The following is a 115,343-nucleotide window of genomic DNA, read 5'->3' as shown; positions in this document are numbered from 1 at the left end:
GGGTACCGCCCATGCGCACGCCACATTCCGCACGCCCAGCACGCCCCGCACATCCCCTGCGCCCCGCACGACCGGTCCAGGCCCTGGCCGGTGTCCTGCTCGCCGCCTCCCTCGCGCTCGCCGGATGCAGCGGCGCGAACGACTCGGGCGGCGGCGACGCGAAGTCCGCCGCGGACGCCCCGGTGCGGGAGGCCGGCGCGGGCGGCAGCAAGGCGGACACCTCGAAGCCCGCCCGCAAGGCGCCCACGCTCACCCCGAACTCCATCATCCGCACCGCCTCCCTGACCGTCGTGGTCAAGGACGTGCCCAAGGCCCTCGACGCGGCGCGCACGACCGCGGAGAACGCGGGCGGCTACGTCGGCGACGAGACCACGAGCCGCGACTCCGACGGCCACGAGCAGACCCGGGTCGTGCTGCGCGTGCCGACCGAGAAGTACGACGAGGTCCTCACCGATCTCCAGGGCGCCGGCAAGCTGGTCGAGCGCACCGCGAAGGCCGAGGACGTCACCGACCAGGTGGTGGACGTCGACAGCAGGATCACGTCGCAGCGGGCGAGCGTGGCCCGGATCCGCGAGCTGATGGACCGGGCGTCCAAGCTGAGCGACGTCGTCACCCTGGAGGGGGAGCTGAGCAGCCGCGAGGCCGACCTGGAGGCGCTGCTGGCCCAGCAGGCGTCCCTGAAGGACCGCACGAGCCTGGCGACGATCACCCTGTCCCTGTCCGAGAAGCCCGTGCACAAGGCCGCGGAGAAGGACGACAGCCCGGGCTTCCTGGACGCCCTGTCCGGCGGCTGGCACGTGTTCGTCACCATGCTGCGCTGGATCGCCCTCGCCCTGGGCGCCGTCCTGCCGTTCGCCGTACTCGCGGCGCTGCTCGCGCTGCTGTGGCGCAAGGTCGTACGCCCGCGGCTGCCGCGCCCCGCGGAGCCGGCGCCCGCGGCGACCGCCCTGGGCCCGCTGCCCCACGCGCGCCCGGCGCCGGAGACCACCTCGCCCGAGGCCGGCTCGCCGCAGTCCGGCGACGGCAGCTGACCGGGCCTGAAATGCCCGCGCCCCGTAGCGTGTTCGCATGAGCATGAGTGGTGGGCGGGGCGGCACGGGGCGGGGCGGCACGGAACGGCTGGTCGTGATCGGCGGCGATGCCGCGGGGATGTCCGCGGCATCGCAGGCGCGCCGGCTGCGGGGGCCGGACGAGCTGGAGATCGTGGCCTTCGAGCGCGGGCACTTCACGTCCTTCTCGGCGTGCGGGATCCCGTACTGGGTGGGCGGCGACGTCCCCGAACGCGACCGGCTGATCGCCCGCACCGCCGACGAGCACCGCGCGCGCGGGATCGATCTGCGGCTGCGCACCGAGGTCATGGAGATCGACGTGGCCGGGCGGCGGGTACGCGCGCGTGACGTCGATTCCGGCGCCGAGTCCTGGACGTCGTACGACAAACTCGTCATCGCCACCGGCGCCCGCCCGATCCGCCCCGACATGCCGGGCGCCGACGCCCCCGGCGTGCACGGTGTGCAGACCCTGGACGACGGCCAGGCCCTGCTCGACACGCTGGCACGCGCGCGTGGCCGTCGCGCGGTGGTCGTGGGCGCCGGCTACATCGGCGTGGAGATGGCCGAGGCGCTGATCAACCGCGGCTTCCAGGTGACGGTCGTCAACCGCGGCAAGGAGCCCATGTCGACCCTGGACCCGGACATGGGCCGCCTGGTGCACGAGGCCATGGAGGGCCTCGGCATCACGATGGTGAACGACGCCGAGGTCACCAAGGTGCTCACCCACAGCGACGGACACGCCCGCGCGGTGGCCACGGACGACGCCGAGTACCCGGCGGACCTCGTCGTCCTCGGCATCGGCGTGCGCCCGGAGACCACCCTGGCCCGTGCGGCGGGCCTGCCGCTCGGGGCGCGCGGCGGCCTGCTCACCGACCTCGCCATGCGGGTGCGCGGCCACGCGGACATCTGGGCGGGCGGCGACTGCGTCGAGGTGCTGAACCTGGTCTCCGGACAGGAGCAGTACGTCCCGCTCGGCACCCACGCCAACAAGCACGGCCAGATCATCGGCGCCAACGTCGGCGGCGGCTACGCCACCTTCCCGGGCGTCGTCGGCACGGCGGTCAGCAAGATCTGCGACCTGGAGATCGCCCGCACCGGCCTGCGCGAGAAGGACGCCGACCGGGTGGGCCTCCAGTACGAGACCGTCACCATCCAGTCGACCAGCCGCGCCGGCTACTACCCCGGCGCCTCCCCCATGACGGTCAAGATGCTCGCCGAACGCCGCACCGGCCGTCTGCTCGGCGTCCAGATCGTCGGCAGGGAGGGCGCGGCCAAGCGCGTGGACATCGCAGCGGTGGCGCTGACCGCGCAGATGACGGTCGAGCAGATGACCGCCCTGGACCTGGGCTACGCCCCGCCTTTCTCACCGGTGTGGGACCCGGTCCTGGTGGCGGCGAGAAAGGCGACGGCGAAGATTCACCGAGGACGTTCCTGAGCCGTCCGGCCGTGAGCAGTCCCGCTCTACGCCGTCCCGCTTCAGGCCGTCGTGCTGATCCGCGGCAAGGACGTGACACCCGCGCCCGACGTCATGGCCGCGGGCTGCTCGGCCGGAGGCTTCGCGTGAGACGCCGTCGGCCGGGTCGACCGCAGCCGATAGCTCACCGCCTCGTCCAGCGTCACGGGCCGCTGCATCTGCGACGCCAGCCGCCCCGCCTCCTGACCGAGCCGCGCCACGTCCTCCCAGGGGAGCCGTACCACCAGAGACAGCTCGGCCTCACCATCGGGCAGAGCATGCATCGCCGAAACCTGCGGAGCTTCCATCGCCTGTCCTCACGTCGGTTGAGAACAGGTACGCAAGCCCGCGCTGCCGCGTTCACCGATTCGCGCGCCCGATCCCGGGCACTAGTCCAACGTGGTCATCCCCGTCCATGACGTGAACCCGGTACGCCGCACGCCCTACGTGACGTACGCCCTCATCGCCGCCAACGTACTCGTCTTCCTCACCACCCCCGGCATAGCCGGTTCCGTGGCCGGGGGCAGCGACCTGGCGCAGTTGTGCCATCTGCACGCCTTCATGGACCACTACGCGGCGGTCCCCAGAGAGCTGATCCACCATCAGATGCCCCGGGTGGTCCCGACGGGCCAGGTGGGCGTGGGCCCGCACGGCCCGGGCTGTGTGGTGGGACCGCCGGGCTACGAGAAGTCCCCGCCCCTGTCCGTCTTCACGGCGATGTTCCTGCACGGCAGTTGGCTGCACCTGCTGGGCAACATGCTCTTCCTGCTGATCTTCGGCAACAACGTCGAGGACCGGATGGGTCACATCCGCTACTTCCTCTTCTACGTCGTCTGCGGCTACGCGGCCGGCTACGGCTACGCGCTGCTCAACGCGTCCTCGGGCGACCCGCTGATCGGCGCCTCGGGGGCGATCGCCGGGGTCCTGGGCGCCTATCTGGTGCTGTATCCGAAGGCCAGGGTCTGGGTCCTGGTGCCGTTCCTGGTCTTCCTGCCGCTGCGACTGCCCGCGTGGCTGGTGCTGGGCTCCTGGTTCGGGCTGCAGGCGGTGTACTCGGCCGGGCACGGTGTGTCCGGCGCCGGCACGGTGGCGTACGCCGCGCACGTGGTCGGCTTCGTGGCGGGCATGCTGCTCGCCTGGCCGCTCAAGCCCGGCACCCCGCCCCCGCCGGAGCCGCGCCGCCTGCTGTTCGGCAGGCAGGCCCGGCCCCGTCAGGTGTGGTGAGCGGGCCGGCTCAGCGGGCGCTGTGCGTGTGGACGTACTCGACGAGCCGGGTCAGCGCGTCGGGGTCGGTGTTCGGCATGACGCCGTGGCCGAGGTTGAAGACGTGCCCCTCCAGGCCGGCGGCCGCGTCGAGCACCGCCTGGGCCTTGGCCTCGACGGTGTTCTTGTCGGTGAACAGCACGGTCGGGTCGAGGTTGCCCTGGAGCGCCTTGCCGGGGCCGACGCGGCGGGCGGCCTCGTCGAGCGGGATGCGCCAGTCGACGCCGACGACGTCCGCTCCGGCCTCGCCCAGGAGCTTCAGCAGCTCGCCGGTGCCGACGCCGAAGTGGATGCGCGGGACGCCGTACCCGGCGACGGCGTCGAACACCTTCGCCGAGGCGGGCATCACGGACTGGCGGTAGTCGGCCGGGGCGAGCGCGCCGACCCAGGAGTCGAACAGCTGGACCGCGCTCGCGCCCGCCTCGATCTGCACCTTCAGGAAGGTGGCCGTGATCTCGGCGAGGCGGTCCAGCAGGTCGGCCCACAGCTCGGGGTCGCCGTACATCATCGCCTTGGCGTTCTCGTACGTGCGCGACGGTCCGCCCTCGACCAGGTAGCTCGCGAGGGTGAACGGCGCGCCCGCGAAACCGATCAGCGGGGTGGCGCCCAGCTCGCGGGTGAGCAGGCCGATCGCCTCGGTGACGTAGGGCACGTCCTCGGGGGTGAGGTCGCGCAGCCGGGCCAGGTCGGCGCGGGTGCGGATCGGCTGCTCGACGACCGGGCCGACGCCGGGCTTGATGTCGAGGTCGATGCCGATGGCCTTGAGGGGGACGACGATGTCGCTGAAGTAGATCGCCGCGTCCACGTCGTGCCGGCGCACCGGCTGCAGCGTGATCTCCGTGACCAGCTCGGGCCGCATGCAGGACTCGAGCATCGGAACGCCCTCGCGCACCTTGCGGTACTCGGGCAGCGAGCGGCCGGCCTGGCGCATGAACCACACCGGGGTGTGCGGTACGGGTTCGCGCCTGCACGCCTTGAGGAAGGCGCTGTCGTACGTCGCTGTCGGCTGCTGGCCCGTGCGGGCGTCGTTGGCGGTCACGGGGCAAGTCTCGCATGTCGCCGCCGCGGGCCCGGGGGCGGCGGCCCTGGAGCGCGGGGCAGGAAACCGAGCGGGGTGTCTCGGCCCCCACCGGCGCCGGTTCCCCTTACCCTTCCCGCATGGCTGCGGCTCAGGGACGAATGTCGGACAGCGCTGACGGAACGGACGACGTGAAGGACACCGAGGAGGCGGACCGGCATTCCGGCGCGTCGGCCCCGCCCGCTTTCCGGGCCGCGGTCGAAGCCCTGCGCGGCAGCCGGCTGCGGCCGCAGGTCGAGGTGGAGCCGACGCCCGCCCCGCAGCGGCTGGCCCCGTTCGCGTACGCGCTGGAGGCCGTGGCGGTCGACGGCGAGCAGGAGCTGGCCGACGGGCGGCTGGTGCTGCTGCACGACCCGGCCGGGCACGACGCCTGGCGGGGCACGTTCCGGCTGGTGACCCTGGTGCGCGCGGAGCTGGAGCCGGAGATGGCGGCCGATCCGCTGCTGCCGGAGGTGTGCTGGTCGTGGCTGACCGGCGCGCTGCAGTCGCGGGGGCTGACGTACGGCGAGCCGAGCGGCACGGTCACGCGCGCGGGCTCGCACTACTTCGGCGGGCTGGCCGAGCGCCCGCCCGCCTCGCAGATCGAGATCCGCGCCTCCTGGACGCCCCGCGAGGGTCTCGGCGGGGTGCCCGACACCGCCGCCCACCTGGCCTCCTGGTGCGATCTGCTGGCCCAGGTCGGGGGGCTGCCGCCGGCCGGTCCGGGTGACGCCTCGGTGGTGACGCTGCCGCAGCGCAGGGGCCCGCAGTCCCGGTGACGTGATCCCCGGTCGTGCCGGTGTCATCCGCATGGATGGCTTGTTGACCATCTCTTTGTCGATACGGCCACATTGCGCACTCGAATCGCATCGGCCCGAACCGACTCGATCTTCGGATGATCGATCGCGTGTCCGAATTGCACGGATTGTGACTCACTAGATCGTGATCATTCTCTAAAGGCGGACGGGTTTGCTGCCGAAGACGACTGTGACCTTGAAAGCACGGTTCGTCCCGGCTTCATCCCCACAAGCCGGCCCCGTCCCCCACCCAGGAGGCCTGGTGTCCGTTCTCCTCGAGCAGCCCGCAAGCCTGGTCGCCTACCGCCCGAACAAGCCGACCGCCATGGTGGTCGTGGCCGACCCGCGCGTCCGCTCCACCGTCACCCGCCATCTGTGGGCGCTCGGTGTGCGCGATGTCATCGAAGCCTCGTCCATCGCGGAGGCTCGTCCCCGCATCGGCAACCCCCGCGACATCTGCGTCGCCGACGTCCACCTGCCCGACGGCTCCGGCCTGACCCTCCTCTCCGAGACCCGCGCGGCGGGCTGGCCCAACGGCCTGGCCCTGTCCGCCGCCGACGACATCGGCGCCGTCCGCAACGCCCTGGCCGGCGGCGTCAAGGGCTACGTCGTCACCGGCACCCGCACCAACATCGGGCTCCCCACCCGACCCGGCGCCGCTCCCCTCGGTGCCGCCGCCCGCATGCACCGCCGCCCCCCGGGTGCCCCGAGCCACCCGGGCGGCTACCGCGAACTGTCCGGACGCGAGGTCGAGGTGCTGCGACTGGTCGCGGAGGGCCAGTCGAACAAGGCGATCGGCGTCTCCATGGGCCTGTCCGCACTGACCGTCAAGAGCCACCTGGCCCGCATCGCGCGCAAGCTCGGCACCGGCGACCGGGCCGGCATGGTCGCCGTGGCCCTGCGCACCGGGATCATCCACTGAGCCGTTCGGCGGCACGGCCCGGCCCCTCCCGTGAACCGGAAGTTTCACCGGCCTGACTGGTTTACGACCCTCCGGCGCCCGTCGACGGAACGTTCCGTCGACGGGCGCTGTCCTCGCACGGATACCCTTGACAGGTGACCGACGCCCAAGAGACCGCAGCAGACAGTTCCCTGCGTGCCATCGGAGGCACCCCTCCGGACGACGCCGGATCTTCTCTGACGGGGGCGCCGACACCCCTCCTCGAACCCCGCGAGGGCATTCCCCCGGTGGTCACCGACGAGGCCGCCCTCGCCGAGGTGATCGCCGCGTTCGCCGCCGGCTCCGGCCCCGTCGCCGTCGACGCCGAGCGCGCCTCCGGCTACCGCTACGGGCAGCGCGCCTACCTGGTGCAGCTGCGCCGCGAGGGTGCCGGTACGGCGCTGATCGACCCCGTCGCCTGTCCCGACCTGTCCGGTCTCGGCGAGGCGCTGTCCGGCGTCGAGTGGGTGCTGCACGCGGCCACCCAGGATCTGCCCTGTCTGCGCGAGATAGGCATGGCGCCGACCCGGCTGTTCGACACCGAGCTGGCCGGGCGGCTCGCCGGGTTCCCTCGGGTCGGTCTCGGCGCCATGGTCGAGAGCGTGCTCGGCTTCGTCCTGGAGAAGGGCCACTCCGCCGTCGACTGGTCGACGCGTCCGCTTCCCGAGCCGTGGCTGCGGTACGCCGCGCTGGACGTGGAGCTCCTCGTCGACCTGCGGGACGCGCTGGAGAAGGAGCTGGACCGGCAGGGCAAGCTGGAGTGGGCCCTGCAGGAGTTCGACGCGATCGCGGCCGCTCCGCCCGCCGAGCCGCGCAAGGACCCCTGGCGGCGTACGTCCGGGATGCACAAGGTGCGCAGGCGCCGGCAGCTGGCGGTCGTCCGCGAGCTGTGGCAGACCCGGGACCGGATCGCGCAGCGCAGGGATGTGTCGCCGGGCAAGGTGCTGAGTGACGCCGCCATCGTGGAGGCGGCGCTGGCCCTGCCGTCCAGCGTGCACGCGCTGGCCGCGCTGAACGGGTTCGGGCACCGGACGGGGCGGCGCCAGCTGGAGCAGTGGCAGGCGGCGGTGGATCGCGCGAAGGCTCTGACCGAGTCCCAGCTGCCCCAGCCGGGGCAGCCGGTCGCCGGCCCGCCTCCGCCGCGGGCCTGGGCGGACAAGGACCCCGCTGCGGCTGCTCGCCTCTCCGCCGCCCGGGCCGGGGTGTCGGCTCTTGCCGAGGAGCTCAACATGCCGCAGGAGAACCTGATCTCCCCGGACACCGTGCGGCGCCTCTGCTGGGAGCCGCCCAAGCCCGTCGACGCCGGATCCGTGGAGTCCGCGCTGACGGGGTACGGCGCGCGGCCTTGGCAGGTCGAGCAGGTGACGCCGGTCCTGGTCGCCGCGCTGTCGGCGAACGGCGCCTGATCGCCGTAGATCATGCGGAACAGAGACGTCGAGATCGCGCCAAGATCCTGCGGCGGCATCGGGCACCCCTCTGGTGCAGGGCCACTGGTGTGACGTTCACCGCTCCCCGCCGCAGGACTGTGCAGCTACGTTACTCATAAGTAGCATGGGCCTGAGCGCGCGCTCAGCGCTTGCGCGTCGCAGCTGTGCCATCCCGCACCCTGGAGGAGAGCCATCGTGCCTCGTACCGTCAGGGACGTCGTCTTCGTCGACGGCGTCCGCACCCCGTTCGGCAAGGCGGGCCCGAAGGGCATCTACCACGAGACCCGCGCCGACGACCTTGTCGTGAAGGCGATCCGGGAGCTGCTGCGCCGCAACCCCGGGCTGGACCCGAAGAAGATCGACGAGGTCGCCATCGCCGCGACCACGCAGATCGGTGACCAGGGGCTCACCCTCGGCCGCACGGCCGGCATCCTCGCCGGTCTGCCGCAGTCCGTCCCGGGCTACTCGATCGACCGCATGTGCGCCGGCGCCCTGACCGCCGTCACCACCACCGCCGGTTCGATCGCCTTCGGCGCCTACGACGCCGTCATCGCCGGTGGCGTCGAGCACATGGGCCGCCACCCGATGGGCGAGGGCGTGGACCCGAACCCGCGCTTCGTCAGCGAGAAGCTGGTCGACGAGTCGGCTCTGTTCATGGGCATGACCGCCGAGAACCTGCACGACCGCTACCCGCACATCACCAAGCTGCGCGCCGACGAATACGCGGTGCGCTCGCAGGAGAAGGCCGCCAAGGCGTACGCCAACGGCAAGATCCAGCAGGACCTGGTGCCGATCTCGGTGCGTCGTACGAACCCGGAGGCCGGCGAGACCGGTTGGGGTCTCGTGACCGCCGACGAGCCGATGCGCCCTGGCACCACCCTGGAGAACCTGCAGGGCCTCAAGACGCCGTTCCGTGTCCACGGCCGAGTCACCGCCGGTAACGCGGCCGGTCTCAACGACGGCGCGACCGCCTCGATCATCGCGAGCGAGGACTTCGCCCGCGAGAACGGCCTGCCGGTCAAGATGCGCCTCGTCTCGTACGCCTTCGCGGGCGTCGAGCCGGAGGTCATGGGCTACGGTCCCATCCCGGCCACGGAGAAGGCGCTCGCCAAGGCGGGCCTGTCCATCTCCGACATCGGTCTCTTCGAGATCAACGAGGCCTTCGCCGTCCAGGTGCTGGCCTTCCTCGACCACTACGGCATCGCCGACGACGACGAGCGCGTCAACCAGTACGGCGGCGCCATCGCCTTCGGCCACCCGCTGGCCTCCTCCGGCGTCCGCCTGATGACGCAGCTGGCCCGCCAGTTCGAGGAGCAGCCGGGCGTCCGCTACGGCCTGACCACCATGTGCGTCGGCTTCGGCATGGGCGCGACGGTCATCTGGGAGAACCCGCACTTCGAGGGGGACAAGTGAGCACCACCGCTGAGCTGTTGAAGGGTGCGGCCGAGCTGTTCCCCGACGAGGTCGTGACGTCCGCGCACGTACGCCACCTCGACCTGCCGTTCAACGCCGGGCGCTTCGCGCTCATCACGCTGGACAACGGCTTCGACCACACCAAGCCGACCACCTTCGGCCCGGCCTCGCTGGCGAACCTCAACGCCGCCATCGACCAGGTCGAGAAGGAGGCGGCCGAGGGCACCATCGTCGGCGCCGGCATCACCGGCAAGCCGTTCATCTTCGCGGTCGGCGCCGACCTCAAGGGCGTCGAGCTGCTGAAGGAGCACAAGGACGCGCTGGCCATCGGCAAGGGCGGCCACGAGGTCTTCAAGCGCCTCGCGGGCCTGGCCGTGCCGACCTTCGCCTACTACAACGGCGCCGCGATGGGCGGCGGCGTCGAGGTCGGCCTGCACTGCACCTACCGCACGGTGTCGAAGGCGCTGCCCGCCTTCTCGCTCCCCGAGGTGTTCCTGGGCCTGGTCCCGGGCTGGGGCGGCTGCACGATCCTGCCGAACCTGATCGGCGCCGACAAGGCCGTCTCGGTCATCATCGAGAACAGCCTCAACCAGAACAAGCAGCTCAAGGGCCAGCAGGTCTTCGACCTCGGCATCGCCGACGCCCTCTTCGAGGGCGCCGACTTCCTGGAGCAGTCGCTGATCTGGACGGCGAACGTCCTCAAGGGCGACATCGAGGTCGAGCGTCCGGTGATCGACCGCGGCGAGGCCTGGGACCAGGCCGTCGCCAAGGGCCGCTTCATCGCGGACTCCAAGGTGCACGGCGCGGCCCCGGCCGCCTACCGCGCCCTCGACATCATCGCCGCCGCCAAGAACGGCGACCTGCAGCAGGGTTACGACGCCGAGGACCAGGCGCTCGCCGACCTCATCATGGGCGGCGAACTGCGCTCCGGCATCTACGCGTTCAACCTGGTGCAGAAGCGCGGCAAGCGTCCCGCGGGCGCCCCGGACAAGAACCTGGCGCGTCCGGTCACCAAGGTCGGCGTCGTCGGCGCCGGTCTGATGGCCTCTCAGCTCGCGCTGCTCTTCCTGCGCCGCCTGGAGGTGCCGGTCGTGCTGACCGACATCGACCAGGAGCGCGTCGACAAGGGTGTGGGCTACGTCCACGCCGAGATCGACAAGCTGCTCGGCAAGGGCCGGATCAACCAGGACAAGGCCAACCGCCTCAAGGCGCTGGTGACCGGTGTCCTGGACAAGGCCGAGGGCTTCTCGGACGCCGACTTCATCATCGAGGCGGTCTTCGAGGAGATCGGCGTCAAGCAGCAGGTGTTCGCCGAGGTCGAGGCGGTCGCCCCGGCGCACGCGATCCTCGCCACCAACACCTCCTCGCTGTCGGTGTCGGAGATGGCGTCGAAGCTGCAGCACCCCGAGCGGGTCGTCGGCTTCCACTTCTTCAACCCGGTCGCGGTCCTGCCGCTGCTGGAGATCGTGCGCGGCGAGAAGACGGACGACGCGTCGCTCGCGACCGCGTTCGCCGTGGCCAAGAAGCTGAAGAAGACCGCGGTCCTCACCAAGGACGCCCCGGCGTTCGTCGTGAACCGCATCCTGACCCGCTTCATGGGCGAGATCCAGAACGTCATCGACGAGGGCACCCCGGTCGAGGTCGCCGAGAAGGCGGTCGAGCCGCTCGGTCTGCCGATGTCCCCGCTGGTGCTGCTGGAGCTGGTCGGCCCGGCGATCGGTCTGCACGTCTCGGAGACCCTCAACCGGGCCTTCCCGGACCGCTTCAAGGTCTCCCCGAACCTCGCGGCCGTCGTCAAGGCGGGCAAGCGCGGCTTCTACGTCTACGACAGCGGGAAGCCGGAGCTGGACCCCGAGGTCGCGGCGCTGCTGAAGCAGGGCGACTCGGTCCTCACCGAGGAGCAGGTCCGTGACCGCGTGCTCGACGCGGTGGCGCAGGAGATCGGGCTCATGCTCGACGAGGGCGTCGTCGCCGAGGCCCAGGACATCGACCTCTGCCTGATCACGGGCGCCGGCTGGCCCTTCCACCTGGGCGGCATCACGCCGTACCTGGACCGCGAGGGCGTCAGCGAGCGGGTCAACGGCAAGAAGTTCCTGGAGCCGGGGGTGGCCTCGGTTCCCGCGTGACGCGCGGACACCTGTGAGAAGGGCCCCCGCCTGAGGCGGGGGCCCTTTCCCGTGCGCGGGACGCCGCGTCAGTAGGCCCCGCCGTAGTGGGCCGTTCCCGCCCAGGAGCCGGTGGCGCCCATCACCGTGAAGGGCACCTGGGTGACGGGCGATTCGGTGCCCGAGGCGTCCACGGCGAAGACGTCCACGACGTGCACTCCGTCCGACCACGCCCAGCCGGAATCCCACGACCAGCTGCCGTCGGCGGCGACGGCAGCGCCACCCAGCAGCACGCCGTTCTCATGGAACCCGACCTGGGCGGCGCCGGGCGCGCTGCCCGTGAACACCACCCGCGAGCCCATCATCTGCTCGTGCGCCACGGGCTCGAGCACCGCGGGGGCGGCCGCGCTCCGGCCGACGGTCGCGACGAAGGACGCCGGGGGGCTCGCCGGGGACGGCACGGCTGCGGCCGGCCCGCCCGTCGCCCCGGCCCCGGAAGCGGCGCCCGCCGTGGGGGCGTCGACCGCCACGAAGTTCACCTCGGTCCGCTCGGTCTGGTAGCCCGCCGCGTCCACCGCGTAGATCTTCACGGGGTGCCGGCCCGTGCTCCAGGCCCTGCCCAGCTCCCAGGACCAGGTGCCGTCGGCGGCGACGTCACACTGCCCCAGGTACTTGCCGTGCTCCCAGACGATGACGCGCACGGCGCCCGGAGCATGGCCGGTGAACCGTACGGCGTCCCTGCGGACCTCCTGCTGGAACGCGGGTGCGGTCACCACCGGCGGCGGGAACTCCGGCCCCCTGATCACCGAGGTGGAACCGAGGTAGGAGGTGATGGCCGACCGGTCGCGGTCGGGTTCCTCGTAGCCGTTGCGGACGAAGCCGAGACGCGGTGGGATGCCGTCCGCCAGCAGGTTCACGATGCCCATGAGGGCGGGCACGTTGCGCCGGGTGACCTGGGTGTGGTCGGTGATGAACGGCGACTCGCTGTAGATGAAGTTGAAGTTGTCGTACGCCTGGAAGAGGCCGAGGAAGGGTTCGACCTGTTCCTGGTACTGCTCGTCCTGGGGGGAGGAGAGCAGGTAGATGTTGGCCGTGTGATTGGCCCCGGAACGGACCAGGTCGGGCAGGATCGCGTCGACGGCCCGCACGTTCTCCTCCGGCACGCCCTCGCCCAGCATGAAGGCGGCCACCTTGGGATGGACGCGCTGCACGTACGTGCCGACGAGGAACTGCGGGACGATGGAGACGATGTTCCGAAAGCCGTAGCGCAGCCCGAAGTACAGGGCCGCGCTGCCGCCCTTGGAACCGCCCCACAGGGTGACGTCGTCCGGGGTGAGCGACAGGGCCTTCATCACATTGAAGATCAGCCCCGCGACGGACTGCTCCAGCGAGAAGTCCATCTCCTTGCACAGGTAGTAGCTGTTCATCCCGTCGAAGCGGTCGCGGATCCACAGGATGTTGGCCCGCACGTTGTCGAAGACGCCGTTCGACCAGCCGTAGTCGTTCGGCGCCGAGAAGTTGGCGAAGACGACGACCAGATGCCGGTTGCCGTTCTTGGCGTGGGCGAAGCGGTACTCGACGGGGAACGTACCGGAGGATTCGATTCCCGTGAGCAGCTGCCGCCCGGGCGCGGCTGCTTTGGACATGTGCGGACTCCACTCTCGATCTGCTGGGCGTCGGGCGGGCTGCGGCGGACCTCCCGTGGCGCGGATGGGACCTCAGTAGCCGGCCTGTGCCGCACCGGCCGAGGTGTTCAGGACGGTGAAGACCGCGGGAGTCGCCGGGGACTCGGTTCCGGCCGCGTCCACGGCGAAGACCTCCACGCTGTGCGTCCCCGCCGGCCAGAGGCCGCCCGGGTCCCAGGACCAGCCGCCCTCGGGCGCCACCGCGGTGGCGCCCAGCAGGTTCCCGCCCTGCCGGAACCCGACCTGGGCGGCGCCCGGCGCGACGCCGTCGAAGGTCACCGAGGGCCCCGGCAGCTGCTGGTGCGCACCGGGCGACCGGACCACCGGCGCCAGGAGCCGGACGTACTGGGAGACGGTGAAGGGGACGTCGGTGCGCTCGGACTGGTAGCCGCTCGGGTCGACGGCGAAGAGCCGCACCAGGTGCCGGCCGGCCTTCCACGGCTGCTCCGGGTTCCACGCCCAGGTGCCGTCCGCGGCGACCGGGGCCGACGCCAGGTATTTTCCGTTCTCCCAGATGCTGACGCGGACCGCGCCGGGAGCCCAGCCCGTGAAGCGGACGGAACCGGCGGGCACCTCGGCCTGCGCCGCGGGCGTCGTCACCGTGGGAGGGGCGAACGAGTCCTGGATCACGGACGTGGACGTGAGGAAGGTGTCGATGCCCGACCTGTCGGCGTCGGGCTGTTCGTACCCGTGGCGGACGGAGCCGAGTCGCGGGGTGATGCCCTCGACGAGCAGGTAGGCGATGCCCAGCAGGGGCGGCGTGTTGCGCTGGGTCACCTTTCCGTGGCCGGTGATGAACGGGGACTCGCTGAAGAGGAAGTTGAAGTTCGGGTAGCGCTGCAGCAGCCCGAGGAACGGCTCCACCTGGGAGACGTACTGCTCGTCCTGCGGGGAGGACACCATGTAGATGTGCGCGTCCGGGTTCGCTCCGGCGCTCAGCAGGTTCGGCAGGATCGCGTCGAGGACGCCCACGTTGTCGTCGGACATCGCCTCGCCCAGCATGTGCCGGCCGGTGTCCGGATAGACGTCGCGGACGAACGTGCCGATCCGGAACTGGGGCACGCTGGCGACGATGTTCCGGAAGCCGTAGCGCAGCCCGAAGTACAGGGCCGCGCTGCCGCCCTTCGAACTCCCCCACAGCGTGACGTCGTCGGGTGTCAGCCCGAGCGACTTCACGACCCGTGAGATCAGCCCGATCACGGACCTCTCCACGGAGAAGTCCATCCCCTTGCAGAGGTAGTAGGTGTTCCCGCCGTCGAACCGGTCGCGGATCCACAGGACGTTCGACCGCAGGCTGTCCAGGACCCCGGTGGCCCAGCCGTAGTCGTCCGGGGCGAAGATGTTGGCGAAAACGACCATCAGATGCCGATTGCCGTTCCGCGCGTGGGCGAAGCGGTACTCGACCGGACACCCACCGGAGGCGTCAATCCCCTGGACGACCGGCCGCCGCTTCGCGGCTGCTTCAGACATGGTGCGGATCCACTTTCCTCGGGTGTTTCGGCGTCGGATCAAGGCCGTGCCCCGCAGGGAACGACGGTGCTTCGCCGCCGTGGCGGCGCTGCTGGTGGTCACGGGCTCGGTGGTGCTCGCGCACACGACCGGTCGGGACAGGTCCGCCGACGTGCCCCGGTCGCTGACCGTGGCCACCTGGAACATGTGCGGTGTGCGTCAGTGGCACTGCGCGGCCACCGGCGGCCCGGAGGTGAAGGAAGCCGAGCTGAAGCGGCTCGCCACCCGCTCCGGTGTCCGGGTGTTCCTCCTGCAGGAGACCTGCGCCGGTGATCTGGAGAAGGTGCGCGTGGCCCTCCCGGGTTCCTGGCACACGGCGTTCAGGGCCTACGCGTGGCGCGACGCCGCGGAACGCACGAGCACCGTGCGCTGTGCCGCGGCCGGGCAGCGTGCCGCCGGTGTCGCGCTGCTCTCGGCGTACCGGCTGTCCGGCATCTCCTCGGTGGCCTCGGAACAGCCCTCCGCCGGACTGCAGCGCGGCATCCTGTGCGCCACGGTCGCGACACACCGCCTCCGGGTGTGCACCGCTCACCTCAGCCGGCCCGGGGACGACCTCGCCCACCCGCACTGGGAGCTGCGCGACGACCAGTTGAAGGCGCTGGCCGCGGCGGTCACCGGCCGGCGCACGGTCTTCGGCGGCGATCTGAACGTGGACCCGCCGGGAGCGCACAACCCGGCTTCGTGGGTCTGGCCGTCCGGGCCGTACGGTGCGTACCGGGAGTGCGACCAGACGTCCGCGTCGTCCCGTTCCGGACGGTTCACCCATCGGTCGCGTCACAAGATCGACTACCTGTTCACCGGCCTGCCCCGCGCGGGTTGCTCCGTGCGGGACACCGGTGCGTCCGACCACTACGCCCTGCTCCTCCGCGTGCGGACGGGCTGAGCGGAGGCCGGGCCGGCAGCCGTGCGGGCACGGCCGGGTCCCGGGCGCGGGGTACACCTGGGGCGCGGTCATGGCTGTGGGCGGCCGTTCCGGGCGGCCCGACGCGGGTGTGCCCCGCACCGGCCACGCCCGTGGGCAGGACCGGGTGTCACCCGACCACGCCCTCGTACGTCCGGCCTTCGGGTGTCCGAGGCGGTGTCTGAAGGCCGTCCGGTGCGGTGCGGGCGTCGGGGCGGGGTTGTCCGGGCAACGCGTCCATCAGGCGGGTGCTCGCCCTGTGGGGCTGAGGGACGGCGCGCTGTTGCGGCGTGAACCACTGCTGGTTGTTCCACCGGATCGGGGTGAGCGCGCGGACCGCGTGCCGGGTGTCGACGGTGCCGACGGCCGGCGCCGTGGCGTCCTCGCGGGCGAGGTCGCCGCCGGCGACGAGCATCCGGTCGGCGAGCCGCGCGGCGGCGTATCCGTCGTCCAGGTCGCAGAACTCCCGCTGGAACCAGCGGTACCGCTCGGCGTAGGTCTGCTGGATCCCGTCGATCTCGCGCACGGCGCTGACGAGGTCCGGCGAGGTGTACAGCAGCGGGCCGGGCGCGCTGTTCTCGAAGTCGAAGTAGAAGCCGCGCAGCGTGTCGCGGTAGTGGTCGAGGTCGTAGGTGAAGAAGAGGACGGGGCGCCCTGTGTTGACGTAGTCGAACATCAGGGACGAGTAGTCCGTGATCATCACGTCGGTGATGAGGGACAGATCGGCCATGTCGGGGTAGTCGGAGACGTCGAAGACGAAGCCGTCGCCGGCGCCGGGCACGGGGTCCACCACGTTCGGATGACGGCGCACCAGGAGCACGTGGTCGGCCCCCAGCCGGGCGCGCGCGTCGTCGAGGTCCACACGGAAGTCGAGCTTGTACTTGCCCGGGGCGTAGAACTGGTCGTCGCGCCAGGTCGGCGCGTACATCACGACCCGCTTGCCCTCGGGCAGGCCGATGCGCCGCCGGATCTCCCGCTCCCGCTCCTCCATGCCGGGCCGGCGCAGGATGTCGTTGCGCGGGTAGCCGCACTCCACCATCTCCCCGGGGAAGCCGAAGGCCCGCTTGAGGATCGGTGTGGAGAAGCTGTTGGGCGAGACCAGCAGGTCCCAGTTCTGCACCTCCTTCTCGACCCGCTCCAGGTAGCGCTGGTCGGCGAAGTGGATCGCCTCGATGTCGTGGCCGATCTTCTTCAGCGGGGTGCCGTGCCAGGTCTGCACGACGACCTGCCCGTCCCGCTTCCGGAACCAGTCGGGGAGGTGGTTGTTGGCGACGACGTACCGGCTGGTGGCCAGGGCGTCGTACCACTCGGGCGACCACATGCGCACGGGCGTCGCCGTCTCCGGCACCTGGACCTGGTCGTCCCGTACGACCCACAGGTGTTCGAGGTCGACCCCGCGGCGGACCAGTTCCTCGTGCAGGGCCCGCGGGCTGTCGGAGTACTGGGTTCCCTTGAAGGCGTCGAAGAGGATCGCGGGACGCACCGGCTTGCGGCGGGCCTCCGGGTACGCCTTGGTGCGCAGCTGCTTCTGGCGGTAGGGGCCGCGGGCATGGTCGGGCATGGCCGAGTGGACCAGCAGGGACAGCCGGTCGTAGGCCTCGGCCTGTGCCTCGTAACGGCGTTCGCTGCGCTCGTACTCCTGCGGGAACGCGCCGATGAGGTCCTGGTGGAGCTTGACCATCAGGTCCTCCAGACGGTCCTCGCGGGCGACCGCCGAGAGGTCCTGACGACGGAGGAAGAAGTCCCAGCGGCCGGCCGCGAGCGGGATCTCCCCCGCGAGCGTGCGCATGGCGGCGGGGGTCAGGACGCAGCTGAACCCGGGGCCGTCCCAGGTGAGCGGGACGGTGCGTTCCGCGCCGTGCGCCCGTGAGCGCACCACCAGGTGCGCGGTCCGGTACTGCTCGGGGGTCAGGCGGTCGGCGGTCTCGTAGCGCCCCTGGATCTCCAGGGAGCCGTCCGCCCGCCATGCCACGTACGTGGCCATCGGCAGCGCCGCGCGCTCGAAGAGCACGAGGTAGCCGGAGCCGTTGCGGTGGACCACGACCTCCCGGTCGCCCTCCCGCGTCTGCAGCGAGGCGGGCATGCGGTAGAAGCCGTCCTCGGCGTCCTCCGCCATGACCGGGTAGATGGGCGCCTTGCGGCCCTCGACGTGGAAGGTGGTCTTCCAGCCGTTGCTGCCCATGCTCCAGGACTGGGGGATGTCCACGTCGGCGTCGGCGTCCGCCCGGTACTTGGGGACCAGCAGACGCAGCGGGATCCTGGCCGCGAAGGTGCACCAGCCGTCGCCGCCCGGCGTGAACCACACCCGGCCGTCGTGCCGGCCGGCACCGCTCATGCTGGTCACGCGGAACTTGCCCCAGGCCGGCACCGTGGGACCGAGGTAGACGCCACGCAGCTCCAGCTGGTCCCCGACGATGCGGTGGCTGGTGATGCGGCAGCGCACGACCTCCACCCGCAGCTTGAGCCGGTCCTGCAGGAACAGCGGAAGGATGCGGGTGTTCTTGTCGACGTACCGGTACGGCGGGTTGGCCGCGCTGCCCGCGCTGCCGCGGCTGACGCCCCGGTAGCGGAACAGGCCGCGGCTGAAGACCCCGGCCGCGACGTCCCAGGTCCCCTCGACCCACTTGCCCTTCTGCTTCAGCCGTGTGGTGTCGATCCGGGTCTCGAAGCCGGCCCAGTCGTAGCAGTAACGATTCTGCTGGGAGTTCTCCGTGGCCTGCGGCGCATACGTGGTCTTGGCCGGCGTGACCACCATCCGCCCCTGCTTCTTGTTGCGCAGGGCGATCGCCTTGACCGACATGTGCTTCTTGTGCACGTTGATGAACCGGACGTACGCCGTCCCGCTCAGGGTGAGCTGGTCGGAGTCCGCGTTCCAGCGGGCGCCGGTCAGCGCGCCGTGCAGGGAGAACTCCTTGTCCAGCCGGTAGGCCTTCTTGTCGAGGCCGACCTCCCGGTCCCCGAGGTAGGGGTACTTCAGATAGCGGCGGAACCGCCGCTGCACGGGAATCGGGCCGCCGCGGCGCTCGAACTCGATGACCTCGAGGAGTTCCGCCAGCCGTCCCTGCCACACCAGGAGCCACTTGACCCGGCTTTCCGCGGGCAGTTCGTCGATGATGGCGAGGTCCACCTCGTCGAGGAACTCCCTGACCCACTGCATGAACGACTGCCGGTACTCCTCGTCGGCGTCCGGCAGCACCTTCAGATGCAGCATCAGGTCCGACTTCAGACAGGCGAGGTCGTACTTGCGCTTGCTCTCCTCGTACTGGCGTGCGGGCCCGTCGGCGAGGAAGCGGCTGACCGACTGCACGGCCGTGACGCGGTCGCGCAGGTTCGACAGCTCGGTGTAGCGCTGCGTGATGGAGGGGGCGGCCCCGCCCTCCCGGCGGCGCCAGTAGTAGATCACGTCCGTGATGACGTCGACCTTGTCCGCCCGGAAGTGGGCGTACATGTTGACCCAGGAGTCCTCGTACATGACGCCCTCGGGGAACCGGATCCGGTGGTGGTCCCAGAAGGACCGCCGGAACACCTTGTTCCAGACGGTACGGTCGTAGATCAGCGCGTCGAACCGGGTGATGTGGGTGCCGCGCCGGTTCTTCTGCATCGGGCCCTTGTGCAGCGGCGACTGCCACTTCTTGGTGGAGTTCATCATCTGCACGTTGCCGGAGACGAAGTCCGAGTCGGATTCCTCCAGGGACCGGATCAGCAGCTCGTAGGCGTACTCGGGAATGACGTCGTCGCCGTCCACGAAGGCGAGGAACTCCGAGCCCGGGTGCAGCGACCGCAGTCCGGCGTTGCGGGCGTGTCCCGGGCCGTGCGCGTGCTGGCGGATCAGCTTGAAGCGCGGATCGGCGGCGCAGTAGTCGGCCGCGATACGGACGGAGCCGTCGGTGGAGCCGTCGTCGACGAGGATCACCTCGAAGTCGGTGAACGACTGACGCGCGATCGACTCGAGGCATTCGGCCAGGTAGAGCTCGACATCCTGAAAAGGGACGACAACACTCAGGCGCGGATGAACCGCCAACTCGCACTCCTACCCAGAAAATTCGCCCAGCGAGACACAGACCCGTCCCGTACCGGACGCCCCACCCCTCAAGCGGCGCACTCGGTCTGCCCCCTTGCCGACCTCGCACCACCAGTCACTGCGACCCCGGTGAAACCCCCTCCACCACTGTTCACAGGTAAACCACATTCTTATCTCACTCTTACTGACGGTCAAGTCTTGTTCATGTGCCATCCATCTCAGTCCCGCACTACGGTCACCCGCTTCCCAAGGGCCTTTTACGTGATGCCTATAGTTCTCCCACTTGCATCGACAGCATCAGCGGGCCGGCCTTCCCCCCACCCGGGCCCCGATCCTCCGCATCGCGGAGCCCGTGAGGAGAGGAACCGAAGGCGATGACGCACAGCGCCACCACTGAGCCCGCGCGCCGGGCCGGCTCGAGCGGAGGACGGCGCCGGACTCCGCCCGGCAGGAGTGGCAGAAGACGCTGGGTCCGCATCGTGCTGCTGAGCGTCCTGGTGGTGGTGCTGGCCGCGGGCGGAGTCGCCTACTGGCTCTACCGCGACCTCGACAACAACATCAAGGGCGTCGACATCGACAAGGCGATCGGCGACGACCGCCCGCAGAAACTGCCCACTTCGGGCCAGAACATCCTGATCCTGGGCTCGGACTCACGCGCCGGCGCGAACGCCGCCCTGAACACCGGTCATGTCTCCGGGGCGCGCTCCGACACCGCGCTCGTGATGCACATACCCGAGGGCCGCAGCAAGGCCGTCGCGGTCAGCATCCCGCGCGACACCCTGGTGACCCGGCCGCAGTGCACGAAGACGGACGGCACCGAAGTGCCCTCGGCGAAGCGTGTGATGTTCAACTCCATCTACTCGCAGGTGGGTCCGGCCTGCGTGGTCAAGACCGTGGAACAGATCTCCGGGGTCCGCATGGACCACTACGTCGAGATCGACTTCGCCGGCTTCAAGGACCTGGTCGACGCGATAGGCGGAGTGCCCGTCACCGTCGACCGGGACATCCACGACTCCTCCAGCGGCCTGGACCTGACCGCCGGCACGCACCGGCTCGACGGCACGCAGGCGCTGCAGTTCGTCCGCACCCGGCACGGCATCGGGGACGGCAGCGACCTCGGCCGTATCGGACTGCAGCAGCAGTTCATGATCGCGCTGCTCTCCGAGATCAAGAAGCAGGACCTGCTGGGCAGCCCCACCAAGACCTACCGGATCGCCGACGAGCTGACCGCCGCGCTCACCACCGACTCCGAACTCGCCTCGCTCACGAAGCTGGCGGAGTTCGGGCGCAGCATGAACGGCGTCGATCCGTCCACCATGGACACGATCATGCTGCCGGTGGCGTACGACAAGGTCGATCCCAACCGGGTCGTGGCGGCGGAGCCCCAGGCGACGCAGCTGTGGAAGGCCATCCGCTCGGACGAGACGATCCCCGAGTCCGCGAAGAAGTCGCCCGCGAAGGGCGGTTGAGCCCCCGGTGCCGGCCGGCCGCTCGGCGAGCGGCCGGCCGGCACCGTCAGCGGGTCAGGGCCTGTGCCAGCGGGCGAGGGACAGCCCGCCGCCCTCCTCCTGACGGGCCACCTTCGGCACCCCGTCCGGGCCGATGAGCGCCAGGACCACCCGCCCGTGGCCGTCCCGGGCCAGGGCCGGGCTTCCCTGGCAGGATTCGTCCAGCTGGTACCACCAGAACCCGCCCTCCTCGTTCTCGGTGCCGCCCATGCCCAGCACGGCCGAGCCGTCGTGGTCGCGGTAGGCGAGGACCAGGCAGTCGTAGCCGTCCACCGCGGTACGCAGCACCGCGTACGGTCGTTCCGCGGGGGATCCGCCGAGGGCGCTCGGCCAGCCGCCGATCCGCCAGGCGGTGGCGACACCGCTGTCGGCGTCGGTCCAGAGGAACGTGGCCCGGTCGGGCGCGGTCTCCACGCCGGCGACCGTGCCGGCGGCGGCGCGCAGCGCGAAGCCGCGGGGCCCGGCGAAGTCGCCACCGGGCGCGGACTGGCGCCAGATCAGCACGCCCGTCTCCGCGGCGGCGCAGACCTCCACTCTGCCGCTCGCCAGGACGACCGGCACGGGCAGCTCGGCGACGCCGCCGCCACGCAGGTCCTCCCACGCCCGCCACTTGCCGTTCGGGGCCTCCCGGCGCAGCATCAGACCGCCGTGCGCGCCACGCACGAAGACGTGCACGGTGCCGTCCGGCGCCACCGCGCCGACCGGCCGGCCCGGTTCGCCGTCCGGGTGCGGGGTGCCGAGGGAACGCCAGTCGGTGACGGCCAGGCCGGTCTGGTACTGGATGGCGTGGACGACGTCGACACTGCGCGAGCCGTCGGCTCCGCGGCGCTCCCGGCGGCCGAGGAAGTGGACATATCCGTCCGCGCCCTGCACCACCGTCAGATGGCTGAGACCCGGCACCGCCACAAAATGCGGGCCGCTCCATTCGGGGCCGCCGGCCGAGGTCTCCGTCCATCGGAGGAGTCCGCCGTCCGTCGTCGCGTAGAGCGTGAGCCGGCCGTCCTTGCCCAGCGTGAGCCACTTCCCGTGAACGGCACCGGACACGACGCGCCCCTGGTCCTCGCCCGAGCGCCCGGCCGGGGGGACTGCGTCCACGGGGCCTGCCGGCCTTCTCCGCATGGCCTCGTGCACCTTCCTGAAGTCCGCCGTGCCAGGGACACGGGAACCATCGAACCCGGAACATCATATGCGGTTCGAGCAGGTGTTCCCCAGCCGCTCCCCGCGGCCGGCCGGCCGCCACGCCGTGACCACCGTCGTCACCCCGGAGCCCGCAGGCGCGGCTCAGACCTGCCGCCACGCCTCCAGCGCCAGCCCCGGCTCGGCCTTGCGCCGGGTCAGCAGGAGCCGGCCGGTCGACGGAGACAACGTTGCCGCGACCACCCGGTCGTCCTCGTCCACCGCGAGGCACACCCGCGCGTCCAGCGGCAGTTGGGGGCCGGACTCGGTCCACCAGGCACCCGCGGACTCCAGTTCGGTCGGGTACGCGGCGAAGGCGACGCGGCCGCTCGCCGAGCGCTGGGCCAGGAGCGTGCAGTCGTGGCCGTCCAGCTCGCAGCGGACCGCCGAGACCGGGCCGGGGCCGGCCGACGGCAGCAGGGTGGCCGGCTCGGTGCCGGGGCGCCAGGCGCGCAGGTCGCCGGAGGTGTCGGTGTAGAAGAGGGTCGTACGGTCCGGGGACGTGGCCAGGGCACTGAGGGTGCCGGGGCGGACCGGCGTCTCCAGCGTCTCCCGGAGGACCGGCGGGCCGCCCGGCGCCTCCTGGTTCCAGTGCAGGATGCCGCCGGGTACGGCCGCGTACAGCTCGACCCGGCCGGACTCCCCGGTCACCGCCGCGAGTCCGTCCTGGACGTCCTTGCCCTTCAGGTCCCGCCAGGGCTCCCAGCCGCCGTTCTCCTTCTGCGCGAGCAGGCTCACACCGCCGCCGGCGTTGCGTACGAAGACATGGGCGCGGCCCTGCGCGTCCACGGCGACCGCGGGGGTGCCCGTGCGGTCGCCCTTCTTGTTCGGGTGGCCGAGCGGGTTCCAGTCCAGGGCGGCGAGGCGGGCGCGGAAGTGGGTGGTGTGCACCAGGCCCGACTCGCCCTTGGCCGTGGGTCGCCACGCGACCAGGTGGGCGTAGCCGTCGGCGCCCCGACCGACGGCGGGAACGGGGTGCAGTTTCTGGTCGCCGCCCACCGTGCGCGGGCCGGTCCAGGCACCGTCCGGTCCGTGCTCCGCCCGGCACAGGACCGCGTCGCCCGACTGCTGGTAGACACTGAGCCGGCCGTCGCGGCCGCGTATGAGCCAGTCGCCGTTCACCGGTTCACTCTAAGACCCCTGGTGAGGGCACCGACGGCCACCCCCTCGCCGGTCGCATGGGACCCTGGTGCCATGGACGACGCCCCCGGCTCCCCGGACACGGACGGCCCCCTGCTCGCGATCGTCGACGGCGCGAACGTCGTCGGCTCACGGCCGGACGGCTGGTGGCGCGACCGCAGGGGCGCCGCCGAACGGCTCCGCGACCGGCTGGCCGCCGAGGGGCTGCCCGGCCGTCCCGATCCGGTCGAGATCGTGCTGGTCGTGGAGGGCGCGGCCCGTGGCGTGGGCTCCGTGCCGGGGGTACGGGTGGAGTCGGCGCCCGGCAGCGGGGACGACCGGATCGTGGAGCTGGTCGCCGGGTCGTCCGGCCGGGACCGCCTGGTCGTCACCGCCGACCGCGAACTGCGCCGCAGGGTCACCGAGCTGGGTGCGGAGGTGACCGGTCCGCGCGCGGTCCTCGGCTGAGCGCGCGGGGGCCGCGCTACCACGCGGCCAGCGCCACGAACAGGGTGAGGACGCCGGCCATTCCGACGGCTCCGAGGGCGGTTCCGGCGACGGCGGTCCCCATGCGGCCGATGCCCCGGCGGGCGTAGTGGATGCCCGCGAGGCCGAAGGTGAGGGCGAGGGGTGCCGCGATGAACGACCACGGCAGTACGGCCAGCATGAGGGAGGGCCATGCGCCGGCGGCCGCGACGGCGCCGAAGACGAGTGAGGTGGGGCCCAGGGCGACGGCGGGTGAGTCCTTGTGGCCGGGCGCGATCGGTGCGGACATGAGTTCCCCCTGACTTGAACGTGTTCAAATCTCTTCCGCGATCATAGCGCGGACCCGCCCGGCGCCACGGCCGACTCCCCCTCAGCCGCGCGGAATCCGCGCGTACAGCACCGCCCCGTCGACCCTCCCCACCTCCTCGTACCGCGTGTCCAGCACCCGGCGCAGGCTCGGGACGCGGTCGGGGGCGTAGGGCTTGCCGCGGGAGTCGTCGACGACCAGGGCGGGGGCGTGGGCGGCCAGTTCGGCGCGGAAGACGGGCCAGGCGCCCTGGACGGCGTACTTCTCGCCCACCTGGGGGCCGTCGCGGCCGCCGCTGTAGTTGGTGAGCAGGCCCGCGGTGAGGTAGCGGGTGGCGGGGGTGCGGCCGGCGAGCCAGTACGTCTCCGGGTGCATGCCCCACACCAGGACCCGGTCGGCGGGGCCGGTGCGGTGGGCGAGGGCCGCCGCGAGGCGCTGGGCGTGGGCGAGTTCGGGGCGCGGGGCGAGCAGGCCCCAGGCGAGGAAGAGGGTGCAGCAGCAGGCCGAGGTGCCGAGGGCGGCCGTCAGCCGTTCCCGGGGCAGGATCCGGAGCGCGGCGGTGGCCAGCAGGGCCGCGGGCGGGGTGAGTTGCAGGTAGTAGTGGCCGAAGAAGTGGAAGCCGAGCATCACCGCGACGGCCGAGGAGGCCAGCCACAGCCACAGGTCGGCCGTCGCGGCGCCGGCGGTGCGCAGGGCCCGGACGACCGGCGGGACCAGGCCCGCGCAGGCCACGGCCAGGATCGCGGTGTTGGTCAGCGCGCGGACCATGACGTGGAGTTCGGAGCCGGCGAAGGAGGCGTACGCGGCGGAGCCGGTCACCGTCCAGAACAGGAACCCGGCGGGGTCCGTCACCTGGGCCGCGCCGAGCACGGGCAGGGCGAAGCCGGCCGCCAGCCGGAGCGCTCCCCCGCGCGGGGCTCCCGAGCGGTGCAGCAGCCAGGCCACCGGCACCAGCACCGCGCCCCCGGTCTGCTTGGTGAGGAACGCACAGGCGACGGCGGCCCCGGCGGCGCCCCAGCGGCCGCGGTCGGCGCACCACAGGGCGGCCGCCGTGCAGGGCAGTATGAACACCTCGAAGGTGGCGGCCTGCGCGTCCTCGGGGTTGAGCCCGACCGAGACCAGCAGGTACAGCACCCCGGCCGTGCGGCCCGCGGTGTCGCCCCAGCGGCGCCGGGCCAGCGAGGCCAGCAGCACGGCCGTGAGCAGTTGGGCGAGGACCGCGAGCACCCGTACGGGAGTGAGGGAGCCGGAGCCGCACACCGCGAAGGCGGCCTCGTACAGCCAGGGCACCAGCGGCGGTTTGCGGTCCACGACCGTCTCGTAGAGCCGGCCGCCCTGGGCGAGCAGGCGGGCCTGGACGGCGAGGTAGCCCTCGTCGGGGTTCCACAGCGGCCGGGCGAAGGAGGGGATCCGGGTGAGGCAGGCCAGGGCCGTGAGGGCGGGCAGCAGCCGCGTCCAGTACGCCGTCCGGGTGACCGCGGTCGGTGCGGGGGCGAGCGGGGCGGCGAGCATGGAGAGCACGCTATCCGGCCCCGGGGCCCAGCCTGAGCGGGACATACGGGGGCCGGACGGGCAAGTGGGGGGTTACGGGCCGACGACCGGAGGGTTACGGGGTCTTCGTGGGCGGCGCCGGAGGGGCCTGGCCCGCCGGGGCCGGCTCGGCCTGGGCGAGGCGGCTGTGCGTGCGGCCGTAGAGGAAGTAGACGACGAAGCCGATGACCATCCAGACGGCGAACCGGAGCCAGGTCTCGGCGGGCAGGTTGAGCATCAGCCACAGCGAGGCGCACACCGACAGGATCGGCAGGACCGGGACCCAGGGGGTGCGGAACGCGCGGTGCAGGTCGGGGCGGGTCCTGCGGAGGATGATGACGCTGATCGCGACGACGACGAAGGCGAACAGCGTGCCGATGTTCACCAGTTCGGCCAGCTCGCTCAGGCTGGTGAAGCCGGCGACGATCGCGATGACCACACCGAGCAGGATGGTCGGCCGGTGCGGGGTCTTGAAGCGCGGGTGGACGCGGGAGAAGAAGCGCGGCAGCAGTCCGTCGCGGCTCATCGCGAAGAACACCCGGGTCTGGCCGAGCAGCAGGATCATGCACACGGTGGTCAGGCCGACGGCGGCGCCGAAGCTGATCACGCCCGCGTACCAGGGGTGGCCGATGGACTTGAAGGCGTCGGCGAGGGGGGCCTGCACGGACAGCTTGCTGTAGTGCTGCATGCCGGTGACGACGACGGAGACCAGGACGTACAGGACCGTGCAGATGAACAGCGAGCCGAGGATGCCGCGGGGCATGTCCCGCTGCGGGTTGCGGGTCTCCTCGGCGGCCGTGGCGACGATGTCGAAGCCGATGAACGCGAAGAACACCACCGAGGCGGCGGTGAAGATGCCCATGACGCCGAAGTTGGACGGCGCCCAGCCGAACATCAGCTGGATGAGCGGGGCCTTGAGGTTGCCGCCCGCCGGGACCGCCTGGGACGGGGGGATGAACGGCTTGTAGTTGGCGCTGTTGATGAAGAAGGCACCGGCGATGATCACGATGAGGACGACGGTCACCTTGATGGCGACGACGAGCGAGGTGATCCGGGCGGACAGCTTCATGCCGAGGACGAGGATGCAGGTGAGCACCAGCACCAGCGCGGCGGCGAGGACGTCGAAGCCGAAGCCGGTGGCGTTGTCCCGGCCGGCCAGGTAGTCGGGCAGGTGCCAGCCCGCGTTGTCGAGCAGGGAGCGGATGTAGCCGGACCAGCCGACGGCCACCACCGCCGTGCCCAGCGCGAACTCCAGGACCAGGTCCCAGCCGATGATCCAGGCGGGCAGCTCGCCCAGGGAGGAGTACGAGAAGGTGTACGCGGAGCCCGCCACCGGGACGGTGGAGGCGAACTCGGCGTAGCAGAGCGCGGCGAGACCGCAGACGACACCGGCGGCGACGAAGGACAGGGCGACCGCGGGGCCGGCGTTGTTCTTGGCCACCTGGCCGGTCAGCACGAAGATGCCGGTGCCGATGATGACACCGACGCCGAAGACGGTCAGGTCGAGGGCGGAGAGGGACTTTCTGAGCGAATGCTCCGGTTCCTCGGTGTCCCGGATGGACTGCTCGACATTCTTCGTCCGGAAGAGCGTGCTGCTCACGTGCCTACCTCCCACGCTTGTCGTCCTCGACACGAGAGGGCCGGAGGTGCGTATGCCCCGGCACAGGCAGGTTCACGCAAACGGGCCGGTTCCGCCACCGGGAGGAGCGGCGGAACCGTCCGTCGTCGTCGTTCCCGGCTAGTCGCGGGCGGGCTCCACGGAGTCCACCGCCGCGTCGACCTCGGCGGCCGTACGGTCGAACCGGCCGTCGAGCTTGGCGACGAGGCCGGTGACCTGGCGGGCGATGTCCGGGGCGGTCAGGCCGATCTCCGCCATGACCTCCGCGCGGGAGGCGTGGTCGAGGAAGCGCGGCGGGATGCCGAAGTCGCGCAGCGGCACGTCCACGCCCGCGTCCCGCAGGGCCTGGGCGACGGCCGAGCCGACACCGCCGACGCGGCTGTTGTCCTCGACGGTGACGACGACCCGGTGCCGCTCCGCGAGGGGCGCCATGGCCTCGTCGACGGGCTTGACCCAGCGCGGGTCGACGACGGTGGTGGAGATGCCCTGCCTGTCGAGCAGGCCGGCGATCTCCAGGCACATCGGGGCGAGGGCGCCCACGGAGACCAGCAGCACGTCGGGCGTGTCGGTGCCGGGCTCGCGCAGCACGTCCATGCCGCCGACGCGGCCCACGGCCGGTACGGCGGGGCCGACGGCGCCTTTGGAGAAGCGCACCACGGTCGGCGCGTCCTCGACGGCGACGGCCTCGCGCAGCTGCGCGCGGACCTGGTCGGCGTCGCGCGGGGCGGCCAGCCGCAGCCCCGGCACGACCTGGAGGATCGACATGTCCCACATGCCGTTGTGGGAGGCGCCGTCGGTGCCGGTGATGCCGGCCCGGTCCAGCACGAAGGTCACCCCGCACTTGTGCAGGGCCACGTCCATGAGGACCTGGTCGAAGGCGCGGTTGAGGAAGGTGGCGTACACGGCGAAGACGGGGTGCAGTCCGCCGTGCGCGAGGCCGGCGGCCGACACGGCGCCGTGCTGCTCCGCGATCCCGACGTCGTACACGCGCTCGGGGAAGCGCTTGGCGAACCGGTCCAGGCCGACCGGCTGGAGCATGGCCGCGGTGATGGCGACGATGTCCTCGCGCTCCTCGCCGAGGCGGACCATCTCGTCACCGAAGACGGAGGTCCAGTCGGCGCCCGCCGCCTTGACGGGCAGGCCGGTGTCGGGGTGGATGGGGCCGATGCCGTGGAAGCGGTCGGCCTCGTCCTGGAGGGCGGGCTGGTAGCCGCGGCCCTTCTCGGTGAGGCAGTGCACGATGACCGGGCCGCCGAACCGCTTGGCCCGGGCCAGCGCGGACTCCAGCGCCTCGATGTCGTGCCCGTCGATGGGTCCGACGTACTTCAGGCCCAGGTCCTCGAACATGCCCTGCGGGGCGATGAAGTCCTTGAAGCCCTTCTTGGCGCCGTGCAGGGTCTCGTACAGCGGCCTGCCGACGACGGGCGTCTTCTCCAGGACCTCCTTGGTCCGGGCGAGGAACCGCTCGTACCCGTCGGTGGTGCGCAGGGTCGCCAGGTGGTTGGCGAGTCCGCCGATCGTGGGGGCGTACGAACGCTCGTTGTCGTTGACGACGATGACCAGCGGGCGGTCCTTGGCGTCGGCGATGTTGTTCAGCGCCTCCCAGGCCATGCCGCCGGTGAGGGCGCCGTCACCGATGACGGCGACGACGTGGCTGTCCCGCTTCTTCAGCTGGTTGGCCTTGGCGATGCCGTCGGCCCAGCCGAGCACCGTGGAGGCGTGGCTGTTCTCGATCACGTCGTGCCGGGACTCGGACTGCGCCGGGTAGCCCGACAGGCCGCCCTTCATCTTCAGCCGGGAGAAGTCCTGCCGGCCGGTGAGCAGCTTGTGCACGTAGGACTGGTGGCCGGTGTCCCACAGCACCTTGTCCCTCGGCGAGTCGAAGACCCGGTGCAGGGCGATGGTCAGCTCGACCACGCCCAGGTTGGGGCCGAGGTGGCCGCCGGTCTTGGAGACGGCATCGACCAGGAAGGTCCGGATCTCCTCTGCCAGCTGGTCCAGCTCCTCCAGGCTGAGCCGGTCCAGATCGCGCGGTCCCGTGATGCGGGTCAGCAGCGGCACCCGTGCCTCCTTGCAGTTGAGCTGATCGAGCTGTTGCCGGGCTTGAAGAGTCTAATGTTCGGCATGTGCGGGACACGACGGTGCCCGGCACCTTGGCGGTGCCGGGCACTGTTCGACCTACGGGCGCTACGCGCGGCCCGCGCTCTTCTGCGTCTTGCGGGTCACCGCGTCGATGACGACGGTCGCCAGCAGAACGCCACCGGTGATCATGTACTGGACCGGCGAGGCGATGCCCTGCAGGGCGAGGCCGTACTGGATCGAGACGATCACCAGCACGCCGAGCAGCGCGTTCCAGGTGCGGCCGCGGCCGCCGAAGAGGGACGTGCCGCCGATCACGGCCGCCGCGATCGCGTTCATCAGCAGGTCACCGGCGCCGGCGCCCTGGTTGGCGGACGCGATCTTGGAGGCGATGAACAGACCGCCGATCGCCGCGAAGGTGCCGGAGATGGCGAACACCGAGATCCGGACCATGTCGACGTTGATACCGGCACGGCGGGAGGCCTCGACGCTGCCGCCGAGCGCGAAGATCTTCCGGCCGTACGCGGTGCGGCGCAGCACGAAGTCCGTGATGAACAGCACGGCGACGAAGACCACCACGGCCAGCGGCAGGCCCTTGTACTGGTTGAAGACGATCGCGGCGGCGAAGGCGACGATCCCCAGCAGCGCGGTCCGCAGGATGGTCTCGTTCAGCGGCCGGGACGGCACGCCGGCGGCCTCGCGGCGCTTGTTGCCGTAGAAGGAGCTGAGGAAGAAGAGCACCGTCACCGCGACGGCGAGCCCGTAGGCGGCGGCCACGTCGGTGAAGTAGTAGCTGGTCAGCTTGGCGACCAGCCCCTCGCTGTCCAGGTTGATGGTGCCGTTGTCGCCCAGCACCTTGAGCATGAGGCCGTTCCAGAACAGCAGGCCGGCCAGGGTGACCGCGAACGCCGGCACACCGATCTTCGCGAAGAAGAAGCCCTGGATCGCGCCCGCGACCGTTCCGGTGAGGATCGACAGCACGAGGGCCAGGACCTCGTTCATGCCGTGGGTGACGTTGAGCACCGCGAAGGTGGCGCCGGCGACGCCGGAGAGCGAACCGACCGACAGGTCGATCTCGCCGAGCAGCAGGACGAACACGATGCCGACGGCGATCATGCCCGTGCCGACCATGGCGACGGAGATGTCGGAGAGGTTGCCCGCGGTCAGGAAGTTGGAGTTCAGGCTCTGGAAGATGATCCAGATGACCGCCAGGCCGATGACGACCGGCAGGGAGCCGAGGTCACCCGCCTTCATCTTCCGCTTGAACTCGGTCCAGTACCCGAGGAGGCCTTCCTCGCGCACCAGCAGGCGGGGGTCGACCGCGACGTCGGAGCCGCGGGCCGCCTCGGGGTTCTCCACGACGACGGGCTCGTCCTCGGGGGTCTCCGGAGCCGCGGAGGTCTTGTCGATGCTCACTTCTTGATCTCCCCATTGGTGCGCGCCGCACGACGGGTCACGGCGTTGTCCGTGGCGCCGGTGATGGCGGAGATGATCTCTTCCTGCGAGGTCGACTTGACCTCGAAGACGCCGTTGTTGCGTCCCAGACGCAGGACGGCCACCTTGTCGGCGACGGCCTTCACGTCGGCCATGTTGTGGCTGATGAGGATCACGGCGTGACCGCGCTCCCGCAGCCGTTCCACCAGGTCGAGGACCTGCGCGGTCTGCTCGACGCCGAGGGCGGCGGTGGGCTCGTCCAGGATGACCAGCTTGGGCTCGCCGAGCATGGAGCGGGCGATGGCCACGGTCTGGCGCTGACCGCCGGACAGGGAGGCGATCGGGATGCGGACGCTCGGGATGCGGATCGACAGCGTGGTGAGCAGCTCGCGGGAGCGGCGCTCCATCTCCACCTCGTCCAGGACACCGCGACGGCGGATCTCCCGGCCCAGGTAGAGGTTGCCGACCACGTCGATGTTGTCGCACAGCGCGAGGTCCTGGTACACCGTCGCGATGCCCAGGTTCTGGGCGTCGTGCGGCTTGCTGATCTGGACGGCCTTGCCTTCCCACTCGATGACGCCCTCATCGATGGGGTGCACGCCGGCGATCGTCTTGACCAGCGTGGACTTTCCGGCACCGTTGTCGCCCACCAGGGCGACCACCTCACCGGCGTGGACCTCAAGCTCTACGTCGGTGAGCGCCTGAACGGCACCGAACCGCTTGGAGACCCCGCGCAACGCCAGCACGGGCGTAGCGGACACGTGAACCATCTCCTTCGCCGCCTGACCCGGCGGGAGGTTGTGCAGAAGTTTGGGGGGTGTTCCGTCCGGCGCCCCGCGACGAGCTTGCGGGGCTGTCTGATGCGCGGGGCGCCGGAGGAGCTGTGGGCGCCTTTCCCTCAAGGGAGATTCAAGGGCGAATCCCCTTGGCAGGGAAGGTGCGTGCGGCTGCTTACTTCAGACCGATCTTGTCGCAGGCCGCCTTGTACTGCGCGGTGCAGATCTCGTCGATCGTGTAGACGCCGTCCTTGACGACGGTGTCCTTGATGTTGTCCTTGGTCAGCGCGGTGACCGGCACCAGGACCGAGGGGACCTGCTTGGTGGTCGGGCTGTCGACCTTGTCCTTGGCGACGGCGTCGAGCGCCTTGCCCTGGGCGAGGTCCACGGCCATCTCGGCGGCGGCGTCGGCCTCGGGGGCGTACGGCTTGTAGACGCTCATGTACTGGTCGCCGGTGACGATGCGCTGCACGCCGGCCAGCTCGGCGTCCTGGCCCGTGACCGGGACCTTGATGCCGGCGGCCTTGAGGGCGGTGATGATACCGCCGGCCATGCCGTCGTTGGCGGAGTAGACGCCGATGATGTTCTTCTTGCCGAGGGCGGAGATGGCGCCTTCCATGTTGGAGTTGGCGTTCTCCGGCTTCCACTCCTTGGTGTCGTACTCCTTGCCGACGTTCACCTTGCCGTCGAGGACCTCGTGGGCACCGGCCTTGAACTGCGCGGCGTTCGGGTCGGTGACGGAACCGTTCATCATGACGATCTTGCCGGACTTGGCCTTGGAGCCGAGGGCCTTGAGGAGGGCCTCGCCCTGGGTCTTGCCGACCGTCTTGTTGTCGAACGAGGTGTAGGCGCTGATCGGGCCCTGCGCCAGGCGGTCGTAGGCGACGACCGGGATGCCCGCGTCCTTGGCCTTCTGCACCGAGTTCTTGATGGCGGCGGAGTCCACGGCGTCGACGATCAGCACGTCCACCTTGTTGGTGATCATGGTGTCGACCTGCTGGTTCTGCAGCGTGGCGTCCTGCTTGGCGTTGGCGTAGACGACCTCGCCCTTGCCGTTCGTCAGCTCCTTGACCTTCTTCTCGATCAGGGGCTTGTCGAACTTCTCGTACCGGGCGGTCTGGTTCTCCGGGAGAAGCAGGCCGACCTTGATGGCATCGCCCTTCTTGGCGCTGCCGGACTCCTTCGAGGAGCCACCGGACTCCTTGGCGCTGCCACAGGCCGCGAGAGAGACGGCCATCGCACCAGCAGCAACGGCGAAAGCCGCACGACGCATACGCATGTTCACTCTTTGAAACCTCCCTGACGAGGCCGCGTCGTTGCGGCCGAGGTGGCTCGAAGTCAACTCGGCCGCAAGTTCGACGTCAAGAAGTAAATCCTTAACGAGATGGCAACGGTGCCATCCGTTCTCTAAGTGAAGGCAGGCGCGGCGACAGGGAAGGTGCCCCCCACAGAGCCGTCCAAAAGGGTCGAATCGCCCATCTCGCTGAGCGCGAGAGCGAGCGCCCCGAGCACCTCCGCACGGCCGCCAAGTGCCCCCGGGAGAACGGACAGTTGGCGCGCCGCACTGGGGATGGCATAGCGGCCGACGGACTCCCTGATGGGCCCGAGCACCAGCTCACCGGCCTCGGCGAGATCACCGCCGAGCACCACCCGGCTCGGGTTCAGCAGATTGCAGAGATTCGCCACCCCACTGCCGATGTGGCGGCCGACGTCGGCGATCACCCGACGACAGCCCGGGTCCCCGTCCCTGGCCAGCCGTACGACGCCCTCCATGGTCAGGTCGGTGCCATGACTGGACTGGAGCAGCGGGAGCACGTACCGCGCGGCCGTGAAGGTCTCCAGGCAGCCACGGTTGCCGCAGCGGCAGACCGGGCCGGATTCGTCGAGTGTAATATGTCCGATTTCTCCGGCGGTACCGCCCGGACCGCGGTAGATCTTCCCGTTGATCACCAGGCCGGCGCCGACACCGCTGGCGACCTTGATGTAAGCAAGATCACGCACGCCCTTGCCGCTGCCCCAGACGAGTTCGCCGAGGGCGCCGAGGTTGGCGTCGTTGTCCACGTGCACGGGAACGCCGAGGCGCCCGCGCAACTCCTCGGCGGGCTTGGTGCCGCCCCAGCCGGGGAGGATCGCGGTGGAGCCCAGGGTGCCCGACTCCACGTCGATCGGACCGGGCACGCCGAGCCCGACGCCGGCCACCTTGGTCCGGTCCACGCCGGTCGCCGCGATCAGGCGGTTGACCAGTTGCTCCGCCCGATCGAAGCCCTGCGCGGCGGAGGCGTCGACGTCCAGCGGCTCGGACTCCTCGGCCAGCACCTGGTGCGCGAGGTTCCCGATCGCGACGCGCAGGTGCTCGTGGCCGAAGTCGATGCCGATCACGATGCCGGCGTCGCCGCTGAGCGACACGCTGCGGGCCCGGCGTCCGCCCGCCGACGTCGGCGTGACCTCGACCGTTCCGCCGTCCTTGAGTTCGCGCACGATGTTGGAGACCGTGGCGGCGGACAGGCCCGTCGTCCGCGCGATCTCCGCCTGCGTGAGCGATCCGGCCAGCCGCACGGCACGTACGACCCGCTCCAGGTTGGCTCGGTGCAGCGACGACTGCGACCCTGGAGTCTCCACGACGACCTCCTGCGCGCGGGGCCGCTTCGACGAGGCCCCGACTATGTCCAACTAGTGAACTCTAAGCTGAGCTGTTCGGGTCACCTCCCGTCAAGAGGTTGAACGGTTTCTACGGGCTGCACACATGTGCGCGCGCTCCGTTCCGGGCCGGAACGGAGCGCGCGGGACGGGTGCGGGAGCCGCTATTTCAGCGTGGCCGACGTCAGTCCCGCCTGCACCTGACGCTGGAAGGAGAGGTACACCACCAGCATGGGGATCATGGCGATGGTGACGCCCGCGAAGAGGACCGGAAGGTCGGAGGCGTACCCCTGCTGCTGTTGCAGCTGGATGAGGCCCTGGGTGAGGACGTAGCGTTCCGGATCGTCGCCGCTCTGCGGCTGCATCAGGACCGTCGGCAGGATGAACTGGTTCCACTGGCCCAGCGTGTTGAAGATCCCCACGCTGATCAGGCCCGGCTTCGCCATCGGCAGCATCACCTGGAAGAAGGTCCGGGTGTGCGACGCCCCGTCCAGGACGGCGGCCTCGAAGACCGCCGTGGGCAGGGTCCGGAAGAAGGCGTGCATGAAGAACACGGTGAACGGCATCGAGTAGGCGATGTAGACCAGGATCAGGCCCTGGTAGGTGTTCAGCATGTCCAGCCGTTTGACCATGAAGAACAGCGGGACCAGGGCCAGGAACACGGGGAACATCGCGCCGGCGACGAAGAAGTAGTACAGCAGCCGGTTGCCCCAGAACTGGTACCGGGCGAGCACGTACGCGGCCATGGAGCCGAACAGCATCGTCAGCGGCACGGAGAACACGAGCACGATGACCGTGTTGAGGAAGTAGTCTCCGATGCCCTTGTTCCAGGCCCGGTGGAAGACGTCGAGGGACCAGTTGTGCGGCCAGCCGAAGGCCGAGCCGCCGATCTGGACGTCGGTCTTGAAGGAGCTGAGCACCAGCCACAGCAGCGGCAGCACGATCAGCAGGGCCCACAGGGCGAGGAAGCCGTGCGAGAAGACGTTCAGGACCACGCCTTCGCCGCGCCGGTCGCCGGAGCGGACAGGGGTCTTCTCCACCGTCGGGCGGGGCGGGACGGGGCCGCCCTGGGCGGCGGTCTCCTTGAGGGGTGCGCTCATGTCGTCGTCTCTCCCGCTCAGAACTCGATGCGCTCGCGGCGGGTGGCGCGCAGCGTGACCACGGACAGGACCAGGGTGAGCAGCAGCATGATCACGCCCATGGCGCAGGCGTAGCCGCTCTTCCCGTAGTAGAGGAAGTTGCGCATCATCACGGTCGACATCACGTCGCTGTGATGGTCGGGGCCGCCGCCGTAGGCGCCCATGTTCTGGGTCATGGAGGAGACCAGGACGAACATGTCCATGGCGACGATGCCCAGGTACACCCAGGCGGTCTGCACGGTGTCCCACAGCAGCGGCAGGGTGATGCGGAAGAAGGACTGGCCGCGGCCCGCCCCGTCGATCAGGGCGGCCTCGTAGATGTCCCTCGGGACGGACTGCATGGCGGCCGAGAACAGCACCAGGTAGAAGCCGACGCCGTGCCAGACGACCACCAGCATCAGCGCCCACAGGACCATGTTCGGCTCGTTCAGCCATTCCACGGGGTCGCTCGCGTCGACGAGGCCGAGCTTGATCAGGAACCCGTTGAGCAGACCGCCGCCGTCACTGCGGTACACCGCGTTGAACAGCACCGCGAGAATCGCCAGCGACAGCACCTGCGGGAAGAAGTAGACGATTTTGTAGAACCCGGATCCGGCGACGCCCTGCACTCCGCCGGCCCTGCCGCCCCCGCCCGCATTGATCATGAAGGCGAAGAACAGGGCCAGCAGAATGGTGATCACCGGGATGAAGACCAGGAACAGGATGTTGTGCCAGATGGCCTGCAAGAAGATGTCGTCCTGGAACAGCGCCCGATAGTTGTCCAGTCCGACGAACTTGAAGGTCTGCGACTGTCCCTTCCAGTCCGTCAGCGAATAGCCGAACGTCTGGATGTACGGCCAGACGACGAAGATCAGGTAGAGCGCCACGGGAACGAGGAGAAATCCCGCGACGAACCTGTACTGCCCTTTGCGCATGGTGTTCCTGCTCCTGGTGTCCCGTCCCGGGCCGGGAAGATCCCGGCCCGGAATCCGGTCGTGTCGAGCGAGATCAGTCGCGGTGGTTCTTCTTGGAGGCCGGGTCCTTGGCCTGCTTGTCCACCGCGGCCTGGCACCGCTTCAGCCACTCCTTGGGCTGAATGCGCTTGGCCATCAGCTCGTTGGACGCCGCCTCGATGGCGGTGCCCATCTCGCTGTACCACTCGGTGTACAGGTAGCGGAAGGTGTTGTCACCGGCCGCCTTGGACGCGTCGACGGTGGACTGGGTGCCCGGGCGCAGCTGGACGCTCGGGTCGACGCCGTCCTTGAGGATGGTGAGGGAGTTGGCCTCCTTGGCGAACAGCGTCGACCACTCCTTGGAGAGCATGCGCCGCATGAACTCCTTGGCCGCGGGCAGGTTCTTGGCCTTCGCCGGGATGATGAAGGGCTCGCCGGAGCCGGCCCGGATCGCCTCGAACGGCAGCTTGCTGTCGGGCAGCAGCGGCATCGGCATGAACTTCATGTCGAAGTCGTCCGGCGTCTGCTTGAGCTGCTCGTTCTCCAGCCAGGAGCCGCAGGTGATGAAGGCGGCCTTGTACTGGTTCCAGCGGGTCTGGGACTCGGTGTGGGTCAGGCCGTTGGTGCCGGGCATCAACAGGCCCTTCTCGACGACCTCGTAGATCGCCTCGACGCCCTCCTGCGCCGCGGCGGAGCCGACGAACGCCTTGGGGTCGAGGTTGTCGATCGCCTTCATGGCGTCCAGACCGCCCTTCTTGGCGATCATGTCCATGATGGCGACGTTGATGTAGTACGGGTACTTGCCCTGGTGGGCCAGACCGCCGATGCCCTGCTTCTTGGCGTCCTGACAGATGGTGATGAAGTCGGCCCAGGTCTTGGGCTCCTCCCAGCCCTTCTCCTTGAAGAGCTTGCCGGAGTACCACAGACCCCACACCGTGTAGATGTAGTTGAGGGCGACGGTCTTGCCCTCCTGCATGCCCGCGTCGAGGGTGCCGGGGATGATGAGGTCCCGGACCTTCTTGCTCGGGTCGTCCACGGCCGGCGCGTCGAGGACCTCGGAGAGGTCGAGCAGCGAGCCGTTCTTGTACAGGACGTCGATCTTGATCTGCTGGGCGCCGGAGTCGTCCACGATGTCCGGCGGGTTGCCCGCGTTGAAGCGCGGCTGGAGCTTGCCGGTGATCTCCTGGGTGCCGGTGTGGGTCGAGGTGACGCCGAGCTTCTTGTTGAAGTCGGCCTCCCACGCCTTGGCGTAGTCGTCGCCGTAGCCGCCCTTGAAGACGACGACATCGAGCTTGCCGCCCTTTTCCACTCCGAAGGGGTTCGTCTTGGACGTCTTGCCCTTCGAGGTGTTGTCGTTGCTGTCGTCGCCCCCGCCGCTGGCACAGGCGGAAAGGGCCGTCAGCCCCGGTACCGCGATCAGGCCGAGCGCGGCGGACCGCTTGATCAGATCGCGGCGGCCGACGCCGTCGCCATCGTGGTGCACGGTGGATCCCATGCTCAAGTCCTCGCCTTCTCCAGGACTCAGGCGGTGAACCGGATCCTCCCCGGCACCGCGGTCGGGTAGTGCTGGGTCGTGCTGGAAGTGCCGACAGGTATAGTCCACTTCCCGCCAGCGGAGCAAGATCGAATGCAAGGTTGACGGGTGGTCTTTTCCGAGTTGAGACCTCACGGAAATATGAGCCGCCGATGAGTGCTCTGCGCGAAAAATTCCCGACATAGGCCCCTGAATGCCACACCCAACACCCTTGACATCAAGGGTCACTTGACGACCTACTGGTTCCTGCGCATCGAAGTGACAACGTTGTCCACAGCGGAGTGCAGGAGGGGAATCCGTAGATGCAGCGGAGAACTCGGCACAGATTCGGTCCGGCGGTCGTCCTCACGGCCGCCTTTGTCATGGCCGTCGGCACCCAGGGCGCGGCGGTCGCGCTGCCGGCCAAGGCTCCGGCAGCCGACGGGGAGTTCGCATCCTCGTTCGAGGCGGGCGATCCGGCGCCCGACTGGCTCAACACCGTCGACACGGGAGCGGACGGCGGCAAACGCGCCTCGGGCGTGGACGGCGGCTACAGCACCGGCATCCCGGGCAATGTCACCGACCATGTGACCGAGGTCCGGGCGAGCGGCGAGAACACGGGCGCGGGCGAGGTGGCGGAGAACCTCGCCGACGGCGAGCCCGGCACCAAGTGGCTGACCTTCCAGCCCACCGGCTGGGTCGAGTTCGACCTGGACAAGCCCGTCAAACTGGTCACCTACGCGCTCACCTCGGCCAACGACTACGCCACCCGCGACCCGAAGGACTGGACGCTCCTCGGCTCGACGGACGGCAAGGACTGGAAGACCGTCGACACCCGCACCGGCGAATCCTTCCCGGACCGGTTCCAGACCAAATCGTACGATCTGACCCAGCCGGCCGAATACCAGCACTTCCGGCTGGAGGTGACGAGGAACAACGGGGCGTCGGGCATCCTGCAACTCGCCGACGTGCAGTTCTCCACCGGTGGCACGGGCGGCCCGGTGCCGCAGGACATGCTGTCGCTGGTCGACAAGGGCCCGAGCGGCTCGCCCACGGCCAAGGCGCGGGCCGGATTCACCGGTACGCGTGCCCTGCGTTACGCCGGACGGCACACGGCGAGCGGGCGGGCGTACTCGTACAACAAGGTCTTCGACGTGGACGTGCCGGTCGGCGCCCGCACGCAGTTGTCGTACCGCATCTTCCCGTCCATGGCCGACGGCGACCGTGACTACGACGCGACGAACGTCTCCGTCGACCTGGCCTTCACGGACGGCACCTACCTCAGCGACCTGGGCGCGAGCGACCAGCACGGCTTCCCGCTGACGCCGCGCGGCCAGGGCGCCTCGAAGGTGCTGTACGTCAACCAGTGGAACAACGTGGTCTCGTCGATCGGCTCGGTGGCGGCCGGCAAGACCGTCGACCGGATCCTGGTGGCGTACGACTCGCCGAACGGGCCGACGAAGTTCCGCGGCTGGCTCGACGACGTGGCGATCCGGCCGGTCGCGCCCGAGAAGCCGAAGGCGCACCTGTCGGACTACGCGCTGACCACCCGCGGCACCAACTCCAGCGGCAGCTTCTCGCGGGGCAACAACTTCCCGGCGACCGCCGTCCCGCACGGCTTCAACTTCTGGACGCCGGTCACCAACGCGTCCTCACTGAGCTGGCTGTACGAGTACGCACGTGCGAACAACGACGCCAACCTGCCCACCATCCAGGCGTTCAGCGCGAGCCACGAGCCGAGCCCCTGGATGGGCGACCGGCAGACCTTCCAGGTGATGCCGTCCGCCGCGGCCGGCACCCCGGACACCGGACGGGACGCGCGGGAGCTGGCCTTCCGGCACGAGAACGAGACCGCGCGGCCGTACTACTACGGCGTCCGGTTCGAGAACGGGCTGAAGGCGGAGATAGCACCGACCGACCACGCCGCCGCACTGCGCTTCACCTACCCGGGCGACGACGCGAGCGTGCTCTTCGACAACGTCACCGAGCAGGCGGGCCTGACCCTGGACAAGGAGCACGGGATCGTCACCGGCTACTCCGACGTCAAGTCGGGGCTGTCGACGGGCGCGACCCGGCTGTTCGTGTACGGCGAGTTCGACAAGCCGGTGACGGACGGCTCCGCCACCGGGGTCAAGGGCTACCTCCGCTTCGACGCCGGCTCCGACCACACGGTCACCCTGCGCCTGGCGACCTCCCTCATCGGCATCGACCAGGCGAAGGACAACCTGCGCCAGGAGATCCCGGACGGCACGTCCTTCGACACGGTCAAGGAGCAGGCCCAGCAGGCGTGGGACGAGGTGCTCGGCAGGGTCGAGGTGGAGGGGGCGACCCCGGAGCAGCTGACCACCCTGTACTCCAGCCTGTACCGGCTGTACCTGTACCCGAACTCCGGCTTCGAGAAGGTGGGCGGGAAGGACCAGTACGCCTCTCCGTTCTCCCCGATGCCGGGCCCGGACACCCCGACGCACACCGGCGCGAAGATCGTCGACGGCAAGGTGTACGTCAACAACGGCTTCTGGGACACCTACAGGACCACGTGGCCGGCGTACTCCTTCCTGACCCCGTCCCAGGCGGGCGAGATGGTCGACGGGTTCGTGCAGCAGTACAAGGACGGCGGCTGGACCTCGCGCTGGTCCTCCCCCGGCTACGCCGACCTGATGACCGGCACCTCCTCGGACGTGGCGTTCGCCGACGCGTACGTGAAGGGCGTGACGTTCGACGCGAAGGCGGCCTACGACGCGGCCGTGAAGAACGCGACGGTCGTCCCGCCGTCCTCGGGCGTGGGCCGCAAGGGCATGGCCACCTCGCCGTTCCTCGGCTACACCAGCACCGACACGCACGAGGGCCTGTCCTGGGCGATGGAGGGCTACGTCAACGACTACGGCATCGCCAGGATGGGCGAGGCGCTGTACAAGAAGACCGGCGTCAAGCGCTACCAGGAGGAAGCGGCGTACTTCCGCAACCGCGCCCAGGACTACGTGAACCTCTTCGACTCCCAGGCCCGCTTCTTCCAGGGCCGGGACGCCCAGGGGAACTGGCGCGTGGACTCCACGAAGTTCGACCCGCGCGTCTGGGGCTACGACTACACGGAGACCAACGGCTGGGGCTACGCCTTCACCGCCCCGCAGGACAGCCGGGGTCTGGCCAACCTGTACGGCGGCCGGGCCGGCCTCGCGGAGAAGCTCGACGAGTACTTCGCCACCCCGGAGACCGCCTCGCCGGACTTCGTCGGCTCCTACGGCGGTGTCATCCACGAGATGACCGAGGCCCGGGACGTCCGGATGGGCATGTACGGCCACTCCAACCAGGTCGCGCACCACGTGCTCTACATGTACGACGCGGCCGGCCGGCCCTGGAAGACGCAGGCCAACGTCCGCGAGGCGCTCTCCCGCCTCTACACGGGCAGCGAGATCGGGCAGGGCTACCACGGCGACGAGGACAACGGCGAGCAGTCGGCCTGGTACCTGTTCTCCTCGCTGGGCTTCTACCCGTTGGTCATGGGCAGTGGTGACTACGCCATCGGCTCCCCGCTGTTCAAGAAGGCGACCGTGCACCTGGAGAACGGCCGGGACCTGGTCATCAAGGCGCCGGCGAACAGCGCGAAGAACGTGTACGTGCAGAGCGTGAAGCTCAACGGCCGGGCCTGGACCTCCACGTCGCTCCCCCACAAGCTGCTGGCCCAGGGCGGGGTGCTGGAGTTCCACATGGGCGCCAAGCCGTCCAGCTGGGGCACGGGCAAGGACGCGGCCCCGGTCTCCATCACCCAGGACGACAAGGTGCCGACCCCGCGCGCGGACGTGCTGAAGGGCTCCGGTGCCCTCTTCGACAACACGTCGGCGACCAGTGCGACGGTCACCTCGCTGGACCTGCCGACCGGCGCCGCCGCCAAGGCCGTCCAGTACACGCTGACCTCATCCGCGGACCGCGCGTTGGCGCCGACCGCCTGGACCCTGCAGGGCTCCACGGACGGCACGACGTGGAAGACGCTGGACAGCCGCTCCGGTGAAGCGTTCACGTGGGACCGCCAGACCCGGGCGTTCACCATCGCCTCGCCGGGCTCGTACTCCAAGTACCGCCTGGTCCTCAGCGGCGCGTCGACGCTCGCGGAGGTGGAGCTGCTGGCCTGACGTACCGCTGACGACCGAGGGGGTGGGCCGCCGGGGACTTCCGGCGGCCCGCCCCCTCGAAGGTTCAGTCGCGGGTGCGCTCCACTGCCGCTTCCAGTTCTGCCACACGGCGCGGCGCGTCGATGGAGCGGACCAGTTCCAGCGCCTCGCCATAGGCTTCGCGGGCCGCGGCGGGACGCCCGGCGTGCAGGTGGATGTCTCCGAGGATGGTCAGCATGGTCGCGAGGCCGGCCAGGTCGCCCCGGTCGCGGTGGAACTCGATCGCGGGGGCCAGCACTCCCTCGGCGTCGCCGTGCCGGCCCATCTGGTCGTACGCCAGGGCAAGATGCCACTGGCACCAGACGATCTCGGCGTCGTCGCCGCGTCGCCGGCTCTCCGTGAGGGCGTCCTCCAGCACGCGTGCGGCGTCCTGCGGCCGGTCGAGGTGCCGGTACGCGTCCGCGATGTGCGCGGCGAGCCAGATCTCGGCTCCCTTGTCGCCGCGTCGCCGGTAGAGGGCCCGAGCCTCGGCATAGCGGCGCAGGCCGTCCTGCGGGCGGTCCAGGTCGCACTGCAGGTCTCCGTAGTGGGCGAGGATCCACCCCTCTCTGTCCTGGTCGCCCGCGCGGCGCGCGATCTCCAGGGCCCGCTCGTACAGTGCGGTGGTCTCCGCCCGCCGGCCCAGGATGCGCCGCGCCTCCGCGAGATGGATGAGCGAGCCGAGCTCGGCGGACTCGTCGTGCAGCCGGCGTGCCGCCTCCACCGCCATGGCCTTGACCGCCTCCATCTCCTCCCAATGGCTGCGGTGGAAGAGCAGTCCGTAGAGTGAGCCGGCCATCCGAAGGAGCAGTTCCCACTCCTGGACGTCGTGAGCCTGCCGTACGGCCGCCTGGACGTTGACGTGTTCGACGGTGAACCAGTCGATCGCGTCCTGGGGCGGCAGCTCGTGCGCCCCCGGCCTGCTCATCCAGTGATCCAGCCGGTTCGCGTACCACCCGAGGGAGCGCCGGACGGCTTCCTGCCGTTCGGCCTCCGATTCGGTGCGCTCAGCGTGTTCCCCGGCATACAGCCGGAGGAGGTCGTGCAGCCGGTAGCGCCCGCCGGTGATGTCCACGACCTCGACCAGCTGCCGGTCCGCGAGTTCGCCCAGCAGCCGCTCGGCGTCCCCCGGATCGACGTTCGCGCAGCACGCGGCCAGCTCGGGCACGAAATCGGCACCGGGAAGCAGGCCCAGGTGCCGGAACAGGTGGCGGGTGTCTTCCCTGAGCGTTCGGTAACTGATCTCGAAGGTGCTGCGTACCCCCGCGTCCTCGCCGTCCAGTTCCCCCTCCAGCTGGGAGATGCGCTGCCGCTCGTCCGCCAGCACGGTAGCGTGCTCGCTCAGCGGCTTGCGACGGGCGAGCACGTTCCCCGCGGCGATACGAATGGCGAGGGGCAGGCCCCCCAGGAGAGCGACGATCCGGTTCGCGGCGCCCGGCTCCCGGGCGACCCGTTCGGCACCGACGATCCGCTCGAAGAGCCGCAGCGCGTCCACCGTGGGCAACGGCTCCACGGCCAACCGCTCCGCCCCCGTTATCGAGGGCAGAGCGGAGCGGCTGGTGAGAAGCGCGGCGCTGCCCGGCGACGCGGGGAGCAGCGGTACGATCCGGGCCACGTCAGCCACGTTGTCCAGCACGAGCAGGCTGGGGCCGCGTTCGAGCTGTCTCTGCAGCTCGGCCCGGCGCGACGGGCTGTCGGCGGGCAGCTGGTCGCTCTTGAGCCCGAAGGCCTGCAGGAGCTGGATCATGGCGGCGTCGGTGGACACCTCGAAGTGCCCGCCGCCCAGATCCACCTGAATGCGTGCGTGCCGGAAGGTGAGGGCCAGACGGTGTGCGATCTGGGTGGCCAGCTGTGTCTTTCCGACACCGGCCATGCCATGCAGCACCACCACCGGGGCGGTGTCCGCCAGGCGCTCGGTGAGCAGGACGGCCGCCTTCGCGAGCACCCGCTCCCGGTCGGTGAAGTCCGCCACCGCACGGTTCAGGTGCGTGTGGCGGCTCGCCCGGCGTCCCGTGCCCGTCCCGGCGTGCGGCAGGGCCGCCCAGGCGCTGGGCTCGAGGTCCCGCCACCACGGCGTGCCCTCCACCAGGGCCCTCAGGGCATCGACCGGCGCCACGGTCAGGGTCGAGGTTCCCTCGGGGAGATGGTGCTCGGTGATGACGCCCACGGCCAGCGCACCGAGCTCCGGGTCCTCGGCGAACACCACCGCTCCGGACATGCCACGCCACGGCGAGGCATCGTCCCCGCGCGCTGCCAACGGTTCCGGCGTCGAGGTCGTCCGCAGCTCCAGCAGTCCGCGTCGTACGTGGGAGCCCGGCGGGATGACGCCCTCGATCTGCACGCTGTCCCGCAGGGGTACGTCCGCGTGGTCCGCCGGGTGCTCGTTCCATCCCGGGTATCCGATGGCCCAGCAGTTCTCCACCGGTCTGGTCTGGCTCCGGTCGACCCGGGCGAACCTCACGGCGGGCAGGTCGTGCAGGGCGGGATCGGCGCCCACCCGCAGCAGGGCTATGTCGTCGTCGGCGTTCGCGAGGAGCACCTGAGCCTCGAGCCGACTCTGGTCTCCGCGTCGCACGGTGACCAGGTCGTCGGCGACCCCGCCGGTGAGGACGTTGTGCGCGGCGGTCAGCACCAGCCTGCCGCCCACCAGGTAGCCGGAGCCGACGCTCCAGGTGCCGACGGCGCGTCTGCGCAGCACTTCCACCGCGCGCTCCAGCGGGCTGATCACCAGGGCCGTCCGGGGCCGGCCGGGTCAGGGCCTGGTGAAGGAGTCACGCGTCACCTTGACCGGCCTTCCACTGCGATCGACCGGCGCCTCCAGGGTGAGCAGGATCCGCTGGATCTCCTCCCGGCGGTAACTGCCGTCGCCGCCCAGCTCCACGACCCAGAACTTGGCCCGCCCGGTGCCGGACGCCTCACGCGTGATGCCGATGTTCACCTCGAGCTGCACCTGCCCCACGGTGAAGCCGAAGTCCGCTCCCGAGCCGGCGGTGACCGCCTCGGCGAGCTCCTCCCGCAGCGCGGCGATGGTGTCGGCAAGCCCAAGATTCCCCACAGTGGTCTCCCCCGCTTCCCCCGCGTCCGTCGGACGCATCCTTCGCGAGGCGAGTATGCCCTGCCGTGCGGGATGCGAACGCCGGAATCACCAGAATGCTCCGGCTTGTGAACAACCGTCATGTCCTGGTCGGGGCTCCGCGCCACCAGGGCACCACGCTTCGAGGACGAGGCCCGCCCGCCGTCCGGTTCGGGCGGGCCCCTTGTCCGTCGTGGTTCATCCGGTGGCGAGGGTGAACACGTGCAGGTCGGTGTTCTGGGGGAGCCGGACGCTGCTGATCGTCTTGCCGGCCGGGGCCGTGAACGGCTTGGTGGCGAAGACGTACGTCGCCACCGGGTCCTTGTCCGCGCCCGCGACGTTGCGGTACGCGGTCTTGGCGACGATCTCGTTGCCGTACTGGACGGTTCCGCCTCCGCCGCCGACGGTCCAGTCGGTGAAGGACAGGTCGACGGTGTCGGTGGTGCCGTCGGTGTAGGTGACGGTGGCGCTGGTCCGCTGGTTGCCGTTGACCGCGCTGCCGACGAAGGACAACCGGGCGGCGGGGCCGGGCAGTTCGATGGTCTGGCCGGTGGCCGAGGCGTTGTCGGGGCGGGCCGGGGGCGAGCTCGGCCAGGTGAAGGCGAGGCCGTCGACCGTGCCCTGTCCGCCGGGGGTGAGGCCGGCCGCGGCAAGGGCCTGGCGGGAGTAGCTCCAGCCGCCGCCGTCGTAGTCGGCCTCGTCGTGGTCGCCCTCGTCGTCGGAGATCCCGGTGTTGTTGTAGGCGGCGAACAGGGTGCCCGGCTCGGCCACGGTCAGGGAGACCGGCTGTTCGTAGGAGGAGTCTGCGGAGGTCACCGTGACCTTGACGTCGTAGAAGCCCTGCCGGGTGTCCTTCGTGGACGACAGGGTGATCGGCTGCGCGCCGTCGGTCACCGTGCCCTCGGCCGGGGTCGCGGTGATCCCGTCGGGTGTGTCGACCCGGAAGCGGACCTCGGGTCCCGTGCCGCCGCTCACGGACAGCGCGCGGATGTCCACCTTCGTGCTGTCGCCGGGCGCGATCGTCGCCGTGGTCGGGCCGACGCCGATCTGGTACGGCTGCTCGCCCTGCCGGAAGGAGGGCGGCGGGGAGGCCGCTCCCCAGGCGCGGTCCGGGGTGGTGGCGAGGGTGTAGTCGAGGCGGCCGCCGTCCCGGACGAAGGACGCGGGCAGCCACGGCCGGTCGCTGTCGCGGCCGTCGACCTTCAGGGACCGGACGTACGGCGCGTCGGCGGCCGCGCCGCTCGCCCGGACGGAGATGTCGTTGCCGAGCGGACGATGGATCTCGATCCGCTCGAACAACGGGGAGGCGAGGACGAGCTCGGCGCGCGAGGGCACCTGGGGGTACATGCCGAGGGCCGAGAAGACGTACCAGGCGGACATGGCGCCGAGGTCGTCGTTGCCGGGGATGCCGCCGGGCTCGGTCGACCAGAGCTGCCGCATGGCCGCGCGGACGGTCTCCTGCGTCTTGTAGGGGGCGCCGGCGTAGGCGTACAGGTAGGGCACGTTGATGGAGGGCTCGTTGTCCAGTTCGGACTTGGTGCCGCCGTTGCCGGTGAAGGCCCAGCCGCCGTCGGCGGTGTGGAAGAAGGAGTCGAGCCGGGCGAGGGCCTTGTCGGTGCCGCCCATGGCGGCGAAGAGCCCGGCGGGGTTGTGCGGGACCATCCAGGTGTACTGGGCGGCCGTGCCCTCGACGAAGCCGTTGCCGGTGTCGGGGGTGAAGCCGGTGACCCAGCTGCCGTCGGCCTTGCGGTTGGCGATGTAGCCGCCGCCCGGGTCGGCCGCGATGTCGAAGTTGTTCTGCCACCACTGGGCGCGCTTCGCGAAGGCGGCCGCCGTGTCCTTCTCCCCCGCCGCCGCGGCGAGCCGGGACAGGGAGTAGTCGGCGGTGGACATCTCCAGGGTCTCGGCGGCGCCGCCCCAGGCGTTGGAGAGGCTGGGCATGTAGTGCAGCGCGAGGTACTTGTCGAGCGACGGGCGCTGGCCCACGGACAGCACCGGTTTGCCGGCCGCGGACAGGTCCTGCGGTGTGGGGACCGTGGCCGCCTGGACCAGCGAGTCCAGGGCGCCCTTGAGGTCGAAGCCGGTGCCGCCGAAGGCGTGGATGCCGGACAGGGCGGTGGGCGAGGGGTCGCCGTTCATGACGTGGGTGCCGCCGGCGCCGTGCAGCCAGCGGTCCCAGATGCCGCCGTTCTGCGTGGCGATCTCGTAGAGCGACTGGGCGATGTCCGAGCCGGTCCGGGGGTCGAGCAGGGTGAGCAGCTGCACCTGGTCGCGGTAGACGTCCCAGCCGGAGAAGGTGCCGTACTGGGCGCGGTGGCCGCGGCCCACCCGGTGCACCTCGCCGTCGCCGCCCCGGTAGCGGCCGTCGGCGTCGCTGATGACGTTCGGGTGGAAGAGGGAGTGGTACAGGGCGGTGTAGAAGGTGGTGCGCTCGGCGTCCGTGCCGCCGCCGACGCGGACGGCGCCCAGCCGCTCGCGCCAGCCGCGGCGGGCCGCCTCCCTGACCGTGTCGAAGGAGCGGCCGGGCGGGTTCTCCGCGGCGAGGTTGGCCTCGGCGGCCTCCCGGCTGACGTAGGAGATGCCGACCTTGACGTTCACCGGGCCGGTGCCGGGCGCGAACCGCACGTATCCGCCCGAGCCCTTGCCCGCCACGGGCCGGCCGCCGTGCGAGAAGCCGCCCGTGCCGCCGGACGCCTCCAGGGAGCCGGGGCTCAGCTTCTCGTCCTGCCAGGTGCCGCTCGCCGCGAAGGCGCGGTCGAAGCGGGCCGTGAAGTACAGGGTGTAGTAGGAACGCCGGCCCTCCGGGTCGAGGTAGCCGCAGAAGTTCCCCGAGGTGACCGAGCCGGAGACGGTACGAGTCTCGGGGTCGATGGTGATCGTCGAGTCCTCCGAGCCGACCTCGGAGTTGGCGGTGCGCACCAGCAGCGAGGCGGGCTTGTCCGCCGGGTAGGTGAAGCGGGCCGAGCCGGTGCGGGTGGTCGCGGTGAGGTCGGCGGTGACTCCGGAGGCGAGGCCGACCTTGTAGTGGCCGGGCTCGGCGGTCTCGTCGGCGTGGCGGAAGTCCGAGGCGTAGACGGCGTCCTTGGTGTCGCTCGCCGGGGAGGTGGTGACGTCTCCGGCGTACGGGAAGAACGGGATGTCGCCGCTGCCGCCCGCGCAGCCGGTGCCGGACATGTGGGTGAGGCTGAAGCCGCGGATGCGGGTGGCGTCGTAGTGGTAGCCGCCGGGCGCGGCGGTTCTGGTCGCGTCGCCGCGGGTGTTCTCGGGGCTCCAGGACAGCATGCCGAACGGCACGACGGCGCCGGGGAAGACGTCACCGCCGTTCCTGGTGCCGATCAGCGGATCGACGTAGGGGGTCGGGTCCTTGACGAGGTCGGGGGGAGCGGCGCCGGCCGCGAGGGCCGGGGTGGCGCCGCCGGTCGCGAGTACCGCGGCCAGCAGCAGGGACGTGGGACGGAAACGCATGACGCGGCCCTTCCTCCTTGCGGACGGGTCGCGCACCACGGGTCGCACAAGCCGCAGGGACAGTAGCGTGCGTCACCCGCCCCACGGAAGACCGCGTGCGTCGCCGCAGGCAGGGGCCAGGATCACTCGGTCGGGCTACCCCAAGTGGGTTGACATCGTTGTCGGTTGAGGCGGTAAAGTCATGTACAGACCATAAGACAACGTTGTCGCGCCCCACGCGTTCAAGCCGCCCAGCACGCGCAAGGACCGTCAGAAGCACGCGTCAGGACCATCGGAAACCGGTGCGAGGACCGTCGCAAACCGGTGCGAAGACCGTCGGAAATCCGGCGGAAGGGCCGCCGGCCCGCAGGACCATCACCACCCGGGCGGGGACCCGGCCCCCCTCACCCGCCCGGCTCGCGGACCCGGTGCGCACCGTCCACCGGGTCCGCCCGAGCGACCCAGACGGCCCGAACAGCCCTGCGGGCAAAGGAAATGCCGCGTTCTCGAAGGGGCCGGAACAGCCGTGGGAGCGCTCCCACAGCGGCTGATTCCGAACGCGCTCCCACCCCTTGGACCGGGCATAGCCACCAGCATGCACCCGTGCTACAAATGCCACATGTCGGACCGAATCGGCCGACTCAGACGCGTCTCATGGCGCTCGGTGATCGGCAAGAGCCCGCGCAGTGTCGCAGGTCAGGTCTTCCTTCTGCAGGCGGCCCTGGTGGTGCTGCTCGTCGTCTGTGCCGTCGTCGCGCTCGTCGTGCAGTCGGACCGGGACACCAGCACCGAGGCCAAGCGCCGTTCGGTCGCCGTCGCGCAGACCTTCGCGCATTCTCCGGGCGTCGTTCAGGCGGTGCAGTCCCCCGATCCGTCGAAGGTGCTCCAACCCCTCACCGAGGCGGGACGCAAGGCCGCGGGCGTCGACTTCATCGTCGTCATGGACACGCACGGCATCCGCTACACCCACCCCCTGCCGGAAAAGATCGGGCACCGGTTCGTGGGCCGGATCGGGCCGTCCCTGGCCGGCAAGGTCTATACGGAGAGCGTCCACGGACCCCTCGGCCACGAGGTGCAGGCGACCGTTCCCGTGCGGGACACGGACGGCAAGGTGATCGCCCTCGTCTCCGCCGGGCTGAAGGTCAAGAACGTGAGCAGCGAGATGCACCGGCAACTGCCGCTCATCCTGGGCGCCGGAGCCGGGGCCCTCGCGCTCTCGACCGGCGGCACGGCACTGGTGGGCCGGCGGCTGCGGCGGCAGACCCGCAGCCTCGCCCCGGACGAGATGACCCGTATGTACGAGCACCACGACACGGTGCTGCACTCGGTGCGCGAGGGCGTGCTCATCGTCGACGCGGACGGTCTGCTGCTGCTCGCCAACGACGAGGCCCTGCGGCTGCTGGACCTGCCCCCCGGGGCCGAGGGACGCAACCTGCGGGAACTGCCGGAGCTCGACCCCGTGCTGGTCGAGCTGCTCACCTCCGGGCGTGAGGCCAGCGACGAGGTGCACTTCGCCGGGGGACGGCTGCTGGCCGTCAACCAGCGGCCCACGGACTGCGCGGGAGGCCCCGCCGGGACCGTCGTGACCCTCCGCGACTCCACCGAGCTCCAGGCACTGGCCGGCCGGGCGGAGCTGGCACGGGAGCGGCTGGAGCTGCTCTACGACGCGGGACTGGGCATCGGCACCACCCTGGACGTGATCCGCACCGCCGACGAGCTGGCCCAGATCGCCGTCCCCCGCTTCGCCGACTTCGTGACCGTGGACCTGGCCGACGGCGTGCTGCACGGGGACGAGCCGGCGCCCACGGCGACGGACATGCGGCGCGTCGCGGTGGGCGGCATCCGGGACGACCACCCGCTGTACGAGAAGGGCCGGCTGATCGACTTCCTGCCCTCCACCCCGCAGGCGCGCGGCTACGACGCCGGGCGCACCGAGATGGTGACCGACCTGTCCGTCGCCAACGGCTGGCAGGCGCAGGATCCGGAGCGTGCCCGGCAGATCGTGGAGTACGGCATCCACTCGCTCATCACCGCCCCGATCAGGGCCCGCGGGGTCGTGCTGGGCATGGCGAACTTCTGGCGTTCCAAGCGGGATCCGTTCGACGTGGAGGAGCTGTCGCTCGCGGAGGAGCTGGTGGCCCGGGCCGCGGTCAGCATCGACAACGCCCGCCGGTACCAGCGCGAGCACGCCCTGGCCGTCACCCTGCAGCGCAGCCTGCTGCCCCGGGCGCTGCCCGAGCAGAGCGCCCTGGAGGTCGCCTACCGCTATCTCCCGGCCCAGTCCGGGGTGAGCGGCGACTGGTTCGACGTGATCCCGCTGCCGGGCAGCCGGGTGGCGCTGGCCGTCGGCGACGTCGTCGGGCACGGGCTGCACGCCGCCGCGACGATGGGCCGGCTGCGGACCGCGGTGCACAACTTCTCCACCCTCGACCTGCCGCCCGACGAGCTGCTCAGCCACATGGACGACCTGGTCGGCCGCATCGACCAGGACGAGGCGTGTTCGGAGGCCCCCGGGGAGATCGTGGGCGCCACCTGCCTGTACGCGATCTACGACCCGATCACCCGGCGCTGTGTCATGGCGCGCGCGGGGCACCTGGCGCCCGCGCTGGTCCATCCGGACGGCAGCGTCACCTTCCCCGACCTGCCGGCCGGGCCGCCGCTGGGTCTGGGCGGGATGCCGTTCCAGACGGCCGAGCTGGAGCTGGCGGAGGGCACCCAGCTGGTCCTGTACACCGACGGCCTCATCGAGGACCGCAGGCGTGACCTGGACGTCGGCATGGAGCTGCTGCGCCGGTCGCTGGCGGGCCACCCCGAGCGGTCCCCGGAGGAGAGCTGCCGGGCGGTGCTGGCCGAGCTGCTGCCCGAGCGCCCCAAGGACGACGTGGCCCTGCTGATCGCCCGCACCAGGGCGCTGCCGCCCTCCCAGGTCGCCGACTGGGACGTGCCGCGCGACCCGGCGGCCGTGTCGGGGATGCGCGGGGCCGTGTCCGACACCCTCGAGGAGTGGGGCCTGTCCGAGCTGGGCTTCGGCATGGAACTGGTGCTGAGCGAGCTGATCACGAACGCCATCCGCTACGGCTCCGAGCCGATCCATGTACGGCTGATCCACGACCGCACGCTGATCTGCGAGGTGTCCGACGGCAGCAGCACCTCTCCGCATCTGCGGTACGCCGCGACGACCGACGAGGGCGGCCGGGGCCTGTTCCTGGTCTCGCAGCTGGCCGAGCGCTGGGGCACCCGGTACACACCGCAGGGCAAGGTGATCTGGGCGGAGCTGACGGTGCCGGAGACACCGGAGGTGCCGGGATTCCTGGAGATCCCGGACATCCCTCTGGAGTGAGGGAAGTCCGTGAGGGAAGGCAGTGAGGCTTGGCCGTGAGGGAAGGCGGGGGTACGGCGAAGGGCCGCACCCCCGGTCGCCCGGGGACCCGGCCCTCCCTGTGCCCTGCGGCCGTACCGCTTACTTGCGGATCAGGTTGCGCAGCACGTACTGCATGATGCCGCCGTTGCGGTAGTAGTCGGCCTCGCCGGGGGTGTCGATGCGGACGACCGCGTCGAACTCGACACCGGTGTCGGTGGTGACCTTGACCGTGCGCGGCGTGGTGCCGTTGTTGAGCTCCTCGACGCCGGTGAAGGAGAAGGTCTCCTCGCCGGTCAGGCCGAGGGACTCGGCGGAGGCGCCCTCCGGGAACTGCAGCGGCAGGACGCCCATGCCGATGAGGTTCGAGCGGTGGATGCGCTCGTACGACTCGGCGATGACGGCCTTGACGCCGAGGAGCGCGGTGCCCTTGGCGGCCCAGTCGCGGGACGAGCCGGAGCCGTACTCCTTGCCGGCCAGGACGACCAGCGGGATGCCCTGCTCGATGTAGTTGCGGGAGGCGTCGTAGATGAACGACACCGGGCCGCCGGCCTGGGTGAAGTCGCGGGTGTAGCCGCCCTCGGTGCCCGGCGCGATCTGGTTGCGCAGGCGGATGTTGGCGAACGTGCCGCGGATCATGACCTCGTGGTTGCCACGGCGGGAGCCGTAGGAGTTGAAGTCACGACGCTCCACACCGTGCTCGGTGAGGTACTTGCCGGCCGGGGTGTCGGCCTTGATCGCGCCGGCCGGGGAGATGTGGTCGGTGGTGACCGAGTCGCCCAGCTTGGCGAGCACGCGGGCACCGGCGATGTCGCTGACCGGGGCCGGCTCCATGCCCATGCCCTCGAAGTACGGGGGCTTGCGGACGTAGGTGGACTCGGCGTCCCACTCGAAGGTGTTGCCGGTCGGGACCGGGAGGGACTGCCACTGGGCGTCGCCCGCGAAGACGTCGCTGTAGGACTTGGCGAACATGTCCTCGCCGATGGCGCTGGCGACGACCTCGTTGACCTCGGCCTCGGTGGGCCAGATGTCCTTCAGGTAGACCGGGTTGCCGTCCTGGTCGGTGCCCAGGGCGTCACGGGTGATGTCCACCTTCATGGAGCCCGCGATGGCGTACGCGACGACCAGCGGCGGGGAGGCCAGGTAGTTCATCTTGACGTCGGGGTTGATCCGGCCCTCGAAGTTCCGGTTGCCGGAGAGGACCGAGGTGACCGCGAGGTCGTGGTCGTTGACGGCCTTGGAGACCTCCTCCGGCAGCGGGCCGGAGTTGCCGATGCAGGTGGTGCAGCCGTAGCCGACGAGGTTGAAGCCCAGCTTGTCCAGGTACGGGGTGAGGCCGGACTTCTCGAAGTAGTCGGTGACGACCTTCGAACCCGGGGCGAGGGTGGACTTGACCCACGGCTTGCGGGTCAGGCCCTTCTCGACCGCCTTCTTGGCGACCAGGGCGGCGCCGATCATGACGTACGGGTTGGAGGTGTTGGTGCAGGAGGTGATGGCCGCGACCGTGACCGCACCGTGGTCGATGGTGTAGGTCGTGCCGTCGGCGGCGGTGACCTGGACCGGGTTGGACGGCGTGCCGTTGGGGTGGACGGCCGGGGCGTCGGAGGCCGGGAAGGACTCCTCGCCCGCCTCGTCGGCGGTGGTGACGTAGTTCAGGACGTCGGTCTTGAACTGCTCGGCCGCGTTGGCGAGGACGATGCGGTCCTGCGGGCGCTTCGGGCCGGCGATCGACGGGACGACCGTGGAGAGGTCCAGCTCGAGCTTCTCGGAGAAGTCCGGCTCGGCCTTCGGGTCCAGCCAGAGGCCCTGCTCCTTGGCGTAGGCCTCGACGAGCGCGACCTGCTGGTCGGAGCGGCCGGTCAGGCGCAGGTAGTTCAGGGTCTCGTCGTCGATCGGGAAGATCGCGGCGGTGGAGCCGAACTCCGGCGACATGTTGCCGATGGTGGCGCGGTTGGCCAGGGAGGTGGCGGCGACGCCCTCGCCGTAGAACTCGACGAACTTGCCGACCACACCGTGCTTGCGGAGCATCTCGGTGATGGTGAGCACGAGGTCGGTGGCGGTGGTGCCGGGCTGCAGCTCACCGGTGAGCTTGAAGCCGACGACGCGCGGGATGAGCATGGAGACCGGCTGGCCGAGCATGGCGGCCTCGGCCTCGATGCCGCCGACGCCCCAGCCGAGGACGCCGAGGCCGTTGACCATGGTGGTGTGCGAGTCGGTGCCGACCAGGGTGTCCGGGTAGGCCTTGCCGTCGCGGACCATGACGACACGGGCCAGGTGCTCGATGTTCACCTGGTGGACGATGCCGGTGCCCGGCGGGACGACCTTGAACTCGTCGAAGGCGGTCTGGCCCCAGCGCAGGAACTGGTAGCGCTCCTTGTTGCGGCCGTACTCCAGCTCCACGTTCTGCTTGAACGCGTCGTTGGTGCCGAACTTGTCGGCGATGACGGAGTGGTCGATGACCAGCTCGGCCGGCGCCAGCGGGTTGATCTTCGCCGGGTCGCCGCCCAGCTCCTTCACGGCCTCACGCATGGTGGCGAGGTCCACGACGCAGGGGACGCCGGTGAAGTCCTGCATGATCACGCGGGCCGGCGTGAACTGGATCTCCTGGCTGGGCTGGGCCCCCGAGTCCCAGGTGCCGAGGGCGCGGATGTGGTCGGCGGTGATGTTCGCGCCGTCCTCCGTGCGGAGCAGGTTCTCCAGCAGGACCTTGAGGCTGTACGGCAGGCGGGCCGAGCCCTCCACCTTGTCCAGCCGGAAGATCTCGTACGACTCGTCGCCCACCTGCAGCGTGCTGCGGGCGTCGAAGCTGTTCGCCGACACGACAGTCTCCTTCATTGATGTGCGCGTACCACCGTCATCGTGCCGCCACGCCTGCTTGGCCGATCCAGTAAGGTAAGGCTAAGTTAGGCATCCCTTACCGGGGTGGCGGCTACGGTGCGCCTCGGCAGATATCTCGATGTCGAGATAACTCTAGTACATGGGGGCTGCCTGGTCATGTCCGACCACCCCCGCAGCGGCACGCGTCACGTCAGGGCGGTCCGTGCTGGGCGCATTCGGCATGAAGGTCGCCTCACCGGTCCGACCGGACGTACAGGCGGAACCCGAGCGGACCGAACCGGAGGCGGCGGGATTCCGCTCCGACGCTAGGCGCACCTACGCGCGCGTCACATCCCGGACAGAGCTGCGCGGCAGCTCCGGGGGCACACGATGTAACTCGTCACGGCCACCCCGCCCTATACGGAGTACGCGGCCGAGTCCTGAGTTGTGCGCTTCACATCTAGGACATTACGGTCTTTGTGCCCATTCAGCCACCTACCGGGTTTTCTCTGGCCATTGACGCCGCATCACCCGAATGGACCCCCCAAGAGGCGCCATCTCATATCTGAGATAGCCTCAACCTCATGTCAGACGACTACCTCGTACGCATCGGCAAGCTCATCCGTGACGCCCGGCAACATCGTGGCTGGACACAGACGCAGCTCGCGGAGGCGCTCGGCACCAGTCAGAGCGCCGTCAACCGCATCGAGCGCGGGAACCAGAACATCAGCCTTGAGATGATCGCCCGAATCGGCGAAGCCCTGGACAGCGAGATCGTGTCGCTGGGCTACGCGGGCCCGATGCATCTGCGGGTCGTCGGCGGTCGTCGGCTCTCCGGCGCGATCGACGTGAAGACCAGCAAGAACGCCTGCGTCGCCCTGCTGTGCGCCTCGCTGCTGAACAAGGGCCGCACGGTGCTGCGCCGGGTCGCGCGCATCGAGGAGGTGTACCGTCTGCTGGAGGTGCTGAACTCCATCGGCGTGCGCACCCGTTGGATCAACGACGGGGTCGACCTCGAACTGGTGCCGCCCACCGAGCTGGAGATGGCCGCGATCGACGCGGAGGCGGCCGTCCGCACCCGCTCCATCATCATGTTCCTCGGCCCGCTGCTGCACCGCATGGACCACTTCAAGCTGCCCTACGCCGGCGGCTGCGACCTCGGCACGCGCACCATCGAGCCGCACATGATCGCGCTGCGCCGGTTCGGCCTGGACATCGCGGCCACCGAGGGCCAGTACCACGCGCAGGTCGACCGCACGGTCCGCCCCGACCGCCCGATCGTGCTGACCGAGCGCGGCGACACCGTGACCGAGAACGCGCTGCTGGCCGCCGCCCGCCACGACGGCGTCACGGTCATCCGCAACGCCTCCTCCAACTACATGGTCCAGGACCTGTGCTTCTTCCTGGAGGCCCTGGGCGTACGGGTCGAGGGCATCGGCACCACCACGCTCACGGTGCACGGCGTGCCGAACATCGACGTCGACGTCGACTACTCCCCCTCCGAGGACCCGGTCGAGGCGATGAGCCTGCTGGCCGCCGCGGTCGTCACGGAGTCGGAACTGACCGTCCGCCGCGTCCCCATCGAGTTCCTGGAGATCGAGCTGGCGGTCCTGGAGGAGATGGGCCTCGACCACGACCGCAGCCGCGAGTACTTCGCGGACAACGGCCGTACGCGGCTGGTGGACCTCACCGTCCGCCCCTCCAAGCTGGAGGCGCCGATCGACAAGATCCACCCCATGCCCTTCCCGGGCCTGAACATCGACAACGTCCCGTTCTTCGCGGCCATCGCGGCGGTCGCCTCGGGCCAGACCCTGATCCACGACTGGGTCTACGACAACCGCGCCATCTACCTGACGGACCTCAACCGCCTCGGCGGCCGGCTCCAACTCCTGGACCCGCACCGCGTCCTGGTCGAGGGCCCGACCCGCTGGCGCGCCGCCGAGATGATGTGCCCGCCGGCCCTCCGCCCGGCCGTGGTCGTCCTGCTCGCCATGATGGCGGCCGAGGGAACGTCCGTCCTGCGCAACGTCTACGTCATCAACCGGGGTTACGAGGACCTCGCCGAGCGCCTCAACTCGATCGGCGCGCAGATCGAGATCTTCCGGGACATCTGAACGGCGCGGTGTCGTGCCCCTTGGAGGCAAGGGGCACGACACCTCAACATGCCAGCTGACCTGTGGGTACTCACCTTCACGACCCTCCATTGATCACTGTTGTTTTTGAGCGCCTTGTGCAACGCATGCGCAAGATGATCTTGAATGGGTGACAACACGTCAGAGATGCCTGAGCATCCGTCAGCCTTCACGGAGAGTTGTCGTCGCAGTGGCCTCGCAACGTCCGAGGAGCGGCGGCGGTGACGGTGGCGTCCCACGTCCCCGTCGGCGACCCGCAAGTGCGGTTCGTGTCGATGCAGTTGCCGCCCACGAAGTATCGGGCCATGTTCGATCCGCACCTGTATGCGTTGGCCGCGGCGATCCGTGCGGCTCGGCCGGACGTCGGTGCAGCCGTCCCGGCGTTATAGGCGAGTAGACATTCATCCAGCGTCACGCTGTCCCGTCTCGAGCGCTTTGTCGCTACGGGCCTTGCTGGCGAACAATCTGGCTGCTGCAGGACAGAGCGGCCCGCTTGCCCAAGAACGGGGCCGCATGAAATGTGGCCACACCGGCGATCAGGATCGAGCCATAGATCAGCGGCAGGGCGTGCCGTGCTGGGTCGTCTTGGCGATCAAGAGTATCGGCGCCACGGCGGCGAAGGTCATCCCGTCGACGAACGGCATCCGGGGGCCGCTCCTCCAGACGCCGAGCGTCTGCAGCGGGGTGGCCAAGCCCGAGGTGAGCCTGGTCAGACGGCGGACCAGCCGTACTGGATCAGAATCCGCTCCCCTGGGCCGATGCTCCCCGCGCGGCCGAGGTCTTGTGCTTGGCGCTGCCAGTGCTCCGCCTCTTCGGAGCAGCCCGGCTTGTCCTTGAGAAGCACGGCAAGGTATGCCGCTGCCACGCCGGTCCCCTCGGAGGCCCAGTGGGTCAGGGCAGACAGGGCGTGGTCCTCGTGTTCGGGAAACTCCATGAGGACCAGCGTTGCGTAGTCGACGGCTGCTAGGGCGTCACGGTACACAACCGGCTCTAGGAGGCGGAGTGCCGCCTCGGGCTTGTCGGCAGCCTGCCACTGGAAGAGGGCGAGGTCGACTGCGGAGGCGGTGCGTCCCATTGCGGCGGCGGCTGTCCAGTGGTCGACCGCCTGCCGTGTGTCGCCGCGCTCCAGGGCAAGCAAGGCCAGCGCGTGACGGGCGGTCGCCGCGATCTCTACGTCCACCGACCGGGCGGCCAACTGAAAGACGTGAAGGGCACTCGGCGATTGTTGTTCGTGCAGGGCCAGGCCCAATCGGCGAAGCCCACGTGGGGCGAGGTCGGGATCGTCTTCCTCGCGTGCCCGGTTCCCGAGTCCAAGTAGGACGGTCGTGGCGATCTGCTGCCGGCACGCGTCGCGCCCTGATGCGTAGTACATCAGTTCCATCTCGTCGTCGTGGGCAGCATTCCCCTTTGCGATGATCTCGGACTGGAGGAGGAAGGTGACGGTCGGATCCGGGCCGCCGATCGCGATCTGGCACGCGGCCGCCACGAAGTACGGAGAGTCATGGCCGACAAGCTCATGGATCGCCTTCTTCTTGACCTCGTACGTCGTCTCGGACAGGAGCAGGTGAGTCAGAACGGTGGCGGCCGCATCGGCGCCCATCGCCTGGCGCATGACCGCGAGCATCTCGGCGGCGGCTCGTGGTGGAGTGTCTGGGGCGTTGACGAACGCGACGATGTCCTTCTGGGCCATAGCCGTGTGACGCGGTCCCTGGCCCGCCCAGCACAGCAATGACTCCAACCGTGCGATCAGGTCGGTCTCCGCGGTGAGCGCGCCTCGCCGTAGCGCGTAGGCCTTCTCCCTCTCGTTGTCGTATGTTTCCCGGTGGCACATGTCGACCACGTGCAGTTTCATGTCGCGGTCGACCCCGGTGTACCCCAGCATCTGGGCGAGCAGTGCCGCGCCGTGGGCGCGGCTCTCGGCATCCAGGCCGAGCAACGCGAAGCCGATGTCGATCAGGCTGGTGTAGCTCTGGAAACTGAGGCCGAGGTCCAGGGCCAGCTGCCACAGGACCGGGCCAGCGCGACGAGGATCGTCAATGCGGGCCAGGGCGGTGGCGGCCCCGACCCGCAGCCATCGATCCGCTTCGCGATCGCAGGCCAGTAGGTGGATCTCATCGCGGATCCGTTCCTTGTCCTGTGGCTGATCCAGGCGGGCCAGCAGTAGCAGAAGGGTCAACCGAAGGTCACCCGAGGTGAGCCCCAGGGCGTCGATGATCGCCCGCGCGGCGCTGGCCATGGGTTGGACATACCTGGATTGCTCGCCCAACTCCCAGAGCAGCTTCAGGGCGCGGGTTCGTTCGGCAGCCGGTGATGCCGGAGCGAGGGCAAGGTCCACCAGCGCCTTCACGGTGCTGTCGTAGAGGTCCGGCTGCAGCCGTGCGAGCCCCCTGGCCAAGGCCAGCAGGTTCTCCGGGGCGGTTTCCCGGGTCAGCAGGATCTCGGCGGCGGCGTCGAGGTGTCGGGCGATCGCTGGCCAGGTGCCGAGATTGCGGTCGGCGACAACACGGATCCAGGGTTCGGGTTCGCCTTGGGCGAGCGCAACCGACTCGATGACCCTGCGGGCTTCGTCGTCGCTGCAGGCCTCGATATCCAACAGGTGGCCTAGTGCCTGCAGCCGGTGGAACGTGCGCTGGGACGTCGACTGCGCGATCCAGCGAAGTTCCGCCTCAGCCGCAGCAGTGCGGCGGACGACAACGGACGCGGCGGCAAGGCTGAGCAGGACGGAGGCATCGTCCGCGGACTTCGCCCGGCGGATCGCTGCGGCGAAGCGGTCGTCCAGGGCTGCACGCTGCTCTGCCGTGAGTTCGGAGCAGACGTGATGGAGATCCGTCCACAATCTCTCGTCGACGTGGTAGGAGCCGTTGAAGCGCGTGACGATGAGAGCGGCGATCCTCCGGTCGAATGAAGGGTGACGCACGCCCAGCCTGTGCAGCGCACCCAGAAGTTGAACGCTGACGGTCGTGTGCGATGAGAGAAGGCACTTTGTCAAGGCGCCAAGAGCCTTGGGGTGCTCGAGATGGGCCAGGTCGATCGCGTGTTGAACAGGATCCCCGGACGTGCTCTGGGCGCTCCCCTGTTGTGTCGCGGTGAGGTGTTGAAAGTACTGCTCGGCGACGACCTCGACGAGTTCCGGGTCGGTGGCCAGGAGCAGTCGACCCGCCTCGCGCTGCGTGCCCAAGTCCGCTGAGCGATCTCGCAACACGTTGTGCAGCGAGAGTACTGCCATCCCCTGGTCCTCTTCGGAGTCGAGAAGGATGCGCGCCACATTGAGCCGGCGCGCGGGTCCGAGAAAGCGAGCGGCAAGGCTCTTCTTCAGTGCGGCACGTACCAGGTCCTGGTCGAGGAGGCCGGATGCAGCAGGCCCTACGCGATCCCACATGCGCGGTGTGTGTCTGAGGAATCCGTCGATCGTGTCGGTAAAGAATTTCAGTGCTTCCGGTTCGGCGATGGCACCGTAGGCGAGGAGTTCCGCCGCGACGATGCTGGCCAGGTCCCCGTGTCCCTGAAGGATGCTGACCAGGCCAGCTTCCGGCTCCTTGCGGGTGTAGTGGACGAGTACCTGGCGGGCCAGGCCGTTCAGGCTGCCCGGCCGGATCGCCCGTCCGACCCACAGATCCCACTGTGGTGTCGACAGATCGACCTCGGCCGGGAGGGTTGATGCGTAGTAGGCGGCGGCGAGGTGCTCCGCGAAGGACTGGTGGATGAACTCGATCTCCTGGCCCGACCGCGCGACCAACCCGGTGGTCGTGACAGACGTCAGCAGCAGGTCCTGCCAGTCTGGAGGGCGCACCTCGGGCATGGTCTCGGCCGCCGAGGCGTTGGTCTCGACCCACCGGGTGACCTCAAGGGTCAGACGGTTTCCCGTCTCCAGCGCCTGCCGCGCAAGGTGGCGCACTAGTTCGAGGCGCTGGTCGTTGAGCCACTGCACGAATCGCTGACCACCCGGCACAGCCAGGAAGCGCTGCTGTGTCTTGACCCATTGCTCGCCCGCCTCTTCGGCATGACCGAACATGAGGTATGAGATGTACTCCTCGTACATCTCATACCTGCTGGTGGGCAGCGTCCGGCCGGGATCCTTCTCGAACATGATCGCCGCGATCGTCGCCAGCAAGGGGACACGGGCGACATCGGTCAGCGCAGCCCGCCGGATGCCCTTCAGGAACCTCTCGACGAGATCGGCAGCGCCAGGCGCACGCCTGGAGCCGAACCACGCAGTGGCGAAGGCACGCAAAGTCAGGTGGTCGAAGGGTTCGAGAGCGTACTCGGCTCCGCCGGCGGCGCTGCGGAGGGCCTTCATGACGGCCGGATTGAGGAGGCGCGTGGTGACAATCAGTCGGTAAGGCGAATTCGCGCGCATGGCCTGGCTCGTGAGCATGCTGACAATACGGTCCTGCGCTGCCGTGTCAGTCACCTCATCCAGCCCGTCGACCAAGACGAGCCACGAACCGCCCGGGACCGGCGCCTCCAGCAGCCCGATCGGTACACCGGTCGCAGCGGCAAGCGCCTGCGACCATGTGGTAACCCTCGTACCCAAGAGGTTGTGAGCCTTGACATAGAGCGGGATCAGTCGATCATTGCCGCTCTCGTTGCCCGACCCGTCGATCCACGGACGCCCCCATCGATCGGCAACACGAAGCGCGAGTGACGACTTGCCGTAGCCCGGTCCGCCGACCACGACCGCGTGGTGGTGATCGCGAATGATCTCGTCGATCGTGCGCAGAACGGGATCGCGTGGCTGGCGTTTCTGTTCCTTCTCGCGCTTCTGGCCGGGGTCCGGCCGCTGATCGAGCGACTGAGGAACGTAGACTTGACTCAGCAGCGGCCGGGCATCACTCGGCAGCCAGTACGGGGTTTCGTCCGACAGGACGCACTGCTCGGCAAGGCGATTCCGCAGGGGTGCCGCCAGCGTATGGACATGATCGTCGCGACCGGCGTAGAGCTGGTACTCGGAACCGTCCAGCGCACGAATGTGGACACTGATCGGGGTCTGTGGCGGGCCACCGGCTGTGTAGAGCTCATCGAACCGGCCCTTGGCGTGCTCGACGAGACTGGTCAGATCTGGCCGCAGATCGAGGGCGTGCTCTTCCAGCCAATCGAGTACGGCGTGGGAGAAGACGCCGCTGCGCAGGACCGCGTCGTTCTCGGCGACCTGGCCGGCGGCGGAGGCATGTAGGAGGAACTGTTCGATGCTGCGCCGCGGGGCCGAGGGAAAGGCGGCGACGGCGGGCCCTGTCTCCTGGTGATGGTACTCCAGGAACGTCGCACAGGTGTCGAAGAAGAAGACCTGCTTTCGGAAGCCCGGCAGGTCGGCGCGGGCGAGGTGTTCGCGCAGATCGGTCACGTCGATGCAGCGCTTGTCGTTCAAGGAGGCGTCGGGGCACAGCAGCAGGCGCCGGTCACCGTAGTCCAGGACACCGTGGCTGCCCCAGAAGACGTACAGCACTTCGCCCGCCCGGCTGTTGAGGTCGAACGTGAACACGTCCATGAGCTGGTCGCGCGACTGTGCCTCGCACCAGGTGAGTTGAGCTTCCCTGGCCTGTGCATCCAGCTTCGGCAGGCTGCCCTCTACTGGGGCCAACAGAAGCTGGATGTTGCCGCTCGGCACGCCGCCCTTGCGCAGCCACTGGGCGAAGCGCATAGCGTCACCTGCCGCACCTGGAAGATTCCACTCGGGGTGCCGGGGATAGCGTTCGAGACCAACCGCGACGGCGTGGATGTGCGCGGGGTCGACCACGCTCAGCCTATCCATGTGCCGATTGCGTCCCAGACTTTGCGGTTGGACCAGTAGGCGCTGTGCGCGAACGGGAACGGCTGCCGGTTGTCGACCTCCTGGTCGTAGGCGTGCGAGGGAAAGACCTTGGCTGCGGTGAACGAGAGCAGATCACGCCTGTCGTAAAGGTTGAGCCATCGTCGAGGGAAGTGCGCAGGCAACGCCTGCGGATACTCGAGCGAGACCAGGGCCCCGGCCTCGTAGAAGAACGGGGCCTGTGAACCGACCGTGATCAGTTGATCGACCCGGTCCAGTTCCTCCTGCACCAACATGTCCACGCACGCCACACCGCCAAGGCTGTGAGCGATCACCGTAACTGCATCCCCAGGAGCTTGCTCGATGGTGCGCCTGATCAACCGGCGCAGCCCCTGTCCGCGGACCTGGTAGCGCAGGATGTCACCGACCGCAGGCAAGACGAACTGGTCGTTGAGAGCCCCACGCCGCCGCCCGGCGTGCCAGGTCAGCGCCCGCAGGGCCGGGGCCGCCGCCGCCTTGGCCACGGCCCCCGCGAGCGTGCGTCCCTGCGTGTGCAGGTCAGCACTGAGCAGGGACAGCAGGGTGTCACGCTCAGTGCCGTCCAAGGAGTCAACACCGCGGTCCGCCGCTTCCGCCAGGGTCGCTGCCACTACGGCACGTGCGAACGCATGCCGGTGCTCATAGCCGCCCTCGTCCGCCGTGGCCGCCGCATCCCGCAGCTCCGGCGACGCAGCCACGGTCCGCAGCGCCCTCCCGAGGGCACCGCACAATTCGCGTTCGGCGAAGGCTGCCGACACCTCGGGGGAAGGCGTGTAGTTCGAGAGCTCGGCGAGAAGCCTCTGCGCCGGACTCTGCCCTCTTCCAAGCCCCGAGGCGAGGGCCGGGCGCAGCCCCAGCAGACGCAGTTCGTAGCCGGGGTCCCGGTACAGTACACCCCAGACGGCCAGGTCTTGGTCCTCCTGTCGGCCGCCTCCGGACTGCGTGTAACCCGGAATGCAGGCACCGCCGAGGGCCAGGTCTGCACCCTCTTCACGCCCCCAGAAACAACCTCGCACCTCGAGCCCGGGGCGGAGACGGACCAGCGACGCCCGCACAGTCGCGAAGGTCCTGTCATACGACTCGACTCGTACACCTGTTCCATGCACGAATACCACCGCGCGTTGCACGATCCCCCCAACCCCGGACAGAACCCACGCCGCGCGCCTCCGCATGGCCCGCTTACGAGGCTAGTGCGGTCCGCCGCCTCATTCCAGCTTTTGCGCGAGTCCCCCTGCGCGCGATGAACGCCGAGGTCGAGGCCGCCGCGAGATCACGACTTGGAAACTGTCAGCACCGGACAGTCCAGAGGACACCAATCGTCGAGGAGGCGGCTCGCACGATCACCCGCGCCGGCTGGTGGATTGATCAACGATCCTCCGAGCCCGGCGACCTGACCGAGCTGCTCGAAGCGGCCACCGGCGCCGACCGGCCCACCGAGAACCCCCACTTCTGACCGCCCGGTGCCCCGCCCCTACGGGGCAGCGAGACGAACGGAAGAAGTACGCCCTTCTCTCCTGCCGTCAGACGGAGTTCATGCCCACCCAGTCCGAACCAAACGATCACGTTCGGGAAGCGGATGGGGTCTCAGACATGCATCGGCAGCTGGGCCCACACGAACGTGACGTGACAGCCCATCACGGGTCGATCTCACTCAACCGGCGACCTCGCAAAGTACCCGCGCTCCGACTAGCCTTCCGAAGGCGCAGGGGACGCGGATCAGGAAGCGACGGGTGGGGCTCGTGGGGTTCTGGCACACCGGCTACATGGAGTTCCATGAGCCGACCGGAATTGAATCGGTCGGACTACCAGCCCCGCCAAAGCCCCCTGAGCTTCCCTGCACTGAGTGTGGGCTCATCTTCTCGTCCGAGCGCGCCCTCCGAGCGCACCGCTTCGACGGTCATGCGACTAAGCGGCCGACCGTCCTCTTCAGGGGACGAGAGTGCGGGCGCACGCGCTTGATGGTCACGAGCCCCAGTGTCTCCGCCGATTGGGTGACCTCGGATGTCGAATCCATCGCCGTCAACGGCCGCGAAGCCTCACCGTCTGAGGCCGCCGGTTTCCTCGCGTCGGTGAAGGTTGGCGTCCAGACGGTGGCTGTTTCCAATGGCCCGCTGGAGCGGACGTTTGAGTTCGATTTCTGCCTTGCGGAAGAAGACGACCTCTGCCTCGTCGACCAGGCTTTGGAGAAGCTCATCTCCAGTCGCGAGTTGAGTCGCAACGCAATCGACACCTTCATCATGCGTGCCGGCCGCGGGGCGACGGCCCGCCGTTACCGCGAAGGTCTGGCGACATACCTGTACGGCGTGCTTGCGCGTGAGGAGGTCGAGGACCCCGGCCGGGTAGATGCGTCGGGTGCGCCGCTCTACGAGCAGCGGTACAACAGCGCCGTCTCTTTTCTGTCGGCCTTCGACCGGCCCGCAGCGGAGGCGATCTGCGGTTTGGTCGCGTTTCACTACAACCAGTTCGCACTTGCGGTGCGCAAGACCAACAGCCACCGCGTCTCCGATGTCGCGGCGCGGTTCCGATCCATCCTCACAGGCGGCTCATTCGTCACGACAAGCCTGGCCGACCGGTCGCACGGAAGCTTCGATCAGGCCTTGAGCGACTCCGTTACCGAGGACCTCCTGGACGTCGGTGCAGCGGCTTTGGACGGGACCCAGTCACCAGTGGTTACCAAGCTGCTGCCCTCACTGGGCGAGCTCCGGCCCCAGGACCAATTCAAGGTCCGACTCATCGCGGCTGAGGCGCTGCTCGCTGTGGGAGACATCGACGGTGCATCACGACACGGCGAGGCGCTCAGGCACTCTAAGGAAACCGGCGCCTGGTACGCAGGATTTCGGACCCGATTGCAAGAGGTAGGACGTTGAGCAACGAGACCATTCCAGAGCCCGGCGCGGAGTCGGGGCCGAGTGATCGCGCGTCGGCTACCGCTACCGGCGATGGCACCGCCTCGGCCGCGCCTACTGACAATGCGCATGTGGCATCCGCTGCGCAGCAGGGGCCACATCGGGCCAAGTCCAAGGCAAAACCAAAGCCGATCATTACCTCGATCGAGGAGTTGCTGACGTTCGCCTACGAGTCGAACGCTCGACTGCTTGAGTTCTCGAAGGAGGCCCTCAAGAAGCTGGCGATTACCGATGAGGGCTTCGCGTCACAGAGCGCGCTGGTCGGGTCTCTCGCGCCGACAGACCCAACGTTGTCGACCCCGTTCAAGCTGCTTCAGTATGTGGCGCGCCAGGGGGTCCCGCTCAAGCGTGCCGAGGATGGTGATCTCGCGCGGGCGTTGAACCGGATCGTTGAGCTCGCGGTAGTCGCAATGGGCCACAGTCCGGTGTTCCGGGTCTGGGTGGACCAGCTGGTCGATCCCTGCAAGGATCCGCAGCTCCCGACCGAACACGTGCGTGTCGAGGCCCGGCGGGTCGACGCCGAGAAGCTTGGACTGGCCTCGAAGCAGTTCAAGGCCGCAGACCGTGAGCGCCTCGTCAAGAATGCGATCGCGTGCTACGGACTTCTTCGCGCGCTCCAACGTGAGTGGACCCTGGATCAGTTCATCGATGCGTCGTACGACTCTGTCTGGAGGCACGAGGCGCCAAAGGCAGCAGGGCCAGAGCGAGCCGTCAGCGAGATCGGGGCAAGCAGCGATCTCGACGTACTCGGGATCGTCGGCGAGAACTACCTCGCCCGGATCGCCCGCTTGGAACAGCAGGTCACAAAACTCGAGCATGAGGCTGGTGCTGCGCGGAATCGCGAGACACGGCTCCGCCATGAGCTTTCGACCGTCGAGGAGCGTGAGCGATCTGCGCTGGCTCGCGCCGACGCGTTCTCTGCCGACGTGGTGCGACTACAGAAGGAGCTCGCGGCTGAGCGCGACAACAGAGTGGTCGACAAGAGCCATATGGCGGACGACTACGAAACGCTGCGAACGCGTATCATCCGGCGCCTCGGGGGTGAGATCGATCTACTCACCGATGGTCTGCACGCACTCCGGAACGGTGCGCCCAACGTCGCGGAGGAGTTCCTCGACCGTTCCCTGCTTGCCCTCACGCGTGAGGTCGAGCAGCTGAAGGACGCGTCTGGAGGCTTCGCGTGATCGTCGGGTTCGACTTCGGAACGACCAACAGCCTGGTTTCGGTGGTAGTGGGTGACCGCGTGATCGACGTGATGGACGTCGAGACCGGCCGGCCACATCCCTCGATCGTCCGATACGAAGGCGAGCAGGTAGTCGTCGGCCGCGAGGCCAAGGACGCGTTGGGTGCCGCGGGCATCGGGGTGCACGGCAACACGGTGAAATCGCCGAAGTTCCTCCTCGGCGAGGAGGCAATCGCCGTCGGAGGCGTCGAACGGAGCCCCGTGGACATCGTTGCGGACGTCGTGCGGCACGTCCGATCGGAGTCCCTGCGCAGTCCGCAGCGGAAGGTGCTCGGCGACCTCGACAACGCTGTGGTCACGATCCCCGTGACCATGAATGGGCACCGGCGCGCGGCGCTGCGAGAGGCGTTCGCCGGGGCCGGGATGGGTGTAGCCCAGTTCGTCCACGAGCCGCTCGCCGCCCTGTATGGGTTCATCCGGGGAGCAAACGACCCAGAAGAGATGGCGCGGCGGCTTGCACGACGAAACGTCCTGGTTGTCGATTGGGGCGGCGGAACGCTGGACCTGACTCTCTGCCGAGTCGACGAAGACCAGGTTCGACAACTTCGTAACGGTGGCTCGACCCAGGTCGGCGGCGACGAGTTCGACAAGGTAATTCGCGACGAGGTCGTGAAGCGCGCTCGGGCTCGCGGAAGTGCCACTGACGACGACCTCGCGATCCCTGAGGCTGAGCTCCGGCTCCTCCAGGACGCGGAACGCAACAAGATCGAGCTCTCGGCTGACCGCGTTGACGTGACGTTCTACCGGCCAAGTTACTTCCAATCAGGTGCCACGTTGCAGTACCAGCTCACGCGTCAGGAGCTGGAGGAGATCACACGGCCGCTAGTGACGGCAGGTATTGATGAGATCGAGTCGCTGCTCGGCAGCTTGTCGATGGCGCCCGGCCAGGTCTCGCTAGTCGTCGTGGTCGGTGGCATGGCGGCCATGCCCGCGATTCGGAGCCGACTGCACGAGTTGTTTGGCCCGGACCGAGTTGAGGTGCCGACGAACAGTGCCACGTTGATCTCACAAGGAGCCGCGTGGATTGCGCATGACAGGCAGAGGCTCCGACTGGCAAAGCCCATCGAACTCGAACTCGCCCGTGGGTCGTTGATGCCGCTCCTCGCTGCGGGCACTGAAATGCCTCTCGGTGGAGAGGTCAAGCACGAAACCCTCCACCTGTACTGCGCGGATCCGACGGACGGGAAGGCGAAATTTCCGATCGCTACTCCGACCGCGTTGTCATCACATCCGCAGGCGAGCGAGCGGCGAACGTCGCTGGGAATGATCACACTCGGCGTCGACGAGACCGCGCCGCCACTGCACGAGCGTCTCGAGCTGAAGGTCGTTCTCGACGACGACTTGGTCTTGTCGGTCGAGGCGTCATCAAGCCAGAAGCGCGATCGGGTCACGGCGTCGTACTACGACCTGGAGTTCGGTCTTGGCCTCCCGGCTTTGGCTATGCCCGGAGGTGCTACCGCGGCCCCAAAAGCACCTGAGGAGTCCGTGGCCGCGCCACAGGCGGGACTGGTCGTCCGTGCGAATGTGGCGAGGGACAAGGACCAGGCGACCGTTCCCGGCGACGTGCTGTATCTGCACAATTCAAGGGCCTTCGCCCGGCACGTGCGCGACGGAGCGACAGAAGCCCAGGTGCGGGAACACCTGTACTACAAGCCGTGCGCCGTCTGCAAGCGCCAGTGGGGGCACCCGGAGTGTCGATGCGGATCGGCGTGACATGGCGAGCGCTAAGGCACTCGTGCGCGTGCTTGACCACGGAAAGAAAGTCGAGTCTGGAGTCCGCCGTCTGATTCGTCTGACTCCCGATGGATATGCGGGCGTCGCGTATGCGGGCTCCGTCTACCCCCTCCGGCAGGGCGATCTCATTGACCTGTGCGGATCGAGCTGGGAACTCGCGGACTGCGATCGTTTCCTGTTCGCCGGAGCAGAGGTTCCGTACGCTCCCATTGCCGGTGAACCGCCGGAGGCGGCCAGCGGTTTCGACGTCGAGTGGCACCTCGAAACCAACCAGTACGGGCATTACGTCGTCTTCAACGCGTCGGAGCGCGTTGCCAGCAGCTTCGTGTCAGCGCTTGAGGACGCAGATCTCAACGTCCAGCGCTGGGACGTCAGCCATCGTCCAGCAGATGACGGCAACTTCTACGACTGGTTCGCGCGCCTTCGGTTCAAGGGCAGCCAAGCCGAAGCACTTGCGCTCGTCGGGGCTGTCATCGCACCGCCGTCGTCTCTCGCGCCGGCGGTGCCAGTCACGGATCCGACTACCGCTCGACTCGCTGATGCCGAGGCTCGAATCGAGACGCTGCTCAACCAGCTGTACGTCGCGACACGCAAGGGTGAGGCTGCTGAACGTGAGCTCGCGCAGCTCCGTCACGATCTTGCGAGCGCCGAAGCGAGCGAGCGTCAATACCGAGAATCCGTTGCCCTCGCAGAACGCCATCATTCAGATCTGCAAGAGCAACTCGCCGTGCTCCGACAAGGCCTGGGAGGCATGGCTGACACGGCGGAACTGGTCAAGAGCCTCGCTGACGCCGAGGAACTTCGAGAACTCGCTCTTGCCGAGAACTCCTTGCTGCTGGAGCGTCTGCGGGCGGCCAACTCGGAGGCCGCAAAAAGCGAAGCACGCGCTGACGACTTGGCAGCGCAGGTGGACGCACTCCTTGGGAGCGTGTCGGAACTTGAAGCGCTGGAGACGGAACGACTTCGCGTCGTGACGGCGCAACGGCCTCGGCGCGGGGGTGTCATTGAGTTCCTGCCTCAGGCGTTCAGCCGCCTCGAGTTCGTTCTCGATGCAGTCGATGTGATCGCCAACCTTGACTCGCCAGCATCCACGATGAGAGCACTTGCTGAGATCGACTCTGGGCGCCTTGTAGGGACGGCCCTTGAGGGAATGCGTGGCTGGTTTGAGGTGACAAAATTGGCAACGGGCATCGCGGGAAGCGAGCGACTTGGCCGCATCTACTACAAGCCGGACAGCCAAAGAGTGCTTGTCAGTGTGCACATCAAACACGACGACCAGCAGCAGAGACGCCACATTGAGAGGCTGCGAGCCTTCTGACCCCCGGTTACCGGCGCCTGAGGCAGCCTCGATGTCGGAGCGTTCGACGCGCAGTTCCTTGGCGTCGGGCCTGGCGGTCCAAGGCCGGATGGCGTCCCGCTGAGTGGTGCAGTCGATCAAGCTGACGGAATCCCCCGGTCCCGGCCCGAATCGCCCTCGCCGGAGGCCCTGTTGAGGCCCGCCGGGTCGGGACCAGGCGTGATCGCACGGCAGCTGGCAGCAGCACGTACCGGACGGCTCCAAAGCGGAAGCGACGGACCGTGATCGGCTACACCACGACCGGGGACATGACCCAGGGCGCCGAAGGTCGGTGACAATAGGCGGCGCACTCCGGAGTAGGACCAGTGCCGTCCCGACGGTAAGGGGGCGACGCAGTTCCATGTACGTCACCTTGAAAGTGCTCCGCCATAGGAGAAGACGCCGACCGGTTGGTGCGCCCTGAAACCGGAGAGCGGTAGACAGAAGGTCGACTCGCTTATCGGGCGCCAATTGCGTCAACAATTGGTCAGCCTGCGGTGAGAGCCGACCACCCAGCCGCCGCGGACAGCAGCGGAGGTGCGCGGATCGTGGCGGGGGCTTGGCACACGCTATCGTGCATCAACTCTCGGCGCGGGACGTAGGTCCCGACTCGGCTTGGCCGATTACTCGTTACCGTCCCACGCTCCTAGCGTCGCTGCTCGACGAGCCTCTGGCTCTGCCGAAACTGAGGACCGGCCACACCGCGTGCTAGCGGCTCACCTGCCACTGCACAACCCCAACACCACCGATGTGGATCGCGGGCCGGGAAGGGCGACGCCTCCCGGTGTCCGCCGGCGGTGTGCGAGGCGTCGGACACCGCCGGCCGGGGATCGAAGGCGACGGCCGTAGCCGTGGGAGCGGTTCGCTCGTCACGGATTCCCGGACAGCGGATCGAGGAAGGTCAGTACGGAGGCGTCCTCCTCGATCAGCGGGGCGAGGGCGGTGTTGAACGGGTGGCCGTACGGGGCGTTCAGGTGCGCCTGGAAGGCATCCGCGTCGCGGTACACCTCGAAGATCCAGAAGGCACGCGGGTCGGACGCCTTGGTGTAGACGTCGAAGACGAGGTTGCCTTCTTCCTCGCGCACCTTCACGGCATAGTCGCCGATCAGGCGGGAGACCTCGCCCTCTGCCCCCTCTCGGGCGGTGAACTCGGCGAGCAGGGTTTTCTTCACGGTCTCAGTGTCCTTGTCAGGTGTGCGCGGAATCGAGGTGCCAGACGACGGCCTTGTCCAGCCTCACCGAGCCGTTCTCGGCGAAGACCCGCACTCCCTGGCCGGCGGGGTCGGGGAAGATCTGGTCGGTGATCACGGCCTCGCCGCTGCCGCCGAAGACCTCGACGGACGACCAGTCGACGAGTATCCGCAGCTTCACCTTGCCGTTGTCGGCCTTCAGCGGCGCGGTCTGGACACCGGGGAAGCTGTTGTTGAAGTCCACGGCGCCGGAGTGGGTGCGGTCGACGTACAGCTCCTGCGTCGTGGTGTCGTAGCCGATGACGGTCTCCTCTCCCCCGGCTCCGGTGCGCACCTTGAGGCCGAAGCGTTCGGCGTCCTTGAGGGCGAAGGTGGCCTCGATGTCGAGTGCCTTGCCCGCGGCGGCGCCGGTCAGGGGCTCCGACGTGTTCGTGACGGTGATCCCGGTCGTGGAGGCCGGGTCCTGACGCAGGGACGCCACGCTGTTCACCGGCTTGCTGGTCAGCCGGATGCGGCCGTCGATCGTGCGCAGGGCCATCTCCCGGGGGATGCTCTGCGCGCCGCGCCAGGGGGAGGTGGGGATGGAGCCGGCGTAGTCCCAGTTGTTCATCCAGCCGATCATGTACCGCTTGCCGTCCGGGACGTTCTCCCAGGACACGGCCGCGTAGTAGTCCTTGCCGTGGTCGGCCCAGTCGGCGCGCTGCAGGACGGACTTCGCGGGGGTGTCGGCGGCGGTGAACGTGTCGGCGAGGATGTGGCCCCAGCCCGCGGTGTTCATGTCGACGAGCTGGACCTGGGCCTTCTTGCCGAGGTAGGGGCGCATGTCGAAGGAGGCCCAGTCCATGGTCTCGCTGTTGGAGCCGGTGGCGCTGCGGACGACCTTTCCGTCGACGAGGAGGTTGACGGACGTCTCCTGGGACATGGGCCGGGCCTGGGTGTCGGACAGCATGATCTGGTCGACGTTGATGTGGCCCCAGCCGCCGGTGTTGTCGTCGACGATCCTGATCTGCGCCTTCTTGCCGGCGAGGTCCTTGACGTCCCACGAGGCCCAGTTGAGTGCCTCGGCGTCCTGGCCGGTGGCGCTGCGGACCACCGTGCCGTCGACGATGAGCTCGACGGCGGTCGGGGTGTCGGAACCGGCGGGGTGGTTGCCGCCGCCGACGAGGAAGTTCACGTAGTCCTTGTCGAGGGTGAACTCGGGCGAGGTCAGGGTGCCCGTGGTGGAGTCGCCGCCGAGGTAGCTGTTGACCAGGCCGCCGCCCAGGAAGCCGGAGACCTCCTGCTGGTCGGGCAGGGTGCCGGTGGCCGGTGCGGTGCCGAAGGCGTCGCCGGTCGTCGTCCAGTCGCCGTAGGTGCCGCCTTCGAAATCGGCGAGGACCGTGCCCGCGGGCGGGGGTCCCTGCTCCGGAACGGTGCCGTCCATGTGCGGGTGCCGACCGCCGCCGACCTTGAAGTTCAGGTACTCGCTGTCGACGGTGAACTCGGGCGAGGTCAGAGTGCCGGTGGTGCCGTCACCGGAGTGGAAGCTGTTGGCGAGGCCCTTGCCGTCGAAGCCGTCGACGGTACCCTGGCCGTCCAGCGCCCCGGCTGCGGGTGCCTGGCCGAACGCGGTGCCGGTGGTCGTCCACGAACCGAAGTCGGTGCCCTCGAAGTCCTGTACGACCGTGCCGGCGGGCGGCGTGTAGGTGCCCTTGTCCTCCGCGGTGAACCTCGTGCCGTCGAAGTCGCCGATGAAGTACTGGGCGGCCGAACCGCCCGCGATGCCACCGGGGTTGACGTTGACGACGAGAACCCACTTGATCTTCTTCTTGTCCCCGTCGACCGCGAGCGGGAACAGGTCGGGGCACTCCCACACGCCGCCCGTCGCGCCGGACGGTCCGAAGTCGCTGAGCAGCGTCCAGTCCTTGAGGTTCTTCGACGAGTAGAACCGCACCTTGTGCCCGGTGGACAGCGACACCGTCATCAGCCAGCTCCTGGTGGGGGCGTACCACTGGACCTTGGGGTCGCGGAAGTCGGTGGAGCCGATGTCGATGACGGGATTGCCCTGGTACTTGGTCCACGTTCTGCCGCGGTCGGTGCTGTAAGCGAGGGCCTGGGCCTGCTTGCCGGTGGCCTTGTCGTAGCTGGTGTACACCGCCACCATGGGGGGATTCGTCTCGCTGCCGAAGCCGGTGGTGTTGTCCCAGTCGACGACGGCACTGCCGGAGAAGACCATCTCCTGGTCGTCGTACGACAGGGCGAGCGGCAACTGCTTCCAGTGCACGAGGTCCTCGCTCACCGCGTGCCCCCAGGACATGTCGCCCCATGAGTTGCCGCCCGGGTTGTACTGGTAGAAGAGGTGGTACTCGCCCTTGTAGTACACGAGTCCGTTGGGGTCGTTCATCCAGTTCTTCTCCGGAGTGAAGTGGAACTGGGGGCGGTAGGTCTCGGTGTACGGCGGGTCGCTGTCGGCGGCGACGGCCCGGGGGGCGAGAGGCGCGGCGGACAGGGCGCAGACGGTCGCCACCGTCGCGATCGTCCGCACGCGGGCATGCCGGGATATGCGTCTCGAGCTCATGAGTGTCTCCTGTGCTGCGGCCGTCCACGCCGCCAGGCCTGTGGCCCGGGGTGGACCGACCGGAAAGGGACGCCCTGGCCGGCATCGTCGTCCACGCCGCCGACCGGGGTGTCATCGTTGACTTGTGTCATCGATGACATCGAGTGCCCCGATGATGAGCGCAGTCCGGCCGACGCGTCAACGGGTGCGAGCGTGATCGCCCGGCGTGGCCGACTGTGCGTCAGGCGCCTTCGGCGGTCGCGAGTTGCACCAGATCGCGCTGCCACGGCGGGTTGGGGCCGGCAACCGAACAGGTCAGGGCCGCGACCCGAGCGGCGAACAGGCAGGCTTCCGCGACCTCGTCGAGGCCGAGACCGGTCAGCCGGCCGCCCAGGAGCCCGCGGGCGCCGAGGTGGTGCAGCAGCCCGGCGGTGAAGGAGTCCCCCGCGCCGACCGTGTCGACGACCCGCGTGGCCACCGCCGGCACCCGCAGGCGTTCACCGTCGAGTGAGGCCAGGGCACCGTCCGTACCGAGCGTGACCACGACGAGCCGCGCTCCCGCGGCGTGCCACGTGTCGCACGCCTGCTCGGGCGGGGTGCCCGGCAGGAGAAGTTCCAGGTCGTCCTCACTGAGCCGGAGGATGTCGGCGAGCCCGCACCAGTGCGCCAGCCGGTCTCGGTAGGCGTCGAGGCGCACCAGCAGCGGCCGGACGTTGGGATCGATGCTGACGGTGGCCCGTGGGGCGGCCGCCGCCAGGAAGTCCTCCACCACGGCTCCGCCGGGCTCACGGACGAGTGCCAGGGACCCGGTGTGCACACAGGCGGTGTCGGACAGATCCACCCTCGCCAGCTCCTGCGGAGTCCACTGCCAGTCGGCCGTGTTCTGCGCGTGGAACGAGAACGCGGCCCGCCCCTGGGCGTCCAGCTCCGCCACGGCCAGCGTGCTGGGCTCGGCGGCCGCGACGGCGTACGACAGGTCGACGCCGGACGCCTCGAGACGGTCCCGGAACAGCCGGCCGAACACGTCGCCGGACAAGCGGGCCAGGAAGCGGGCGGGGGTGCCCAGCCGAGCCAGGGCCACCGCCGTGTTCGCGGGTCCGCCGCCCGGCAGTACCCGAAGTGCGAGTTCGTTCGCGGCGCTTGCGGGTTCGGTGAAGGCGTCGGCGACGCACTCTCCCAGGACGGTGATCTGACGCGGGCTCATGGGCTGCTCTTTTCTTGGAACGCACGGGCTGAACGGGCACGTTGCGGGCAGTCGCGGAACGGCTTCGGGCGGGCGACGGCCACGGGCGTTGCCGATTTGTGACAGGCGTAAGGCATTGACGTTGCCTGGAGGCGGAGTCCATCATCCTCGCCAAGCAGTGTCAACGATGACATAAGTCAACGATGACACCCCGGACCGCATGGCCCGATGCCCGCCGCTCGCCCGCAATCCCGCTGGAGTCGTTCATGTCACGCATCTCTCGTCTGCCCTCCTCCTTGCTCAGAGCCGCCGCGTGCACGGGCATCGCCGCCCTCACCCTGACCGCTTGTGGATCCGGATCCGGATCGGGCACGTCGAGCGCCGGATCGGGCAAGGTCAAGGTCGGTCTGATCACCAAGACCGACACCAACCCGTTCTTCGTGAAGATGAAGGAGGGCGCGGAGAAGTCCGCCAAGGAGGACGGCGTCCAACTGATGACCGCCGCAGGCAAGTTCGACGGTGACAACGCCGGTCAGGTCACCGCCATCGAGAACATGGTCGCCGCGGGCGTGAAGGGCATCCTGATCACCCCGAGCGACTCCAAGGCGATCGTGCCCGCGATCCAGAAGGCCCGCGCCAAGGGTGTCCTGGTCATCGCCCTGGACACCCCGACCGAGCCGCAGAGCGCGGTCGACGCCCTCTTCGCCACCGACAACCTCCACGCCGGCGAGCTGATCGGCGAGTACGCCAAGGCCGCCATGAAGGGCAGGACGGCGAAGATAGCCACCCTCGACCTCGCGCCGGGCGTCTCCGTGGGCGTGCAGCGGCACAACGGTTTCCTGAAGGGCTTCGGCGCCACCGACAAGGACGTCGTCTGCGCCCAGGACACCAATGGCGACCAGGCCAAGGGCCAGACGGCGATGGAGAACTGTCTGCAGAAGGAACCGGACGTCAACCTCGTCTACACCATCAACGAGCCGGCCGCCCTGGGCGCGTACACCGCGCTGAAGGCCAAGGGGCGTGAGAAGGACGTCCTGATCGTCTCGGTCGACGGCGGCTGCACCGGCACCCAGGCGGTCAAGGACGGGAAGATCGCCGCGACTTCACAGCAGTACCCGCTGAAGATGGCTGCCGAAGGCGTCAAGGCCGTCGTCACCTATGCCAAGGACGGCAAGAAGGCGTCGGGTTACACCGACACCGGCGTCACCCTGATCACCGACAAGGCGCAGGCGGGGGTCACGTCCAAGGACACCGCCTACGGCCTGGAGAACTGCTGGGGCTGACGCCCCCGGGACCGTACGACACAGCGACTCCCCACAGGCTCTCGGCGGGGCGGTCGGCCCGTCTCCCCGACCAGGGACGGCCGCCCCCTCGCCCTGGCGACGGGGACGTCTGTCCTCGCCCTCCGACAAGGACATCCGTCTTCCGATGTCTTCCGACAAGGAATCTCCATGACAGCCACGACCACGCCCTACGCGGAGCTCAAAGCACCGACCACGGCCCGCAGACTGCTCACGGCACCGACCACGGGCCCCCTGGTCGCCCTCCTCCTCGCCTGCGTCTTCTTCTCCGTCTCGACCGACCAGTTCCTCACCGGCGGGAACCTCTCCCTGATCGTGCAGCAGGTCATGGTCGTCGGCACTCTCGCCATCGGACAGACCCTGATCATCCTCACGGCGGGCATCGACCTGTCGTGCGGAGCCGTGATGGCGTTCGGCAGCATCGTGATCGCCAAGATGGCGGCCGAGGGCACCCTGCCCCCGCTCGTCGCCATCGCACTGGGCCTGGCCGTCTGCGCGGGCTTCGGCCTGCTCAACGGGCTGCTGGTGCAGAAGATCCCGCTGCCGCCGTTCATCGTGACCCTCGGCATGCTCAACGTGGCGTTCGCGCTGACCCACATCTACTCCGAGGAGCAGACCGTCACGAACCTGCCCGGCCCGCTGACCGCTCTCGGTGAGACCTTCCCGCTCGGCCACACCGACATCACGTATGGCTCGCTGGTCACGATCGCCCTGTTCCTCCTCCTCGCCTACGCGCTGAGCAGCACCAGTTGGGGCCGACACGTCTACGCCCTGGGCAACAGCCAGGAGGCGGCACGGCTGAACGGCATCCGCACCTCCCGCCTGACCATCGGCATCTACACCGTGGCCGGCCTGCTCTACGGCATCGCCGCCCTGTTGCTCATCTCCCGCACCGGAGTCGGCGACCCACAGGCCGGCCAGACCGACAACCTCGACAGCATCACCGCCGTGGTCCTCGGCGGCACCAGCCTCTTCGGCGGCCGCGGATCGGTCCTGGGCACCTTCATCGGCGTCCTCATCGTCGGCATCTTCCGCAACGGCCTGCAGCTGATGGGCGTCGCTTCCATCTACCAGACCCTGATCACCGGCGTCCTGGTGATCCTCGCGGTGACCGTCGACCAGATCTCCCGGAAGAAGGCCCGATGACGACCGCCACCACCTCCCTCACGCCCGTCCTGCAGGCCCGTGGTCTGGTCAAGCGCTACGGCCATGTCACCGCCATCGACGGCGCCGACTTCGACCTGATGCCCGGCGAGGTCCTGGCCGTCATCGGCGACAACGGCGCCGGCAAGACCAGCCTCATCAAGGCGCTCACCGGTGCGCTGGTCCCCGACGCGGGCGAGATCCGCCTCAATGGCGAGGTCATCCAGTTCTCCGGTCCGCAGAGCGCGCGTGCCCACGGCATCGAGACGGTCTACCAGGACCTCGCCGTGGCCGCCTCCATGGACATCGCCTCCAACGTGTTCCTCGGCCGCGAACTGCGCCGCCCCGGCGTCCTCGGCAGCGTCTTCCGCATGCTCGACAAGAAGCGCATGCGCCAGGAGGCCGCCGAGCACATGGCCGACCTGAAGATCGGCCTCAGGTCGCTCACCCAGCCGGTCGAGACCTTGTCCGGCGGCCAGCGACAGGCTGTGGCGGTCGCCCGCTCCGTCGCCTGGGCCCGCTCCGTCGTCGTCATGGACGAGCCCACCGCCGCCCTTGGCGTCAAGGAGTCCGGCCAGGTCCTCGATCTCATCCGCCGGGTCCGCGACAAGGGCATGCCGGTCGTCCTGATCAGCCACAACATGCCCCACGTCTTCGAGATAGCCGACCGGATCCACGTCCACCGGCTGGGCAGGCGGGCGGCCCTGATCAAGCCCTCGGACTACTCCATGGCCGAGGTCGTGGCCATCATGACCGGGGCGCTCACCCTCGACGAGGCCGGAGGTACTGTCGTAGCGGATTCGGACGCCGCGAAGGCCGCCGGAGTCCAGGCCATCTGACGACACGACCCAGCTCTCGCGGTTTCCGGCCGAGGCCGCGGCCGGATCCGAGGGCTCACAGGAGACGGTTTCCTCCATGGCAGCGAAGCGCCGCCCCACCCTGGCCGACGTCGCGCAAGAAGTCGGCGTCAGCGCCAAGACGGTCTCCCGCGTCCTCAACGAGGACGGACCCGTCTCGGCGGAGACCAGGAAGCAGGTGCTCGCCGCAGTGGCGAAGCTCGGCTTCCAGCCGAATCTCATGGCACGCAACATCCGCGTCGGCGGCCCCGACACCACCGTCGGCCTGGTCATCCCCGACCTCGCCAACCCCTTCTTCGGGGCCGTGGCCCGCGCCATCGAGGACACCGTCCGCGACCGCGGACTGACTCTGCTCATGGGCTCCTCCGCGGACGACGCCGACCGGGAACGCGCCCTGACGGACAAGTTCCTCGCCCGGCGCGTCAGCATCCTGATCGTCGTGCCGTCCATCGGCGCCGACCACTCCCACCTCAAGCCCCACCGCGCGGCGGGGCTTCCCGTGGTCTTCCTCGACCGGCCCGGCGTCGGCCTGTCCACGGACAGCATCGTCAGCTCCAACCGCGCGGGGGCCCGTGAAGGTGTCGCCCATTTGATCGCCCACGGCCACCGACGCATCGGCTTCGTCGGAGACCTGCCCGTCAAGCTGTACACCCGCCGTGAACGCTTCGCCGGATACCGCGAGGCCCTGCAGGAGGCCGGCCTTCCCTACGACCGCTCGCTGGTCGCGAGCGCACACGACCAGCGGGGCGCCGAGGCCGCGACCTCGACCCTGCTCGACCTGGCCGATCCGCCCACGGCCCTGTTCGCCGGCAACAACATCATGGCGCTGGGAATCGTCGCCGAACTCACCCGCAGCAAGCGCAAGGACGTGGCCGTCGTCGCCTTCGACGACGTATCGCTCGCCGAGGCGCTGGAACCGGCCCTGACCGTCGTCGCCCAGGACCCCGAGGAAATCGGTCGCAGTGCCGCGACCACCGCTCTGGTCCGCCTCGACGGCGACCGCTCCCGGGCTCGCACCCTTACGGTGCCCACGCGGCTGATCGTCCGGGGTTCGGGAGAACAGCCCGCGCCCAGTACGCGGGAGGCATGACCCTCGTCCTGCCGGACATCGACCCTCGTGCAGTCAGTGGCTACCGGGGCGGGGTGAGCCGGAGCTCTGCCCCGCCCCGGGCCGTGCGGGGGGTTTTCCAGTCCTGCGAGCAGGGGTCAGGGTTCGGTGCCGACGGTGAGGGTGCCGTTGACGTACGCGGTCAGCTTGGTGGTGTCGGCGTAGGCGGTGTTGGTGCCGTGGCTGTAGTCGTCGGCCTCGTTGAAGTTCGACCAGTCGGTCTTGTTGAACCGGGTCTGGATGTCACCCGTCGACGCACCCGGGGCCAGGCTTCCGGCGCCGGTGGTGAAGCCGATCTCCAGGTAGTGGTCGGCGCCCGCCTTCGGCGACGACATCGCCACCACCTTCGTGGTGATGTTCGACGAGCCCAGCGCCGCGTAGTCCACCCAGGTGCTGTAGGTGCTCGCGCCGGCCTCGCCCGTGAAGTAGTAGCGCAGGGTCACTTTCGACAGGTCCAGCGCCGTACTACCGGTGTTCACCAGCCGCAGGCCCGGCTTGATCTGGTTGTCGCCCGCGGCGGAGTCGTTGTTCTTGTACTGCACCTTGAACGTCCCGGTGCCGGGACCGGGGCCGCCGCTGGACTGCGTCGTCGCCGTCACCGCGGCCGAGGCAGCCGAGACGTTGCCGGCCGCGTCCTTCGCCTTGACCGTGTACGAGTACGCGGTGGAGGCGGTGAGACCGGTGTCGGTGAAGGACGTCGAGGCGGTGCTGCCCACCTTCGTCCCCGCCCGGTACACGTTGTAGCCGGTGACACCCACGTTGTCCGTCGACGCCGACCAGCTCAACGACACCGACGAGTCCGTCGTGCCCGAGACCGTCACACCCGTGGGCACGGTCGGAGCAGAGGTGTCCGGCGTACCGCCACCCGGGCCCTTGGGGCTCGCCGAGAACGAGAAGCTCTTCGTGGCCAGGCCCTGGCCGCCCTGCCAGATCTCGAATCCGGCCTCGGCGTCGATCAGGTAGTGCGCCGGGTTGATGGAGCCACGCGCCACGGCGTCGTCGATCAGGGCCTTGACGTCGAGGTCGGTGAAGGAGGTGCCGCCGCCCTGGAGGACGTAGGAGATGATCTTCCAGGACGTCTGGTTGCCGGTCCACACATCCCAGGACTTGCCGGCGACAGCGGCCGTCCCGGTCTTGCCGCCGAACGGCTGCACGCCGCCACGGTGGTTGAGCCAGATCATCACCTCCGTGCCGTCCGGCTGGTCGTCCGTGGTCGGAGTCGAGTTGAACCAGAGGTCGTACGCGACGTCGTAGGCGCCCGAATCCGGTTGGGTCGTGGACCAGGAGCTGGTCGCGCTGCCGAGGTCACTGACCTTGATCGGCAGTCCGCTGCCGGTGGTGCACACGCCCCAGTGACAGCCTTTGTACGTCGAGGGGTAGGTGGCCGGCGCCCCGTTGGTGCCCGTGTTGAAATTGGCCTGGGTGACGGACCACGCCCCCGTCGCGTCGTCGATGCTCGCGCACTGCGTGAGCGTCGAGTTCCATTCGTTCTGCTGGTAGATGTACTCCCCGCCCTGCAGGGACGTCGTCCCCCACTGGGTGCAGTCCGTCGTCGTCGCGGCGGAGGCCGGCTGTGTGCCCACGGCGAGTGACCCGAGCAGCAGGGCGGCCGCCGTGCCCGCCCATGCGGCCGCGCGCAGGCGTCTCCATGATCGCAGCATGCGTGTCGTGTCCTTTCTTCCCTGGAGATCTCGGCGATCAGGCGTGCCAGGGGGATCAGGGCTCGGTGCCCCACGCGAGGGTGCCGTTGACGTAGCCCGTCACCTTGGTGCTGTCGGCGTAGGCGGTGTTGGTGCCGCGGCTGTAGTCGTCGGCCTCGTTGAAGTTCGACCAGTCGGTCTTGTTCAGCCGCGTCTGGATGTCGCCCGTCGACCTGCCGGCGGCGAGGGATCCGGCAGCGGACGTGAAGCCGACCTCCAGATAGTGATCGGCGCCCGCCTTCGGCGACGACATCGCCACCACCTTCGTGGTGATGTTCGACGAGCCCAGCGCCGCGTAGTCCACCCACGTGCCGTACGTGCTCGCGCCGGCCTCGCCCGTGAAGTAGTAGCGCAAGGTCACCTTCGACAGATCCAGCGCCGAGGTACCGGTGTTGACCACCTGCAGACCGGGCTTGATCTGGTTGTCACCCGCGGCGGAGTCGTTGTTCTTGTACTGCACCTTGAACGCCCCGGTGCCGGTGCCGCCGCCGGCCTGGGTGGTGGCCGTCACCGCGGCCGAGGCCGCCGACACGTTCCCGGCCGCGTCTTTCGCCTTCACCGTGTACGAGTACGTCGTCGACGCCTTGAGGCCGGAGTCGGTGAAGGTCGTGGTGGCCGCGCTGCCGGTCAGGGCTCCGTCCCGGTAGACGTCGTAGCCCGCCACGCCCACGTCGTCGGTCGACGCCGTCCACGTCAGGGTCACGCTCGTGTCCGTGGTCGCCGACACCGCCAGGTTCTTCGGGGCGGTCGGCGGTGTGGTGTCGCCGGGGTTCGTGCCGCCGCCGACGATGAGTTCGGCGTAGACGGCGTAGGCCATGGCGATGTCGGCCTGGGCCCAGAAGCGGTGGTAGGTGAAGGTGGGCGCGGCCCCGCCGTCCAGGTACTTCTGGACCTTGGGCCAGTCCGGGTCGTTCTTGTACCACGAACGGATGGAGAGGAAGGTGGAGTTGGCGTTGACCGGATCGCCGTTGGGCATCTTTCCCGACCAGCCGGGCGGCACGTACACCGGGTCGTCGAAGCGGTTGTAGTCGGTCCGGGTCTCCGGCGTCGAGATGCCCTTGGTGTCGGCGAAGGTCGCCATCACGTCCAGGAGCTTCTTGGCGAGGTCGGCGGAGGCGGTGTCGCCGGACTTCGCCGCGTAGTACGTCAGCGTCTTGACGTAGGCGGCGGCCACCCCGACGTCGTTGCCGTAGTCCACGACCGACACGTGCAGGTTGGCGTTGGTACCCGGCGAACCGCTCACCCAGGTGTTGGGCTGCCCGGTCCAGCTCAGGTTGGCCGGGATCTTGAAGTCGGTGGCGGTGACTGTGGTCTTGGAGGCGGCCCACCGCACCCATTTGTCCAGGATCGTCTTGGCGGTGGCGTTCCCGGACACGTAGTAGTACTCCGCGAACCGTTCCATCGACCAGCACTGGAAGCCGAACCAGTTGTTGCTCGGCGGGTCGTGGAAGACCGGCTGCCAGTCGTAGGCCATGCCGTAGAAGGTCGTGTCACCGGCCGGCGGGGTGCCGTACTGCCCGTCCCAGCTGTTGGTGGCGCCACCCGCGATCGCGCCCTCCGCGGACTGCAGCCACTGGAAGAACTCCAGCTGCCGCTGCAGGCTCTTCGACCAGTCGCTCTGGGCGGTCGGCGACTTCGGGGTCAGGCTGGGCACGGTCGCCAGCGCCCAGGCGGCGAGCGGGTTCTGGTAGCCCTGCTGCGCGGCGCTGTCCCCGATCCGCCAGGCCCAGCCGCCGCCCGGCTCCGCGCCGCCCCAGGCGTAGTACCACGACAGCAGGTAGTGCGCGGAGTCCCGCCCGGAGGCGGCCGAGCAGGAGTGCGGGTCGGTGCAGTTGCCGACCTTCTTGAAGTACTTGTCGAACAGCGAGTACCGCAGATAGTCGCCCATCCTGGCGGCCTTGGCCACCGACGCGGAGACCGCCGACGCGTTGCCCTGGGCCGAGGCCCACCGGTACGCCCAGTAGGCCGCCTGTACCGCGCGGGCGTCGGCGTCGGGGGCGTTGGTGTACTTCCACTGCTTGGCGTAGCTGCTGTCCTTGACGAACAGGTCGAGGTAGCCGTTCGGCCCGCCGTACTTGAACAGGTCGGTGGTCGGTTGCGGGATGGTCTCCCACACCGATTCCTGCGCGCCGCGCTGGTAGCTGTTGATGTAGGACGGTCCGGTCGCCGTGGGGCCGTTCTCCGCTCCGGTGCCCGGCGTGTTGCCGTAGCCGTAGACGTTGTCCACGTCCAGCAGCCAGTGCATCCCGTAGACATCCGGCGTGCCGTAGGCCGAGTTCAGCTCGCTCGCGAGCGGGTCCTGGCCGACGGACACCGTGCCGTCCAGCGCGGAGGGGTACTTGTTGACCTCCGGCCACTCCGGGGCGTACGTGGCCGGGGCGCCGGGGTTGTAGGAGCCGTTGCTCGGCTGATCGTTGTGGGTGGGGATGATGTACTTCTCGGCCGTGGCCCACGCGTTGTTGAACGGCGTCCAGTCGGCGGTCACCCGGCCGTAGGTGGCCTCCAGCCAGAACCAGTAGCTGAACGCCTCCGATGTGGTCTGGTGGCCGTGATCCGGAGCCTCGACGATCAGCGTCTCCACGCAGTGGAAGGGGATGCCCTGGGGGCTGAAGTAGCCGTTCGCCGGATTCTTGATCTTGTTGTACTGGGTGAGGAAGGCCGTGGTGTACGGGTCGTCCGCGGCGGCCGTGGGGGCGGTGGAGCCGGTGGCGGCCGTGGCAGGAGTGGCCGCTTTGGCGAGGGTGGGCGAGACTGCCGCCCCGAGTACGGCGCCGCCGATCGCGGCCGCGAACCGTCTGCGGGACATGGGGGTGGACATGTCTTCTCCTCGAAGGGATCGGGGGGTCCTCCGGATGTGCCGTCCGGTGGGGAGTGAGGGGGCTCCGGACACGACGCCACCTGGTACGGACGGCGCCGTGCTCCGGGACCCGGCCGCGGCCCGGAGCGGGGCGGAGCGGGGCAGGGAGGTGCGGCCGGGTTGCTTCGTGGGGCCCCGGGTACGGGGAAGTGGGGCGTGGGGGCGTGTTCGTGGGGGCCCCGGGCGTGGGGGCGTGTTCGTGGGGGCCCCGGGCGTGGGGGCGTGTTCGTGGGGGCCCCGGGCGTGGGGGCGTGTTCGTGGGGGCGTAGGCATGGATGCCTCGGGTGCGGGGGCGTGCGCGTGGCTCCCCGCACCCGAGGGGCCTGTCAGGGCTCGGTGCCGTTGACGAGGGTGCCGTTCACGTACACCGTCATCTTGGTGGTGTCGGCGTAGGCGGTGTTGGTGCCGCGGCTGTAGTCGTCGGCCTCGTTGAAGTTCGACCAGTCGGTCTTGTTCAGCCGCGTCTGGATGTCGCCGCTCGCCTTGCCCGCGGCGAGGGATCCGGCGCCGGTGGTGAAGCCGATCTCCAGGTAGTGGTCGGCGCCCGCCTTCGGCGAGGACATGGCCACCACCTTCGTGGTGATGTTCGACGAGCCCAGCGCCGCGTAGTCCACCCACGTGCCGTACGTGCTCGCGCCGGCCTCGCCCGTGAAGTAGTAGCGCAAGGTCACCTTCGACAGATCCAGCGCCGTACTACCGGTGTTCACCACCTGCAGACCGGGCTTGATCTGGTTGTCACCCGGAGCGGAGTCGTTGTTCTTGTACTGCACCTTGAACGTCCCGGTGCCGGGACCGGGGCCGCCGCCGGACTGCGTCGTCGCCGTCACCGCGGCCGAGGCCGCCGACACGTTCCCCGCCGCGTCCTTCGCCTTGACCGTGTACGAGTACGCGGTGGAGGCGGTGAGACCGGTGTCGGTGAAGGACGTCGAGGCGGTGCTGCCTACCTTCGTCCCCGCCCGGTACACGTCGTAGCCGGTGACACCCACGTTGTCCGTCGACGCCGACCATGTCAGAGACACCGAGGTGTCCGTGGTGCCGGAGACCGTCAGACCGGTCGGCGCGCTCGGCGCGGTGGTGTCCGGGGTGCCGGGGTCACCGCCGCCCGAGACGGGCGGGTAGGCGTTCTGCAGCAGCTGCTGGAACTGGGCGGAGAACCAGTGCCCGGCCAGCGGCGAGTTCGGCAGCGCGCCCGTGGGGCTGTTGCCGTTGCGTGCGTTGCCCCCGTAGTTCGGGTCGCACATCTGGTCGAAGCCCTTGCCCTCGTCGTTGGAGATGGCGGAGCTGGCCCCGTCCGACTCCCCCGGCGGCTTGACCCAGACGTAGGCGTCGATCCCGGCGGCGGGCGCCGCGGTCGGCCGTTCGCCGAGGCCGGCTCCGCTCTGGTTGCACCAGTTGCCGGCGTGGAAGCGGCGGTCGATGCGGCCGCCGTTGACGTAGTTGTCCACCGAGGTCAGGGGGCCGGGGCCGGTCGGCCGGGCGGAACCGCCCCAGCCGTTGCGGGAGGTGTCGATCAGCATGCCGAGGCCGGAGTTGAACCCGGCCGCGACGAGCTTGCCGCGCAGCGCCTGGGCGAAGGACTGCTCGTCCACGTACTGGTTCCAGTCGATCCACTTGGACTGGCGCACCGTCTGGCCGTTGACCGTGTCGGTGACCTTGAAGTTCGGCTCCACCGTCGCCGAGTAGTTGGCCGTGTTGGTGATGAAGCCCGCCACGTCGTTCACGCTCGCGCCGTTGGTGGTGGCGACCTTGTAGAACTCCTGGACGGACGGGTCGAGGTTGCTGTCCCAGCCCAGCCAGGCGTGGTGGCCGGCGTCGATGTAGTTGTAGACGTTCGACAGGGCGCCCAGCTTGTCGAGGGCGTAGCTGACGCCCTTCTCGTAGTTGCCGTTGGCCTTCATGGTCGCGCAGGCGTCGGTGCTGCCCGCGGTGCCGCCGGCGTTGGTGACCAGGTTGGGCAGCGAGTCGGGCTCGATGACCGTGGCGATCCGCAGGTCCGCGTACTTCGCGTCGGACAGGATCGAGGCGATCGGGTCGATGTACTGGGTCTTGTACTTGTCGATGTCGTTCGGTCCCAGCTCGCCGTTGGAGGCGAGGGCCGAGCAGTCGCGTCCGGGCAGGTCGTAGATCACCAGCGTGATCAGGTTGGCGCCCTGGGCCAGTGCCTTGTCGAGGTGGGCCTTGAGGCCCATGCCGCCGTTGACGCCGTTGATGGCGGCGATGCGGTCGAGCCACACCGCCGTCGACGTGTTGGCGATCGCGCTGCCGCCGGGCTCGGCGGCGGCGTGCGCGGACCACTCCGGGTTCACGTACGCCTTCGCCCCCACGTACGGGTTGTCGACCCGGGTGGCGGCAGCGGCGGACTGCGGCGCGAGCGCCACGGCCAGCGCCGAGCCCAGGGCGAGCGCCGAAAGCACCGAGAGGCCACGGTTGAGCCGGGATCTTGAGGGGGGTTGGAACTTCATTACCAAGGGTTCCTTCCGTGGGGTGTTGTGACGCGTGGCGTGGCCTTGCGTGACACCACGCGCGGGTGGAGCCGTGACGCACCGGCCCGGGTGTGCGGACCGGGCGCCGGACCACCGCTGGGGTGTCCGGCGCAGGGGAGCGAAGAGCGCGGGCGGAGCACGTCGTGCCTGTGCGGGAATCGGCCGGTGGAGGCCGGCCGGGGTGACGCTGCGGCTCGGGCAACTTCTTTGATCTGAAACTGGGTTGGGGGTGTGGGAGCGCTCCCAACGACTGAGGAAAGTAACAACTCGCGACACCGCTGTGAAGAGACTCGACGGAACTGGCTGTAACGGCTCGTTCACCGAACCCTTTGACGAAGGGTCTTCACGCGAGCCACGGTCGGCGAACAGCCTGGTGACGGCCCTGGACCGAGGGCGCTTCGCCTATCGCTCCGGCTCCGTCACGCGGTCAGGGGGTGGCGCGGCTCCGGCCAGGGAGCGTTCGAAAGGTGAACTCGGCGCGCTCCCGCCCGAGTCCACAGGGCGTACAGCATGCACAGGGTGCAGACGGCCGCAGCTTCCTGGCATCTCGTCAGGTGGACTCGCGCACCACCAGGTCCGTGGAGAGCACCACGTGCCTGCGGACGGCGGTCCGGGCGTCGAGCTCCTCCAGTAGCGTCCGCGTCATGGTGCGGCCCATCTCCTCGGTCGGCTGCCTGACGCTGGTGAGCGGTGGAGCCGAGTGCCGGGCGACCATCGAGTCGTCGAAGCCGATCAGGGCCACGTCGTCGGGCACCCGCCGCCCCGCCTCGCGCAGGACGTGCAGGGCGCCGCTGGCCATGACGTCCGACGCGGCGAAGACGGCGTCGACGCCGGGGTGCCGCTCCAGCAGCTCCCGCATGGCGGCGCGGCCGCCCTCCTCCGTGAAGTCGCCGCGGGCGACGAGCGATTCGTCGGCGCCGCGGCCCGCGGCGCCCATCGCCTGGAGGTAGCCGTCCAGCCGGCAGCGGGCGGCGTACATGTCCAGCGGGCCGGTGATGGTGGCGACGGTCCGCCGCCCCCGCCCGAGCAGGTGCTCCGTCGCCGACCGCGCGCCGCCGACGTTGTCGGCGTCGACGTACGACATCCACTCCCGTTCCGACCGCCGCCCGCCCAGCACGGTCGGCACCCCCAGCCGCTGCAGCAGGCCGGGCAGCGGCGCGTCCTCGTGCACCGACACCAGCAGCACTCCGTCGACCCTGCGGGCCTCCAGGTGCTGGGCCAGCCGCCGGCGCTCCTGGGGGGTGCGGATGAGCATGAGCAGCAACTGTATGTCCGTGTGCCCGAGTTCCGCGCTCACTCCGCGGACGATGTCGAGGAAGAACGGCTCGGCGCTGAGCCGGGTCTCGGGCTCGGGGATGACCAGGGCGATCGTGTCCGTGCGGTCCGCCGCGAGTGCGCGGGCGGCGCGGTTGGGCACGTACCCCAGCTCGGCGATCGCCTGCTCCACGGCGGCCCGCGCCTGGGGGCTCACATGGGGGGCACCGTTGACCACACGGGAGACCGTGCCCCGCCCGACGCCGGCCCGTGCGGCGACCATCTCCAGCGTCGGCCGGCCGCCGCGCCGTCCTCCCCCACCCATCGCGCCCTTCCTCACCGAGGCCGACGAACCGTCAGTCGACGGGTTCACCGCGTTCGTTCCCTTGACACCCCACCCGGGAACGGTGGACCTTCAGTATGCCGTCTGGGAGCGCTCCCGCGGGAGCGCTCCCAGGTCGGATCTCGGACATACCGCTGTACCGGCGCCCGCACTACCCCCACGTCGCCGCCGTTCCGGAGGACCCCCATGGGCACCACCCGCACGCCGGAGTCGCCCAGCGCGCCGAGGGCGCCCACCGAAGGGGCGGCCTTGTGGTGGGCCTCGGTGCCTTCGTGGTTCTCAGCGGATGCCGAGCGCGACGATCTGGGTGACCTCGTCCGAGGCGAAGTTGTCGTCGCTGACTGGCGATGGGCGCCTGGCCTGTTACGACGTCATCGCGTGCGTGACCCGCATCTTCGACTGGCCGTGCGGGCGCCGGTTGCGGTCGTGCGGGAAGTTCGGGTCGTTGCCCGCCGGGCCGGCCGCACGAGTACGAATGTCCCGCGATGCAGCACCTCTACAGCGGCGGATTCGCCCTCGGCGCCGGCCCGGGGTACCGGCTCGGCAGCACCCCCGCCGACGTGATCGAGAGCCGCGCGAACGACCACTCCACCGGCTGGATCGTCACTTTCTTTCAGTCCAGGAACGCCGTCTCGATCCAGCGGCGCACCGCCCGCGGACGCATCCGGTGCAGCCGGTCGACGGTGTCGGCGACCTCCTGGGCGCCGCCGGCCGACAGGAACTTCTCCCGCACCAGGTCGGCGTGGCCCGCCCGGGTCTCCGGCCCGGCCGCGCCGACCGGGATCAGCCGGGAGCGGGAGACCGTACGGCCGTCCGTCAGCCGTACGGTGACCCGCGCGCCGGTGGCCTTGGTGGACCGGGAGAAGTCCCGGTCGTCGGCCCGCAACGCGCCGATCAGGTCCACGAGTTCGTCCCCGCCGAAGCCCCGCAGCCACGGCACGGCCAGCTCCCCCGCCTCGCGCACGGCCTCGCCGAACGGCGCGTCGGACAGGAACAGTTCCCGGGTCATCTCGGTGTCGTGCTCCAGCCGGATCCGCCGGGCCAGTGCCCAGCGGTCGGGGTCGTCGAGGTGCGGCGAGGAGAAGTCGTCCACCGAGAACTCGCCGGTGAGCAGCGTGGTGGCCACCGGGTAGGGCACGTCCAGGACCAGCGCGCCCAGCGGGGAGCCGGGGCCGGTGACGTACTGGGCGGCCCGCTCCCCCGCGAACAGCGTGTACAGCGAGGCCTCGACGACCACCTCGGCCACGTCCCGCGGCCGGACCGCGCCGAGTTCCCGGTGGATCTCGGCGGCACAGTCCACGGCCGCGTCGATGCCGGGCCCGCCGGGATGCATCTTGAACGACAGCGTGTCGGTGTGCCAGCGGCGGCCCAGTCCCTTCGCCACCGCCTGCGGCAGCGGCACGGTCGCGAACCGGGCCAGGAAGCCGTCGCCGTGCTCCATGATGTCCGGCGCGCCGCGCAGCCCCGCGTACGCCGCGTCGCAGGCGTCCATCGCGGTGCGCACCGGCGTGAAGGTGTTGAACAGGCGGGCGTCGCTGGCCAGGAAGGCGCGCATCAGCGGCCAGTTGGGCATGGCGAAGGCCAGCCCGAAGGCGTTCTCGAAGAGGCTCGCCGAAGCGCGGTCGCAGTGCAGGCGGCCCGCGACCGCGCCGGCCAGATGGGTGTGCACGGCGCTCTGGCCGCGCAGCGGGCCGAGGGTCGCGGAGGCGGTGATGCGGGCCGCGCACTCGTTGGCCGCGACCACCGCGGTGAGCAGCGAGAGCCCGTCCAGCCGGCGGGCGTAGGCGAAGGCGAGCGGGACCGCGACCGTGGAGTTCGACAGGTGCCCGGCGTAGGCGGTGTCGTCGAGGTTGAGCCAGGAGCCGAGCGCGGCGAACACGCCCGCGGCCTGGCGGGGATCGCGCTGCATGGGGTGCCCGAAGGCGGCCACCAGCTTTCTGCCCAGCGGGTGCTGGAGACCGGCCCGGATGGAGGCGATCTGCGACAGCACCTGGCTCGCGGCGAGCTTCAGCACCCGGCAGGGGATGTGCTGCGGGCGCAACCCGGCCGCCCAGTGGGAGAGTTCGCGCAGCGGCGTGTCGGCGGGGGCACGGCCGCGCGCGGCCCGGGGCAGGGTGTGCGCCTGGTCGGCCCAGTCGGCGCACAGCGCCCGGGCGACGCTCTCGCCGAGGACAGCGGTCATGGGGGCGGCTACCTTCCTTGCCGTGCGTGCGTCGGTGAGGGGTGAACACGGCTGCGGGAGCACCGGGGCCCGGTGCTCCCGCGCGGGTGTCGCCGGCCTCAGGCGGCCGGGACCTTGTCGAGGAAGCCGTAGACGGCCTTGATCTTGCCGTGGTCGTCGGTGACCAGGACGTCGAAGCCGATGGCGATCGGCTCGGCACCCGGCTCGGTCACCAGGCCCCACTGGAAGCGGGCCTGGTTGTGGTGGGCGTCGACGGTGCCGTGCAGCTCGAAGGAGAGGCCCTTGAACTGCTCGCGGGCCCCGGCCACCACGGCCCCGAAGCCCTCGTGGCCCTCGACCGCGGCGAGCGGGTCGATGTACGGCGCGTCGGCGGTGAACAGCTCGGCGATGGCCGTGGCACGCTTGCCGGCGTCCTCCTCGTTCCAGATGTCGAGGTAGCGGGAGACGGTGGTGGTCAGGTCGCTCATGCGGGCGATCTCCTCTGTGACGTGCTGACTTGTTTCTTCGGACTGCTTCGGACAGGTGGCTTGGTACGGGCTTCAGGGGCCGGCCGGCGCCCAGACCGGGAGGGCTCCGGGGAGCACCTCGAAGGTGGCCGAGCCGCCGATGCCGTGCTGGTACTCGCCGTCGTGCTCCAGCGGCAGCCGACGGCCGTCGGTGCGCTCGACGGTGATGCGCCGGCCGCGCGCGTACACGGTGGCCGGATGGTCCATGTGCCCGGCGCTCAGCGTCAGTTCGGGCACGTCGGCCGCGGGGATCGCGCCGCCGATCACGCAGACGTCCAGCAGGCCGTCGTCGAGCAGCGAGTCCGGCAGCACCAGGAACCGGCCACCCCGGTAGCGGCCCCCGCCGACGTTGGCGAGGACGGTCGGGCCCTCGTGCACGACCCGGCCGTCGACGGTGACCCGGCCCGGGTACGGCGCGTAGCCGGCGGCCGTGTCGGCGAAGGCGCGGGCGTAGCGCTCCCGGCCGGTGAGCGGCAGGTCCCGGGCGGTGATCAGCGCGTCCGCGATCACGCCCGAACAGGCGCCCAGATACACGTAGTTGCGGGTCTCGGCGAGGCGGGCCAGGTCCAGCCGGCGCAGCCGGGCGCTGCCGCCGATGCCGTAGTCGGTCAGGATCGCCTTGAGGGACTCGCTCCAGGGGCGGTCGCCCCACAGCATCTTGTAGCCGGAGTTGCCGGTGCCGCCGGGCACCACCGCGAGGGTGGCGTTCCCGGTGACGGGCACGAGTCCCTGGACGGCCTCGCGGACCGTGCCGTCGCCGCCGATGACGACGATCAGGTCGGGCGCCCCGGGGGACGCCTCGGCGGACCGCTGCAGGGCCCGGCGCACGGCGAGCGTGGCGTCGCCCGGACCGGTGGTCAGGTGCACCTCGGTGCGCTCCAGGTACGAGGCGCACAACTGCCGTACTTCCTCGACCAGTTCGGGCGAGTGGCTGCCGGATGCGGGGTTGCCCAGGACGAGTGCCCGGGTGGGAGCCGGGGCTGCGGTGTCTGCCATGTCGGGCGTACTCCTTCGTCGGACGGCACCGGAGAGACCGGGCGGGATGGGCGCCCCGGCGTCGCGGCACTCCCCACTCTCGCGGGGGGCGCTGTCATGGAGCTGACGTGCGGCTGACGCCGGGCGGGGCCGTGGTGGGGCACGGCCCTCCTCGGGGGCCCGGGTGGGGCGGGCCGCTACCAGGTCACGTGCAGCGCGGTGAGGCCGTAGTTGATGGTGTTCTGACGGAACAGCACCGGCTCGGGCACGTCCGCGAGACGCAGTCCGGGGAAGCGGTCGAACAGGGCCCGCAGGCAGACCTCCAGCTCCATCCGGGCGAGCGGGGCGCCCGGGCATAGGTGGCGGCCGTAACCGAAGGCGATGTGCCGGAAGGAGTCCTCGCGGTGGATGTCGAAGCGGGCGCCGTCCGCGAAGACGCCCTCGTCGTGGTTGGCGCTCGGGTAGGCGAGGATGACGCCGTCGCCCGGGGCCATGCGCGCGCCGCCCACCTCCGCGTCGGCGACCGCGACCCGGACCTGGTTGTCCTGGGTGATGGACCAGTAGCGCAGCATCTCCTCGACGGCCTGCCCGTACAGCGCCGGGTCGCGGCGCAGGTCGGCCAGTTGCTCGGGGTGGCGCAGCAGGCTCGCCACGCCGAGGCTGAGCTGGTGGGCGGTGGTCTCGTGGCCGGCGACCAGCAGCAGCCGGGCCATCGCCACGAGGTCCTCGCGGCTCAGCTCGCCGGTCGCCAGGTACTGGGTGGCCAGCCGACTCAGCAGGTCGTCGGCGGGCTCGGCCAGCTTGGCGGTGATGAGCCGGTCGAGGTACTCCGTCATCCGCACGAACGCGGCGTAGATCTCCTCCGGCGAGGCGTCCTGGGAGAGGACCTCCTGGCTCAGCTCGGCGAAGTCGACCTCGTCGGCCTCCGGGACGCCGAGCATCCGGGCGATCACCAGGGAGGGCAGCCGCATCGAGAGCCGGGCGACCAGGTCGGCGGGGCGGGGCCCGGCGGCCAGTTCGTCGAGCAGCCGCTCCACCAGGGCCTCGACCTCGGGCCGCAGCGCGCGGGTGGCCCGGGCGGTGAACTCCGGCATGACCATGCGGCGCAGCCGGTTGTGCTCCGGGCCGTCCATGCGAGTGAAGGACATCACGCGCGGGGCGGGCGGGAGCTGGATGCGGACCGGGAAGCCGGGCAGCGTGTCGTCCGAGCTGAAGGCCTCGTCCATCAGCACCTGGCGCACGTCCTCGTAGCGGGTGACGAGCCAGGCCTCGCCCGTGCGGATGCGCACCTTCACCGGCGGTCCCTGACGCAGCTCGGCGTAGGCGTCGGGCGGCGAGTAGGGGCAGGAACGCGCCATGGGCCACTCCGCGAGCTCCTCCGTAGGGGAGGGCAATATTCCGGTCACCGATTCCTCCTGTTGGCCGAGTTCTTTCGGTTGCAGCCATCGTGGAGGTCGCCGTTGACGGGTTTCTGATACGACGCTGACGGGCGCCCGCGTGAACCGCGGGCGCCCGTCGGGGAGTTGGTGGCCGGATGTCGGCCTGGGCCGGTCAGGCGGTGCTCTTGGCCCGGCCGGGCAGCAGCTGCAGCAGGACCGCGACCGCCACGGAGATGCCCGCCTGGACCAGCAGGCTGGTGCTGAACGCCTCCGCCATGCCGTGCGGGCCGGGCCGGTCCTCGGCGACGTCGAAGAAGACGACGCCGATGATGGCGATGCCGAGGGCGTTGCCCACCTCCTGGGCGGTGGAGAACACCCCGGACGCGGCCGCCGCGTACTGCGGCGCCACCCGCTCCAGGACGAGCGAGGTCAGCGGGGCCACCACCAGACCCATGCCGTACCCGCACACCACCATGGCCGGGATGCACCAGGCGACGGCGCCGGTGGTGTCCAGCCGGTCCGCGGTGAAGGCGAGCGCCACGTCGCCCGCGGCCACGATCAGCGCGCCCAGCGCGAGCACCTGCTTGCCCAGCCTGCCCGCGAACTTGGGCGCCTGCACGGAGGACAGGAAGAAGCCGAGGCCGAGCGGGATGAACAGCAGGCCGGACTTCAGGGCCGACGTGCCGCGGGCCTCCTGGAGGTAGAGCGCGAGGACCAGGAAGAAGGACGCCATCACCGAGAAGTACACGAGGATGGAGACCACGCCGACGCTGAACGAGCGGTCGTGGAAGAGCGAGGGGCTCATCAGCGGGGAGCGGTCGCGGGCCGCCAGCCGGCGCTGGGTGATCCAGAACAGGGCGAGCAGCGGCACGGAGGCAACGAGCAGCTCCCAGGTCCAGGCCGGCCAGCCCCGCTCCCGGCCCTCCACCAACGGCAGCACGACCGCGACGAGCCCGGCCGTCACCAGCGCCACACCGGCCAGGTCGAGCCCCGTCTTGCCGTCGTCGGCCTTCGACTCGGGCACCACCTTCGGGGTGAGGAGCAGCACCAGCGCGCCGATGGGCACGTTGATCAGGAAGATGGTCCGCCAGTCCCAGCCGAACAGGTCGGCCTTGATCAGCAGGCCGCCGATGAGCTGGCCGAAGACCGCGGCGGCGCCCAGCGCCAGGCCGTAGGCGTTGAACGCGGCGACCCGGGCCTTGCCGGTGTACGCGGTGTTCAGGATGCCGAGCACCTGGGGGATGACGAGGGCCGCGGCGCCGCCCTGGACGGCGCGGGCGACGATCAGTTCGGTCATGTTGGGCGCGACGCCGCAGGCAAGTGAGGCCAGGGTGAACAGCGCGACGCCCACGGAGTACACCCGGCGCCGGCCGTACAGGTCGCCCAGCCGGCCGCCGGTGATCAGGAGCGCGGCCAGGCCGATGGTGAACGTCACGGCGACGAGCTGGATCTGCGCCGGTGTGGCGTGCATGTCCCGCTGGAGCGAGGGGATCGCCACGTTGACGATGAAGAAGTCGAGGTTGGTGATGAACAGGCCGGCCAGCACGACCAGGAGCGCGCCCCAGGCGGGTGCCGCGGCGGCCTCCTCGATGTCCGGTGGCGGTGCGGCCGAGGCCGCGCTGCCGGTCAGTTCCGCTTCGGTGGTCATGACGACCCTCCTAGGTCGTTTCGTGCTGGTGGAATGCGGGCCGAAGGGTGCCCACGACGCACGGCGGGGCACGGGACAGCAGCCGGGACGACAGCCTCGGATCACTGTCCCGCGCCCCGCTGACACGGCGCTGACACGGCGTCGGACGGCCCGACGTCGAACGGCTCGGCGTCGGCGCCCGGCTCAGCCCGCGAGGGTGGCCACGGTCCGCTGCAGCCGGTGCGCGAAGTGCGCGGTGACCGCCTGGGCGTGGGTGTCGATGTAGAAGTGGCCGCCCTCGTACTCGTTGTGACCCAGGTAGGCGGGGGTGCGCCCGGCCCAGTGGGACATGGCGTCCGGGGTCTCCTGGAGCGGGTCGCTGCGGCCGCCGTAGGAGGCGAGCGGGCAGGTGACACCGGCGCCGTCGTCCTCGTAGTCCCCGGCGACCCGCAGGTCGGCGCGGAGTGCGGGCACGACGAGGGCGAGCATCTCGGGGTTGTCGTAGATCTCGGCCGGGAACGAGCCCAGCTTCTTGATCCACTCGACCAGTTCGGGCTCCGGCATCCGGCTCTGCTCCTCCGTCGGCTGGAAGAAGCCCACGGGCGACCAGCCGGACATGCCGACCATCACCGGCGCCGGCCCGCCCTCCTCCTCCATCCTGATCGCCAGCCGGAACGCCAGTTGGGCGCCCAGGCAGTGGCCGAAGAGGGCGAACGGCCGGTCATCCAGGTCGCCCAGCACCGCCTCGTGCAGGGCGTCGAGCAGCGGCCAGAAGTTCTCGTAGGTCTGCTCCTCCCGGCGGTTGTGCCGGCCGGGCAGGGTCACCGCCTGCGGCGCGATGTCCGGGGGCAGCAGGCTCTCCCAGTCGCGGTAGATGATGGCGCCGCTGCCCGCGTGGGGCAGCAGGAACAGCCGGATCGAGGCGTCCGGCGAGGGCTCCACGGGGTGGAACCAGTGCCCCTCGGTGGACATCTGGCTGCCGGCGGTACCGATGGCGGTGGTCACGACTGCGTACTCCCAACGGTGGTGGACGGACCGAGGGCGCGTACCGCGGGCAGCAGCACCTCGGCGATCTCCTTCAACTGCGGCTCGGGGTCGAGGGATCCGATCCGTACGACCAGGTGCCGGGCACCGGCGCGGACGTAACCGCCGAGCCACTCGGCGCACTTCTCGGCGCTGCCCCAGCCGTAGGCCTGGATGCCGCTCATCTGCTCCAAGGAGCGGCCGTAGTAGTGGCTGATGTAGTGCTCCAGTTCGGCCTTCGCGGCACTCTCGTCGCGGTTGACCGTGACGGTGGCGTACAGCGCGGGTACGACCGCGTCGGCGCCCCTTCCCGCCTCCTCCGCGAGTTCGGCGATACGGCGGCGGGCGCGGGCGTAGGCGTCGACGTCCGGCAGGAACGGCAGCCAGCCGTCGTAGCGGGTCGCCGCGCGGGCGAGGACCTTGGGGGTGTCGCTGCCGGCGAGCCAGAGGGGCGGGCCGCCGGGGATCGCGGGCGACGGGAGGCGGTCCAAGTGCTCCGCCTGCCAGAACTTCCCCTGGAACTCGCCGGGTTCGCCCTCCTCGCCCGCGTGCCAGGCCGTGCGCCACAGCGCGGCGATCTCGTCCAGGCGGCCGACGCGGCCCTGGAAGGAGGCGCCGACGGAGGCGAACTCCTCCTCGGTCTCCGCCATCGGGAAGCCGGAACCGAGCCCGATGATCAGCCGCCCGGCGGCGACATGGCTGAGACTCGCGACCATGTTGGCGCCGATGAGGGGGTGGCGCAGGGCGGGGGTGAGGGCGGCGGTGCCGACGGAGATGCGGTTCGTGGCGGCCGCCGCGGCCGAGAGTACGACCAAGGGGTCAAGGCGGGGGCGGGCGGTGAGCGAGTCCCCGGCCCACAGGGAGTCGAAGCCGAGCGCTTCCGCCTGGCGGGCGAAGTCGAGCAAGGGGGCTGCCGCGTAGGTGCCGTTGATGGCCTGCTCGCGGGTGGGCAGGAGGATGCCGATCCGTAGTGAAGTCACACTGAGCTCCCGAGTGGGTCCCTGGCCGGTGTCGTCAGCCGCTCCCTCACCGCGCGGCGCAGGATCTTGCCCGAGGGGTTGCGGGGGAGGGATTCGGTGAAGTGGTAGGTGCCCGGGATCTTGTAGTCCGCGATGCGGCCCCGCAGGGACAGCAGGAGTTCCCGGGGTGTGGCGGTCGCGCCGGGCCTGAGGACGACCACCGCGTGCACGCTCTCGCCCCAGCGGTCGTCGGGCAGGCCGACCACGGCCGCGTCGGCGACGGCGGGATGCGCGGCCAGGGCCTTCTCGACCTCGGCCGGGTAGATGTTCTGGCCGGCGACGATGATCGTGTCGTTGATGCGGTCGCACAGGTGGAGGTAGCCGTCCTCGTCGAGGTAGCCGGCGTCGCCCATGTGCAGCCACTCCCCCACCAGCGTGCGGGCGGTGGCGTCGGGAAGGTTCCAGTAGCCGAGCATGCGGGAGGGGGCGCGGACGCAGATCTGGCCGATGGTGCCGGGCGGCACGGTCTCGCCGTCGGGGCCGACCACCTTGATCTCGTTGCCCGGGCAGGGCTTGCCGACCGAGGTGAGCTTGGTGCTGCCGGGGTGGTGGGCCTCGGGCGGCAGGCACACCGCCACGCTGCCGGTCTCGGTGCTGGCGTAGATCTGGGCGAACTCGCAGCCGTACGTCTCCAGGCACTGCTTGAGCAGCGTCTCGGACATGGGCGCCGCGCCGTAGGCGATCTTGCGCAGCGAGGTGAACGCCTCGGGTCCCGCGCCGCGTTCGGCGGCCATCGCCTGGAGCATGGCCGGGGCGGCGAAGGTGGTGGTGACCCGGTGGGCGCGGATGAGGCGTACGGCCTCCTGCGGGTCGAACTGCGGCATGATCACGTTCGTGCCGCCGGCGTTGAAGGTGTGCAGGAACCAGCCGATGCCGGCCACGCCGAAGCCCGGCAGGGAGATCAGGCTGACGTCCTCGGGCAGCCAGTCGATCCACGCCACGCCCTGCTCGCGGCTCGCGTGCGGCAGCGTGAAGAAGCTGCGGTGGGCGAGGACCGCGCCCTTGGGCAGGCCGGTGGTGCCGCTGGTGTAGATCTGGACGACCGCGTCGTCCGGGCCGGTGCCGGGCGTGAGGTCGGTCTCGGGCTGGTCGGCGGCCCAGGCGAGCAGGCCGGCGCCCCGGGCGGGTTCGCCGTCGGTGTCGGTGCCGTCGACCCGGATCACCCTGCGCAGCCCGCGCAGCTGGTGGCGGACGGTGGCGACGGTGTCCCAGAACTCGTCGTCGACGAAGATCAGGGCGGCACCGGAGTCGCGCAGGATGTGGTCGACCTCGCTCGGGGTGAGCCGCCAGTTGACCGGGACGAGGACCGCGCCGGCCTTGGCGCAGGCGATCATCACCAGGTAGTAGGTGGCGGACTCGCGGCCCAGGTAGGCGACCCGGTCGCCGCGCCGGATGCCGCTGGTGTGCAGGGCGTGCGCGGCGCGGTTGCTGTCGCGGTGGAGCTTCTCGTAGGTGGTGACCCGGCCCTCGCAGACGATCGCCGGGTGGTCCGGGCGGCTTCCGGCGTGGGCCCGGGAGGAGTGGTGGAGCGTCCAGCGCTCCCTCGGTATGTCGGTCATGGTGGGTTCCCGTCCCTGGGGGGCGTCCTGTCGAGGACGCCCCCCAGCTCTGTCACGCTGCCGGTACCGGAGCGAGCTGCCCGTCGACGAACTGGGCCAGCGCGCGGACCGTGGGGTGGTCGTGGGTGAGGGAGGCCGGCAGGGGCAGCCGGAAGGTCTGCTCCAGGGCGGCCTTGACCTGCTGGGCCATCAGGGAGTCCAGGCCCAGCGAGACGAACTCGGTGGAGAGGTCCAGCTCGTCGCCCTCCTCCAGGTGCAGGACGGCGGCGACCTTCTCGGTGACCACGCCGGTGACGGCGGCCAGGCGCTCGGCCCCGGGCAGCGCGGCCAGCGCCGTGAGGTCGAGGCCCGTGCCGTCGTCGTCGGCGGCCTGCCGGGCGAGCCGGTCGTAGAACAGGTCGCCGGTGACGCTGCCGGCCACATAGCGGTCCCAGTCGAACTCGCCGACGATCCGCTGGGTGCGCGGTCGGCCCCACAGCCGGGCCAGAGTGTCCAGGGCCCGGGTCGGGGAGAAGAAGCGGACGCCGCTGCGTTCGATCTCCTGGCTGAGGTGGTCCTCCAGGCGGGCCGACATGCCGACCCGGGCCCAGGCGCCCCAGTTGACCGAGAGCCCCGGCACCCCGCGCCGGCCGCGCCACTCGGCGAGGGCGTCGAGCCCGGCGCTGGCGGCCGCGTAGTGGCCCTGGGTGGCGCCGCCGAGGACGGAGGCGATGGAGGAGTAGGTGACGAAGAACTCCAGCTCGGGGAAGGAGGTTTCGGCGGCCTCGTGGAGCAGCCAGCCGCCGTAGGCCTTCGCCGCCAGCTGGGCGTCGATGGACTCCCAGGTCAGCTCGGAGATCAGCTTCTTGTCGTAGGAGCCGGCCGCGTGCACGATCCCGCCGAGCGGGTACGGCCCCGCCGCGAGCTGCCGCACCAGCCGCCCGACGTCCTCCGGGCGGGAGATGTCGGCGCGTACGACGGCGATCTCGGCGTCAGCGGCGAGGTCCGCGAGGACCGGTGAGGCCTCCTCGGTGGCCCGGCCGCTGCGGCTGACCAGGGTCAGGTGCCGGGCGCCGAGGGCGACCAGTTTGCGGGCGGTGACCAGGCCGAGGCCGCCGAGGCCGCCGGTGACCAGGTAGGTGCGGTCGGCACGGAGCCCGGCCGGGCCCTCGTCGACGGGGCCGGTCCGCTCGTCCGCCGGGTCCTCGGGGAGCGTCACCCAGGCGCGTCCGGCCGGGTCGGACAGGGCGGTGCGCAGGGCCTCGCCGGTCTCGTCGAGCCGGAAGCGGGGCGCGGTGTCGTCGGAGCCGGTGGCGTGGACGACGGCGACCGCGGGGACGGTCAGCGTGGAGCGGAAGGTGCCGTCGTGCCGGACGAGGACCTCGTCGCCGGGCGCGAATCCGGTGCCGTCGGCGGCGGCGAGGACCGCGCCACGGGCCAACCGGCCGAGCAGCGGCGGGGGTTCCTCCTCTCCGGCCTCCGCGCCGGCCTCCTCCTCGGCGCGTTCGGCGCGGCCGGTGTCCAGGGCGGTGCGGGCGTCCTCAGCGGTCAGGCCGACGGTGTGCACGCGGACCTGAACCTCGTCGGCGCCCGGCGCCCGGTCGGTGACCGAGGTCAGGGCCAGGTCGGACAGGTCGCCGGAGTCGGGGGCGCGCAGTTCGAAGCCTCCCCCACGCTGGGCTCCTCCCCCACTCTCGGGCTCGCTCGAGCGGGGGGACCCCCACGTCCAGGTGAGGGTCGAGTCACCGGCGAGCAGCCGGCGCACATAGCGGCGGCCGGGGCGGTGGGCGACCTGGTACTCGCCGGGCGGCTCGGCGCGCAACTCGTCGGCGAGCGGGGCCAGGCCGCTGCCCGGGGCGAGGTCGACCAGGGTGGCCCGGTGCTGCGGGTACTCGGTCAGCAGCACCCGGCCGAAGCCCCACAGGGTGGCGGCGCCGAGGTGGCCGCCGTCGCCGGCCGGGTCGCCGGGCAGCCACTGGGCGGCCTCGGTGACCAGCCACAGCCGCGGCGGCCGGGGCGCGCCGGAGCCGTCCAACGCGCCGATCAGGGCGAGGAGTTCGCGGTAGTTGTCCTCGCACTCGGCGCGCAGCCGGCCGGCGGACATCGGCTCGGGACGCCCCCGCCAGACCCGGCAGACGTCGGTAACGGTGGGATCCGCCAGGGCGGCCTTGAGATCGGTGGGGTCGGTGAGGTCGGGCAGCCAGGTGACCTTCAGGCCGGGCTCGGCGGCGAGTTCGGCGGCGCGCGCGGCGGACGGGTCCAGCAGGACCACGTGCCGGGCCGGTGCGTCGTCCCTGGCCGGCAGGGCCCGGCGCACCCAGTCGGGGCGGTGCAGGAACTGGCGCCGTCCGCCGCGGCCCTCCGGGCGGGCCATGCGGACGCCGAGCAGCTCGGCGACCGGGTCGCCGTTCTCCAGCAGCAGCACGTCGGCCAGGCGCCGGTCCTGGTCGCCCCGGACCCGGGCGAGGACGCGCAGGTTCTCGCCGCGCGGCTTGCGGAAGTGCCGTACGGAGGCGATCTCGCGCGGCACGAACACCGGGCCCTCCGGGTCGAGGACGACCAGGGCCTGCACGGCGGCCTCCAGCAGCTCGGCCGGGACGTGCTCGACAGCGGTGGCGTCGCGGCCGGTCAGCTCGCCCGTCACCAGGCCGTCGCCGTGTCGGGCGGCGCGCAGGAGCAGCCGCATCCGGGGGCCCTGGGGGCGGCCGACGGAGGCGAGGTCGGTGTAGATGTCCTCGTCGTCGATGTGCTGGGCGGCCGGGGCGAGGGTGGCGTCCAGCTCGGCCAGCTCGGAGACGGGGACGAGGGGTTCGGGTTCGGCGGCGACGACGGCGGTGGCGTGCAGGTTCTCCTCGCCGCCGACGACGGTGAACACCTCCACCTCGGCGGCGCCGCCGGGCCGGGGCCGCCAGCGGGTGGTCAGCGCGGTCACCGTCTCGGCGGGCAGCTCCAGCGGGGCGAGCAGCCTCAGGTCGCGGACGGCGGAACGGGCGTGGCCCCGGACCGCGTCCTGCACGGCGAGCAGCAGGTCGACGTAGGCGCCGGCGGGCAGCACGGTACGGCCGCCGTCGGCGAGGTCGGCGAGCGCGCCGAGTTCCTCGGTGGTGAACTCTGCGGTGAACTCCCGTACCCCGCTGGCGAACCGCTCCTCGGTGCCGAGCAGCAGGTGGCGGGCGGTGCCGTTGGCGGCGGAGCGGCGGGGCGTGACGGAGGGCAGCCAGTAGCGCTTGCGCTGGAAGGCGTACGTCGGCAGGTCCACCCGGGCCGGGGCGGGGTGGCCGGCGTGGTAGTCGGCCCAGGAGACGGTGAGGCCGGCCGCGTAGTAGTCGGCGAGCGCGGTGAGGGTGGTCGCGGTGGTGGTGTCGCGGCGGCGCAGGCTGGCCAGCCACAGGTGGTCCTCGACGGTGACGCCGCGCCGCGCGAGCGCGGTGAGCCCGGCCTGCGGGCCGATCTCGATCAGGGCGTGCCGGCCGCGCTTGGCGACGGCGCGGATGCCGTCGAGGAAGCGGACGGGTTCGCCGATGTGCCGCACCCAGTAGTCGGGGTCGCCGATCTCGCGGAACCGGGCGAGGCGTCCGGTGACGTTGGAGATCAGGCTGATCTTCGGCTCGTGGAAGGTGATGCCGTCGAGGGCGGCGCGGAAGTCGTCGTAGACCTCGGCCATCAGCGGGGAGTGGAAGGCGTGCGAGACCTTGAGGCGGTCGACACGGACACCCCTGGCCTCCAGGATGCCGACGACCTCGTCCAGCGCGGCCGTGGCGCCCGAGATCACGGTCTGGTCGGGGGCGTTGATCCCGGCGAGCGCCAGGTCCGCGCGGCCCTCGAGCAGGGGGGCGACCTCCTCGACGGGGGCGGCGACTGCGGCCATGCCGCCCTGGGTGCGCACCGCCTGCATCAGCCGGGCGCGGGCGGCGACCAGCGTCACGGCGTCGGGCAGGCTGAACAGTCCGGCGACGGCGGCGGCGACGACCTCGCCGATGCTGTGCCCGATGAGCACGTTCGGGCGCACGCCCCAGGCCAGCCACTGCTGGGCGAGGGCGTACTCCAGGGTGAACAGGGCGGGCTGGGTGTACTCGGTGCGGTCGACGGCGTCGGGGTCGGCGGCGGTGCCGAGCAGCAGCCCGCGCACCGAGCGGCCGAGGTGTTCGGCGAAGAGCCGGTCGCATTCGTCGACGTGGGCGCGGAAGACGGGGAAGGCCCGGTAGAGGGCGGCGCCCATGCCGGCGTACTGGGAGCCCTGGCCGGTGAACATGAAGGCGGTCTTGCGGATGCCGGAGGGTCCCTCGTGCTCGGCCTCGGCGGCCCGGCCGAGGAGCCTCTCCAGGGCGGCGCGGTCGGCGACGGGGGCGGCGACGCGGTAGGGGTGGTGGGCGCGGGTGGTGTTGGCGCTGTGGCAGAGCGCGGAGAGGGAGAGGCCGGGCTGTTCGTCGAGCAGCCGGCGGTATGCGGCGGCCAGTTCGCGCAGGGCGCCGGCGTTCTTCGCGGACAGGGTGAACAGCGGCTCGGCGCCGCCCTCGGAAGGCTGCTCGGCGCCGCCCTCCGAAGCCTGCTCGGCCCGCTCGGGCGCCTGTTCCAGCACGACCGCGCCGATGGTCCCGGCGAACCCGAAGCTGTTGACGACCGCGCGCCGGACCTCGGCCTTCCAGGGCTCGCACGCGGTGGGCACCCGTACCGGATACAGGTCCCAGGGGATGCGCCCCGAGGGGGTGTTCAGGTTGATGTGGGGGTAGATCGTGCCCGCGCGCAGCTGGAGCACGGTCTTGATGACGCCGACGATGCCGGAGGCGGGCTCCATGTGACCCAGGTTGGTCTTCACGGAACCGACCAGCACCGGCCGGTCCTTGGTGTGGGAGTCGACGAACACGTCGCCGATGGCGCCGAACTCGATGGGGTCGCCGAGCGGGGTGCCGGTGCCGTGCGCCTCGACGTACTGGATGTCCTCGGGCGCGAGCCGGGCGGCGGCGAGCGCGCTGCGGATGACCTTCTCCTGGGCGGGGCCGTTGGGCACGGTCAGGCCGGCGCTGTCGCCGTCCTGGCCGACGGCGGTGCCGCGCACCAGGGCGAGGATCCGGTCGCCGTCGCGCTCGGCGTCGGCGAGCCGCTTGAGGACGACGATGCCGCAGCCCTCGGCGCGCGCGTAGCCGTCGGCGGCCTCGTCGAAGGTCTTGCACTGCCCGTCCGGGGACAGCATCTGCGCGTTGGAGAACATCACCGGGATGCGCGGGTGGTGCAGGGCGTTGACGCCGCCGCACAGCGCGATGTCGGTCTCGCCGGCGCGCAGCGCCTGCACGGCCAGGTGCAAGGCGACCAGGGAGGACGAGCAGGCGGTGTCGACGCTCATGCTCGGGCCGCGCCAGCCGAGGAAGTAGGACAGGCGCCCGGACAGCGGGAACATGGTGATGCCGGAGGCGAGATGGCCGTCCAGCTCCTCGTACGGCAGCGCGTCCAGTTCGAGGGCGTAGTCGATGGAGCTGGCGCCGATGTACACACCGCCGTTGCCGCGGCGCAGCGGCGCCGGGTCGATGCCGGCGTGCTCCAGGGCCTGCCAGGCGGTCTCCAGCAGCAGCCGCTGCTGGGGGTCCATGTAGCGGGCTTCCTTCGGGGAGATGTTGAAGAAACCGGCGTCGAACAGGTCGATGCGGTCGAGGAACCCGCCGCCCGAGGCGCGGATCTTGCCCTTGTCGTCGGGCCCTTCGGGGGTGAACGCCTCGACGTCCCAGCGGTCGGTGGGGATCGGGCGGATTCCGCTGCGGCCCTCCCTGAGGAAGGCGTCGAACTCGTCGGGCGAGCCGCTGCCGCCGGGGAACCGCAGCCCGATTCCGACGATCGCGACCGGTTCGGGCGCCTGCTCTGATTCCGTACGCGGCATGGAACGACTCCTCAAGCGTCCTGGATGGCCTGGGTCAGGTGGTCCACGAGGTGGGCGATCGTCGGCTCGTTGAAGAGCACGTTGACGTTGATCGACAGGTCCAGGAGCTGTTCCAGGCTCTGCCGTATCTCGGTCAGCCGCAGCGAGGTGAGGCCGAGGTCGAAATAGCTGACGTCGAGGGGGAGATCCTCGGAATCGTCCATGAGAAGAACGGCCCTGAATTTCTTCAGGACGATTGACTCGATTTCTTCGGCGAGTTCACTGCGCGGCAGATCGCGCAACCGCTGGATCGTGCTGTCGACAGGTGGCATGCCGTCATGCAACCAGCGCCGGCTGACGCCCCGCTGACGGCTCCGAGAGCGCTCCCGTGGCCTGATCGACCCGGTCAGCCGGGTGTCAGCGCGGGGTCAGATTCCGCTGCCAGGCTCGCATTGCTTCAAGAAATCCACACGCCATATCCGAAAGGCTGAAGATGCTTCGCGAAGCCGCGCAGGAGGAGAGTGCTGAGGCACCTTCCGGATTGAAGAGTTACGATCTCTACATCGCGGGCAAGGACGTCGCCGGCGACGGCTGGGTCTACACCGTCAGCGGACGCTCGCTGCTGGAGGACGTGTTCACGAGCGTCAGCCTGAAGCGCTCCCTCGAACAGGACCCGGAGTCAAAGGCCGCCAAGCATCCCTACGTCGTCGGGCGGTGCGCGATCGCGGACGACTCCGCCATCGACCTCGCCACCCAGGCGGCCGCCGCGGCCGCCCCCGACTGGGCGGCCGTGCCGCTGGAGCGGCGGATGCAGCTGGGCACCCGCTTCCGCGAGGAACTGATCAAGCACCAGGACGAGTTCCTGCGCATGCTGGTCGCCGAGTCCCACCCGGTGAAGCTGGCCCGCTGGGAGCTGAGCTGCCTGCTGCAGATCTACGCCCCGGGCTCCCTGCGCTGGTACCTGAAGCAGATGCGGGTCGAGAAGGAGTACAACGGCCGCACGCTGATCCTGCACCGCCAGCCGGACGGCGTGGTCGCCTTCAACCCGCCGCAGAACGCCCCGCTGCCCAGCGCCGCCCTGTGCGTGCTGGCGCTGATGGCCGGCAACGCGGTCGTGGTGCGGGCGCCGCGCAGCATCGCGCTGTCCACCATGTGGCTGCTGCGGGACGTCGTCGCCCCGCTGCTGGAGGAGGTCGACGCGCCGGCCGGTGTGCTCAACGCGGTGTGCTCCAACCCGAAGCAGACCATGGACCGCTGGATCGCCGACCCGCTGATCGACGACATCTTCTACATCGGCGGCAGCCAGGAGGGCCTGCGCTTCGAGCAGAGCTGCGTGGCGCACGGCAAGAAGCCGATCCTCGAACTCGCCGGCAACGACGGCATCGTGGTGTGGAAGGACGCCGACGTGAAGTGGGCCGCCGAGGCCATCACCGAGGCGTTCTACGGCTCCGGGCAGATCTGCATGGTGCCCAACTACGTGCTGGTCCACCCCGAGGTCGCCGAGCCGCTGATCGCCGAGGTCAAGGAGCAGGTCAAGGGCATCAAGCCGGGCCTGCCCGAGGAGGAGGACGTGCTGCTGTCACCGGTCAGGCGCAGCGAGCGGTTCTTCCGGCTGCTGCGGCAGGCCCTGGACAACGGCGCCGAGCTGGTCACCGGCGGCAACCGCACCGAGGTCGACGGCACCGTCTCCGAGACGGGCGTCTTCCTGCAGCCGACGGTGGTACGGGTGGACGGCCTGGACCGGGCCCGGACGTACGACGTGGTCCGCGAGGAGACGTTCTTCCCGCTGATCCCGATCGTGGTCGCCGAACGCGACAACGACGACGCCCTGCTGGAGGCCTTCCTGCAGTTCGTCAACAGCAACGACTACGGGCTGCGCAACTCCCTGTGGTCGCGCTCGGACCACGTCATCGAGACCTTCGTGCGCCGCGTCGTCAACGGCGGTCTGCTGAAGGTCAACGACTCCCACATCGGCTTCCTGCCGTACCTGCCGAGCCACGGCGGCACCGGCCGCACCGGCGGCGCCTTCGGCGAGGCCAACTACCCGATGCTCAAGACCTCCCACGTCCAGGGGGTCAGCATCGCCCGCGATGTGAGCCCGTACGACGCGGTCTTCGGCGCCTGATCACACCCCGATCCTGCGGAGGTTTCCCGTGCGTTCCCTCGATGCCGCCCGGACCGTGTGCGAGCGGTTCCACCCCGGACTGCTCAAGGAGCTGGAGCAGATTCCGTACGCCGAGCGGGAGAAGCCCGGCAGCCCGGTGATCGACCTGTTCCGCATCCACGGCGGGGTCGGTCTGCTGATACCCGAGGCCTACGGCGGCCACGGCGCGGCCCCGCTGGAGGCGCTGCGGGTGCAGCTGGCCCTCGGCGCGCTGTCGCCGTCGCTCGTCGCGGCCGTCTCCATGCACCACTTCACCGCCGCCATGCTGTACTCGCTGGCGGTCAAGGCGGGCCGGCTCACCGACGAGCAGACCGAGCTGCTGCACCGGATCGTGCCCGACCAGCAGGTGATGGCCTCCGGCTGGGCCGAGGGCCGGACCGCGCAGAACATCCTGAAGCCTGCCGTGACCGCCCGCCCGGTGGAGGGCGGGTTCCTGCTGTCCGGCTCGAAGAAGCCGTGCAGCCTGTCCCGTTCGATGAGCCTGCTCACCGCGTCCATCGCCATCCACGGCGAGGACGGCGGCGAACCGGAGCTGGCGCTCGCGCTGGTCCCGGCCGACGCGCCCGGCATGTCCGTGCACGACTTCTGGGGCAACGGCCTGCTGGCCGGCGCGGAGAGCGACGAGGTGCGCCTGGAGGACGTGTTCGTCCCGGCCGGGATGGTCGTCCGGGCCGGCGCCGACGACCCGACCCGCCTCGACGATCTGCAGTCGGCCGGGTTCGTCTGGTTCGAGATGCTGATCTCCGCCGGGTACGCGGGCTCCGCCGCCGCCCTGGTGGAGCAGGTGCTGGAGCGCAAGCGGGGCGGCGCCGAGGAACGGGCGGCTCTCGCCGTCGACATGGAGGCCGCGCTCGCCCTGCTGGAGGGCGTCGCCCGCGGGACCGGGCCGGAGCCCGGCGACGAGGAGTCGGTGGCGCGGGTGCTGGTCGCTCGGTACGCGGTGCAGAACGCGATGCCGGGCATCGTGGCCCGGGCGCTGGAGCTGCTGGGTGGGCTGGACTTCATCAGCAGCTCGGCCAGTGCGCAGGTCGCTGCCGCTACTCGTGCCCTGGCTTTCCACCCGCCGTCTCGCATCGCCGCCGCGGAGCCGCTGCTGGCGTATTTCGGCGGGGGGCCGCTGGTTCTGGCGTAGAGCTCGGCCGGCTGAGCTGAGTGGGCGACTGCGGGCCGTCTGTGGCTGGTCGCGCCGTTCCCCGCGCCCCTTACGGGGCGCTGCACCCCACCGACCTTATGACCGACCCCTCTTTGGAGTGAGCGACACGTGACCGTCATCCAGGATTCGCCGGCGCCGGCGACTGCCGTCGACGAGGCCGAGATCCTCAACCTCTACCGCGCCCATCTCAGCAAGGGACGGGCCACGCTTGCCGAGCTGTTCGGCAGTCATATGGAGGTGGCGTCCGAGGGCGCCTGGCTCACCACCAGTGACGGTGAGCGCTTCCTGAACGCGGGTGGCTACGGCGTGTTCATCATGGGCGCCCGCCACCCGATCGTCATGGAGGAGGTGGAGCGCCAGCTGCGCACCCACCCCACCGCCACCCGCATCCTGCTGGAGCCGACGGTGGCCCGCGCCGCCGAGGCCCTGGTGTCCGTACTGCCGCCGGGACTCGACCGGGTGCACTTCGCGCTGTCCGGCGCCGAGGCGGTGGAGACCGGTCTGAAGCTGGCCCGCGCGGGCGGCTTCAAGCGCACGATCTCGATGCGGGGCGGCTACCACGGCAAGACGCTGGGCGCCCTGTCGGCGACCGCGAAGGACGTCTACCAGGCGCCGTTCCGCCCGCTCGTGCCCGACTTCCTGCACCTGCCGTTCGGTGACGCCGACGCCCTGGAGGCGGAACTGCGGGCGCACCCGGGCGAGGTGTGCGTGATCCTGGAGCCGGTGCAGGGCGAGGGCGGGGTCGTCGTTCCGCCGAAGGGCTACCTCAAGCGGGTCGAGGAACTGGTCCGCGAGTACGAGGGCTTCCTGATCCTCGACGAGGTGCAGTCCGGGTTCGGGCGGCTCGGCGAGTGGTGGGGCGCCGACATCGAGGGCGTCGTCCCCGACGTCCTGCTCACCGGCAAGGCGCTCGGCGGCGGGGTGATGCCGGTGTCGGCGGCCGTCGCCACCCGCAAGGCGTTCCGCCCCTTCGACAAGGACCCCTACGTCCACACCGCCACCTTCTCCGGGCAGCCGGTGCTGATGGCCGCGGTGCAGGGCGCGATCCGGGCCGTCAAGGAGGAGCGCCTGGTCACCCGGGCCATGGACCTCGGCGCCCGGCTGCTGCCGCGGATCGCGGAGGTCGCCCACCGCAACATCCCCGAGCTGGTCGTGGACGTGCGCGGCCGGGGCCTGCTCATCGGCGTGGAGCTCGTGGAGGCCGGCCTGGCCGGCGAGCTGCTGATCGAGCTGTTCAACCACGGCGTGGTCGCCAACCACTCCATGAACGGCAGCTCGGTGGTGCGGTTCACCCCGCCCGCCGTGCTGGACGACACCGACGTGGACTTCCTCGTCAACTCCTTCGACCTGGCCACCCGCGACCTCATCAAGGGCGCGGCCAAGATGCCGGAAGGCGGTAACTGATCGTGCGGCACGTCGAACTCGATGCCCTGATACCCGCGGAGCAGGCCGAGACGGTCCTGCACGCCGTACGGCGCTGGGAGCGGTACCCGGACCTCGCGCCCCACGTCAACGCGACCACCGTGCACGCCTCCTACCCCGACCCCAAGGCCTCCTCCAGCTGGGAGCTGCACTTCCGCAGCGGCCTGCTGCGCTGGACGGAGGACGACACCGTGCTGCCGGAGGCCGGCGAGATCCGCTTCGAGCAGTCCGACGGCGACTTCGACTCCTTCACCGGGACCTGGTCGATCCGGCAGGACGGCGCCGACGTCGCCGTCCGCTTCGACGCCGACTTCGACTTCGGCATCCCGAGCCTGGAGGGCATCCTCGACCCGATCGCCGAGCGGGTCATCAAGGAGACCGTCGCCTGGGCGCTGACCGGGCTGTTCCCGGCCGTGCGCATCCAGGGCGGCATCGAACTGACCACGCCCGCCGCGGTCGGCGCCTAGCGGACGCCGAGGAGCTGACCATGGACCAGGCGAACCCCTTCGAGACACCGCGCACCTACTCGCTGCACCGCGCCGAGTACCTGGTGGGCCTCGCCGTCACCACCGGCATGATCGTCTACCACTTCGGTGACATCCGCTGGCTGCCGGCGCTCGGACTGTTCCTCTACATCGACCTGATCGGCTACATCCCCGGTGCCGTCGCGTTCAAGAAGAGCGGCGGCCGGCCGATCCACAAGGCGTACTACGTCCTCTACAACGTCATGCACAGCCTCATCACGCAGGGCGCGGTGGCCGCGCTGTGGTGCTGGCTGGTGAAGCCGGAGTGGGCGCTGCTGGTGCTGCCGTTCCATCTGTTCGGCGACCGCGGCCTGTTCGGCAACTTCATGAAGTCCTTCGCGCTGCCCTTCGAGCCGGTGCGCCAGGAGGGCTATCTGCGGCTGCTGGACGACCTGGGCCTGCCCCACCCCAAGCCGGTCGGGCACGCCATGGACCCGGTGCCGGTCGGGCACGTCCCGGCGCGTCCGGTCGTACGGGAGACGGAGGCCGTGCGATGACCACCGCCACGGACGTACGACGTCCCGTCCGGCAGGACCCGGCCGAACGCCGCCGCGCCCTCTACCACTTGGCCTCCCCCGTCTCCGTCCTGACCACCGGCCCCGAGGACCGCATGCACGGGACGACCGCCAGCACGGTCACCCTGGTCTCCCGCTCGCCCCTGCTCGTCGGGGTCGTGCTGCGGGAGGGCTCGTCGTTCGCCCGGCTGGCGGCCGCCGAGGGCCGGTTCGCGATCAACGTGCTGGGCGGCGACCAGGCCGGCGTGGCCCGCCGGTTCGCGGACAGCTCCCGGCCCGACGGCGACGCGGCCTTCGCGGGCCTGGCCTGGACGGCGGACCGGTACGCGCACGCCCCGCTGATCGCGGGCGCGCTCGCCCACTACGTCTGCCGGTTCCACTCCGCGCACGCGGCGGGCGACAGCGAACTGCTGCTCGGCTACGTCGTCCGCGCCACCGCCGACGACGGGCTCCCGCTGTTCAGCTACGCCGGCGGGCTGTACGCCGGCTCCCTGCGCCCCGTGAAGGAGGCCGCCGCGTCATGACCGGTACGTCGTCACCCGTTGCACCCGAGGCGGACTGGGACAAGGCACCCGGTCTGCTGGACGGCGCGAAGGAACTCACCCTCGGCCCCGAGGAGTGCGACCTCGCCTACTGGATCACCTCGGTGGCCCAGGGCACGCTGCGCGACCGCGGGGTGACCGGCCACCACGAGAGCGCCCTCACGCCCGGCTTCCTGAAGGCGCCCGGCCCGCTGCGCGAGGCGCTGGTGCTGGAGTTCGGCTTCCGTGCCCTCGCGGAGGAGCTGGCCACCCGGCTGCTCGGCCACTACGTCTCCATCGCGCCCGGCATCCCGCAGATGGAGTTCTACGCCACCCAGCTGATCGACGAGGCCCGGCACGCCCGGGTGTTCCGCCAGCACCTGGTGGAGCTGGGCATCCCGGCGAGCACCCTGCTCAAGGACATCGACGCGATGGCCCGGGACTACCGCAAGCGGGTCCTGGACCCGGTGGTGGACTTCACCCTGGACATCGTCCGCGACCAGGCCGACTTCCCCGGCGGGGTCGCCGTGTTCGCCATCATCATCGAGGGCGTGCTCGCCCCGGCGGCCGAGCTGAGCGAGCGCAAGTGGACGCCGCTGTCCCCGGCGACCGGCGAGATCTCGCGCGGCACCGCGATCGACGAGATCCGCCACCTCACCGTGGCCAGCACCATCCTGCGCGACCACGTCGTCGAGTTCCCGGAGTACAAGCCGCGGCTGCTGGAGATCCTGCGCTCGGGCGTGAAGCTGTGGGACGAGATCCCGGACCGGGAGTTCGTCATCCACCGCGAGGAGCTGTTCCAGGAGGGCATGTTCGAGTATGCCGACCTGATCGGCGACTACGAGGTCTGGCCGGGCGTCCGGCTCCTCGACACCACCCCAGAGCAGCGCTACGACATGGCCGAGCAGTGGACCGACGAGATGGCCGAGGTCCGCATGGCGTACATGGGCCTGCCCGTCGAGGTCCTCGCCTCGGAGGCCGGCGCATGAGCGGCGGGCGGGCAGCGGTCGTCACGGGCATCGGGTCGTACGTCCCGCCCAACGTGGTGACCAACGCCGACCTGGCCGCCCGCCTCGACACCTCGGACGACTGGATCCGCACGCGCACCGGCATCGCCGAGCGCAACGTGATCTCCCCGGGCACCTCCACCGGCGACCTGGCGGTGGAGGCGGGCCTGAGGGCGCTGAAGTCGGCGGGTGACGAGCGGGTGGGGGCGGTGGTGCTGGCCACCACCACCCCGGACCAGCCGTGCCCGGCGACCGCGCCGCAGGTCGCCGCGCGGCTGGGGCTCGGGCAGGTGCCCGCTTTCGACGTGGCGGCCGTGTGCTCCGGGTTCCTGTACGGGCTCGCCTCGGCCGCCGGGCTCATCGCGGCCGGGATCGCGGACCGGGTGCTGCTGATCGCGGCGGACGCCTTCACCACGATCGTCGACCCCGGGGACCGCACCACCGCCGTGATCTTCGCGGACGGTGCGGGCGCGGTCGTGCTGCGCGCCGGCTCGGCCGGTGAGCCCGGGGCGATCGGCCCGCTGGTGCTCGGCAGCGACGGCGAGCTGAGCCATCTCATCGAGGTCCCGGCGGGCGGCTCCCGGCAGCGGTCCACGGACCGGCCCGCCGCCCCGGAGGACCACTACTTCCGGATGCTCGGCCGGGACACCTACCGGCACGCGGTGGAGCGCATGACCGCCGCGTCCGCCGAGGCCGCCGAGCGGGCCGGCTGGCGTCTGGACGACGTCGACCGGTTCGTGGCCCACCAGGCCAACGCCCGGATCCTGGAGGCCGTCTCGGACCGGCTCGGCATCGCCGCCGAGGGGCGGCTGAGCAACATCGCGCGGGCCGGCAACACCGGCGCCGCCTCGATTCCGCTGCTGCTCGCCGAGGCCACCGCCGAGGGCCGGCTCGCGGCGGGCCACCGGGTGCTGCTCACCGCGTTCGGCGGAGGCCTGTCCTGGGGCGCCGCCACCGTCGTCTGGCCGGAGCTGCAGACCATCTGACCGACCGTCAGCCAATCGGACCGACCCGCCGATCCATCGGTACGCGAGGCGCGTACACCTTCGAAAGGAACCGACATGCTGGAGCAGCTCAAGGAAATCCTGTCCAACAAACTCAAGGTGTCGCCCGAGGCCATCACCCCGGAGGCCACCCGGGAGGACATCGAGCTGGACTCGCTCGCCGTGGTGGAGCTGTCGCTGCTGCTGAAGTCCGAGCTGGACCTGGACATCAGCGACGACGACCTCCTGGAGGCCGAGACCGTGGCCGACATGGTCGCGCTCATGGAGGAGCGGAGCGCGAAGGTCTGATGGCCGGCATGGACATAGCCGTCACCGGGCTCGGCCTGGTCACCCCGGGCGGTATCGGGGTCGGGCCGAGCTGGGCGGCGGTCTGCGACGGCAGGCCGGCCGCCGCCCTCGATCCGGTGCTGGCGGACAACCCCGTACAGATCTCCTGCCGGGTGCCCGGCTTCGACCCCGAGACCCTGCTGAGTGCGCGGCGCGCGCACCGCCTGGACAGGTTCGTGCAGTTCGCGCTCGTCGCCGCGCACGAGGCGGTGGCCGACGCGGGCCTCGACCCGCAGACCTGGGACGGCGCGCGGGTGGGTGTGGTGCTGGGCTGCGCCGACGGCGGTCCGGGCACGGTCGAGGACCAGCACCATGTGCTGCGCGAGCAGGGCGCCGACCGGGTGTCGCCGCTGCTGCTGCCCATGCAGCTGCCGAACATGCTGGCCGGTCAGACGGCCATCGAGTTCGGGGCGACCGGACCGAACCTGGTGGTGGCCACCGCCTGCGCCTCGGGCGCGACCGCCATCGGGACCGCGCGGGACCTGCTGGCGCTCGGCCGGTGCGACATCGTGCTGGCCGGCGGCAGCGAGGCCATGATCACCCCGCTGGTCATGGCCGGGTTCGCGCAGATGGGCGCGCTGTCGAAGCGGCACGACGATCCGGCGGCCGCCTCCCGCCCGTTCGACGTGGACCGGGACGGGTTCGTCGCCGGGGAGGGCGCCGGGATCCTCGTGATGGAGCGGGTCGCGGACGCCCGCGCGCGGGGGGCGCACGTGCACGGCCGGATCATCGGGTACGGCGCGACGGCCGACGCGCATCACGTGACGTCGCCGCATCCGGAGGGTGCGGGGATCGAGGCGGCGGTGCGGGCGGCTCTCGCCGATGCTGGCGCCGATCCGGACGACGTGCAGCACGTGAACGCGCACGGTACGTCGACGCCGCTCAACGATCTGTCCGAGGCGCGGATGATCCAGCGGACCCTGCGTGGGGATCCGCTGGTCACCTCCACGAAGGGAGTCACCGGGCACCTGCTGGGCGCCGCCGGCGCGGTCGAGGCCGCGTTCGCTGTGCTCAGCGTGGAGCACGAGCTGATTCCGCCCGTCGCCAACCTGGTCATGCCCGATCCCCGGATCGAGGTCAAGTTGGCCCAGACCGCTACCGAGATGCCGATCGATCTGGCACTGAGCAATTCGCTCGGATTCGGTGGGCAGAACACGGCACTGGCGATCGCTCCCGCCTGACGCAGTACGACGCCAGCGCCAGACAGCCGTCCGTCGGTCCTCCGCGGGCGGCTGTTGCACGTCTCCCTCCCCAACCTCTTTGAGCAGCCCAGGAGTTCTCCATGTCCACCAGCGGTTCTCCACCCCGGGCCGGTCGGCTCGGTACCGGTCACATCCTCTTCCTGATCGTCGCCGCCGCGGCCCCGCTCTCCGCCATGGTCGGCACCGTTCCGCTCGCGTTCGCCTTCGGTGACGGAGCCGGTGTGCCCGCGGCGTTCCTCTTCGCCGGGGTCACCCTGCTGTTCTTCTCGGTCGGCTACGCGGTGAGCGCCCGCCGCACCGGAGGCTCCGGTGGCTTCTACGCCTCCGTGGCCGACGGACTCGGCCGCCCTCCCGCGGTCGCCGCAGGCTATGTCGCCCTGCTCTCCTACAACTGCGCGACCATCGGCCTCGCCGGCGCCCTCGGCTACTTCACCCACCTGGTCTTCGCCGCCCATGGGCTGACGGTGTCGTGGGAGTGGTGCGCGGCCGTGGGGCTGGTGCTGACGGCGGTGCTCGGGTACCGGGAGATCGCGCTCAGCGCCCGGGTGCTGGCGCTGCTGATGCTCGGCGAGATCGGCGTGCTGGCCGCGCTGGACGTGGCGATCCTCGTCCGGCACGGGGTGCACGCACTGCCCGCGGCCTCGTTCTCCCCGCATGTCGCGGCGGGGCACGGGGTCGGGGTCTCGCTGATGTTCGCGTTCGTGTCGTTCATCGGGTTCGAGTCGGCCGCCCTGTACGGCAAGGAGGCCAGGGATCCGCGGCGCAGTGTGCCCCGGGCCACCTACGCGGCCGTCGTGCTGATCGCCGGGTTCTACGCCCTCACCAGCTGGCTGGCGGTCGGCGCGGTCGGCAGCGACCGGGTGCGCGAGGTCGCCGGCAAGCAGATGGGTGACCTGTTCTTCGTACTGGGCGACGACTTCCTCGGCAAGACGGGCAGCACCGGGCTCCAGGTCATGCTCTGCACCAGCCTGTTCGCTGCGACGCTGGCCCTGCACAGCGCCGCCAACCGGTACGCCCAGGTGCTCGCCAAGGACGGGCTGCTGCCGGGCGGTCTGGCCGCCGAACACCCCCGGCACCGCTCCCCGCACCGGGCCAGCCTCGCGCAGAGCGCGCTGACAGTGGTGGTCGTGGGCGGGTTCGCCCTCGCGGGGCTGGATCCGTACGCCGATCTGACCACCAGCATGCTGGGCCTCGGCACCCTGGGCATCGTCGCCCTGCAGGCGCTGGCCGCGCTGGCCGTGCTCGGGCCCCGGCTGCGCGGCGGGGGCGGCCACTGGTGGCGGGAGACGGTCGCCCCGCTGCTGGGCTTCGCCGGGCTGGCCGCCTCGGTGTGGCTGGTGGTCGGCAACTTCGACATGCTCACCGGTTCCCCGTCCAGGGTGATCGCCGCCCTGCCGTGGCTGCTGCCGCTGGTCGCCCTGGGCGGTCTGCTGTACGCGGCCCGGCTGCGCGCGGCCCACCCCCTGCGCTACCGCCGCCTCGGCACCCGGCACATCGCGGCTGTCGTACCGGAGCAGTCGCCCGCCTCCTCCCCCGCCCTGTCAGGAGACCGCCATGCATGACCCCAACGAGCTGATCGAGGCCGGTCCGGACGCCGTACGACGC

75 protein-coding genes and 2 pseudogenes (1 of these 77 only partly in view) are annotated in these 115,343 nt (G+C 70.3%); 35 read left to right on the top strand and 42 right to left on the bottom strand.

The features are described 5' to 3' along the window. Positions 1-11 precede the first annotated feature (11 nt). A complete protein-coding gene (locus ABZ865_RS00835) occupies positions 12-1,031 on the top strand; it encodes a DUF4349 domain-containing protein (RefSeq protein ID WP_361222059.1) in 1,020 nt (339 codons plus the stop codon). 37 nt (positions 1,032-1,068) lie between these two features. After that, the gene (locus ABZ865_RS00830) at positions 1,069-2,484 is read left to right on the top strand and encodes an FAD-dependent oxidoreductase (RefSeq protein WP_361222058.1); all 1,416 of its coding nucleotides are present in this window, start codon (positions 1,069-1,071) and stop codon (positions 2,482-2,484) included. 41 nt (positions 2,485-2,525) lie between these two features. Here ABZ865_RS00830 and ABZ865_RS00825 read toward each other — a convergent pair whose 3' ends face one another. Beyond that, positions 2,526-2,786, bottom strand: a complete 261-nt coding sequence (locus ABZ865_RS00825; protein ID WP_361224273.1) for a hypothetical protein — start codon at positions 2,784-2,786, stop codon at positions 2,526-2,528. Between the two features lie 115 nt (positions 2,787-2,901). Between ABZ865_RS00825 and ABZ865_RS00820 the strand changes: the two genes are divergently transcribed. Continuing rightward, on the top strand, positions 2,902-3,726 hold the full coding sequence (locus tag ABZ865_RS00820; RefSeq protein ID WP_361222056.1) for a rhomboid family intramembrane serine protease: 825 nt from the start codon (positions 2,902-2,904) through the stop codon (positions 3,724-3,726). 10 nt (positions 3,727-3,736) lie between these two features. Here the strand turns inward: ABZ865_RS00820 and hemE are convergent, their stop codons facing one another. Beyond that, complete coding sequence (hemE, locus tag ABZ865_RS00815; protein WP_361222055.1) at positions 3,737-4,804, bottom strand: uroporphyrinogen decarboxylase; 1,068 nt, start codon at positions 4,802-4,804, stop codon at positions 3,737-3,739. Between the two features lie 119 nt (positions 4,805-4,923). Between hemE and ABZ865_RS00810 the strand changes: the two genes are divergently transcribed. The 5 genes from ABZ865_RS00810 (at position 4,924) to ABZ865_RS00790 (ending at position 11,525) form a co-directional block, all read left to right on the top strand. Continuing rightward, a complete protein-coding gene (locus tag ABZ865_RS00810; protein WP_361222053.1) occupies positions 4,924-5,601 on the top strand; it encodes a DUF3000 domain-containing protein in 678 nt (225 codons plus the stop codon). 280 nt (positions 5,602-5,881) lie between these two features. Next, positions 5,882-6,541 carry a response regulator transcription factor gene (locus ABZ865_RS00805; protein ID WP_030777669.1) on the top strand — a complete coding sequence of 220 codons (660 nt, stop codon included), beginning with the start codon at positions 5,882-5,884 and terminating at the stop codon, positions 6,539-6,541. 134 nt (positions 6,542-6,675) lie between these two features. Further along, positions 6,676-7,965 (top strand): ribonuclease D, encoded by a 1,290-nt coding sequence (locus ABZ865_RS00800; RefSeq protein ID WP_361222051.1) that lies wholly within the window; start codon positions 6,676-6,678, stop codon positions 7,963-7,965. 216 nt (positions 7,966-8,181) lie between these two features. After that, complete coding sequence (locus ABZ865_RS00795; protein WP_361222049.1) at positions 8,182-9,399, top strand: acetyl-CoA C-acyltransferase; 1,218 nt, start codon at positions 8,182-8,184, stop codon at positions 9,397-9,399. Continuing rightward, a complete protein-coding gene (locus ABZ865_RS00790; protein WP_361222047.1) occupies positions 9,396-11,525 on the top strand; it encodes a 3-hydroxyacyl-CoA dehydrogenase NAD-binding domain-containing protein in 2,130 nt (709 codons plus the stop codon). Before ABZ865_RS00795 ends, ABZ865_RS00790 begins: the two co-directional genes overlap by 4 nt. A gap of 68 nt (positions 11,526-11,593) precedes the next feature. On the opposite strand, the gene ABZ865_RS00785 is transcribed toward ABZ865_RS00790, so the two are convergent. Further along, entirely contained in the window at positions 11,594-13,150 is a 1,557-nt protein-coding gene (locus ABZ865_RS00785; protein WP_361222046.1) for a hypothetical protein, read from the bottom strand. A 72-nt stretch (positions 13,151-13,222) separates the two neighbouring features. Then, positions 13,223-14,659, bottom strand: coding sequence for a hypothetical protein (locus tag ABZ865_RS00780; protein WP_361222044.1), 1,437 nt, complete (start codon positions 14,657-14,659; stop codon positions 13,223-13,225). Positions 14,660-14,705: 46 nt separating this feature from the next. Between ABZ865_RS00780 and ABZ865_RS00775 the strand changes: the two genes are divergently transcribed. After that, positions 14,706-15,581 carry an endonuclease/exonuclease/phosphatase family protein gene (locus ABZ865_RS00775; protein ID WP_361222042.1) on the top strand — a complete coding sequence of 292 codons (876 nt, stop codon included), beginning with the start codon at positions 14,706-14,708 and terminating at the stop codon, positions 15,579-15,581. Positions 15,582-15,729: 148 nt separating this feature from the next. On the opposite strand, the gene ABZ865_RS00770 is transcribed toward ABZ865_RS00775, so the two are convergent. Next, the gene (locus tag ABZ865_RS00770) at positions 15,730-19,620 is read right to left on the bottom strand and encodes a bifunctional glycosyltransferase family 2 protein/CDP-glycerol:glycerophosphate glycerophosphotransferase (protein ID WP_361222040.1); all 3,891 of its coding nucleotides are present in this window, start codon (positions 19,618-19,620) and stop codon (positions 15,730-15,732) included. 374 nt (positions 19,621-19,994) lie between these two features. On the opposite strand from ABZ865_RS00770, the gene ABZ865_RS00765 reads away from it, so the two are divergent. Next, positions 19,995-21,089: an LCP family protein gene (locus ABZ865_RS00765; protein WP_361222038.1), complete on the top strand. Its 1,095-nt coding sequence runs from the start codon at positions 19,995-19,997 to the stop codon at positions 21,087-21,089. Between the two features lie 54 nt (positions 21,090-21,143). On the opposite strand, the gene ABZ865_RS00760 is transcribed toward ABZ865_RS00765, so the two are convergent. Continuing rightward, entirely contained in the window at positions 21,144-22,223 is a 1,080-nt protein-coding gene (locus tag ABZ865_RS00760; RefSeq protein ID WP_361222036.1) for a hypothetical protein, read from the bottom strand. Between the two features lie 186 nt (positions 22,224-22,409). Further along, a complete protein-coding gene (locus tag ABZ865_RS00755; RefSeq protein WP_361222035.1) occupies positions 22,410-23,426 on the bottom strand; it encodes a hypothetical protein in 1,017 nt (338 codons plus the stop codon). 72 nt (positions 23,427-23,498) lie between these two features. Between ABZ865_RS00755 and ABZ865_RS00750 the strand changes: the two genes are divergently transcribed. After that, on the top strand, positions 23,499-23,891 hold the full coding sequence (locus ABZ865_RS00750) for an NTP pyrophosphohydrolase (protein ID WP_361222033.1): 393 nt from the start codon (positions 23,499-23,501) through the stop codon (positions 23,889-23,891). 16 nt (positions 23,892-23,907) lie between these two features. On the opposite strand, the gene ABZ865_RS00745 is transcribed toward ABZ865_RS00750, so the two are convergent. The 11 genes from ABZ865_RS00745 to ngcE form a co-directional block, all read right to left on the bottom strand. Further along, a complete protein-coding gene (locus ABZ865_RS00745) occupies positions 23,908-24,198 on the bottom strand; it encodes a hypothetical protein (RefSeq protein ID WP_361222031.1) in 291 nt (96 codons plus the stop codon). Positions 24,199-24,279: 81 nt separating this feature from the next. Continuing rightward, positions 24,280-25,728 carry a glycosyltransferase family 39 protein gene (locus ABZ865_RS00740; protein ID WP_361222029.1) on the bottom strand — a complete coding sequence of 483 codons (1,449 nt, stop codon included), beginning with the start codon at positions 25,726-25,728 and terminating at the stop codon, positions 24,280-24,282. Positions 25,729-25,822: 94 nt separating this feature from the next. Further along, complete coding sequence (locus ABZ865_RS00735) at positions 25,823-27,346, bottom strand: amino acid permease (protein WP_361222027.1); 1,524 nt, start codon at positions 27,344-27,346, stop codon at positions 25,823-25,825. Between the two features lie 138 nt (positions 27,347-27,484). Further along, positions 27,485-29,425, bottom strand: a complete 1,941-nt coding sequence (dxs, locus tag ABZ865_RS00730) for a 1-deoxy-D-xylulose-5-phosphate synthase (RefSeq protein ID WP_361222025.1) — start codon at positions 29,423-29,425, stop codon at positions 27,485-27,487. A gap of 126 nt (positions 29,426-29,551) precedes the next feature. Next, positions 29,552-30,859 carry a sugar ABC transporter permease gene (locus ABZ865_RS00725; protein ID WP_361222023.1) on the bottom strand — a complete coding sequence of 436 codons (1,308 nt, stop codon included), beginning with the start codon at positions 30,857-30,859 and terminating at the stop codon, positions 29,552-29,554. Further along, entirely contained in the window at positions 30,856-31,647 is a 792-nt protein-coding gene (locus tag ABZ865_RS00720; RefSeq protein WP_361222021.1) for an ATP-binding cassette domain-containing protein, read from the bottom strand. Before ABZ865_RS00720 ends, ABZ865_RS00725 begins: the two co-directional genes overlap by 4 nt. 181 nt (positions 31,648-31,828) lie before the next feature. After that, positions 31,829-32,926, bottom strand: coding sequence for a sugar ABC transporter substrate-binding protein (locus ABZ865_RS00715; RefSeq protein ID WP_361224271.1), 1,098 nt, complete (start codon positions 32,924-32,926; stop codon positions 31,829-31,831). Between the two features lie 134 nt (positions 32,927-33,060). After that, complete coding sequence (locus ABZ865_RS00710) at positions 33,061-34,272, bottom strand: ROK family transcriptional regulator (protein ID WP_361224266.1); 1,212 nt, start codon at positions 34,270-34,272, stop codon at positions 33,061-33,063. A 182-nt stretch (positions 34,273-34,454) separates the two neighbouring features. Continuing rightward, a complete protein-coding gene (locus ABZ865_RS00705) occupies positions 34,455-35,390 on the bottom strand; it encodes a carbohydrate ABC transporter permease (RefSeq protein ID WP_361222019.1) in 936 nt (311 codons plus the stop codon). A gap of 17 nt (positions 35,391-35,407) precedes the next feature. After that, complete coding sequence (locus ABZ865_RS00700) at positions 35,408-36,343, bottom strand: sugar ABC transporter permease (protein ID WP_361222017.1); 936 nt, start codon at positions 36,341-36,343, stop codon at positions 35,408-35,410. Between the two features lie 73 nt (positions 36,344-36,416). Then, a complete protein-coding gene (gene ngcE, locus ABZ865_RS00695) occupies positions 36,417-37,856 on the bottom strand; it encodes an N-acetylglucosamine/diacetylchitobiose ABC transporter substrate-binding protein (protein ID WP_361222015.1) in 1,440 nt (479 codons plus the stop codon). Between the two features lie 341 nt (positions 37,857-38,197). On the opposite strand from ngcE, the gene ABZ865_RS00690 reads away from it, so the two are divergent. After that, entirely contained in the window at positions 38,198-42,001 is a 3,804-nt protein-coding gene (locus ABZ865_RS00690; RefSeq protein ID WP_361222013.1) for a GH92 family glycosyl hydrolase, read from the top strand. Between the two features lie 64 nt (positions 42,002-42,065). Here the strand turns inward: ABZ865_RS00690 and ABZ865_RS00685 are convergent, their stop codons facing one another. The 3 genes from ABZ865_RS00685 to ABZ865_RS00675 all read right to left on the bottom strand — a co-directional run bounded on the left by ABZ865_RS00685 (position 42,066) and on the right by ABZ865_RS00675 (position 48,557). Beyond that, positions 42,066-44,747, bottom strand: a complete 2,682-nt coding sequence (locus ABZ865_RS00685; protein WP_361222011.1) for an NB-ARC domain-containing protein — start codon at positions 44,745-44,747, stop codon at positions 42,066-42,068. 24 nt (positions 44,748-44,771) lie between these two features. Then, entirely contained in the window at positions 44,772-45,074 is a 303-nt protein-coding gene (locus ABZ865_RS00680) for a trypco2 family protein (protein WP_361222009.1), read from the bottom strand. Positions 45,075-45,290: 216 nt separating this feature from the next. After that, positions 45,291-48,557, bottom strand: a complete 3,267-nt coding sequence (locus ABZ865_RS00675) for a GH92 family glycosyl hydrolase (RefSeq protein WP_361222007.1) — start codon at positions 48,555-48,557, stop codon at positions 45,291-45,293. A 598-nt stretch (positions 48,558-49,155) separates the two neighbouring features. On the opposite strand from ABZ865_RS00675, the gene ABZ865_RS00670 reads away from it, so the two are divergent. Next, positions 49,156-51,876, top strand: a complete 2,721-nt coding sequence (locus ABZ865_RS00670; protein WP_361222005.1) for a SpoIIE family protein phosphatase — start codon at positions 49,156-49,158, stop codon at positions 51,874-51,876. A 120-nt stretch (positions 51,877-51,996) separates the two neighbouring features. On the opposite strand, the gene acnA is transcribed toward ABZ865_RS00670, so the two are convergent. After that, positions 51,997-54,714 (bottom strand): aconitate hydratase AcnA, encoded by a 2,718-nt coding sequence (gene acnA / locus ABZ865_RS00665; protein ID WP_361222003.1) that lies wholly within the window; start codon positions 54,712-54,714, stop codon positions 51,997-51,999. Between the two features lie 581 nt (positions 54,715-55,295). Between acnA and ABZ865_RS00660 the strand changes: the two genes are divergently transcribed. Beyond that, the gene (locus ABZ865_RS00660; protein WP_361222001.1) at positions 55,296-56,825 is read left to right on the top strand and encodes a UDP-N-acetylglucosamine 1-carboxyvinyltransferase; all 1,530 of its coding nucleotides are present in this window, start codon (positions 55,296-55,298) and stop codon (positions 56,823-56,825) included. A gap of 727 nt (positions 56,826-57,552) precedes the next feature. Here the strand turns inward: ABZ865_RS00660 and ABZ865_RS00655 are convergent. After that, positions 57,553-62,577, bottom strand: coding sequence for a hypothetical protein (locus ABZ865_RS00655; protein ID WP_361221999.1), 5,025 nt, complete (start codon positions 62,575-62,577; stop codon positions 57,553-57,555). Between the two features lie 2 nt (positions 62,578-62,579). Continuing rightward, entirely contained in the window at positions 62,580-63,683 is a 1,104-nt protein-coding gene (locus ABZ865_RS00650) for a hypothetical protein (protein WP_361221997.1), read from the bottom strand. A 185-nt stretch (positions 63,684-63,868) separates the two neighbouring features. Here ABZ865_RS00650 and ABZ865_RS00645 point away from each other — a divergent pair, with 185 nt between their 5' ends. From ABZ865_RS00645 to ABZ865_RS00625, 5 genes are all read left to right on the top strand, one after another. Further along, positions 63,869-64,081, top strand: a complete 213-nt coding sequence (locus ABZ865_RS00645; protein WP_361224418.1) for a hypothetical protein — start codon at positions 63,869-63,871, stop codon at positions 64,079-64,081. Between the two features lie 538 nt (positions 64,082-64,619). Continuing rightward, positions 64,620-65,495, top strand: coding sequence for a hypothetical protein (locus ABZ865_RS00640; RefSeq protein ID WP_361221995.1), 876 nt, complete (start codon positions 64,620-64,622; stop codon positions 65,493-65,495). Next, positions 65,492-66,718: a hypothetical protein gene (locus tag ABZ865_RS00635; protein ID WP_361221993.1), complete on the top strand. Its 1,227-nt coding sequence runs from the start codon at positions 65,492-65,494 to the stop codon at positions 66,716-66,718. The genes ABZ865_RS00640 and ABZ865_RS00635 overlap by 4 nt, the downstream gene beginning before the upstream one ends. Next, positions 66,715-68,490 (top strand): Hsp70 family protein, encoded by a 1,776-nt coding sequence (locus ABZ865_RS00630; protein ID WP_361221991.1) that lies wholly within the window; start codon positions 66,715-66,717, stop codon positions 68,488-68,490. Before ABZ865_RS00635 ends, ABZ865_RS00630 begins: the two co-directional genes overlap by 4 nt. A gap of 1 nt (position 68,491) precedes the next feature. Beyond that, positions 68,492-69,829, top strand: coding sequence for a hypothetical protein (locus ABZ865_RS00625; RefSeq protein ID WP_361221989.1), 1,338 nt, complete (start codon positions 68,492-68,494; stop codon positions 69,827-69,829). 887 nt (positions 69,830-70,716) lie between these two features. On the opposite strand, the gene ABZ865_RS00620 is transcribed toward ABZ865_RS00625, so the two are convergent. From ABZ865_RS00620 to ABZ865_RS00610, 3 genes are all read right to left on the bottom strand, one after another. Continuing rightward, positions 70,717-71,019: a putative quinol monooxygenase gene (locus tag ABZ865_RS00620; protein ID WP_361221988.1), complete on the bottom strand. Its 303-nt coding sequence runs from the start codon at positions 71,017-71,019 to the stop codon at positions 70,717-70,719. 16 nt (positions 71,020-71,035) lie between these two features. Beyond that, positions 71,036-73,594 carry a GH32 C-terminal domain-containing protein gene (locus tag ABZ865_RS00615; RefSeq protein WP_361221986.1) on the bottom strand — a complete coding sequence of 853 codons (2,559 nt, stop codon included), beginning with the start codon at positions 73,592-73,594 and terminating at the stop codon, positions 71,036-71,038. A gap of 220 nt (positions 73,595-73,814) precedes the next feature. After that, positions 73,815-74,777, bottom strand: a complete 963-nt coding sequence (locus ABZ865_RS00610; RefSeq protein WP_361221984.1) for a carbohydrate kinase — start codon at positions 74,775-74,777, stop codon at positions 73,815-73,817. A 245-nt stretch (positions 74,778-75,022) separates the two neighbouring features. On the opposite strand from ABZ865_RS00610, the gene ABZ865_RS00605 reads away from it, so the two are divergent. From ABZ865_RS00605 to ABZ865_RS00590, 4 genes are all read left to right on the top strand, one after another. Next, positions 75,023-76,039 carry a sugar ABC transporter substrate-binding protein gene (locus ABZ865_RS00605; RefSeq protein WP_361221982.1) on the top strand — a complete coding sequence of 339 codons (1,017 nt, stop codon included), beginning with the start codon at positions 75,023-75,025 and terminating at the stop codon, positions 76,037-76,039. Positions 76,040-76,207: 168 nt separating this feature from the next. Next, positions 76,208-77,203 (top strand): ABC transporter permease, encoded by a 996-nt coding sequence (locus ABZ865_RS00600; protein WP_361221980.1) that lies wholly within the window; start codon positions 76,208-76,210, stop codon positions 77,201-77,203. Further along, complete coding sequence (locus tag ABZ865_RS00595) at positions 77,200-78,039, top strand: ATP-binding cassette domain-containing protein (RefSeq protein WP_361221977.1); 840 nt, start codon at positions 77,200-77,202, stop codon at positions 78,037-78,039. The genes ABZ865_RS00600 and ABZ865_RS00595 overlap by 4 nt, the downstream gene beginning before the upstream one ends. A 76-nt stretch (positions 78,040-78,115) precedes the next feature. Then, complete coding sequence (locus tag ABZ865_RS00590) at positions 78,116-79,147, top strand: LacI family DNA-binding transcriptional regulator (protein ID WP_361221975.1); 1,032 nt, start codon at positions 78,116-78,118, stop codon at positions 79,145-79,147. 116 nt (positions 79,148-79,263) lie between these two features. Here the strand turns inward: ABZ865_RS00590 and ABZ865_RS00585 are convergent. The 15 genes and pseudogenes from ABZ865_RS00585 to ABZ865_RS00515 all read right to left on the bottom strand — a co-directional run. Beyond that, positions 79,264-80,031: pseudogene (locus ABZ865_RS00585) on the bottom strand (cellulose binding domain-containing protein); the annotation flags it as partial. Between the two features lie 30 nt (positions 80,032-80,061). Continuing rightward, positions 80,062-80,826, bottom strand: a pseudogene (locus ABZ865_RS00580) (hypothetical protein); the annotation flags it as partial. A gap of 55 nt (positions 80,827-80,881) precedes the next feature. Then, positions 80,882-83,683, bottom strand: a complete 2,802-nt coding sequence (locus ABZ865_RS00575; RefSeq protein ID WP_361221973.1) for a glycoside hydrolase family 48 protein — start codon at positions 83,681-83,683, stop codon at positions 80,882-80,884. 365 nt (positions 83,684-84,048) lie between these two features. Further along, positions 84,049-86,184 carry a glycoside hydrolase family 6 protein gene (locus ABZ865_RS00570; RefSeq protein WP_361221972.1) on the bottom strand — a complete coding sequence of 712 codons (2,136 nt, stop codon included), beginning with the start codon at positions 86,182-86,184 and terminating at the stop codon, positions 84,049-84,051. Between the two features lie 571 nt (positions 86,185-86,755). Next, complete coding sequence (locus ABZ865_RS00565; protein WP_361221970.1) at positions 86,756-87,784, bottom strand: LacI family DNA-binding transcriptional regulator; 1,029 nt, start codon at positions 87,782-87,784, stop codon at positions 86,756-86,758. Between the two features lie 631 nt (positions 87,785-88,415). After that, positions 88,416-89,984 carry an MmgE/PrpD family protein gene (locus ABZ865_RS00560; protein WP_361221968.1) on the bottom strand — a complete coding sequence of 523 codons (1,569 nt, stop codon included), beginning with the start codon at positions 89,982-89,984 and terminating at the stop codon, positions 88,416-88,418. 98 nt (positions 89,985-90,082) lie between these two features. Next, positions 90,083-90,451, bottom strand: coding sequence for a nuclear transport factor 2 family protein (locus tag ABZ865_RS00555; RefSeq protein ID WP_361221966.1), 369 nt, complete (start codon positions 90,449-90,451; stop codon positions 90,083-90,085). A gap of 72 nt (positions 90,452-90,523) precedes the next feature. Beyond that, complete coding sequence (locus tag ABZ865_RS00550) at positions 90,524-91,486, bottom strand: diacylglycerol kinase family protein (RefSeq protein WP_361221964.1); 963 nt, start codon at positions 91,484-91,486, stop codon at positions 90,524-90,526. A 176-nt stretch (positions 91,487-91,662) separates the two neighbouring features. After that, positions 91,663-92,871 (bottom strand): cytochrome P450, encoded by a 1,209-nt coding sequence (locus tag ABZ865_RS00545; RefSeq protein WP_361221962.1) that lies wholly within the window; start codon positions 92,869-92,871, stop codon positions 91,663-91,665. Positions 92,872-93,016: 145 nt separating this feature from the next. Further along, entirely contained in the window at positions 93,017-94,492 is a 1,476-nt protein-coding gene (locus tag ABZ865_RS00540) for an MFS transporter (protein WP_361221960.1), read from the bottom strand. A 183-nt stretch (positions 94,493-94,675) separates the two neighbouring features. Further along, positions 94,676-95,443, bottom strand: a complete 768-nt coding sequence (locus ABZ865_RS00535) for a thioesterase domain-containing protein (RefSeq protein WP_361224263.1) — start codon at positions 95,441-95,443, stop codon at positions 94,676-94,678. A gap of 29 nt (positions 95,444-95,472) precedes the next feature. Beyond that, entirely contained in the window at positions 95,473-96,474 is a 1,002-nt protein-coding gene (locus ABZ865_RS00530) for an LLM class flavin-dependent oxidoreductase (RefSeq protein WP_361221958.1), read from the bottom strand. Then, the gene (locus ABZ865_RS00525; protein ID WP_361221956.1) at positions 96,471-98,072 is read right to left on the bottom strand and encodes a fatty acid--CoA ligase; all 1,602 of its coding nucleotides are present in this window, start codon (positions 98,070-98,072) and stop codon (positions 96,471-96,473) included. The genes ABZ865_RS00530 and ABZ865_RS00525 overlap by 4 nt, the downstream gene beginning before the upstream one ends. A 52-nt stretch (positions 98,073-98,124) precedes the next feature. Beyond that, positions 98,125-103,920, bottom strand: coding sequence for an SDR family oxidoreductase (locus ABZ865_RS00520; RefSeq protein ID WP_361221954.1), 5,796 nt, complete (start codon positions 103,918-103,920; stop codon positions 98,125-98,127). 11 nt (positions 103,921-103,931) lie between these two features. Then, positions 103,932-104,231 (bottom strand): acyl carrier protein, encoded by a 300-nt coding sequence (locus tag ABZ865_RS00515; protein WP_100828788.1) that lies wholly within the window; start codon positions 104,229-104,231, stop codon positions 103,932-103,934. Between the two features lie 161 nt (positions 104,232-104,392). Between ABZ865_RS00515 and ABZ865_RS00510 the strand changes: the two genes are divergently transcribed. The 12 genes from ABZ865_RS00510 to serS form a co-directional block, all read left to right on the top strand. Continuing rightward, complete coding sequence (locus ABZ865_RS00510; RefSeq protein ID WP_361221951.1) at positions 104,393-106,024, top strand: aldehyde dehydrogenase family protein; 1,632 nt, start codon at positions 104,393-104,395, stop codon at positions 106,022-106,024. A gap of 28 nt (positions 106,025-106,052) precedes the next feature. Continuing rightward, positions 106,053-107,195 (top strand): acyl-CoA dehydrogenase family protein, encoded by a 1,143-nt coding sequence (locus tag ABZ865_RS00505; protein WP_361221949.1) that lies wholly within the window; start codon positions 106,053-106,055, stop codon positions 107,193-107,195. Between the two features lie 129 nt (positions 107,196-107,324). Next, positions 107,325-108,620 (top strand): aspartate aminotransferase family protein, encoded by a 1,296-nt coding sequence (locus tag ABZ865_RS00500; RefSeq protein ID WP_361221947.1) that lies wholly within the window; start codon positions 107,325-107,327, stop codon positions 108,618-108,620. A gap of 2 nt (positions 108,621-108,622) precedes the next feature. Then, the gene (locus tag ABZ865_RS00495; RefSeq protein ID WP_361221945.1) at positions 108,623-109,105 is read left to right on the top strand and encodes an SRPBCC family protein; all 483 of its coding nucleotides are present in this window, start codon (positions 108,623-108,625) and stop codon (positions 109,103-109,105) included. A 20-nt stretch (positions 109,106-109,125) separates the two neighbouring features. Then, entirely contained in the window at positions 109,126-109,659 is a 534-nt protein-coding gene (locus ABZ865_RS00490) for a hypothetical protein (RefSeq protein WP_361221943.1), read from the top strand. Next, the gene (locus tag ABZ865_RS00485) at positions 109,656-110,201 is read left to right on the top strand and encodes a flavin reductase family protein (RefSeq protein ID WP_361221941.1); all 546 of its coding nucleotides are present in this window, start codon (positions 109,656-109,658) and stop codon (positions 110,199-110,201) included. The genes ABZ865_RS00490 and ABZ865_RS00485 overlap by 4 nt, the downstream gene beginning before the upstream one ends. Continuing rightward, a complete protein-coding gene (locus ABZ865_RS00480) occupies positions 110,198-111,187 on the top strand; it encodes a VlmB-like protein (RefSeq protein WP_361221939.1) in 990 nt (329 codons plus the stop codon). The genes ABZ865_RS00485 and ABZ865_RS00480 overlap by 4 nt, the downstream gene beginning before the upstream one ends. Then, on the top strand, positions 111,184-112,191 hold the full coding sequence (locus tag ABZ865_RS00475) for a beta-ketoacyl-ACP synthase III (RefSeq protein WP_361221936.1): 1,008 nt from the start codon (positions 111,184-111,186) through the stop codon (positions 112,189-112,191). The genes ABZ865_RS00480 and ABZ865_RS00475 overlap by 4 nt, the downstream gene beginning before the upstream one ends. Positions 112,192-112,266: 75 nt before the next feature. Beyond that, positions 112,267-112,497 carry a phosphopantetheine-binding protein gene (locus ABZ865_RS00470; RefSeq protein ID WP_100828779.1) on the top strand — a complete coding sequence of 77 codons (231 nt, stop codon included), beginning with the start codon at positions 112,267-112,269 and terminating at the stop codon, positions 112,495-112,497. Continuing rightward, a complete protein-coding gene (locus ABZ865_RS00465) occupies positions 112,497-113,717 on the top strand; it encodes a beta-ketoacyl-[acyl-carrier-protein] synthase family protein (RefSeq protein WP_361221934.1) in 1,221 nt (406 codons plus the stop codon). Before ABZ865_RS00470 ends, ABZ865_RS00465 begins: the two co-directional genes overlap by 1 nt. A gap of 101 nt (positions 113,718-113,818) precedes the next feature. Further along, entirely contained in the window at positions 113,819-115,300 is a 1,482-nt protein-coding gene (locus ABZ865_RS00460) for an APC family permease (protein WP_361221931.1), read from the top strand. Further along, positions 115,293-115,343 carry the beginning of a serine--tRNA ligase gene (gene serS, locus ABZ865_RS00455; protein WP_361221929.1) on the top strand. The gene runs 1,227 nt beyond the window's last position, so the window shows 51 of its 1,278 coding nt (coding positions 1-51); its start codon is at positions 115,293-115,295; the stop codon falls past the right edge of the window. Before ABZ865_RS00460 ends, serS begins: the two co-directional genes overlap by 8 nt.

Origin of the sequence: Streptomyces sp. NPDC047085, from assembly GCF_040643735.1 — a bacterium.
Classification (GTDB): Bacteria; Actinomycetota; Actinomycetes; order Streptomycetales; family Streptomycetaceae; genus Streptomyces.
Note: the sequence above shows the minus strand (reverse complement) of the source record. Positions and strands in the feature narration are given on the sequence as shown.

Excerpts from the sequence above, each read along its gene's own strand:
- ABZ865_RS00810 (WP_361222053.1), top strand. The coding sequence starts at position 4,924 with ATGGCTGCGGCTCAGGGACGAATGTCGGACAGCGCTGACGGAACGGAC.
- ABZ865_RS00460 (WP_361221931.1), top strand. The coding sequence starts at position 113,819 with ATGTCCACCAGCGGTTCTCCACCCCGGGCCGGTCGGCTCGGTACCGGT.
- ABZ865_RS00485 (WP_361221941.1), top strand. The coding sequence starts at position 109,656 with ATGACCACCGCCACGGACGTACGACGTCCCGTCCGGCAGGACCCGGCC.
- ABZ865_RS00555 (WP_361221966.1), bottom strand. The coding sequence starts at position 90,451 with ATGAGCGACCTGACCACCACCGTCTCCCGCTACCTCGACATCTGGAAC.
- ABZ865_RS00645 (WP_361224418.1), top strand. The coding sequence starts at position 63,869 with ATGAACGCCGAGGTCGAGGCCGCCGCGAGATCACGACTTGGAAACTGT.
- ABZ865_RS00590 (WP_361221975.1), top strand. The coding sequence starts at position 78,116 with ATGGCAGCGAAGCGCCGCCCCACCCTGGCCGACGTCGCGCAAGAAGTC.
- ABZ865_RS00480 (WP_361221939.1), top strand. The coding sequence starts at position 110,198 with ATGACCGGTACGTCGTCACCCGTTGCACCCGAGGCGGACTGGGACAAG.
- ABZ865_RS00475 (WP_361221936.1), top strand. The coding sequence starts at position 111,184 with ATGAGCGGCGGGCGGGCAGCGGTCGTCACGGGCATCGGGTCGTACGTC.
- ABZ865_RS00720 (WP_361222021.1), bottom strand. The coding sequence starts at position 31,647 with ATGGTTCACGTGTCCGCTACGCCCGTGCTGGCGTTGCGCGGGGTCTCC.
- ABZ865_RS00600 (WP_361221980.1), top strand. The coding sequence starts at position 76,208 with ATGACAGCCACGACCACGCCCTACGCGGAGCTCAAAGCACCGACCACG.
- ABZ865_RS00550 (WP_361221964.1), bottom strand. The coding sequence starts at position 91,486 with ATGGCAGACACCGCAGCCCCGGCTCCCACCCGGGCACTCGTCCTGGGC.
- ABZ865_RS00750 (WP_361222033.1), top strand. The coding sequence starts at position 23,499 with ATGGACGACGCCCCCGGCTCCCCGGACACGGACGGCCCCCTGCTCGCG.
- ABZ865_RS00675 (WP_361222007.1), bottom strand. The coding sequence starts at position 48,557 with ATGCGTTTCCGTCCCACGTCCCTGCTGCTGGCCGCGGTACTCGCGACC.
- ABZ865_RS00490 (WP_361221943.1), top strand. The coding sequence starts at position 109,126 with ATGGACCAGGCGAACCCCTTCGAGACACCGCGCACCTACTCGCTGCAC.
- ABZ865_RS00745 (WP_361222031.1), bottom strand. The coding sequence starts at position 24,198 with ATGTCCGCACCGATCGCGCCCGGCCACAAGGACTCACCCGCCGTCGCC.
- ABZ865_RS00700 (WP_361222017.1), bottom strand. The coding sequence starts at position 36,343 with ATGCGCAAAGGGCAGTACAGGTTCGTCGCGGGATTTCTCCTCGTTCCC.
- ABZ865_RS00605 (WP_361221982.1), top strand. The coding sequence starts at position 75,023 with ATGTCACGCATCTCTCGTCTGCCCTCCTCCTTGCTCAGAGCCGCCGCG.
- ABZ865_RS00830 (WP_361222058.1), top strand. The coding sequence starts at position 1,069 with ATGAGCATGAGTGGTGGGCGGGGCGGCACGGGGCGGGGCGGCACGGAA.
- ABZ865_RS00510 (WP_361221951.1), top strand. The coding sequence starts at position 104,393 with ATGCTTCGCGAAGCCGCGCAGGAGGAGAGTGCTGAGGCACCTTCCGGA.
- ABZ865_RS00595 (WP_361221977.1), top strand. The coding sequence starts at position 77,200 with ATGACGACCGCCACCACCTCCCTCACGCCCGTCCTGCAGGCCCGTGGT.
- ABZ865_RS00540 (WP_361221960.1), bottom strand. The coding sequence starts at position 94,492 with ATGACCACCGAAGCGGAACTGACCGGCAGCGCGGCCTCGGCCGCACCG.
- ABZ865_RS00470 (WP_100828779.1), top strand. The coding sequence starts at position 112,267 with ATGCTGGAGCAGCTCAAGGAAATCCTGTCCAACAAACTCAAGGTGTCG.
- ABZ865_RS00570 (WP_361221972.1), bottom strand. The coding sequence starts at position 86,184 with ATGAAGTTCCAACCCCCCTCAAGATCCCGGCTCAACCGTGGCCTCTCG.
- ABZ865_RS00705 (WP_361222019.1), bottom strand. The coding sequence starts at position 35,390 with ATGAGCGCACCCCTCAAGGAGACCGCCGCCCAGGGCGGCCCCGTCCCG.
- ABZ865_RS00575 (WP_361221973.1), bottom strand. The coding sequence starts at position 83,683 with ATGTCCACCCCCATGTCCCGCAGACGGTTCGCGGCCGCGATCGGCGGC.
- ABZ865_RS00715 (WP_361224271.1), bottom strand. The coding sequence starts at position 32,926 with ATGCGTCGTGCGGCTTTCGCCGTTGCTGCTGGTGCGATGGCCGTCTCT.
- ngcE (WP_361222015.1), bottom strand. The coding sequence starts at position 37,856 with ATGGGATCCACCGTGCACCACGATGGCGACGGCGTCGGCCGCCGCGAT.
- ABZ865_RS00740 (WP_361222029.1), bottom strand. The coding sequence starts at position 25,728 with ATGCTCGCCGCCCCGCTCGCCCCCGCACCGACCGCGGTCACCCGGACG.
- ABZ865_RS00660 (WP_361222001.1), top strand. The coding sequence starts at position 55,296 with ATGTCAGACGACTACCTCGTACGCATCGGCAAGCTCATCCGTGACGCC.
- ABZ865_RS00825 (WP_361224273.1), bottom strand. The coding sequence starts at position 2,786 with ATGCATGCTCTGCCCGATGGTGAGGCCGAGCTGTCTCTGGTGGTACGG.
- ABZ865_RS00785 (WP_361222046.1), bottom strand. The coding sequence starts at position 13,150 with ATGTCCAAAGCAGCCGCGCCCGGGCGGCAGCTGCTCACGGGAATCGAA.
- ABZ865_RS00835 (WP_361222059.1), top strand. The coding sequence starts at position 12 with ATGCGCACGCCACATTCCGCACGCCCAGCACGCCCCGCACATCCCCTG.
- ABZ865_RS00465 (WP_361221934.1), top strand. The coding sequence starts at position 112,497 with ATGGCCGGCATGGACATAGCCGTCACCGGGCTCGGCCTGGTCACCCCG.
- ABZ865_RS00535 (WP_361224263.1), bottom strand. The coding sequence starts at position 95,443 with ATGTCCACCGAGGGGCACTGGTTCCACCCCGTGGAGCCCTCGCCGGAC.
- ABZ865_RS00515 (WP_100828788.1), bottom strand. The coding sequence starts at position 104,231 with ATGCCACCTGTCGACAGCACGATCCAGCGGTTGCGCGATCTGCCGCGC.
- ABZ865_RS00690 (WP_361222013.1), top strand. The coding sequence starts at position 38,198 with ATGCAGCGGAGAACTCGGCACAGATTCGGTCCGGCGGTCGTCCTCACG.
- ABZ865_RS00780 (WP_361222044.1), bottom strand. The coding sequence starts at position 14,659 with ATGTCTGAAGCAGCCGCGAAGCGGCGGCCGGTCGTCCAGGGGATTGAC.
- ABZ865_RS00625 (WP_361221989.1), top strand. The coding sequence starts at position 68,492 with ATGGCGAGCGCTAAGGCACTCGTGCGCGTGCTTGACCACGGAAAGAAA.
- ABZ865_RS00615 (WP_361221986.1), bottom strand. The coding sequence starts at position 73,594 with ATGAGCTCGAGACGCATATCCCGGCATGCCCGCGTGCGGACGATCGCG.
- ABZ865_RS00525 (WP_361221956.1), bottom strand. The coding sequence starts at position 98,072 with ATGACCGACATACCGAGGGAGCGCTGGACGCTCCACCACTCCTCCCGG.
- ABZ865_RS00560 (WP_361221968.1), bottom strand. The coding sequence starts at position 89,984 with ATGACCGCTGTCCTCGGCGAGAGCGTCGCCCGGGCGCTGTGCGCCGAC.
- ABZ865_RS00610 (WP_361221984.1), bottom strand. The coding sequence starts at position 74,777 with ATGAGCCCGCGTCAGATCACCGTCCTGGGAGAGTGCGTCGCCGACGCC.
- ABZ865_RS00520 (WP_361221954.1), bottom strand. The coding sequence starts at position 103,920 with ATGCCGCGTACGGAATCAGAGCAGGCGCCCGAACCGGTCGCGATCGTC.
- ABZ865_RS00670 (WP_361222005.1), top strand. The coding sequence starts at position 49,156 with ATGTCGGACCGAATCGGCCGACTCAGACGCGTCTCATGGCGCTCGGTG.
- ABZ865_RS00765 (WP_361222038.1), top strand. The coding sequence starts at position 19,995 with ATGACGCACAGCGCCACCACTGAGCCCGCGCGCCGGGCCGGCTCGAGC.
- ABZ865_RS00565 (WP_361221970.1), bottom strand. The coding sequence starts at position 87,784 with ATGGGTGGGGGAGGACGGCGCGGCGGCCGGCCGACGCTGGAGATGGTC.